The sequence below is a fragment of the Pedobacter sp. CFBP9032 genome (assembly GCF_034045265.1).
Taxonomy (GTDB): Bacteria; Bacteroidota; Bacteroidia; order Sphingobacteriales; family Sphingobacteriaceae; genus Pedobacter.
The window spans coordinates 1-115,343 of the sequence record NZ_JAXCWE010000006.1 but is presented as its reverse complement, the minus strand read 5'-3'; the positions used below and the strand labels follow the sequence as shown (position 1 = coordinate 115,343).

Annotated in this window: 87 protein-coding genes and 2 tRNA genes (1 of these 89 running past the window's edge); 50 read left to right on the top strand and 39 right to left on the bottom strand. The window is 39.6% G+C overall.

Annotation, left to right across the window (positions count from 1 at the left end; translation table 11 throughout):
• Positions 1-133: the final stretch of a serine--tRNA ligase gene (serS, locus tag SOM16_RS13005; protein ID WP_320464433.1), read on the top strand. Its footprint begins 1,139 nt before the window's first position; the window shows 133 of its 1,272 coding nt (coding positions 1,140-1,272); its start codon lies beyond the left edge, outside the window; its stop codon occupies positions 131-133.
• Between the two features lie 340 nt (positions 134-473).
• On the opposite strand, the gene SOM16_RS13000 is transcribed toward serS, so the two are convergent.
• The 5 genes from SOM16_RS13000 to fabV all read right to left on the bottom strand — a co-directional run bounded on the left by SOM16_RS13000 (position 474) and on the right by fabV (position 4,518).
• Positions 474-788: a hypothetical protein gene (locus SOM16_RS13000; RefSeq protein WP_320464432.1), complete on the bottom strand. Its 315-nt coding sequence runs from the start codon at positions 786-788 to the stop codon at positions 474-476.
• A gap of 98 nt (positions 789-886) precedes the next feature.
• Positions 887-1,579 carry an SIMPL domain-containing protein gene (locus tag SOM16_RS12995; RefSeq protein WP_320464431.1) on the bottom strand — a complete coding sequence of 231 codons (693 nt, stop codon included), beginning with the start codon at positions 1,577-1,579 and terminating at the stop codon, positions 887-889.
• A gap of 453 nt (positions 1,580-2,032) precedes the next feature.
• Complete coding sequence (locus tag SOM16_RS12990) at positions 2,033-2,485, bottom strand: cold shock domain-containing protein (RefSeq protein ID WP_320464430.1); 453 nt, start codon at positions 2,483-2,485, stop codon at positions 2,033-2,035.
• A gap of 167 nt (positions 2,486-2,652) precedes the next feature.
• Complete coding sequence (locus SOM16_RS12985; RefSeq protein WP_320464429.1) at positions 2,653-3,186, bottom strand: GNAT family N-acetyltransferase; 534 nt, start codon at positions 3,184-3,186, stop codon at positions 2,653-2,655.
• Between the two features lie 138 nt (positions 3,187-3,324).
• Complete coding sequence (fabV, locus tag SOM16_RS12980) at positions 3,325-4,518, bottom strand: enoyl-ACP reductase FabV (RefSeq protein ID WP_320464428.1); 1,194 nt, start codon at positions 4,516-4,518, stop codon at positions 3,325-3,327.
• Between the two features lie 253 nt (positions 4,519-4,771).
• Here fabV and SOM16_RS12975 point away from each other — a divergent pair, with 253 nt between their 5' ends.
• Entirely contained in the window at positions 4,772-5,476 is a 705-nt protein-coding gene (locus tag SOM16_RS12975; protein WP_320464427.1) for a DUF2490 domain-containing protein, read from the top strand.
• 96 nt (positions 5,477-5,572) lie between these two features.
• Positions 5,573-6,463, top strand: a complete 891-nt coding sequence (locus SOM16_RS12970; protein ID WP_320464426.1) for a hypothetical protein — start codon at positions 5,573-5,575, stop codon at positions 6,461-6,463.
• 77 nt (positions 6,464-6,540) lie between these two features.
• Here the strand turns inward: SOM16_RS12970 and SOM16_RS12965 are convergent, their stop codons facing one another.
• The 4 genes from SOM16_RS12965 to SOM16_RS12950 all read right to left on the bottom strand — a co-directional run bounded on the left by SOM16_RS12965 (position 6,541) and on the right by SOM16_RS12950 (position 11,650).
• Complete coding sequence (locus tag SOM16_RS12965) at positions 6,541-6,987, bottom strand: DUF1572 family protein (protein ID WP_320464425.1); 447 nt, start codon at positions 6,985-6,987, stop codon at positions 6,541-6,543.
• A gap of 129 nt (positions 6,988-7,116) precedes the next feature.
• Entirely contained in the window at positions 7,117-7,851 is a 735-nt protein-coding gene (locus tag SOM16_RS12960; RefSeq protein WP_320464424.1) for a head GIN domain-containing protein, read from the bottom strand.
• A 166-nt stretch (positions 7,852-8,017) separates the two neighbouring features.
• On the bottom strand, positions 8,018-9,670 hold the full coding sequence (locus tag SOM16_RS12955; protein ID WP_320464423.1) for a M1 family metallopeptidase: 1,653 nt from the start codon (positions 9,668-9,670) through the stop codon (positions 8,018-8,020).
• A 111-nt stretch (positions 9,671-9,781) separates the two neighbouring features.
• Positions 9,782-11,650 (bottom strand): CocE/NonD family hydrolase, encoded by a 1,869-nt coding sequence (locus SOM16_RS12950; protein WP_320464422.1) that lies wholly within the window; start codon positions 11,648-11,650, stop codon positions 9,782-9,784.
• A 189-nt stretch (positions 11,651-11,839) separates the two neighbouring features.
• On the opposite strand from SOM16_RS12950, the gene SOM16_RS12945 reads away from it, so the two are divergent.
• From SOM16_RS12945 to SOM16_RS12920, 6 genes are all read left to right on the top strand, one after another.
• Positions 11,840-12,706: a DUF6515 family protein gene (locus tag SOM16_RS12945; protein WP_320464421.1), complete on the top strand. Its 867-nt coding sequence runs from the start codon at positions 11,840-11,842 to the stop codon at positions 12,704-12,706.
• Between the two features lie 153 nt (positions 12,707-12,859).
• Entirely contained in the window at positions 12,860-14,023 is a 1,164-nt protein-coding gene (locus tag SOM16_RS12940) for an esterase-like activity of phytase family protein (protein WP_320464420.1), read from the top strand.
• A gap of 95 nt (positions 14,024-14,118) precedes the next feature.
• Positions 14,119-14,784, top strand: a complete 666-nt coding sequence (locus SOM16_RS12935) for an HAD family phosphatase (RefSeq protein WP_320464419.1) — start codon at positions 14,119-14,121, stop codon at positions 14,782-14,784.
• A 367-nt stretch (positions 14,785-15,151) separates the two neighbouring features.
• Positions 15,152-15,550 carry a hypothetical protein gene (locus SOM16_RS12930; protein WP_320464418.1) on the top strand — a complete coding sequence of 133 codons (399 nt, stop codon included), beginning with the start codon at positions 15,152-15,154 and terminating at the stop codon, positions 15,548-15,550.
• A gap of 248 nt (positions 15,551-15,798) precedes the next feature.
• Entirely contained in the window at positions 15,799-17,205 is a 1,407-nt protein-coding gene (gene lpdA / locus SOM16_RS12925) for a dihydrolipoyl dehydrogenase (protein ID WP_320464417.1), read from the top strand.
• 398 nt (positions 17,206-17,603) lie between these two features.
• Positions 17,604-18,806 (top strand): MFS transporter, encoded by a 1,203-nt coding sequence (locus SOM16_RS12920; protein WP_320464416.1) that lies wholly within the window; start codon positions 17,604-17,606, stop codon positions 18,804-18,806.
• A gap of 4 nt (positions 18,807-18,810) precedes the next feature.
• Here the strand turns inward: SOM16_RS12920 and SOM16_RS12915 are convergent, their stop codons facing one another.
• The 5 genes from SOM16_RS12915 to SOM16_RS12895 all read right to left on the bottom strand — a co-directional run bounded on the left by SOM16_RS12915 (position 18,811) and on the right by SOM16_RS12895 (position 26,165).
• Complete coding sequence (locus SOM16_RS12915; RefSeq protein WP_320464415.1) at positions 18,811-19,614, bottom strand: hypothetical protein; 804 nt, start codon at positions 19,612-19,614, stop codon at positions 18,811-18,813.
• Positions 19,615-19,786: 172 nt separating this feature from the next.
• The gene (locus SOM16_RS12910) at positions 19,787-22,981 is read right to left on the bottom strand and encodes an efflux RND transporter permease subunit (RefSeq protein WP_320464414.1); all 3,195 of its coding nucleotides are present in this window, start codon (positions 22,979-22,981) and stop codon (positions 19,787-19,789) included.
• Positions 22,982-23,064: 83 nt separating this feature from the next.
• Complete coding sequence (locus tag SOM16_RS12905) at positions 23,065-24,132, bottom strand: efflux RND transporter periplasmic adaptor subunit (protein WP_320464413.1); 1,068 nt, start codon at positions 24,130-24,132, stop codon at positions 23,065-23,067.
• Positions 24,133-24,134: 2 nt separating this feature from the next.
• Positions 24,135-25,475: a TolC family protein gene (locus SOM16_RS12900; protein WP_320464412.1), complete on the bottom strand. Its 1,341-nt coding sequence runs from the start codon at positions 25,473-25,475 to the stop codon at positions 24,135-24,137.
• A gap of 75 nt (positions 25,476-25,550) precedes the next feature.
• The gene (locus SOM16_RS12895) at positions 25,551-26,165 is read right to left on the bottom strand and encodes a TetR/AcrR family transcriptional regulator (RefSeq protein WP_320464411.1); all 615 of its coding nucleotides are present in this window, start codon (positions 26,163-26,165) and stop codon (positions 25,551-25,553) included.
• Positions 26,166-26,331: 166 nt separating this feature from the next.
• On the opposite strand from SOM16_RS12895, the gene SOM16_RS12890 reads away from it, so the two are divergent.
• The 4 genes from SOM16_RS12890 (at position 26,332) to SOM16_RS12875 (ending at position 28,943) form a co-directional block, all read left to right on the top strand.
• Entirely contained in the window at positions 26,332-26,772 is a 441-nt protein-coding gene (locus SOM16_RS12890; protein WP_320464410.1) for a sterol desaturase family protein, read from the top strand.
• Between the two features lie 5 nt (positions 26,773-26,777).
• Positions 26,778-27,227, top strand: coding sequence for a hypothetical protein (locus SOM16_RS12885; RefSeq protein ID WP_320464409.1), 450 nt, complete (start codon positions 26,778-26,780; stop codon positions 27,225-27,227).
• A 42-nt stretch (positions 27,228-27,269) separates the two neighbouring features.
• Positions 27,270-28,286 (top strand): UDP-N-acetylmuramate dehydrogenase, encoded by a 1,017-nt coding sequence (gene murB / locus SOM16_RS12880; protein ID WP_320464408.1) that lies wholly within the window; start codon positions 27,270-27,272, stop codon positions 28,284-28,286.
• A 126-nt stretch (positions 28,287-28,412) separates the two neighbouring features.
• Positions 28,413-28,943 carry an RNA polymerase sigma factor gene (locus tag SOM16_RS12875; RefSeq protein WP_320464407.1) on the top strand — a complete coding sequence of 177 codons (531 nt, stop codon included), beginning with the start codon at positions 28,413-28,415 and terminating at the stop codon, positions 28,941-28,943.
• Between the two features lie 414 nt (positions 28,944-29,357).
• Here the strand turns inward: SOM16_RS12875 and SOM16_RS12870 are convergent, their stop codons facing one another.
• Positions 29,358-30,839 (bottom strand): phytoene desaturase family protein, encoded by a 1,482-nt coding sequence (locus SOM16_RS12870; RefSeq protein ID WP_320464406.1) that lies wholly within the window; start codon positions 30,837-30,839, stop codon positions 29,358-29,360.
• A 323-nt stretch (positions 30,840-31,162) separates the two neighbouring features.
• Here SOM16_RS12870 and SOM16_RS12865 point away from each other — a divergent pair, with 323 nt between their 5' ends.
• The 3 genes from SOM16_RS12865 to SOM16_RS12855 are packed head-to-tail and all read left to right on the top strand — an operon-like array spanning position 31,163 to position 32,543.
• A complete protein-coding gene (locus SOM16_RS12865) occupies positions 31,163-31,630 on the top strand; it encodes a hypothetical protein (protein WP_320464405.1) in 468 nt (155 codons plus the stop codon).
• On the top strand, positions 31,630-32,310 hold the full coding sequence (locus SOM16_RS12860) for a lycopene cyclase domain-containing protein (RefSeq protein ID WP_320464404.1): 681 nt from the start codon (positions 31,630-31,632) through the stop codon (positions 32,308-32,310). The genes SOM16_RS12865 and SOM16_RS12860 overlap by 1 nt, the downstream gene beginning before the upstream one ends.
• The gene (locus SOM16_RS12855; RefSeq protein WP_320464403.1) at positions 32,310-32,543 is read left to right on the top strand and encodes a cytochrome b5 domain-containing protein; all 234 of its coding nucleotides are present in this window, start codon (positions 32,310-32,312) and stop codon (positions 32,541-32,543) included. Before SOM16_RS12860 ends, SOM16_RS12855 begins: the two co-directional genes overlap by 1 nt.
• An 84-nt stretch (positions 32,544-32,627) precedes the next feature.
• Here the strand turns inward: SOM16_RS12855 and SOM16_RS12850 are convergent, their stop codons facing one another.
• Positions 32,628-33,551 (bottom strand): PfkB family carbohydrate kinase, encoded by a 924-nt coding sequence (locus tag SOM16_RS12850; protein WP_320464402.1) that lies wholly within the window; start codon positions 33,549-33,551, stop codon positions 32,628-32,630.
• A 145-nt stretch (positions 33,552-33,696) separates the two neighbouring features.
• On the opposite strand from SOM16_RS12850, the gene SOM16_RS12845 reads away from it, so the two are divergent.
• Both SOM16_RS12845 and SOM16_RS12840 read left to right on the top strand, forming a co-directional pair.
• Positions 33,697-33,770 (top strand) — tRNA-Asn (locus SOM16_RS12845).
• 86 nt (positions 33,771-33,856) lie between these two features.
• A tRNA-Asn gene (locus SOM16_RS12840) sits at positions 33,857-33,930 on the top strand.
• A 298-nt stretch (positions 33,931-34,228) separates the two neighbouring features.
• On the opposite strand, the gene SOM16_RS12835 is transcribed toward SOM16_RS12840, so the two are convergent.
• The 6 genes from SOM16_RS12835 to SOM16_RS12810 form a co-directional block, all read right to left on the bottom strand.
• The gene (locus tag SOM16_RS12835; protein ID WP_320464401.1) at positions 34,229-34,492 is read right to left on the bottom strand and encodes a helix-turn-helix domain-containing protein; all 264 of its coding nucleotides are present in this window, start codon (positions 34,490-34,492) and stop codon (positions 34,229-34,231) included.
• A gap of 250 nt (positions 34,493-34,742) precedes the next feature.
• A complete protein-coding gene (locus tag SOM16_RS12830; RefSeq protein WP_320464400.1) occupies positions 34,743-35,663 on the bottom strand; it encodes a helix-turn-helix transcriptional regulator in 921 nt (306 codons plus the stop codon).
• Positions 35,664-35,665: 2 nt separating this feature from the next.
• Positions 35,666-36,592, bottom strand: a complete 927-nt coding sequence (locus tag SOM16_RS12825) for an oxidoreductase (RefSeq protein ID WP_320464399.1) — start codon at positions 36,590-36,592, stop codon at positions 35,666-35,668.
• Positions 36,593-36,683: 91 nt separating this feature from the next.
• A complete protein-coding gene (locus tag SOM16_RS12820; protein ID WP_320464398.1) occupies positions 36,684-37,775 on the bottom strand; it encodes a hypothetical protein in 1,092 nt (363 codons plus the stop codon).
• Between the two features lie 390 nt (positions 37,776-38,165).
• Entirely contained in the window at positions 38,166-38,771 is a 606-nt protein-coding gene (locus SOM16_RS12815) for a helix-turn-helix transcriptional regulator (RefSeq protein ID WP_320464644.1), read from the bottom strand.
• A 359-nt stretch (positions 38,772-39,130) separates the two neighbouring features.
• Positions 39,131-39,991, bottom strand: coding sequence for an SDR family oxidoreductase (locus tag SOM16_RS12810; protein ID WP_320464397.1), 861 nt, complete (start codon positions 39,989-39,991; stop codon positions 39,131-39,133).
• A gap of 294 nt (positions 39,992-40,285) precedes the next feature.
• Here SOM16_RS12810 and SOM16_RS12805 point away from each other — a divergent pair, with 294 nt between their 5' ends.
• The 6 genes from SOM16_RS12805 to SOM16_RS12780 all read left to right on the top strand — a co-directional run bounded on the left by SOM16_RS12805 (position 40,286) and on the right by SOM16_RS12780 (position 48,763).
• Positions 40,286-41,332 (top strand): sensor histidine kinase, encoded by a 1,047-nt coding sequence (locus tag SOM16_RS12805; RefSeq protein WP_320464396.1) that lies wholly within the window; start codon positions 40,286-40,288, stop codon positions 41,330-41,332.
• Positions 41,307-42,074 carry a LytTR family DNA-binding domain-containing protein gene (locus tag SOM16_RS12800; RefSeq protein ID WP_320464395.1) on the top strand — a complete coding sequence of 256 codons (768 nt, stop codon included), beginning with the start codon at positions 41,307-41,309 and terminating at the stop codon, positions 42,072-42,074. The genes SOM16_RS12805 and SOM16_RS12800 overlap by 26 nt, the downstream gene beginning before the upstream one ends.
• Before the next feature lie 129 nt (positions 42,075-42,203).
• Positions 42,204-43,529, top strand: a complete 1,326-nt coding sequence (locus tag SOM16_RS12795; protein WP_320464394.1) for a TolC family protein — start codon at positions 42,204-42,206, stop codon at positions 43,527-43,529.
• Between the two features lie 7 nt (positions 43,530-43,536).
• Positions 43,537-44,595, top strand: a complete 1,059-nt coding sequence (locus SOM16_RS12790; RefSeq protein WP_320464393.1) for an efflux RND transporter periplasmic adaptor subunit — start codon at positions 43,537-43,539, stop codon at positions 44,593-44,595.
• Positions 44,596-44,607: 12 nt separating this feature from the next.
• Positions 44,608-47,745, top strand: a complete 3,138-nt coding sequence (locus tag SOM16_RS12785; protein WP_320464392.1) for an efflux RND transporter permease subunit — start codon at positions 44,608-44,610, stop codon at positions 47,743-47,745.
• A 7-nt stretch (positions 47,746-47,752) separates the two neighbouring features.
• The gene (locus SOM16_RS12780) at positions 47,753-48,763 is read left to right on the top strand and encodes a DUF6268 family outer membrane beta-barrel protein (protein WP_320464391.1); all 1,011 of its coding nucleotides are present in this window, start codon (positions 47,753-47,755) and stop codon (positions 48,761-48,763) included.
• A gap of 143 nt (positions 48,764-48,906) precedes the next feature.
• On the opposite strand, the gene SOM16_RS12775 is transcribed toward SOM16_RS12780, so the two are convergent.
• From SOM16_RS12775 to SOM16_RS12760, 4 genes are all read right to left on the bottom strand, one after another.
• Complete coding sequence (locus SOM16_RS12775) at positions 48,907-49,650, bottom strand: GDSL-type esterase/lipase family protein (RefSeq protein ID WP_320464390.1); 744 nt, start codon at positions 49,648-49,650, stop codon at positions 48,907-48,909.
• 42 nt (positions 49,651-49,692) lie between these two features.
• On the bottom strand, positions 49,693-50,523 hold the full coding sequence (locus SOM16_RS12770; protein ID WP_320464389.1) for an AraC family transcriptional regulator: 831 nt from the start codon (positions 50,521-50,523) through the stop codon (positions 49,693-49,695).
• 59 nt (positions 50,524-50,582) lie between these two features.
• A complete protein-coding gene (locus SOM16_RS12765) occupies positions 50,583-51,617 on the bottom strand; it encodes an SDR family NAD(P)-dependent oxidoreductase (protein WP_320464388.1) in 1,035 nt (344 codons plus the stop codon).
• Positions 51,618-52,234: 617 nt separating this feature from the next.
• The gene (locus SOM16_RS12760; protein ID WP_320464387.1) at positions 52,235-52,597 is read right to left on the bottom strand and encodes a helix-turn-helix domain-containing protein; all 363 of its coding nucleotides are present in this window, start codon (positions 52,595-52,597) and stop codon (positions 52,235-52,237) included.
• A 104-nt stretch (positions 52,598-52,701) separates the two neighbouring features.
• Between SOM16_RS12760 and SOM16_RS12755 the strand changes: the two genes are divergently transcribed.
• The 6 genes from SOM16_RS12755 to SOM16_RS12730 all read left to right on the top strand — a co-directional run bounded on the left by SOM16_RS12755 (position 52,702) and on the right by SOM16_RS12730 (position 60,666).
• Complete coding sequence (locus tag SOM16_RS12755) at positions 52,702-53,331, top strand: nitroreductase family protein (RefSeq protein ID WP_320464386.1); 630 nt, start codon at positions 52,702-52,704, stop codon at positions 53,329-53,331.
• A gap of 377 nt (positions 53,332-53,708) precedes the next feature.
• Positions 53,709-54,470 carry an SDR family NAD(P)-dependent oxidoreductase gene (locus SOM16_RS12750; RefSeq protein WP_320464385.1) on the top strand — a complete coding sequence of 254 codons (762 nt, stop codon included), beginning with the start codon at positions 53,709-53,711 and terminating at the stop codon, positions 54,468-54,470.
• Between the two features lie 59 nt (positions 54,471-54,529).
• On the top strand, positions 54,530-55,138 hold the full coding sequence (locus tag SOM16_RS12745) for a TetR/AcrR family transcriptional regulator (RefSeq protein WP_320464384.1): 609 nt from the start codon (positions 54,530-54,532) through the stop codon (positions 55,136-55,138).
• 43 nt (positions 55,139-55,181) lie between these two features.
• Positions 55,182-56,555: a TolC family protein gene (locus tag SOM16_RS12740; RefSeq protein WP_320464383.1), complete on the top strand. Its 1,374-nt coding sequence runs from the start codon at positions 55,182-55,184 to the stop codon at positions 56,553-56,555.
• 5 nt (positions 56,556-56,560) lie between these two features.
• Complete coding sequence (locus SOM16_RS12735) at positions 56,561-57,607, top strand: efflux RND transporter periplasmic adaptor subunit (protein ID WP_320464382.1); 1,047 nt, start codon at positions 56,561-56,563, stop codon at positions 57,605-57,607.
• 8 nt (positions 57,608-57,615) lie between these two features.
• Positions 57,616-60,666, top strand: a complete 3,051-nt coding sequence (locus tag SOM16_RS12730; protein WP_320464381.1) for an efflux RND transporter permease subunit — start codon at positions 57,616-57,618, stop codon at positions 60,664-60,666.
• A gap of 394 nt (positions 60,667-61,060) precedes the next feature.
• Here SOM16_RS12730 and SOM16_RS12725 read toward each other — a convergent pair whose 3' ends face one another.
• The 6 genes from SOM16_RS12725 to SOM16_RS12700 are packed head-to-tail and all read right to left on the bottom strand — an operon-like array spanning position 61,061 to position 75,331.
• On the bottom strand, positions 61,061-64,345 hold the full coding sequence (locus SOM16_RS12725; protein WP_320464380.1) for a GH92 family glycosyl hydrolase: 3,285 nt from the start codon (positions 64,343-64,345) through the stop codon (positions 61,061-61,063).
• A 6-nt stretch (positions 64,346-64,351) separates the two neighbouring features.
• Entirely contained in the window at positions 64,352-65,479 is a 1,128-nt protein-coding gene (locus tag SOM16_RS12720; RefSeq protein ID WP_320464379.1) for a DUF5009 domain-containing protein, read from the bottom strand.
• A gap of 36 nt (positions 65,480-65,515) precedes the next feature.
• The gene (locus SOM16_RS12715; protein ID WP_320464378.1) at positions 65,516-68,473 is read right to left on the bottom strand and encodes a beta-galactosidase; all 2,958 of its coding nucleotides are present in this window, start codon (positions 68,471-68,473) and stop codon (positions 65,516-65,518) included.
• Between the two features lie 33 nt (positions 68,474-68,506).
• Positions 68,507-70,714 (bottom strand): alpha-N-acetylglucosaminidase, encoded by a 2,208-nt coding sequence (locus tag SOM16_RS12710; protein WP_320464377.1) that lies wholly within the window; start codon positions 70,712-70,714, stop codon positions 68,507-68,509.
• A gap of 8 nt (positions 70,715-70,722) precedes the next feature.
• Complete coding sequence (locus SOM16_RS12705) at positions 70,723-72,204, bottom strand: RagB/SusD family nutrient uptake outer membrane protein (protein WP_320464376.1); 1,482 nt, start codon at positions 72,202-72,204, stop codon at positions 70,723-70,725.
• 4 nt (positions 72,205-72,208) lie between these two features.
• Positions 72,209-75,331 carry a TonB-dependent receptor gene (locus SOM16_RS12700; protein ID WP_320464375.1) on the bottom strand — a complete coding sequence of 1,041 codons (3,123 nt, stop codon included), beginning with the start codon at positions 75,329-75,331 and terminating at the stop codon, positions 72,209-72,211.
• A gap of 459 nt (positions 75,332-75,790) precedes the next feature.
• On the opposite strand from SOM16_RS12700, the gene SOM16_RS12695 reads away from it, so the two are divergent.
• Positions 75,791-77,062, top strand: coding sequence for an ROK family transcriptional regulator (locus SOM16_RS12695; protein ID WP_320464374.1), 1,272 nt, complete (start codon positions 75,791-75,793; stop codon positions 77,060-77,062).
• Between the two features lie 114 nt (positions 77,063-77,176).
• On the opposite strand, the gene SOM16_RS12690 is transcribed toward SOM16_RS12695, so the two are convergent.
• Positions 77,177-77,944 (bottom strand): response regulator transcription factor, encoded by a 768-nt coding sequence (locus SOM16_RS12690; protein ID WP_320464373.1) that lies wholly within the window; start codon positions 77,942-77,944, stop codon positions 77,177-77,179.
• A 158-nt stretch (positions 77,945-78,102) separates the two neighbouring features.
• Here SOM16_RS12690 and SOM16_RS12685 point away from each other — a divergent pair, with 158 nt between their 5' ends.
• Together SOM16_RS12685 and SOM16_RS12680 are read left to right on the top strand one after the other, a co-directional pair.
• Complete coding sequence (locus tag SOM16_RS12685) at positions 78,103-78,750, top strand: DUF1349 domain-containing protein (protein ID WP_320464372.1); 648 nt, start codon at positions 78,103-78,105, stop codon at positions 78,748-78,750.
• Positions 78,751-78,922: 172 nt separating this feature from the next.
• Complete coding sequence (locus tag SOM16_RS12680) at positions 78,923-80,461, top strand: SulP family inorganic anion transporter (protein ID WP_320464371.1); 1,539 nt, start codon at positions 78,923-78,925, stop codon at positions 80,459-80,461.
• Here the strand turns inward: SOM16_RS12680 and dinB are convergent.
• Positions 80,458-81,558 (bottom strand): DNA polymerase IV, encoded by a 1,101-nt coding sequence (gene dinB, locus SOM16_RS12675; RefSeq protein ID WP_320464370.1) that lies wholly within the window; start codon positions 81,556-81,558, stop codon positions 80,458-80,460. The genes SOM16_RS12680 and dinB overlap by 4 nt on opposite strands.
• Positions 81,559-82,052: 494 nt before the next feature.
• On the opposite strand from dinB, the gene SOM16_RS12670 reads away from it, so the two are divergent.
• Positions 82,053-82,193 carry a hypothetical protein gene (locus tag SOM16_RS12670; RefSeq protein WP_320464369.1) on the top strand — a complete coding sequence of 47 codons (141 nt, stop codon included), beginning with the start codon at positions 82,053-82,055 and terminating at the stop codon, positions 82,191-82,193.
• Here SOM16_RS12670 and SOM16_RS12665 read toward each other — a convergent pair.
• On the bottom strand, positions 82,190-82,672 hold the full coding sequence (locus SOM16_RS12665; protein WP_320464368.1) for a DUF6934 family protein: 483 nt from the start codon (positions 82,670-82,672) through the stop codon (positions 82,190-82,192). The two genes, SOM16_RS12670 and SOM16_RS12665, sit on opposite strands and share 4 nt — an antisense overlap.
• 187 nt (positions 82,673-82,859) lie before the next feature.
• Positions 82,860-83,219: a response regulator transcription factor gene (locus SOM16_RS12660; RefSeq protein WP_320464367.1), complete on the bottom strand. Its 360-nt coding sequence runs from the start codon at positions 83,217-83,219 to the stop codon at positions 82,860-82,862.
• A gap of 316 nt (positions 83,220-83,535) precedes the next feature.
• Between SOM16_RS12660 and SOM16_RS12655 the strand changes: the two genes are divergently transcribed.
• From SOM16_RS12655 to SOM16_RS12595, 13 genes are all read left to right on the top strand, one after another.
• Positions 83,536-84,567 (top strand): LacI family DNA-binding transcriptional regulator, encoded by a 1,032-nt coding sequence (locus tag SOM16_RS12655; RefSeq protein WP_320464366.1) that lies wholly within the window; start codon positions 83,536-83,538, stop codon positions 84,565-84,567.
• Between the two features lie 415 nt (positions 84,568-84,982).
• Complete coding sequence (locus tag SOM16_RS12650) at positions 84,983-87,964, top strand: SusC/RagA family TonB-linked outer membrane protein (protein WP_320464365.1); 2,982 nt, start codon at positions 84,983-84,985, stop codon at positions 87,962-87,964.
• A gap of 18 nt (positions 87,965-87,982) precedes the next feature.
• Entirely contained in the window at positions 87,983-89,572 is a 1,590-nt protein-coding gene (locus SOM16_RS12645; RefSeq protein ID WP_320464364.1) for a RagB/SusD family nutrient uptake outer membrane protein, read from the top strand.
• A 19-nt stretch (positions 89,573-89,591) separates the two neighbouring features.
• Positions 89,592-90,623, top strand: coding sequence for a SusE domain-containing protein (locus tag SOM16_RS12640; RefSeq protein WP_320464363.1), 1,032 nt, complete (start codon positions 89,592-89,594; stop codon positions 90,621-90,623).
• A 63-nt stretch (positions 90,624-90,686) separates the two neighbouring features.
• Positions 90,687-92,606 (top strand): glycoside hydrolase family 13 protein, encoded by a 1,920-nt coding sequence (locus SOM16_RS12635; protein WP_320464362.1) that lies wholly within the window; start codon positions 90,687-90,689, stop codon positions 92,604-92,606.
• A 323-nt stretch (positions 92,607-92,929) separates the two neighbouring features.
• Positions 92,930-93,616: a beta-phosphoglucomutase gene (gene pgmB / locus SOM16_RS12630; protein WP_320464361.1), complete on the top strand. Its 687-nt coding sequence runs from the start codon at positions 92,930-92,932 to the stop codon at positions 93,614-93,616.
• An 80-nt stretch (positions 93,617-93,696) separates the two neighbouring features.
• Complete coding sequence (locus tag SOM16_RS12625) at positions 93,697-96,015, top strand: glycoside hydrolase family 65 protein (protein WP_320464360.1); 2,319 nt, start codon at positions 93,697-93,699, stop codon at positions 96,013-96,015.
• Positions 96,016-96,197: 182 nt separating this feature from the next.
• Positions 96,198-97,877 carry an alpha-amylase family glycosyl hydrolase gene (locus SOM16_RS12620; RefSeq protein WP_320464359.1) on the top strand — a complete coding sequence of 560 codons (1,680 nt, stop codon included), beginning with the start codon at positions 96,198-96,200 and terminating at the stop codon, positions 97,875-97,877.
• A 119-nt stretch (positions 97,878-97,996) separates the two neighbouring features.
• On the top strand, positions 97,997-99,364 hold the full coding sequence (locus SOM16_RS12615; RefSeq protein WP_320464358.1) for an MFS transporter: 1,368 nt from the start codon (positions 97,997-97,999) through the stop codon (positions 99,362-99,364).
• A 572-nt stretch (positions 99,365-99,936) separates the two neighbouring features.
• The gene (locus tag SOM16_RS12610) at positions 99,937-101,496 is read left to right on the top strand and encodes a S10 family peptidase (RefSeq protein ID WP_320464357.1); all 1,560 of its coding nucleotides are present in this window, start codon (positions 99,937-99,939) and stop codon (positions 101,494-101,496) included.
• Positions 101,497-101,868: 372 nt separating this feature from the next.
• Positions 101,869-102,042 (top strand): hypothetical protein, encoded by a 174-nt coding sequence (locus SOM16_RS12605; protein WP_320464356.1) that lies wholly within the window; start codon positions 101,869-101,871, stop codon positions 102,040-102,042.
• A gap of 5 nt (positions 102,043-102,047) precedes the next feature.
• Entirely contained in the window at positions 102,048-102,908 is an 861-nt protein-coding gene (locus SOM16_RS12600; RefSeq protein WP_320464355.1) for an SPFH domain-containing protein, read from the top strand.
• Positions 102,909-102,961: 53 nt separating this feature from the next.
• Positions 102,962-103,924, top strand: a complete 963-nt coding sequence (locus tag SOM16_RS12595) for an acetyl-CoA carboxylase carboxyltransferase subunit alpha (protein ID WP_320464354.1) — start codon at positions 102,962-102,964, stop codon at positions 103,922-103,924.
• Between the two features lie 881 nt (positions 103,925-104,805).
• Here SOM16_RS12595 and SOM16_RS12590 read toward each other — a convergent pair.
• The 3 genes from SOM16_RS12590 to SOM16_RS12580 form a co-directional block, all read right to left on the bottom strand.
• Positions 104,806-105,360, bottom strand: coding sequence for an REP-associated tyrosine transposase (locus SOM16_RS12590; RefSeq protein WP_320464353.1), 555 nt, complete (start codon positions 105,358-105,360; stop codon positions 104,806-104,808).
• Between the two features lie 631 nt (positions 105,361-105,991).
• Positions 105,992-109,039, bottom strand: coding sequence for a DUF2723 domain-containing protein (locus SOM16_RS12585; protein WP_320464352.1), 3,048 nt, complete (start codon positions 109,037-109,039; stop codon positions 105,992-105,994).
• A gap of 223 nt (positions 109,040-109,262) precedes the next feature.
• A complete protein-coding gene (locus SOM16_RS12580; RefSeq protein ID WP_320464351.1) occupies positions 109,263-112,286 on the bottom strand; it encodes a DUF2723 domain-containing protein in 3,024 nt (1,007 codons plus the stop codon).
• Between the two features lie 364 nt (positions 112,287-112,650).
• Between SOM16_RS12580 and SOM16_RS12575 the strand changes: the two genes are divergently transcribed.
• The 3 genes from SOM16_RS12575 (at position 112,651) to pth (ending at position 115,180) form a co-directional block, all read left to right on the top strand.
• Positions 112,651-113,592, top strand: coding sequence for a ribose-phosphate pyrophosphokinase (locus SOM16_RS12575; RefSeq protein WP_320464350.1), 942 nt, complete (start codon positions 112,651-112,653; stop codon positions 113,590-113,592).
• 138 nt (positions 113,593-113,730) lie between these two features.
• Positions 113,731-114,315: a 50S ribosomal protein L25/general stress protein Ctc gene (locus tag SOM16_RS12570; RefSeq protein WP_320464349.1), complete on the top strand. Its 585-nt coding sequence runs from the start codon at positions 113,731-113,733 to the stop codon at positions 114,313-114,315.
• Positions 114,316-114,619: 304 nt separating this feature from the next.
• On the top strand, positions 114,620-115,180 hold the full coding sequence (gene pth, locus SOM16_RS12565; RefSeq protein ID WP_320464348.1) for an aminoacyl-tRNA hydrolase: 561 nt from the start codon (positions 114,620-114,622) through the stop codon (positions 115,178-115,180).
• Positions 115,181-115,343 lie beyond the last annotated feature (163 nt).

Below are 115,343 nucleotides of genomic sequence, written 5' to 3'. Positions count from 1 at the left end.
ACATACGTTAAATGGAAGTGCGCTAGCTTTACCACGGATTGTGGCATCTATTTTAGAAAACTACCAAACAGAAAAAGGAATTAAAATTCCGGAAGTTTTGGTTAAATATACAGGCTTCGATATTATTGATTAAATCTTGGGGCGGTCTTCTTTGCTGAGGTATAATGTGATCTAATCCTATTGCTATGGGAATCAGGTAGTAGCAAGAAGCTCCAACCTAATTGGTTATATTATCGGTTTGGTGTTTTTACCAAGGTCTAATTTCGAAAACAGTTAGGCATTAAGAAAATCATCATTTCGCTCAGTGAGATACACGACCGATAGATCATGTGGATAAATCTAAAATGGGTCGTAGCTAGACGCTACAAACAGATATTTATTAATATGATTACCAATCGTATTACAAACAAAAAAAGCTTTGCAGTGATGCAAAGCTTTTTGTTTTTATAGATAGATGTGTTTTTTGTATTTGATTATAGAATCAAAATCAATAATAAGATGATGATGATAATTGCACCAACTGAAAGATAAACACCACCAGATACGGCACGTGCCTGACCTTTTAGTTCTCTCAATTCACTACGTAAAGCTTTGCGCTCAGTTCTGGTCAAATTAGATTTATCCATGTCTCTGATTTCTTCAACACGGGTTTTAATTTTCTCTAATTGTAATGTCTGCTCTGCAGTTAATTCAGTAGGATTTTTAGCAGGTTTATCAGCAGCTTGTACTGAATTGAAACTAATACCTAAAGAGAAAATAAGGGCTAAGGTGTAAATGAATTTTTTCATAATTTAAAATTTTTTAGTGTTCGATGTCTACCTAACAAAAAACCTACCAAAAAGTTCTGGTAGGTTTAAAAATTACTATTACAAAATATCTGAAAAGCTTATTTGATTTCGAAAATCACATTGACAGTGAAGTTTAGCTTAATTTTTTTGAAGTCGATTTCTGGTGCAGTATCTGCAGACATTTCAGCCATTGCAGATTTCATCATATAGTTTCTGTAAACAGGTTGTATAATATTGTCGCCACCATCTTGAATTTCCAATACGCTTCCTAATTTACCATCAAGCGCAGCTACCATGTAGTTTGCTTTCTCTTTCGCAGATAATAATGCTTTAATCTTTAAGTCCTTTTTTAAGCTTTCTATTTTTGAATAATCGTAGCTTTCAATATTGGTGTTGGCAATACCTTTAGCATCCAAATCTTCCAGAATGGCATTAAATTTATTAAGGTCGCTAACTTTTAACCGATATTGCTTGCTTGCTAAAAAATCAGGGTTTTTCTTTTTTGATGTCTGATCATTCCAGCTGCTTAAATTACTGATGGTTAAGTTTTCCTTTGGAATCCCTGCTTTCTGGATTGCTGCATAAAGCTGTTTCTCCAATTCGGTGATCTCCACTTTCTTTTTCCCGTTTAAATATTCTTTTAGTGAAATACCAATGTAGATAATGTCTGGCGTAACCTCAGTTTCTGAGGTACCACTAACACTAATTTTTCTACGTAAATCTGTTTGTTGAGCCATGGCTGTAGATAAGCCTAAAAATGCAACAAGTGCAACTGCGATTAACTTTTTCATATTCTGTTTTTCTTTGTGTGTGCTGTAATGATGTAAGTTCAAAGCAAATTCCACACCGCGATTTATTTATTTTTAAAGAGCGGGTTGCACTTATTTCCCCATTTGCAATAATCATCAACAAATTGGATAGGTGATATCACCTTGTAAAACGCACATGAAGCTTATCTACAAGTCATTGAAATTATTAACCCCGACAGGTCAATAATAGATACGTTGTTATAAAGATTTTTTAATATCGCGCTGAAAAATTCTAATCAGAAATATAAATTTCGTTTGGAAAGATGAATTGAGCAGAGCAAGAATGCTTCAGGAAAAGAAAAAAATGCGCTAGGTTTTATGCTTAAATAGACGGAAATATAAATGTTTATAAAACCTGGCGCAGCAGAACTTTTTCTGCAGATTTTTTATGTTATTGCCATTTTAGAAAACAGCAATTTGAGAGCTGAACAGCGATTAAACTTTTGATACTTTAACAGCCGTTGGACCTTTTTGACCCATTTCTACTTCGAAAGTAACTTTATCACCCTCTTTAATTTGAGTAACTAAGCCATTTGCATGTACGAAAATACTATCCTGAGTTTCGGTGTTTTTGATGAAACCATAACCTTTACTCTCGTTAAAGAAAGTTACTGTTCCTTTTTTAACCGGGTTTTCATCAATAATATCTTCTTGTCTTGTTATACCAATCTGTACATCCTCAATGTTGAATACTTTCTTCTTTTTAGGATCTGGTGGAGTAGACGAAATGTTACCATTCTCATCAACGTATGCAAACATTTCTTCGAGCGCTAAACCTTTTTTTGCATTAGATTGACGCTCTTCTTTTTTCTCTTGTTTGTCTTTTTGTTTTTTTAATCGTTTTTTTTCGTTCTCTTTTTTACTGTATGTTGCCTGAGATTTAGCCATATATATATAATTGTTTTTTGTTTTTAGAAAGGTGAGTGGAATCGAGATTTATACAAATATAAGAATACTAAATCAGAAATACGATTTTATTCCGATAAGCTGCAAACAGATAACTATTTGCTATTCAATATTTGGTATTTGAAATTCATCAGTCAGTTAAAAGATATTTACCAGCTTTTCCAGGCATTTTTTTTAATCTCATAAACGAAATTCCATTTTTCTGGTTCGCCATAATAAGCAACTTCTATCTCTGCAATTTTTGTTGCACCAAGTTTTTCTATTGCTTTTTGAGAGCGGAAATTAGTCGCACCAATGTGTAGAATCACTTTATCTACAAACTGAAACGCATAATCAACCATCATTTTCTTCATTGCTCCGTTAAATCCTCTACCCCAGAATTGCCTCGCGATAAAAGTATAGCCAATTGCTATTGAATTTTCTTCTTCATTCCATTCATAGTACCTGGAGCTTCCAACTACATTACCTGTAGATTGATCATATATAATAAAAGCACCTCCAGATTCAATCGCACCTTGAAAAAAGATCTGGAATACCTCACGCTTATAGCGATCTGGATTTGGATGTTGTTCCCAAATTAAAGGATCAGAAGCTACAGCATAGAGGCTTTCAAAATCGCTTTCCTGAAGTGGAACTACTTTAATTAAATCACTTGCAAACGAAGGTTGAAGGTTGAAACTCATTTAACTTTTTATTAAAAAACGGCTGGTGATAAAACCAGCCGTTAATTTATTTGTGCTAATATCTATTTAGTTGTTATTTTAATCTGGGTCTAACAGCAATTCTACTGTATAGAGTTGAAATAACAATAAAATAGCTGTTTAGTTTGCCAATCCTTCGATTTCAACTACTTCATTGGTGTCTTTCTGATAGTCTACCTGATCAACTTCAAACCCAAAAAGGCTTAAGAAGTCAGCACGGTAGCCCGGTAAATCGCCAATAGCAGGTAAAGTTTCTGTTGTAGCTTCTTCCCAAAGTTTAGCCACTTTTGCCTGAACATCTTCACGCATTTCCCAATCATCGATTCTGATTCTTCCTTTTTCATCAACAGGAACTTCATTACCTGTATACAATCTTTCTGCATACAATCTCTGGATTTGCTCAATTGTACCTTCGTGAATACCTTCTTCTTTCATTATTTTATATAATAACGAAATATAGAGTGGAATAACAGGAATGGCTGAGCTAGCCTGTGTTACCAAAGCTTTATTTACAGAAACAAAAGCTTTTCCATTGATGTCTTTTAATTGATCGCCGATTTTAAAAGCTGTAGCTTCTAAATCATCTTTAGCCCTTCCAATCGTACCTTTGCGATAAACTGGTTCTGTTAATGCAGGGCCTATATAAGAATAAGCCACAGTTGTAGCGCCTTCAGCCAATAGGTTTTCTGCTTTTAAAGCATCAATCCACATGGTCCAGTCTTCGCCTCCCATTACCGCAACAGTATTTGTAATATCTTCATCGGTTGCTGGTTCAATAGAAATATCTGTTACGTTACCCGTGTGAAAATCTACTGTTTTATTGGTGTAAGTGCCACCAATTGGTTTTAAAGTAGAACGATGTACAACTTCAGTATCCGGGTGCTTTCTTACCGGAGATGCTAAACTATAAATCACTAAATCAACCTGACCTAAATCAGCTTTGATTAAATCAAGCGTAATTTTTTTAATCTCTTTGGAGAATGCATCGCCGTTAATACTTTTTGCATATAATCCAGCTGCATGTGCTTCTTGCTCAAAAGCAGCAGTATTATACCAGCCTGGAGAAGCTGTTTTGCCTGCGGAAGGTACTTTTTCGAAGAACACACCAATGGTTGATGCATCAGATCCAAAAGCTGCGGTAATGCGTGATGCCAATCCAAAACCTGTAGATGCACCAATTACCAATACTTTTTTAGGCCCATTAATTGCGCCTTTAGATTTTACATATTTAATTTGATTCTTTACGTTTTGTGCGCATCCATCTGGGTGTGCAGTTAAACAAATAAAGCCCCTCATTCTCGGTTCAATAATCATTTTGCTCTTATTTTACGGTTTTGTAATTCTTAGTATCAGGACAAATTAGCGAAGTTATACACTTCTTAAGTCCAAATCTTCAACGAAGATAAATTTTTAATTGCGTAACGTTAAATGAAATTAAAATAAAGCACCTTCATTATTCTTAATCGCAATGATGAATTGCTGAGGTTAATTTAATGTAAACTACTTAGCTTTACACAATTCTGCTCCTTTATACGTTATTAGGTAGAAACACACATTTGATTACCTCATGAGAAACATTTTTTTAACATTTCTTTTGCTTTCTATTTTCCTGGGGAAGCTTTCAGCACAAACGCAACACCAGAATTCGGGCTGGTTTATGTTTGTAAATAATACAAAGTTTAATAAAAAGTGGGGGTTGCAATTCGATTTGCAGGTGCGTTCTGCTGATGAGTTTGGACACGTAAGGAATACTTTAGTGCGCCCGGCGCTTCAGTATTTCATCAATGGAAAAAGTAATGTTGCTCTTGGTTATTTATGGCAAACCACGCAAAACAGGGTAGAAGATGCGCCGGACATGTTCCTGCATGAACACCGCATTTTTGAGCAGTATATTTACAACCACAAATTAAAATCTATTTTTGCCAGTCACCGGGTTAGGGTAGAACAGCGTTTTATTGGTAGAGCAAATGAAGATGTATTTGCTCAGCGATTTCGCTATTTCTTCAGGTTAATCCAACCGCTAAAAAAGGTAGATTCCACTTTTACAAAAGGCGCTTTTGTGGCTTTACAAAATGAAGTATTTTTAAATTTTCAAAATAAAAATCAGTTAAACAACAGTGTATTTGATCAAAACAGACTTTACCTTGCTGCAGGTTATCGTTTTTCTAACAAGGTGGATATTGAGGTAGGTTACATGAATCAGGCCGTTAAAAATTTAAATAACCATACTAATAATAACATCGTGCAAGTTGCCTTATACACGAGATTTTAATTGTGTTTTAATGTCTTAAAGTCATTTTTCCTACAACACCCTGGTTGACGTAACAAAATGGTTGTAATTCACAATCGTTTTTGCTCAATTTGTGCCGTGAAGAAATATCTAATATTGGTTTTTACCCTCTTGTTTGCGAAGCGGATGCAAGCGCAAGAAAATCAGAACGTTGCAAATACAAATACACCAAACTCAAAAAGCATCTTTAACCCTGAAAACAAAAGAAATTTTTCCCGTAAAGGAGACTTTTATTTCCATTGGGGATACAATAATTCCTGGTACGGAAAGAGTGACATCAGGTTTACCGGGCCAAATTACGATTTCAAGTTACATGATGTAGTTGCCCATGACAGACAATCCAAATTAAGCTGGGAATACCTGAATCCAGGTCTAATTACTGTTCCACAATACAATATCCGGGTTGGTTATTTTATTAAAGATAATTACAGCATTTCTATTGGCTGGGATCATATGAAATATGTGATGGATATTCCGCAAACGGTTGCCATAACAGGTCACATTGGTGCTAATATTACTCCTGAAAATGTACCAACAGGTGCCTTGGCAGGAGATTATAACGGCCAAAGTATTAATGTTAAAGAGAGTATGTTAACCTTTGAGCATACTGACGGATTTAATTATGCCAACGTTGAAGTAGAGCGATATGATGATATCTGGGTGGCACCCGGTGGAAATACGTCTTTAACCTTAGAAACAGGTTTGGGAGGTGGACTAATTGTTCCACGATCTGACGTACGTTTATTTGGATTAGGACGAAATAACCACTGGAATGTTTCTGGTTATGGCGTTTCTGCCAAGGTTGGATTAAAGTTTTACATTTGGAAGCATGTATATCTTCAAAATACAACAAAGTTCGGCGCCACCAATTTAAAGCAGATTCATACTACAGGCTGGGATGAATATGATAAGGCCAGTCAGAAGATTAACTATGTTGAAAACATGACGGTTGTTGGTGTTCAGTTTTAAACCGCTTTTTACTTTTATAAAATCACTTGCAAAGTAACTGATTAGATTTCCTGATTAATTTATAAACCTAAAACTAATCAGAAATCTAATAACCTTCTGTGGTAGTTTATCTGTCCAAGGTGGTAGCTTAAATGTGTAGTTAAGTGAACCAGAAAGAACATTGTTGAGGTCTTCTTTTCCAACACCAGTAATGGGTATTCAGCATTAAGTTGGGCTTCTGTTATCATATTTAATGACTGATCGATCACTTGTTTAGTTTCTTTTATCGAAGCCAATAATTCTTGCCTGGGTATCTTTTTAAGACTAAATTCTAATTCGCGATCTCTAACATAGTTCGTACCGCCTATGGTTGCGCCTATGTAAGTGTTGAGATTACCGATGAGGTGCAAACATAAATTTCCTGCAGAATTGGAAATCTCTTTATCGGTGATCCAGATGTTGTCTTCTTTTTGATATAATTCTATTTCGTGTATAAGTTTATCAAGGTCTCTTTCGAATAGTACTTTTAATGTTTCTATTAGCATAATGATAAATGGCTATCTGTAATTTTTTCCTGTAAAATAGAAATAAAGGTTTTTAATTGAGATTTAAAACGAAATAAAATAAAAAAACGCCCCGAATTTCTCCGGGGCGTTCAAATAAATTATTTTTACTTAGATTTTTCTTACTCTTCCAGAGCCGATAATTGTACTTTTATCAACAGTAGCATTTCCTGAATAGTTTACATTTCCAGAACCACTGATTAATGCTTTAATAGAACGATCTGCTTTAATATTTACCGTTCCAGAGCCACTGATGGTTGTGGATAAGGTATTTGAAGTAAAGCCTTTTCCTTCGAAAGAACCAGAACTACTGATTACAATTTTTGCTTTGTCTGTACTGCCAGTGATGTTTAATGATCCGGAACCACTAATTACGCCATGATAATTATCCACATCAGCATTTGCCTTAATACTGCCCGAACCGCTTAAAGTTGTGGTTAAATCACCCGTGCTGATTTTGCCGTTTACGGTCATGTTTCCAGATCCGCTCATGGTTAAACTGGCAAGTTCCTGAGCAGAAACATAGGCTGTAATTTGTTTTCCATCGTATTTTCTAGACCAGCTTGTGATGCTGTTTTTCGGGCGTATAATGAGTACATTCCCTTTCACTTCAGTTATGATTGATGCGATAGCCTCAGCATCACCTTCTAATCTGCAACTTTCTTTACTCCCTAATGTTACCACTACGTTAATGGGTCCGGCGGCAGCAATACCGTTAAAATCTTTTACTTCTCTATCATCGTTGCTGTGTTTCGATGATACAATATTTATCTGATCTTTTGCAACCGCACTAATAACTGTTGTTAAGGAAAATGCTGCAAATAAAATGGTGAATAATTTTTTCATAAATCTGAATCTTTAGTTTTGTTAAATTCCCTCAATAATATCCTGTGTACTTTATTATTAGACGATGAAAATTATAAAAAGTTGCATAAGCAATCATATTTTGTTTAGAAAATAAAAAACCCATCGAGATATGCTTTCGATGGGTTTAATGCGCTTGCTGAGCTGATTATTCCTTTTGCAATTTGATGTAAAACTGAGGGTCATTTGCAAAATTATCTGCATTTATACTGGCATCAATTTTAACCGTTTTCCAGCTATTTGTTGGTTTCAGTAGGGTATACTCATTAGCTTTTAATGTTACCCGAACTGGCATGTCAAAGTTTTGTACATCTGTGATCCAGCGGTAAGATAAAGTGGTGCCATTAATTTTATATGCCAAAACCGGAATGTTTGCATGTCGAAGATATTGATCAAAGACCTTATCCAGTTTAAGTCCGCTTTGTTTGGAAATATAGTTTTCAATTTCAGCCGTCGTTACGGTTTTGTGGTAAAAAGTTTTATTTAGTCCGCGAAGAATCTGTCTGAACTTTTCATCATTATTAATTAACTGGCGGATCGTATGAATCATGTTCGCTCCTTTTGGGTACATATCGCCGCTGCCTTCTTTATTTACGCCGTAAGGACCAATGATCGGGATATCATTATCTATTCCCTGGCGGATTCCGATTACATATTCGCTTCCCGATTGCTTACTATCAGTACATTCGGTAAATAAGGTTTCAGAATAATTGGTAAATCCTTCGTGTATCCACATGTCTGCAATATCCTTCGAAGTAATGTTGTTGCCAAACCATTCATGCCCGCTTTCATGGATGGTAATGAAATCCCATTTCAGTCCATGACCAGTTCCACTTAAATCCCTGCCCAGGTAACCTTTCATAAACTTATTGCCATAAGCTACGGCACTTTGATGCTCCATGCCTAAATGTGGGGCCTGAACTAATTTATATCCATCCTTATACCATGGATAAGGCCCAAACCAGTATTCAAAACATTTTAGCATCGGTTTCACATCTGCATCCCAATGCGGGCGGGCTTTGGCGCTATCTACTTGCAAGGCCCAATAATCGATACTTAAATTTCCGTTCTCTCCTGGATAACTATCCTGCCAATGCGAATATTTTCCAATGTAAAAGGTAACATCGTAATTGTTGATGGGGTTACTTACAAACCAGTTGTACTGTTTGTACCCACCTGGTTTAGAAACAGTGTTTCGGAGTCTTCCATTTGAAATTTCCTGCAAAGTTTCCGGTACGCTGATGCTGATCAGCATACTGTCTACCTCATCGCTTTGATGATCTTTGTTTGGCCACCAAACACTTGCGCCAAGCCCCTGGCAGGCTACAGAAACGAAAGGGTTTCCGGCAGCATCTTTTTTGAATATAAATCCTCCATCCCATGGTGCATTCTTAGCCACTACTGGATTTCCAGAATAATAAACAGTAAATTTATCCTTACTACCTTTTTTTATAGTCTCGGGAAATGTTACGAAAACAGCATTGTATTCTTTTGTAAACGGTAAGTTTTTATCTTTATAAACTACCTTCTCGATTTTCAGGTTATCAAAGAGATCGAACTGTAGTTTGGTAAAATCTTGCGTAGCGGTGAAGGCGAATTCGTTGCTTCCGGAAACGGATTTTTGTTCCAGGTCTATCTTAACATCTAAATGATAATAGTTAATGTCGTAGCAGGTGCGTAAAGGAGTAAGGGTGCCCCTCAGGCTATCGGCACGGGAATTTGGCTGGTTTTTCCCCAGCATTTGTGCGTTTGCCTGGATTACGCATAGGGCAAAGGCACAAAATATAAGTAGTTTTTTCATTGTTGTATAAATTTCGTCATTGCTTCAGGCAATCTTACCTTATATCAGATGATCAAATTTGTGTTGTTTAAAGCCACCTAATATTATAGCTTCATGAATATGTTATTCTATTTACTTCAAAACTGAAACGGTAATAAATGAACTATTCTTCACATCATGATAAATCTTGTGGGTTGCTTTTTGAAAATCAGCGGGTTCTGCCTGATAGATATCCATAAATTTTTGCGGATTACGATCTGCGAGTGGGAACCATGAATTTTGGATTTGAATCATCATTTTATGGCCTTTCTTGAAAGTATGTGCTATATCAGGCAGCGGATAATTCACTTTTGTAATGGCTCCAGGTGTAAACGGCTCGGGTTTTTCGAAGCTGTTGCGGTATTTTCCACGCATAATTTCACCGCGTACTAGCATTTCATATCCACCCATTACCAGGTTTTTAGGATTTGGTGTTGGGTTTGGCGCATCCTCCGGATAAACATCTATTAGTTTAACTACATAATCTGCATCAGTACCTGTAGTGGACACCACAAGATTAGCGAGTATTGGTCCGGTTAGGGTAATGTCTTCTGTCAAAACATCAGTTTGATATACTTTCACATCTGGTCGGCGAGCAGCAAAACGTTGATCATCAATCATATATTCCCTTGTCCGCCTTGCCTGAATTCCATCCTGGTATGGAACAGGATTATTTGGATCGCTCACATATTCGTCCCAGCTATCTGTTCTCCCAACCTTTTCAAAACTAAGTTTTCCGTTAGGTTGCAAATAGAGATTTTTAGTCTCCACATCCTTAGGTGGCCAACTCTGGAATTTTTTCCATTCGTTTGACCCTGTTACAAAAATATTGGCCTCAGCAGCATTAAAATCGCCTTCGCCTTTTAAATAGTGTTTGAAAAATGGCAACTCATATTGCTGCTGGTAATCTATGCTGGTTTTTTTCTCAAATTGAATATCTCCAAATGAAGAACCATCACTGCGTACCCAACCGCCGTGGAACCATGGGCCGGCAACTAAAATATTGTTAGCGCCAGGATTTTGTTTTTCAATCGCTTTATAAGTATCAAACGTTCCATAGGCATCTTCCGCATCGAAAAAGCCACCAACCACCATTACTGCTGGTTTAACGTTTTTTAAGTGTGGTGTAATTAATCTGGCCTTCCAGAAGGTATCTAAGTTTGGATGGTTTACAAGGTCATTCCAAAATTTAATGCTATCTGCAAAATATTTATCCTTCAGGTTTTTTACGGAGCCTGCTTCGAGGTAAAAACGGTAGTTATCTTCAATAGGAAATTTAAATCCTTTTGGCCCCAGATCTGGGGTAATGGGTTTTGGACGCGGAACACCAAAGCTGCCCATAAAAGAGAAAGCATCCATTAAAAACAATACCCCGCGGTGGTGGAAATCATCACCCATAAACCAATCGGTAACCGGGGCCTGTGGCGAAACAGCCTTCAGCGCAGGATGTGCATTGGGGAGGGAGGCTGTAGAATAAAAGCCCGGATATGAAATACCAGACATGCCTACATTTCCATTATTGCCTTTTATATTTTTAACCAGCCAATCAATAGTGTCATAGGTATCGGTACTTTCATCTGTATCCTTTTTGCCCTTTTTTGTTGTTTGTGGTCGGATATCTTCGAAAGTCCCTTCACTCATCCATTTTCCACGAACATCCTGATAAACGAAAATAAAGCCTTCACGCATCATGGCAGGAAAGCTTCCTAAGCTTAATTTATATTTATCTTCTCCGTAAGGTGCTACGGTATAGGGCGTTCGATTTAGTAAAATGGGGTATTTGCTGGTTTGTTTTTTCGGAATATAAATGGAAGTAAAAAGTTTAACTCCATCCCGCATGGGAATCTGTCGCTCTATTTTCGTATAGTTCTGCCTTACATAAGCAGAATCATTCTCTTGGGCCAGTACCTGATTTGCGATAAACAGGCAGAATAACAGGCTGAAAAATCTGGAAAAATTCATTTGATTTGGTTTTTTTGAATAAAGTTTAAAGATAAGCGATAGAACAATCATTCTGTCAAACTTATAGTAAAACGTTTGTTAGTGATTTAAGGTGCCTTCGTCATTATTTTATCAAAATTTAGTTAAATCTTGTTAAGAGACAATCTTTTAGCTTTTTTTCTCGTCATATGCGTAAATAAAACACACAAAATGAAAAGGTTATTAATTAAGGGAATGGTAATTCTTGCTGCAACAGCAATAATGGCCACTTTAAATGTAGAAATTGTTTCTGCTCAAAGACCTGGAAGAGGAGGTGGCTTTTCTGGCAGCGGTGGCAGATCGGGTTCTGTTTCTTCAAGAGGTAGTTCAGCTTATCGTTCATCGCCTATGCGAGGGCCATCAAATAACAGGGTTTTTCAAACCCCAAACCGTGGTGGATATTCACAAGGTGTAGGTAGATCTGTAGCCAGGTCGGGGCGTTTTGGGTATAATTACAATAGAGTTGGCTATCGCGGTGGAAGTTATTACAGATCTGGTTTCGGCTATCGTCCGGGCTTCGGCCGACCATATTATCGTCCTTATTATAGTTATTATAATTTTTACAGGCCATTTCTGGGGATTAGAATAGGTGTTTTGCCTTATGGGTATTATCCTTTTTACTATGGAGCCAATCAGTTTTATTACTCTGGAGGACTGTTTTATCAACAAAACAATAATCAGTATGAGGTAGTTGTGCCGCCAGTTGGCGCAGAGGTGCCGAATATTCCAGAGGAGGCAAACCTGGTGACCATTAATGGAGTAGATTATTATGAATATAAAGGTGTTTATTATACGCAGGGGCAAAATAAAAATGGTGAAACTGTTTATTTGGTAGCCGGGAAAGATGGTGTTTTAAATACTGCAGACGGATCTGTTGCTACACAAAATATTGGCGAAATTGTAACTGAATTACCCGAAGGTTGTAGAGAAGTAACTATTAAAAATGAAAAGTATTTCGTTTCACCTGATGACGTTTACTATGAAGAAATAGTAGATGGAACCACTATTTCTTACCGCGTAATTGGTAAATTATTTTAGCTTTTATTTAACTGATCAAGACGAGGAAAGATTTGCATATTTCATGTCCTGATCAGTTAGCATTTTTTTTGCTTTAGGATTTTAATCAATATCTCAAATCGTGTTACTATACTCTTGGTAATTTGCATACTTTTATAGCGTAAAATAGCTGGCTTGAAAAACGTAACTTCCAAAATAATTTCTTTTTATTTCTTGCTCGTTGTGCTGTTTTCTTCTTGTGCAACAACTAAAAATGTTGCTGTAAAGCAGAAAAAAGCTACAATATCGTCGATTAAATATTTAAGCGAATACATTCTGCCGTTAAATACTACCTTTAAAAATACATTTGTTGGTGGCTTATCAGGGATAGATTATGATGTGGAAAATGATCAATATTACCTGATTAGTGATGATCCTTCGCAGTTTAGTCCGGCGAGAATTTACACCGCGAAAATAGCCATCAAAGAAAACAAGATTGATTCAATTAACTTTAAAGATGTAATCTTTATTTCGCAGGCAGATGGAAGCCAGTATCCGAAATATCAATACGGTAAAAATTCCAAAGCCGATGGCGAATCCGTTCGTTATGACCCATCCCGAAAGACATTGGTTTGGAGCAATGAGGGCGAGCGTTTGTATCGGCCCACAGATACCACTATTGTTCAGCCTGCATTGACTTTGATTTCTCTGGCAGGAAAATACTTAGATACTATTCCACTTCCAACAGGTTTTCTTATTACAAAGCAGGAATATGGTGTGCGGAAAAATGCTTTTTTTGAAGGGCTGACTTATGCAAATCAATATAAAACATTATACGCTAGTTTAGAAGAACCGCTTTATCAGGATGGAGCGCCCTCCTCATTTCAGTTTGACAAAGCACTCATCCGGATTTTGAAATTTAATGTTGATCAGAAAAAAAATACCGCACAATATGCTTATAATCTTGATGCGCTACCAGTTAAACCGGCTACAGAAAGTGATTGGAATTTAAACGGTGTTTCCGAAATATTAGCCGTTAATAACCATACACTTTTAGTCATGGAAAGGGCATGGGCGAAAGGTCGGGATGATCACTCGTTTGTAAAGCTTTATCTGGTTGATTTAGATGATGCTGAAAACGTGATCAATAATCCATCATTTATCAAAAACCCACCAAAGCCACTAAAAAAGAAATTGCTTTTTAATTTTGATAGTCTGGATATGCATATAGATAATATTGAAGGTATTACCTTTGGGCCTAAATTATCAAATGGGCATAATAGCCTGGTTTTTTGTGTTGACAATAACTTTGGTAAAACACAGATTCAACAATTTTTTCTGTTCGAAGTGATCCCATAATCCCAAATCGGGAGTATTATTGCATAAAGCGGAAGATAGAGAGGAAATTTAATCATCGGTGTATCACTTGGATGAAAACTGTTAATAAAAATAAAATGACTAAAATAAAGGCTTTATTGTTTGATTTGGATGGTACATTAATCGATTCTGAAAGATTTCATTTCGACTGCTGGAATGAGTTTCTGCAAGATTATGGTGTGCAACTGGAGTTCAAGGATTGGATAGCCAACTATGCCGGAATCCCCTTACCAAAAAATGCCAAAACCATTATTGATAAATATAAAATTGATACTGATTTAAGCCTTTTCATTAATCAACGGGAGCAATTAACACTTTACGGATTTGAGCATAAAGACATTGAATTAATGCCGCATGCCTTAGATTTTGTTCGTTTTTTTTATGAAAAAGGGCTTACCCTTGCGGTGGTAACTGCCAGCCCCAGGGCAGATGTTGAAGCCGTATTTAAAAGAAATGGTTTAGCAAAGTATTTTACTTTATTTGTAACAAGAACAGATGTAAGCAAAAGCAAGCCTGATCCGGAAAGTTACAACGTTTGTGTAGATAAGCTGGGTTTTGCAAAAGAAGAATGCCTAGTTTTTGAAGATACAATCAACGGTGTGAAATCTGCAATGGCTGCCGGAATTACTTGTTATGCCATCCAAAGTAACGTAAGGGCGCATCTTAAACTTAAAATAGCAGATGAGTTATTTCTCAGTTTTGCTAATGCAAAAGATTTTATTCTTGAAAAGGGGATTATTTAATTATCCCTGGCTTGTTTTTCCATTCTGTTACATTGTCTCATTCCTATGCCTGATCAGCAACTGATTGATGCGGTCATTTCTAAAAGTTGCATACTGAGATCCTTAATTATCAGGCTATAGGGATTTTTTTTAAACTTGTGTTACGCGTCTTTCAAAAGAAGTGATGCATCATCCTGTCTTCCAAAAATGATTTTCTACCTAATTTAAGGTAGAAAAAAATCGCTTTTATTGGTTATTGTATCCTGAAAAGTTCATCCGTTAATTTGTGAATCTTTTACTGAAACCCATGAGGGAACGCTGGAGCCTGTTTTTGTTCATCTTGAAAAAAATCGCACCAGTTCCTTCAGCTAAAAACAATTTTATACCAATGAAAAACAACAGGATTAAAACAACATTATTATCTTTTTTTGCTGTGCTATTATTTGCAGGCTTAATGTCTTGTAAAAAAGATGAAAATCAGGAACCATCTAAAACCTCGCACAAGGTGGTTTACAAATTAGAAGCATCTGCCGGAAGCGAATTGAGTGTAGTAGTTTATGGTCATGACTCACAACTCACCTCAAATTCGAGCTTAAGCGGCACAACCTGGTCTAGCCCGGAAATCACCGTTCCTGCAGGTACAGTTGTTCTTAGTGTTACGGGCAATGCAACAGGTGCAAATGCAAATTCAACGTTAAAGGCTCAGATTTATGTAGATGGCGAATTAAAAAGGGAGGGACTATCCTCCGGAACGGCATTAAGTGCAATAGCATCTTTTAGTTTATAATTTTAAAAATTATCGCCTCTATATTTTTTATATAATACAATTCTAGAACAGGTTTCTGATAATATCAGGGCCTGTTCTTTTTTTTGTTTGCAAATAATCATGATTAAATTAAAAAGGAATTAGAATAAAAGCCTTACTATACATTTTCATTGTAAAATTGTACTTCTTGAGTTAACCATTCAGTTATTGAGGCTTCACCTTTCAGCCTTTTTTCGTTACATTTGAACAATCAAAATTTTAAAGAAATTATGCAATACGATGTCGTTGTTATCGGTTCAGGGCCGGGCGGTTATGTAGGCGCAATCCGTTGTGCACAGTTAGGACTAAAAACTGCAGTTATTGAAAAATATAAAACTTTTGGAGGTACATGTTTAAACGTGGGTTGTATCCCATCAAAAGCATTATTAGATTCATCAGAGCATTTTCACAATGCTGCTCACACATTTTCTACTCATGGAATCAACTTGAAAGACTTACAGGTTGATATGAAACAAATGATCGCCCGTAAAGACGACGTTGTTGCTCAGAATACCGCTGGTATCACTTATTTATTCAAGAAAAATAAAATTGATTCTTACGAAGGAGTTGGTTCATTTGTAGATAAAAACACGGTTTTAATTACCAAAGCTGATGGTTCTACTGAAACTTTATCTGCTAAAAATGTAATTATTGCTACGGGTTCAAAACCAACAACTTTGCCATTTTTGCCAATCGACAAAAAACGCATTATCACTTCAACTGAAGCTTTAAATATCAAAGAAGTTCCAAAATCAATGGTAGTAATTGGTGGCGGCGTAATTGGTTTAGAGTTAGGTTCTGTTTATGCACGCTTAGGTACAAAAGTATCTGTTGTAGAATTTTTACCATCAATCATTGCTACAATGGATGCTGGTTTAGGAAAAGAACTTCAGCGGGTTTTAAAGAAAAACCTGGGTATGGAGTTTTACATGGGGCATAAAGTTACGGGTGCAACCAATAACGGTGAAACGGTAACGGTTACTGCTGAAACACCTAAAGGCGAAACTATTTCTCTGGATGCTGATTATTGTATCGTTGCAGTTGGTCGTACGGCTTATAGCGAAGGTTTAGGCTTAGATAAAATCGGAATCACAATAGAAGAAAGAGGTAAAAAGATTCCTGTAAATGAGCATTTAGAAACTTCGGTTAAGGGTGTTTATGCCATTGGTGATGTAATTACTGGTGCAATGTTGGCGCATAAGGCAGAAGATGAAGGAACTTATGTTGCGGAAACAATCGCCGGACAAAAACCACACATTAATTATAACCTGATTCCGGGTGTAGTTTACACCTGGCCGGAAGTTGCTTCTGTTGGTTTAACAGAAGAGCAGCTTAAGGAAAAAGGAACAAAATATAAAGCAGGTTCATTCCCGTTTAAAGCGAGTGGCCGTGCAAAAGCCAGTATGGATACTGATGGCTTTATTAAAGTATTAGCTGATGCAGCAACTGATGAAGTTTTAGGTGTACATATGATTGGTCCACGCGTAGCTGATGTTATCGCAGAAGCAGTGATTGCTATGGAATTCCGTGCATCTGCAGAAGATATAGCACGTACTTGCCATGCTCACCCAACGTATACTGAGGCATTAAAAGAAGCTGCTTTAGCATCAACGGAGAACAGGGCAATTCATATTTAATAGGCTCTTTGTGCTGAATATTTCAGCATCTTTTAACACTTTGAAATAAATAGCAAAGGGACAATAGCATATTAAGAAAGCTGATAAGAAATTATCAGCTTTTTTAGTTTAATATTATAATTCTACTGGTCGGTGTCTCCCCAATAAGCTTATGTTTTTATTGTATAATTTCTTTATGATTATTGATTTATGGGTATTGTTTAAGTTAGTGAGACACCAACCGATAGGGTTATTTTTTCAACTAAATAGAATATTACTCCCATTCCTGTATCGATAAAAAGGCTACCAACGGTGGGTTTTTTCGTTTAATTGATTTCCAAATGATAATAGTTCTTTAATTTTTCAATTGATTTAAGGAACTTTGCAACTATTACCCGTTCATAATAAAATTAAATAATTTGGAAGAGATAAAAGCAGATCAGGAAATTTCACTTCAAACAGATAATAAACCTGTATTAGCACAAAGTTCTCCAAATAGAATCCGATTGGCTGTCTCGCTTTTCTACTTCGGTCAGGGTATTGCCTTTGCTTCCTGGGCCAGCCGCATTCCCGATATAAAGCACACTTTAAATCTCTCAGATGGTGAATTAGGGAGTATTTTGCTGGCATTACCACTGGGGCAATTGATCACCATGCCCATTTCCGGAAGATTGGTAACCAAATATGGAAGTAAGAAAATATTAACCATTACCGCACCGCTTTATGTTTTAGCACTGGGCAATTTAGGCTTGGCTACTGCACCCTGGCATTTGGCTGCGTTTCTCTTCCTGTTTGGTGTGGTGGGTAATATGTGTAATATAGCGGTGAATACGCAAGGTTCTGAAGCAGAAAAACTTTTCGGCAGGCCAATTATGACGTCTTTCCATGGCGCCTGGAGCATTGCCGGATTTACCGGAGCACTGGTGGGTTTACTGATGGTCAATCTCCACATTATTCCCTATTACCATTTCTGGATTATAAGCGGTTTGATTTTTATTAACGTATTCTTCAATTATAAACACCTGGTGCCGGGCAAAGGCGCTTCTACCGAACGTAAACCAAAGTTGTTCACCATGCCCGAAGGGGCGCTGATGCAACTTGGAATTATTGGCTTTTGTAGTATGGCTACAGAAGGGGCAATGTTCGATTGGAGTGGCGTGTACTTCAAAGATATTGTGAAGGCACCAACTTCTTTGGTTATCCTGGGCTATGCCTCATTTATGGTCATGATGGCAACCGGCCGTTTTGTTGGAGATAGAATTATTACCCGCTTAGGGCGCAAAAAGACCATTCAAATTAGCGGTTTAATTATGTCGACGGGCATGTTTTTATCAGTGTTTTTTCCTTATATCATCCCTGCAACAATCGGATTTATGCTTGTTGGGGTAGGGGTTTCCAGTATTGTACCAACGCTGTATAGTGTTGCGGGTAAAAATGGAAAGGTTTCACCCGGAATTGCAATCGCGGTGGTTTCCAGTGTAAGTTACCTGGGCTTTTTAATGGGGCCTCCATTAATCGGCTATATTTCTGCGCTATCCAGTTTACAATATTCTTATGGCGTAATCGGGTTTTTTGGTTTGCTGGTGAGTTTTCTGGTTGGAAAGATCAGGGCTATCGATTAGTTTTTCACTCTTTCTTAATCAGTCCGTGCTCTTTAAGAGCAGCTATCGCGATTTCAATTAATTCAAGGTTTTGTTGCTGATGACCGTGTTGCACTTCAACATTAATATAAGGAATATTATTAATCATTGCGTAAACCGATAAAGAACCATCATTTTCAGCAAATTTGGATTGCAGAATCACATTAACGTTTGCTTTTTTTAGGCTGGTAAATAAACGCGGCTCTGTAACGAGTAGTAAATCATCACCATCCATTTCGAAATTAATGTGAACTGAATCTGCTGTGCTTGATAAATCATAGCCGGGTAAATAGGATGAAATTCCGAAGCCGCCATCTCCATTATTATGTAAAGTGAGAAAATATCCGGTTGATTTCGGATCGTAAAAATTAACGATTTGTTTTCCGGCATCTAAAATGTATTTCTCTACTTCACCAGAACTATAGGCATTTTTTTTTAAGCGGGTTTTAACGCCAGTTTCGGTATAAATAGCATTAGGATCAATCCGATAAGGATCATCCATGTGGGTAAAGGTATAATCTCTTACACCGCCATATTGGCTATCAATTAACTCACCACCGCTCCAGCGAATGTAATCAAATCCGGCTTTTACACCAGTATCTTCATTATCGTGAACCACCAAGAAGCGTACGCCATTAGGCTTATAGCTGTATTTTACCAGTGTGATATCCAGATCCGCCACCTTAATAAAGGATGAGTCGCTGGTCATTGCTGCGAAAACTGGTGGGTGTTGTGCCTGAACTAATAGTGAAGCGCTGATTAAAATGAGGGATAATACAACTTTAAACATATCACTAATATACAATGTTGAATATTATTTTGTTTGATAGCGGATGATTATCTATCCAATATGACGGAAAGCTGGAAATTTGGTAGTTTTTATCCCCATAGATAATTGGCCACAAAAAAGGCTGCCTTTTGGGAAGGCAGCCTTATTGATTGTTAATCGGGATGAATTTATCTTAATGTTTAGTATCTAAATCGTATTCTAAAACTTCTTTATGGTCATAAGGTTCAACCATTAATTCATCAATAGTTTTTCCTTTTTTATTGAAACCCAGTTTATCTAAGAAAATATCAAAAATAAGGTATACTACGGGTACTACAATTAAGGTTAAGAATAACGAACTGGTTAATCCACCTACAATAACCCAGGCTAAACCATTTTTCCATTCGGCACCCGCTCCGCTTGCCAGGGCAATAGGAAGCATACCAAAAATCATGGCAATGGTGGTCATTAAGATTGGACGCAAACGTGCATGGTTGGCTAATACTAAAGCTTCAATGGTAGATTTTCCTTCTGCCTTCATCTGGTTCGTAAAATCGACCAGGATAATCGCATTCTTGGCTACCAGACCCATCAACATAATGAAACCTAAAATGGTAAAGATACCAATGGAATTATTCGTTAATGCCAATGCTAAGAAGGCTCCGATTAAAGCCAGTGGAAGCGAGAACATCACTACAAAAGGATACACAAAACTATCATACAAAGCAACCATAATTAAATAAACCAAAATGATAGAGGCTAGTAAGGCAATACCTAAAGTACCAAAACCTTCTGCCTGGTTTTCTTCATCTCCACCCCAGGTATAACTTACACCAACCGGCGCTTTTAATTTTCCGTTCTCTTGCATTTCCAGTAATTTGGCTTTAAAATCTGCCACAATAGTTCCGGTTGGCCTACCAATTGATTGTGCCTGAACAGATACTGAAGTAGATTTATTAAAACGCTCTAACTGACTAGGGCCTGAACCTTCGGTGATGTTTGCAAACTGAGATAATTTAATCTGTGCACCCTGATCATTAATGAAGATGAGGTTACGTACATCATCAATATCTTTTCTGTTGAAATCCTGATATTGAATGTTAATGTCGTATTCGTACTCGCCTCTTCTATATTTTCCGTCAGTATTACCCGCAAATGCAGTCTGCATGGTAGAACCAACAGTTGAAAGGGTTAAACCAACAGAAGACATTTTATCACGGTCTACCTGAACATTAATCTCAGGTGTTCCTTTTTCTACTGATAACTTAATCTCTGTAGCACCAGAAATGGTTTTTAGTAAAGCTTGTGCGCCTTCTGCATATTTTAAAGCGCTATCCAGGTTCGATCCCATTACTACTAAGCTAATCGGCGCATTTTCTGCGATACCTAAAATACTAATCGGCACCGTTTTTACTTTTGCTCCAACCAGTTCTTTCGCTAATGCGCGACTCATTTTCGTTGCAAAAACATCAGATGAGATTCCTTCACGTTCTTTACGGTCAACCAATTTTACGTTGATCTCCGATTTGTATGCAGTTGCCTGCGTACCTCCGAAATCCCCACTGGCCTGACCAACAGTGGTAATCAGCTGTGTAATTTGTGGTTGTTTACTTAAAAATGCTTCCGCTCTTTGGGTATAGAAATTGGTTTGCTCTAATGGTGCATCTTTTGGTAACTCGATCTGCACTAAGAATTCGCCTTTATCCGATTTCGGGAAAAACTCTGATCCGATGAAACCAGCACCTGCCAGCCACATCGCAGCCACAAATAATACCACAACCGCAGCAATGGTACGTCTTTTATGATTTAGCGACCAGTTTAATACCCCGGTAATCCAGATGGTGAATTTTTTAAGTTGTTTCTCAAACCATAAAATGAAACGGCCAAAAATGTTTTTACCTTCAATGTGCTCTAATTTACCGTAACGAGAGAAAAGTAAAGGTACAATGGTAAATGAAGCCACTAAGGATAGTAAGGTTGCAATAATTACCACTACGCAGAATTGGCGAAGAATATTAGAAACTAAGCCGGAACTTACCGCGATTGGGAAGAATACCACCACAATTACCATGGTAATGGAAACTACGGTAAAACCAATTTCTCTTGTAGCATCAGATGCTGCGCGAACTTTGTTTTTACCCATCTCCATGTGTCGCTGAATATTTTCCAATACCACAATTGCATCATCCACCAGGATACCTACCACAAGTGACAGACCCAGTAACGACATTAAGTTTAAGGTAAAGCCAAATAAGCTGATCCCGATAAATGTTGCGATTAATGATGCCGGAATAGATACCATTACAATTAACGCATTTCGTAAACTGTGGAGGAAGAAAAGCATTACGAAGGCTACCAAAATAACGGCAAGAATTAAATCGTGAATTACGGCATCTGCAGATTCTAAGGTAAAGATTGAACTATCATTTACAATTTTAATATCCAGCTTATTAGCTGCATATTCTGTTTTAAGTTTAGCAATGATGGCATGTGTACCTTCACTCACTTCTACCGCATTCGCATCACTTTGTTTAATAATTTGAATTGCAATTGATGCCTGGCGATTAATCCGGGCCAGTTTTTCAGTTTCTTTTTTCGAATCCTGCACATCTGCCACATCCCCTAAACGAACTTGCGCACCATCTTTAGAGGTGGTCAATACCAGGTTCCGGAGTTCTTCTATGCTTCTGTACTTACCAGATAAACGAATTAAAACGTCTTGATTTTCAGTTTTAACACTTCCGGTAGGGAAGTCTAGGTTAGAGGTTAAAATCATTTGCTGTACCTGCGGCACAGAAAGGTTGTATCCCTGCAATTTATCCGCATCAAGCATTACCCTGATTTCTCTTTCCGAACCACCAACTAAGTTTACTTGTGCAACACCAGTTACCCTTGAAATTACCGGTGCAATACGCTGATCAATTAAGTCGTAGAAAGATACATCATCCATATTGGCCGATGCAGTCATGGTAATTACTGGTAAATCATCTAAAGAGAATTTACTTAGTGAAGGGGTTTTAACATCCTCTGGTAAATCTGAAAGGATGGCATTTACTTTACGCTGTGCATCATTCAGGGAGATATCAATGTTGGCCGCATCCGTTAAAGTAATGGTTACTGTTGATAAACTTTCGAACGATACTGCATTGATTTTTTTAATGTTCTCCATAGAGGATACCGCATCCTCAATTTTTTTCGTCACTGTGTTTTCTACCTCTGCAGGTGATGCTCCAGGATAGATAGTGGAAATAGATACTACGTTGTTTGAGAATTTCGGTAATAACTCATAACCCAACGAAAAGTAACTTAATAGCCCCAGAAGGGTAAGTGCGGTAAAAACCACAATTACCAGCGAAGGCCTTCTTATAGAAATGTCTGTTATCTTCATTTTAATTAGATATAGTATTCAGATATTAGCATCAGGCGGGCAGCCTTTTTTCTACATCTGCTAACTGAAAATTGTAAATTGGATTATTTAACAATACTAACGGCAGTACCTTCAGCTAAGTTGATCTGGCCACTGGTAATTACAGTTTCACCTTCATTCAAGCCTTCAAGAACTTCCACATTATCACCTAAAATACGGCCTGTAACCACTTTACGTAATTTCGATGTGTTGTTAGATTTATCGTAAATAAATACCTGGTTACTGCTTACACTCCCTACAAATGATGTGCGAGGAATTAAGATACTAGGTGCCTGTTTAGGGAAGCTAAATACTGCCGTTCCATACATTCCAGCTCTTAAGCTATTTTTAGTGTTATTTGATACTTCAATTTCAATAGGGAAGTTTAGTGATGCATCAGCTTTTGGTGCAATAAATGTGATTCTTCCGCTGAATTTCTCTGTCGGGAAGATAGTTGATTTAATGCTGATCTCATCGCCAACTTTCAGGCTCGCAACCTGAGATTCGTTCACGTTTACTTTAAGTTTTAGTTTGGAAACATCAACCAATTCAAATAGCTGAGTACCCTGAGCAGTTACAAAAGCACCAACTTCGATGTATCTTTTATTTACAATTCCGTTAATTGGAGATTTGATGTTTGCATCACTCAATTTTCTTTGTGAGGCCTGTAAACGAAGCTTGGCATTTCTGGTAGACAGTTTAGCCTGATCCAATTGTTGTTGTGTTACGCCGCCAGTTTGAAAAGAGCTTTGGTATCTTGCTTCATCTCTCACTGCATTTTGGTAAGTAGCTTCAGCAGTTTCTCTGTCTGTATTAATGATTTCAGCATCAAGGCGTGCCAATGGTTGCCCTTTTGATACTTTGTCACCTTCATCAACGTAAATCTTAGTGATCCGGCCAGCATTTTCAGATAAGAAATTTAACTCTTGTTTAGGTGCAAAATTTCCATTTGCTACAAAATCTAAATCAACTACCTTTTTTTCTACAGAAGCAGTACGAACGGCAACAGCGCCACCACCCTCAGCAATGAAGGCAGTTTTAGCTTCATTTTTCTTCTTGTTGTTTGTTAAAACATAAGCTATTGCGCCAAGGGCAACAACAATAACGACAATTACGATAATTATTCTTTTCATTTCTATTGTACTAGCGATTTAATATTTCCGTTTGATTTTATTAATTGTATTTCGGCTACTTTATAATTTAGTAAGGCCTGGGTATAGCTGTTTTGTGCTTCAGTTAGTGCATTTTCTGTATCGATTAAATCAGTTAAACTGGCTAGCCCGTTATTGTAGTTATTTTGTGTGCTTTTATAGATTTCCTGAGCAAGATCAGCATTCTTTCTCTGTGAGTTAATGGTATTCAAATTGTTCCTCAACTGGATTTTAGCATTCTCATAAGCCAGGTTTAAGGAGTTTGTAGATTCCCTTCTGTCTACCTGTGCTTTTTTGATGTTTACATCTGCCTGGCGGATTTTTGAACGGGTTAAAAAGCCATTAAATATTGGCACTTTTAATGTAAGGCCAATGGCTGATGATCCAAAGCCGATAGCGGATGAATTGGAATTCAAAAAATCGAAACCGCCACTTTGACTCGAATAAGTATAATTGCCAGATAAAGATAAACTTGGATAATATTCAGCCACGTAAGCTTTGCGCTGAAGCGATAATAATTTATCCTGGTTATCCAATAACTTAACTTCTGTTCTGTTTGCTAAATTAATAGAATCGGTAAATACCGGCAATTGACTCACTGCTGTTAATTCTGTAATAGGTAGGTTAATATCAGTTGATACTGGCATGCCCATTGAAAACTTCAATTGATTTTCCAATTGGGTAATACCATTTACGGCTTGCTCTCTTTGAGTTACCAGGTTTGTTAGGTTAACATTGATCCTGTCAACATCAATTTTTCTGGCTAAACCATTTTGATATTGGTTGGCCACAATTTTCTCTACTACTTTAACATTTTTAATGTTTGTGTCGATTACATTTAATTGCTGTCTGTTTACTAAAACCTGATAATAATTGTTGGCCACCAGTTCAATAATCTGCTCTTCAGTTAACTGAGAAGTTAAGTTGTAGTACTCTTCGCTTGATCTTGCAGCTTGCAAGCCTGTAAAAACCTGCTGATTAAAGATTTGTTGAGAAAGTGCTACACCCGCGGAAGAGTTCCATTTTTGGCCAAATTTTAGGGTTTGTAACTGACCGCCGAAATCAACAACCTGTTGCCCAATGATTGGATTATAAGTTAAACCGGCGGTGCCATTGATGGTAGGTAAAGCCTGAGCCCTTACCTCTTGCACTTTATATCTCCCACCCTCAATATCCAATCTCGCTTTGCGAATATTCGCATTGTTTTGAAGCGCAAAAGTAAGCGCATCTTTTAAGGTCAGCTGTTGTTGTGCAGCAGCCAGTTGAGGTAAAGCCATGCCGATTATCAGGACGAGCATTAATTTTACCATTTTTACTCTAAGCATAATATATTGTTTTTTGTTTCCTATTAATAATTACCTTCCTACAGGTATTAAATGCATTCGCATCATCTTCTAATTTCAATGCTTGTTTACGGATAAGCCTCTAGTGAAGATGGATGACAAGTCTTTTTGCTTCTGAGTCATTCTATTTACCGTTTTCTTATCCGGTAAAAGGTCTTTTCCAAGCTCCATGATACACATATTGGTTAAACCCATTAAACTTTCGAGATAGAGCTCGGCAATGTGCGCCATGTTTTCATGTTTGATTTCTCCTTTTTCCTGTGCCCTTTCGAAGATTTCTGCATAGAAGACCTTCTCTGAATCTTTCAATGCTGTAAGTTTTTTCTTCATAGCATCATCATTAAAGATATCGGGAAGCCCTTCCGAAATGCGCAACATAAAATACTTCATGAAAAAGCTATTGCGGATTTCGATCGTTTGGAAAAGTATATTTTCTACAGTATCATCCGGATTATATTTTTTCTTTAACAGGTCGAAATAATCTGTAAATACTTTTTCAATTACACCAACAATTAAACTTTTCTTATCTGGAAAATAATAATAAAGAGATGGCTTTGATACGGAAAGATCTTCAGCAATGTCGTTCATAGTTGTTTTACCAATCCCGAAATGGCTGAAACGCTTTATGGCACCTTCTATAATTTGTTCACGCTTTTTATCGGCTACAATCATTTTACTTTTTTACTTTCTGACTTTTTTAATATTTTAGTCAAAGTTAGATTTAAATTTTCATTTCTTAATTAGTTGATTCACAATCGATCAACAACTGACATGAAGATGACAATTTATTTGTCTTTCATTTGGTTTATTTATATTTACCGCTAATAAAACAAAAACAATGAATGTGATTTTCAGTATCCTGATCGTATTAAGCACAATAATTGCTATGGAATGCCTTTCCTGGTTTATTCATAAGTTCCTCTTTCACGGTCCATTGTGGTTTATGCACCAAAGCCACCATAAAAAATCTCATTCCTTTTTAGAGTGGAACGATTTATTCGCCTTGCTTTTCGCCGCATTATCACTCTATTTGATGTATGTTGATCGGAAATACTTCGGCTATCGCTTCTTTATTGGCTTAGGCATTACCCTATATGGCTTAATTTACTTTATTATCCACGATTGGTTTGTGCATCGCCGATTCAAAACATTTAAGAGCAATAATTCTTATCTGAAAGCGGTGAGGAAAGCACATAAAATTCACCATAAAAATCAGGGAAAGGAACAGGGGAAGGCTTTCGGTTTGTTGTTTGTTAATAGGAAGTTACTTAAAAACTAAATTCGATGAAGAAAAACGATCACTTTGTTTTAATTGCAATTTCACTAATTGGATTATCCTCTTGTATGAAAAAAACAGATCAGGATCGGGCTATAGCGTTAGTGGAGTCGAAATTCGAAAAATCAGGTCAACAGCTAAATTTTGATGATTCCAAACTGGATAGTTTATATACTATTGAGCCTAAAGCATACGCTGATAGCCTGAGAAAAGGCAATGAATTAGATTCCGTTCTGGCTGTATTGGAATCTGAGATAGAGCATTTCAGTCAGCAAGAATCAGATAGTGTTGGTCTAATTAGCGCAAGGATTACAAAAGATCGGTATCGTTTGTTGGAAATTGCTAAAGTAAAGCCACAGTTTATAGGATGGAAATTGACTGGTGTTAAAACTGATGAGTTGAAAACAGGAGTGTTAACCTTTAAATTTAATAAGGGCATTACTGAAATCGTTCCTTAACTAATTTTTATTTTACTTTTGCAGCATAATCTCAGATCTGCCATGCTTCAAATTTTAGAAAACATTTCTTTAAAGCCATATAATTCTTTTGCTATCAATGTGAATGCACGTTATTTTGCAGAGATTAAAACAGCACAGGATCTGACTGAATTATCTAAAACCGGACTTTTAACTACGCAAAAGCTATTAGTTGTAGGTGGAGGAAGCAATATTTTGTTTACACATGATTTTGATGGACTAATTGTTAAGATTAGCATTAAAGGTCTTAATTCGGTAGTAGACAGCGATGAGGTGTTGGTTACATCAGGTGCCGGCGAAGTTTGGACTGATTTTGTTAACTATTGCGTAAAGAATAGTTTTGCAGGTGTAGAAAACTTAAGTTTAATTCCCGGTACGGTTGGTGCATCACCCATTCAAAACATAGGCGCTTATGGTGTAGAACTTAAAGATGTATTTGAAAGCTGCTCAGCCTTTGAAATTAAAACGGGTCAGATTAAAACTTTCACTTTCGAAGATTGTCATTTTGGTTATCGCGAAAGCATTTTCAAAGGCGAATTGAAAGGACAGTTTATCATCACTGAAGTTACCTTCCGATTATCATCGCAGCCGAAAATAAATACATCTTATGGCGCAATTGAAGCCGAGCTTCAAAAGAGAGCTATTGATCATCCGAATATTGCAGATGTATCTGCAGCGGTATCACATATTCGTGTAAGCAAGTTGCCTGATCCATCAACAATAGGTAATGCCGGAAGCTTCTTTAAGAACCCGGTAATAGAAAAATATGAATTTGCTGATATTATCGCCCAGCATCCTGATGTGGTACATTACCCAACTCCAGACGGGAGAATTAAACTTGCTGCGGGTTGGTTGATTGAACAATGTGGCTGGAAAGGCAAAAAAGTTGGTGAAACAGGTACGTGGAAAAACCAGGCTTTAGTTTTAGTTAACCATGGAAGCGCAACTGGCACGGAAGTTTTTCAGTTTTCTGAACAAATTATAGACAGTGTTAAGTCCACTTTTGGAGTCACTCTTGAGCGGGAAGTAAATATTTTGTGACGAAAACACGTTTTGGCGCACTTAAATGAGTGATAGACTGTGCCAACATTTTTTGGTATTAAGTTTGATTAAACAAAACAAATGAACATCAATTCATTTGTTTTAATCTATCTAAAGCTAAATATCATGACAAAATTTGAATTCAACCATCTGGTTAACCATCACTCAGTTTCACTTAGGTCTTATGCTTTAAACTTTACTAAAGATGCAGAAGATGCTAATGATCTTGTGCAGGATACGATGCTTAAAGCCATTACTTATTACAATAAGTTTAAAGAAGGTACGAATTTAAAAGGTTGGTTGTTTACCATCATGAAAAATACCTTCATTAATAACTACCGCCGTTTGGTTAAAACGAATACCTTAATTACACAGAGTGAAGATATTTCTTCTGCAAATCTTTCTTATAGCGCGACTAAGAATCAAGCTGAAAGTAAATTTGTATTGGGCGACATTGATAAAGCTCTTGCTCAATTACCACAAGAATATTATGTTCCTTTTATTCGCTATTTTGAAGGCTATAAATACCATGAAATTGCAGATATGTTACAAATTCCAATCGGAACAGTAAAAACCCGTATTCACGTTGCTCGTGGAATCTTGAAAAAATACTTGAAAACATATTCCAAAGATATTGCCATTGCAGAAATGGCTTAAGATACATCTATTGAAAAACTAAGGTCTCGAGTTAAATCGGGACTTTTTTTTGCACTTTTTTTGCAAAACAGATGGTAAGGGAGTGGAAGAGGGGAAATAGGAAAAAGGAAGTAGAATAGCGGAAATGGAAAAATGCGTGCTTGCCTAAATTGGGAATGATGTAGAATAGGTGCCTTAGTTAAGCTGTTCGATGTATTACCGAAGTGGGGAAAGCGTAAAAAGCAAAAGGCCCGGTAAAACCAGGCCTTATTTGCTTATCATATATTTGGTTAGTTGATTCTTATGTTTACTTTCAACAATTCGCCTTCTCTTTCGTTTCGAAACAAATGCAAACCTTGAACAATATTGTGTTTAAAAGGTTATTTGCAGTGTTTTTGTTTTGTGGATATAAAGATAAGGGAAATTTTAAATTTGTCAAGCTTTTTTTAACTTTTTTATTATTTCTTTTGCGACCACTTGTCCGGATATGATTGCAGGAGGCACTCCAGGGCCTGGAATGGTTAATTGTCCTGTGTATAACATATTCGTTACGTTGCTTTTCATCTTCGGTTTTAAAAAAGCAGTCTGTTTCAAAGTGTTTGCCAGGCCATAAGCGTTTCCTTTGAAAGCGTTATAGTCATTTACGAAGTCATTCATGGCGTAACTTCTCTTAAATAAGATCGAGTCACTAATATCGTTACCCGTTAATTTTTTAAATCTATCTACCAGCAGATCAAAGTATTCCGTGCGTTTACGCTCGCTATCTTCCAAGCCTGGTGCAATTGGAATCAAAAAGAAAAGGTTTTCACCACCTTCTGGTGCAACACTGATGTCAGTTACAGAAGGGCAGCAAGCATAGAATAATGGCTTGGATGGCCACTTCGGATCAGTGTAAATTTCTTCAGCATGATCATCGAAATTCTGATCAAAAAATAAATTATGGTGAAGAATATTTTTGAGTTTTTTATTTAAAGCAATGTAGAAAAGCAAGCTTGAAGGCGCCATAGTTCGGTTTTCCCAGTATTTTTCATCATATTTTCGGTTTGGTTTTTCTAATAAATGTTGTTCAACATGATGATAATCAGCATTTGCCACAATGTAGTCTGCAGTGAAATCTCCCTTGTTGGTTTTGATTGTTTTCGCTATCTTCTCTTTTGCTTCTATTTTAGTAACAGTGGTATTAAATAAAAACTTTACGCCTTGCTGTTCCGCAATCTGCTGCATGGCCGAAACAATTTCGTGCATGCCGCCAATCGGGTACCAGGTGCCCATAATCAAATCGGCATAATTCATCAGACTATAAAGTGCAGGAGTATTTTGAGGGGTGGCGCCTAAAAATAAAACCGGAAATTCTAAAAGCTTTCTTAGTTTCTCGTTTTTAAACAGTTTATAAACATGTTTTCGCATGTTACCTAGAAGCTGTAATTTGATCCCACTAACGGCTAATCTGGGGTCGAAGTATTCCATTACGCTGTGAGAAGGCTTAAACACATATTCGTTCATGCCAACATCATATTTGTATTTGGCTTGTTGAAGAAAAATATCAAGGTTTTTGCTGCTGCCTGGTTCTAGTTCTTCGAAAAGCTGATAAAGTTTTTCCTCGGTTGCGGGTACATCAATGGTATCGTCTTTGCCAAAATAGATTCTGTAGGAGGGATCTAATCTTTTTAATTTGTAAAAATCAGCAGTCGTTTTATTAAATAATTTATAGAAGTTTTCGAACACATCGGGCATCCAGTACCAGCTTGGTCCCATATCGAAGGTAAAGCCATCCTTTTTCCAGATTCTTGCTCTGCCACCCGCCATTTCATTCTTTTCGATTACGGTTACATCGCAGCCCTCTTTTGCCAGTAAAGCTGCGGCAGAAAGCCCTGCGAAACCAGCGCCGATAACGATAATCTGTGGTTTTTTATCCATAGTGTAAATAAAAGGATTTTCTTGGATTTTGTTTGGATAATAATGGGGAAGAAGGATATTCTTTTGAGTTGGATTGTTTTATTACTTTCACTTGTTGTGCCTGTTCATTCAGGGCGCAGCAAATATCCTTTGGTAAAGGCGCTGTTTTGTTTTACATCTAGCCAGGGTTATTAAGGGTTATGATCCATCTGTTACGCGTTAATAAAGCATGTTGATCAACCAATGGATTTGTTTTCCTTTTATTACATTTGCAATTAACCATGTTTAAAATACGATTTCTATCATTTCTACTCCTTCTTAGTGTTAATTTTTGTTATGCACAATTGTCATCCAAAGAAATCATAGGGCTTAAGAGCGACCTTGTAAAGGCAGTGGATGATGTGAAATTAACTGAATCCTTATTGGTCAAGCTTAATAAGCTATCAAATAAAACGGCATTGGTAACTGCTTACATTGGCACGTTAGAAGCCCTTAAAGCGAAACATGCCTGGAATCCTTACAATAAAATAAAGTATGTAAAAGTTTCTATGCAAACTATGCAGCAAGCCATTAACATGGATAAGGATAATATGGAAATTCGGTTTATGCGGTTTTCTATTCAACATTATACGCCATCCTTTTTAGGTTTTAGTAAAGAATTAACTTTAGACAGGAGGGAAATTGTTAAACATTATCAAAATGGAAGCTTTGGTGTTGCAGACCAGACCCTGGTGAAAAATGTAGCTAAATTTATGGTAGAAAGTAATCGCTGTACGCCTGACGAAGTTAAAATCTTAAAAAAATTCATTTAATGAACTACATCTATTTATTAATTAATATTGCAGTAATTTTCTTTCCCCTGGTCTTATCATTTGATAAGAAAGTGCATTTTTTTAGTAAATGGAAATTTGTTGTGCCAGCGATCTTAATCACCGGAGTAATTTTCCTGATTTGGGATCTGCTTTTTGTAAAACTAGATGTTTGGTCATTCAATCCGGATTATATTGTTGGCATTAAACTCTGGGGGCTTCCACTGGAGGAGATGTTATTTTTCTTAACCGTTCCTTATGCCTGTATCTTTATTTACGAATGCTTAAACGCTTATTTTCCGAAAGATTACCTTCAAAAATACAGCCTCGCATTGAGCAATCTGTTTTTAGGCTTGTGTATCGCTATTCTTTTCTTCGGCTTTCGCCGTTGGTATACTGTAATTAATTTTGGTTTCCTTTTCGTTGTACTGGCTTATGTAGAATACATTAATGCCAAACTCCGTTTTATGTACAAATTTTACAGGGCGTATCTGGTGGCTTTAATCCCATTTTATATTGTAAATGGCTTTTTAACGGCAATTCCGGTGGTAATTTATAATAACAATGAAAATTTAAACTTCAGGGTGGGTACGATTCCCTTTGAAGATCATTTCTATTTAATGAGTTTGTTATTAATGAATATCTATCTCTATGAGTTATTTAGAAGTAAGGCAAAAAGCTAATGGATTTGCCTGTTTACACTAAGCAACAACTGGCGCTTCGAAATGGTCAGGATAAGCCGCAAATATGGGTAGCTTACAAAGGTTTTATTTACGACATGACAGATAGCCGGCTGTGGCGCAATGGTAAACATTATGAGCATTGGGCCGGGCAGGATTTAACCGATGAATTGGTTGACGCGCCCCATACAGAAGCTGTTTTTGAGAAGTTTATGCCAGTAGCTAAATTGATATAAATAATAATGCCGCAGATTGCATAATGATCATCATCTGCAAATCTGCGGCAAAATTTTATAGCTGTTACAGCCGAAACTTTAACATTAATTAAGCTCGATGTTAAAAGCACTTAAGTTCACAAATTCCTGAATTCTATCGGCAACCTCTTTTTCAGTTAAATTTAATAATTTTTCTGTCCCGAATTTTTCTACACAGAAAGAGGCCAGGGCAGAACCATAGATAATTGCGTTTTTCATGTTATTAAAGTTGATGGTGCCAACTTTAGCTAAGTAACCGATGAAACCGCCAGCGAAAGTATCACCCGCACCTGTCGGATCAAAAACTTCTGCTAATGGCAATGCCGGAGCAGAGAAAATCTGATTTTCGTGGAATAATAATGCGCCATGCTCACCTTTCTTAATGATTAAATATTTTGGTCCCATGGTAAGGATTTTCTTGGCTGCCTTTACCAAAGAATATTCTCCTGATAACTGGCGCGCTTCTGCATCATTGATGGTTAACACATCTACCATTTTGATGGTTTCTAATAAGTCATCCATCATAATGTCCATCCAGAAGTTCATGGTATCCATTACGATTAATTTCGGGCGGTTTTTAAGGCGTTTAATCACTGTTTGCTGTACTTGTGGAGTTAAGTTTCCTAACATCAAGAATTCGCAGTCCTGGTAGCTTTCAGGAATAATCGGATCAAAAGTTTCCAATACATTCAATTCTGTGATTAAGGTATCACGGCTATTCATGTCATTGTGGTATTTGCCCGACCAGAAAAATGATTTTTCACCAGCCTTAATCTGCAATCCTTCAGTTTCAATTCCATGTTCGGTAAAGATATCTATATCGGATTTTGGGAAATCATCTCCTACAACGGCAACGATTTTTGCCTTATTATAGAAGTAAGAAGCAGCTAAACTTGCGTAAGTTGCAGCGCCACCAACTATTTTATCTGTTTTTCCGAAGGGAGTTTCAATAGCATCAAACGCTACAGTACCTATGATTATCAGGCTCATATATTTTTATTTGAATTTTTTTTAAAATTTTTCACTGCAAAGATTGCATAAATAATTTAAAAGCCCTAATATTGCATTCCCAAAACGAACAAGGGTTTGCAAGCTGAAAAGCTTTAAAAACCTCGATTTGGGAAACAACCAGCACTCCTTCTTAGCTCAGCTGGTTAGAGCATCTGACTGTTAATCAGAGGGTCGCTGGTTCGAGCCCAGCAGAGGGAGCAAAAATCCTCACAGTGATGTGGGGATTTTTTATGACAAACTTGCTAAATGATTTTAGCAAAAATTAAATGTTGACCAGATTAAATTCCTTCTTAGCTCAGCTGGTTAGAGCATCTGACTGTTAATCAGAGGGTCGCTGGTTCGAGCCCAGCAGAGGGAGCTCAGATTTTCAAGCCTGAAAATCACCTAAAAACCCCATTCTATTTAATAGGATGGGGTTTTTTATTTCAACAGTAACTTTATTGGTTAAGATTAAAAAACTAAGCAAAATAAAATCACTTAATCTATGAGTTCTGTTAATTATAGCGCCAGATAAACGAAATTTAAGCGTTGCTATCGAAGCACTTTGATTGCCAACTCAATCACTCAAAAATTCTAATCTTTTTTTTCCTACGCTGTTTTCATTCCAGAAATGATGCGATGGCGATGGTTAAGTCCCCAATCTGAAATTGTATCAGTTAATTGTTCAAGCGTTTTCCATATTCAGTTATCTTGTACTCTACAGCGACGGGCGCAGTGTTAAGCATTCGCTCAATCAGTTGATTCATTTCTAAATCTTTTAATTCCCGGCTAAGCATCTTGCCTGAAATACCTTTAACCTCCTTTAATAGTTCTGAGTACCTCATAGGCTGATAGCACAGGCATGCAATAATGGATACTTTCCATTTCCCGTTCAGAATTTCCATGGTATCGCTGGATTCAAACAGGCTAATGAGTAACATAAGGAAATGCCCAAGGCAGCTTAACCCATGGGAAGCGCAATTCCAAAAAAACTTGGATACATCTGTAGTGGCGGAGATAGCGGTGGTGGTCTTTTGAGGATGTTTGATGGCTGGGGGAATTGATCGGGATCTGTGCAAGCTCAGAGGCTGGAATGGACATGTTAGTGAAGAATGGCTATTATGGACTGCTGGTGCAACAACCATAGCTGCCGGCCATCTATTCTGTGTTTCCCGATTGAACCTCCGTTCATCAATTAAAAGATGCCCTGTATTCAAGAGGTGAGATATTCACTTTACTTTTGAATAGTTTGTTGAATGATTGTGGATGCTCAAAACCCAAACCATACGCAATTTCACTTACACTGAGGTTAGTAGTCGTTAATGCCTCTTTCGCCTTTTCGATCAGCTTGTTGTGGATATGCTGTTGGGTACTTTGGCCAGTGGCAATTCTCAGCATATCGCTCAAATAATTCGGAGATAGATTTAATTTCTCTGCAAAAAAATGAACCGTTGGAAGTCCCGATTCAAGTGTTTTGTCGTTTCCAAAATATTCATCAAGCAGGATTTCCATTTTTGTCAGCAAATCACTGCTGGCTGTTTTGCGGGTGATGAACTGCCTATTGTAAAAACGGTTGGAATAATTGAGTAACAGCTCAATCTGCGAGACCATCACATCCTGGCTGAACTGGTCTATCGAATGATTGTATTCTTTTTCGATATTCCTGAAAATCTCTCCCAGCATCGCCTCTTCAGATTCGGATAGGTGCAATGCTTCATTTACCGCATACGAAAAGAACCCATAATTTTTGATGTTCTTTCCGATGGGGTAATTTCTGATCAGGTCGGGATGAAATACCAATAACCACCCGTCGGCCCTTAGATTTCCGTTCTGGGTACCTGATGCAATTTGCCCCGGTTCCATGAATGCCAGAACCCCTTCATCAAAGTCATAATAATTCTGGCCATAATTGAACTTGCAGTCTGCGTTGTGTTTTATGGAAACCGTGTAGAAATTGAGTATTGCCTTTACCGAGTTCTCAATGGCAGCGTATTGGATATCGTTATAGTTGACCAAACTGACCAACGGATGCTTGGGCTTTGGGAGGCCCATTAGCTTATGCAGTTCCGAAACGGAATCTATCTTGATGATCTTGTTTTCTCTTGAACTCATGGTCATTTAAAATTATAAATAATTTGGGTCAATTTTTCAGAAACTTTCCAGAGTTTTCCGGCCAACTCCCTGTCATGGGATTTGTCGCTTGACCTTACCAGTTCTGGATATCCACGCATTTCACCCATCTTGGTCGGTCCAAAGTATTCACCACCGATTACACTTTTATCGGTTGCAGCTCTTAATATTGGCAATGTGCCCATTTCAACGCTCTGTGCAAGTATGTTGGTGATTACGGACTGGACAAGAAATCCAGAGTGCCTAACAAGGTTTGTTTTTGTATATCCGGGGTGTGCAGCAACAACTGTTATATCCATATGGCCCGCCTTCAGTTGCCTGTTCAGTTCATACGCAAATAACAGGTTTGCCAGTTTGCTTTGGGTATAGGCCACATATTTGTTATATCCCTTATTAAAGTTGAGGTCATCAAAATAAATGTCTGGCCTGCCCATCTTTGCCTTGTGCTGTCCGCTTGACTGTATGGCTATACGAGAATTTGAGGTGTTTTTTAAAATGTCCAAAAGCATACCGGTCAGTAGGAAATGCCCCAGATGGTTGGTTCCAAACTGGACTTCAAAGTTTTGCTTGGTCAGTTCCCGTTTTGCCGGGAACATCACGCCCGCGTTGTTGATTAGTACATCAAGTTGGCTATACCTCTGATGGAACTCCTGTGAAAACTGATGTATGGAAGCAAAGTCGGAGAGGTCCAGTTGCATCAGGTCCAGCTTGGCATCAGCGTTTTCCTTTTTGATCAGGGAAATTGCCTCATTACCACTTTTCAGGTTACGAACGGCCATAATCACCTGGGCACCTTTGCTGCTCAATACCCGAGAGGCCTCCAAGCCAAGTCCGCTGTTTGCACCTGTAATGAGGATTGTTTTTCCCTGTTGTGAGGGAATGTCTTCTGCTGTCCAATTTTTTGTTGTCATTTCGATATTTTTAATCTGTAACTAGTAGGGAACTTTAAACTGTAAGGGTAGCCAATTCCATGGATGGTGTACCTTGGTCAAGTTTTTAAGCTTATTTGCCACTGGAGTTCCGGGCGGCTCGGGTACTGATGAGGATGCTGCGCAGCTTTGCGGTCTGCTTATCGATGGCCTGTGGGCCGTTGCCAGTGAGCAGCCTCAGGGTTGGTTCGTAAGCCAGTTTCGGGGCGGCAATGTTGAGAGAGGTCGCGAGTTTGAAGCCAGCTTCCTTTATCGCTTTATCTACGAAGTAGGCGGTTCGGGTCTTCTTGCCACGGACATGGGGGTAGAGAAACCGCAGGGCGAACAGCTCGCCAATTTTAGGGACGGTAGAGATAGATGCGGCCAGAAACGGATTGCCAGTAACGAGATAGGGTTGGCCCTTCATGTTGATGCGTTGCCTGGTTGAGGTCACCGCTATGGGCGCATGGCAGATCAGCGAGATGGCAACGCCATTCTCCCGGGCGAGATGAAGTGTTTCCCCGAGCCATGGGTTATCCCGGAAATCCACCATAGGGGCATGACCGCCTGGGGCGTGGATAAAGTCAAAGTCGGCGAAGGTGAACGGGTCCTTCGGGTCGCGGTGGCGCTGGATGAGTTCCTGGAGCGAGTGGAAATTGATTTCGGGCAGCTTGTCAAGCCGGCGGACCAGTTCGGCGCGGTATTCGGTGAGTTCCCGCTCGCTATTGGGCAATAGTTCAGAGACGGGAATTCGGCCCAGGTAGCGTTCTAGCAACTGGACTTCCTGCTCGCGGCGGGCGACCAATTCGGGGTGGCGCTTGCGGAAGCTGTTGACCTCGTACGAGCGGCGGCACTGTTGCACGCGCAGGGCGATGGTTTTGGTGCCCGTCTTCTCGATGGATTGAATGGCCAAGGCCATGCCGTTGATATCGAGCTGGGGAACCTTGCCGTCAGGAGTGGCGAAGGTGAACTCGTAGTCATTCTCGAATTCCTTGAGTACCTGAGCCAACTCGACCAGAAAAAATCCGATAGAGATCGATTTGACATCGGCCGGCTCTACCAGTGGCAGCTGGTGGCCGGAAGAGATGATAATCAGTGCGCGGCGCTTTGCAGCGGGCATAACCTGGTCCTTCCCGACCTGTTCAGCAGGGATATTTTGTCCGTAAACTGCAGTTTGTGCTGTCATAAGAGCTAATATGAATAATTTTCTCCCTGTGTACTTCAATTTAAGCAGGCCGCCCCTGTCACTTGAGGTACCTGTTATGAGAAATGTTTTTTCTTGCTGTGAGCGGATGTCTCCAGCCGTCGAATTTTTTGTTTTCGCCACCTTTTGATGTATATAAGTATGGTACAAAGATTAATATTACATGGTCTGTCGTAGTAGCCAATTCTCTGCATATTGTATCCCAATCAAGGTTTGTATTTCCTACAACCGTTTAGCTATTGGCAAACGCGGGATATTTTTAGCGGATAAGTGGAATTACAGCGTGGAAACTGGACTTTTGCGCCAATGTTCAATCGAAGCCGTTCAGCCTCGCTTTTGGCGATACCTTGTTAGTTGCTGGGTTTTTTCGGTTCAGTTAAATGATTGCCTAAATTCGAAAGGCGAAAGTTTTGTCTTTGTCTCGAAAAGTTTGCTGAACAATTGCAAATGTTCAAAGCCCAATTCGTAAGCAATTTCTGAAACGGAAAGATTTGTTGTTGTTAGTTTTTCTTTGGCTTTATCCATGAGTTTGTCGTGAATGTATTGCTGTGTAGTTCTTCCTGTCAACGTTTTGAGCAAACTAAGTAGGTAGGTTGGCGAAATGTTTAGATTTTTGGAAATATATTGAACTGTTGGCCAGCCTTGGGTCGCTAAGTCATCGCTGTTAAAATAGTCTGAAAGTAGTTTTTCTAACCGTTCAAGGATGTGATGATTACTGATTTTGCGTGTGATAAACTGTCGTTGATAAAAACGTTCTGCGTAATTCAACAGTGTTTCAATCTGCGAAATAATGATATCTTGGCTGAATTTGTCAATGTTTGAATGGTATTCCCGGTTGATATTTTCAATGATACCATTAATTGTCGTTTCTTCTTTATCTGAAAGAAACAACGCCTCATTTACCGAATAATCAAAGTATTTATATTTCTTTATATTTTTTGCTAATGAGGTATTCCAGATAAAATCGGGGTGTATCATCAAGATCCAACCGGATTGATTTTTGATTTCTTCCTCGAAAACTTCAATGCCAAACGCCGGTGAAATTCCGTAATTGATTTTATTCTGATTGAAATCACGATCACAAATTTAATTTCTTTTTTTTGCTTTGGCCTTTTCGAGGGTTTTCTTTTATCTTAGTTATAATTTTGGTGCAGGGCCAGATATTGGATATCTATAAATTACTTAATCACAATAAGTATAAAAGTATTTATCTGGAAAGGTTATTCCAGTTTCGGTAAGTAAAGGATACAATGGCTGGAGTTGCGCATAAAGCGAAAACACCAAACCTATTAAAATAATGAGTTTGGTGTTTTTTAGCATTGAAATATGTGTTGCTGCTATTTAAGGCCGAACTGTGATTTTATACCACCTATAAATGTAGCGTCATCGTACTGGTGGCGGTTTGCCATAAGCATTTTGGCATCTTCTCCCGCCGTATACCTCAATTGGTCCGTTCCATCTGTTGCGGCCTTAAAGATCACTTCGGCCACTACACTTGCAGGCGAAGAGTTTTCAGCCATTGTGGGCATTGCGGCCATCAGCGAACCAACAAGGTTTTGATATTCGGCCATATTTTCGTCGTTATTAAAAACCAAAGACCTTCCTGAAAAATCAGTTGCAATCATACCAGGCTCCACAATTTTTACCTGCCCTCCAAATTGTGCTACTTCAAAACCAAGCGATTCGGATATGCCTTCGACTGCAAATTTTGTTCCGTGGTATAATGAACCCATGGGAAAAGTCATTTTGCCCCCAACAGAAGAAACATTAATGATCATACCTTTTTTGTTTTCTCTGAAGTGGGGCAAAACGGTTCTGGTAACATCTAAGAGTCCGATGACATTGGTGTTGAACTGTCTTAGGACCTGGTCCCTGCTAAAAGCCTCCAACGGCCCGTATGCACCATAACCGGCGTTATTGAGCAGTAAGTCAATACTGCCAAATTTTTTAACACCATCTGCAAATGCGTTTTGGATAGAATCCACATCCAAGACGTCAAGTTTGGCAACAAGGACGTTTTTCAATTGTTTCAGTTCTGTTTCGTTTTCCGGATCTCTCATCGTAGCGATTACATTCCATCCTTTGGATTGAAATAACCTCGCAGTTTCCTTCCCGATGCCACTGCTTGCCCCTGTGATCAGAATCGTTTTGCCCTGCTCTGAAGGGATGTTGTCTGCTATAAAGTTTAGTGTTGCCATTTTTTTTATGTTTTAATATGGCACAAAGGTCGATAGACTTTGAGCTGTCATCGTAGCCATTTCTCTGAATGATGTATCCCAATCAAGGTTTGCTCATTTGGTTTGCGATTGCTCTACTAAAGAACAATCTTTTTTCGCTGACTTTAATGTTATTATCATCTTCAGCCAAAAAGCACCTTTAATTTAAAATCCAAACCAGCCAAGTTTCAAACCCACTTCTGTCCGCTCCATCTCCATTTTTGTCCCCTTCCCACTCGCATTGTGATTCAACATCCTTAAATTGCTTACTTTTGGATGATGGCGACAAAACTTCCCGTAAAAAGATTGTTGAGACTGAACCTGTTACTAGCAGTCATTGTCAGCAGCATTGTTTATCTGGCACTGTTGCAGGGCGACAAACAGGATAATGCGTTTTTGTTCGCGATAATGGGCGTAATAACCATAGCGCTTATTGGCTGTGCAAATATCCTGATCTTATTTTGGCTGACCAGAACAAATCCAGATTCCAAGAAATTTAAATTCTTTAGATACCTGATCAGTTATCCGGTGAGTGTAGCGGTCTACCTGATGATCTTCCCGGTCTTTGCCAGCCTGTCCGGTGAAAGTACGTGGTCCTACCTGCAGATACAGACCTTACTTACATTTACCATTTCGGGATGTATGATCAATACGCTGGTCATTATCCTTCATGACCTGGTTCTTTTGCAGAATGAAAAATCCAAGGCGGAGCTGGAACTTTCCCGCGCCAAAACGGCCCATGCCGAAGCCGCGATTCTGCTGCTTAGGCAGCAGATCCAGCCACATTTTTTGTTCAATGCGCTGAACATCCTCAAGTCATTATATAAAGTGGATAACAAGCTTGGTGACACCTATATGGTGCACCTGGCCAACTTCCTTAGGGCTTCCATTTCAGATAACGATGCAGAAATTTCTACACTGGAAGACGAACTGAAGCTGCTTGATGATTACCTGGAAATGCAGAAAATCCGTTTCGGATCGGCACTTCACTTTACGGTCAATGTTACCCCAGAAAATGATAAGGCCTTTTTTCTTCCCTCGTTTTCCCTTCAGCCGCTTTTGGAAAATGCAATCAAGCACAACGAGTTCACCGAGGAACTTCCATTACGGGTTGAAATCTACCTTGAACACAACCATGTCTGGATCACAAATAATCTTCAGCCTAAAAAAAACAGTGAACCGTCGACCAACAGTGGTCTGGCAAACCTTGCGGAGCGCTATAAATTGCTCTCTGGCGATGAGATCGTGATCAGTGCCTGGGAGGGGAAGTTTTCGGTCGGTATAAAATTATTAACGAATGAATATAGTAATCATCGAAGATGAGCGTCTGGTAGCAGAAGACCTCAAAAGCAGTATCCAGCAGTTGATCGACAGACCCGTCAATATTACCCAATTGCGCTCGGTAAGGGAGTCCATCGCCTATTTTAAAGGCAATCCGAAGGTGGATATGATCTTTAGCGATATCCAACTTGGTGACGGGCTGAGCTTTGAGATCTTTTCGGACATATCCCCAGCCGCACCCATTATTTTTTGTACGGCCTATAACCAATATGCCCTTGAAGCCTTTAATGCCAATGGAATCGACTATATTCTCAAACCCTTTACCCTGGAAACACTCGAACGGGCACTGAACAAATATGAGCAGCTGAAGCAGCAGCTTTGGGCAGGTGGCAACCAGAACTACGACAAACTGATGGAACTGTTGAGTGGGCGCGACAAACAGGGAGTTGCTTCCATCCTGGTCTATTATCAGGATAAGATCATGCCCGTTAAGCTAAGCGAGATCGCCATTTTCTATCTGGAAAACAATCTTACCTGCCTGGTCACCTTTGGCGGAAAGATCCATTACCCGAACAAGAGCCTGGATGAGCTGGAAAGAATGGTAGGAAGGACATTTTTCAGGGCCAACCGCCAATACCTGGTCTCCCGTAGCGTGGTCAAAGATGTGTCCAGTTTTTTTTCCAGAAAACTTTCGCTAAACCTCACCATACCATTTGAGCACAAAATAATGGTAAGTAAGGTAAAAACCCCGGTTTTTCTGGAGTGGCTATCCAAGGCCGACTAGGCACGCTTAGCAATGTTGATCCTTTTATTTCCGTATAAAATCTTTCGCGGTCCATTTTGTCCGCTTCGTGCAGCTTTTCCATGATACATCTAGCCCTGCTGGCCATCTTTGCTGAACAAATCATCAGTAATGAAGAAAAAGAATATCCTTTTTTGGCTTTGGATGCTTCCGCTACCCCTTTTTGCCCAGCAGCGCTGGACCTTGGAGGAATGTATCGCCTATGGCCTGAAAAACAACAGGACGACCCAGGTATACCTCAATGAAAAGAAAATCGCAGATGCAAAGGCAAGGGAGGCAGTGGCTGCCCACTTGCCCACCGTTAGCTTAACGGGTGCACTGGACGATAACCTCAAAGTGCAGGAGACCATCATCCCTGCAGGTGTTTTCGGACCCACAGATACAAGGGTGGCCTTTACAAAGAAGTTCAGCACCAACTTGACCACACAGCTTGACCAGACCCTGTTCGACCTCTCGCTGATCAAGGGACTAAAAGCCAATGTCTACAGCAGGCAACAGGCCGATCTGAACATCATCAAGAACCAAGAGACCATTATCTTCAACATCAGCACGGCCTACCATCAGATCTTTGTCTATCAGCAGCAGCTTGATTTTCTAAAGTCCAACAGGGAAACCTACAGCCAGCAGATGGAGATCAGCAGGCTGCAGGTCAGCAAAGGTATTTTACTGCAAAAGGAGCTCGACAAGATTACCGTGGACTATAATAACGCCGTTTCGCAAACCGTGCTTGCAGAAAGCAACCTTTCTCTTTCCCAGAACCAACTCAAATTTGAAATGGGCTTTCCCTTTGAACAGCAGCTTGAAGTGGATCCTGCAGGGCCGGTCGCATCGCCGGGCCTTCCGCCGTTGACCAGCATTTCGGTGGAAGCAATAACGGATTACCGGATTTCTCAGACCGATGCCAAGCTACTGGAAATAGACGAAAAAAGAATAAAGGCTGGGATCTATCCCAAGCTAACCGCCTACGTAAGATATGGCGGTGTGGGCTTTGGCGATCAGCTTGGCCAGTCCGTTTCTTCCATCTCCGATTTTTCGGTCATCGGCCTCAAACTTAATTTTCCGCTCCTTGATTTCTTTAAACGGAATGCGCAATACAACCAGGCGAAATATAAGCGCATCAATGCACAGGAAAACCTGAAGATCGATGAAAACAGGTACCAGCTCGACTACCAGAATGCACGAACCAAGGTAACCAAGGAATTTACCAATATGGACAATAACCAGCGGAACATCAGTCTTGCGCAATCGGTACTCGATGTGACCGGTATGCAGTACAAAAAGGGCACGGTCGACCTAAACGAATGGCTCAAGGCCCAGCAATCGTTAAAAGAGGCCCAGAACAACTATCTGGATTCGCTATACAATTACCTACTGGCCAAAATTGAACTGGATAAGGCCTCCGGTACATTAAGGACATCATACGCTACCCAAAAATAAACCAGCAATGAAAACAAAATACATACTTATGGCAGCTGCCGTAATCCTGATCGGAATCGTGGCCTATCAGCTCGCTACCAATAAAAAAGAGATCAACAGTAAAAAAGACAAGGTGACTGCTGTAGCCCTCAGTATTCCGGTAAAAGTGGCCACTGCGACAGAACAGCAGTTGGAGGTAAACATCAACAAGACTGGTACGCTTGCGCCGTTCAAGGAGGTAAAGGTCATGTCGGTTACCGGGGGCAATATCCAGTCGCTGCGCTTCGGTCTTGGGGACAAGGTGGGCAAGGGCCAGGTACTCGCCGTTACCGACGATCGCCTGCTGAGGCTTGAACTGCAAAAAAATGAATCGGCAGCAGCCAAGCTGAAAAACGACTTAGCTACCTATACCGAGCTTTTAAACGGAAAAGCGGCCACACAGGAAAAGGTGAACCAGGTGAGACAGGATTACCTTGATGCCAAAAACCTGTCCGACCAGGCGCGCAAAAACCTGGCCGATGCGGTGATCAGGGCACCAACCTCGGGCACCATCTCGATCAAATCTGTCGAGGAAGGGCTTTATGTGCCAGCTGGAACAGAAATCGCGACCATTATTGATCTTTCCCAGACCAAGGTGCTGGTAAATCTTACCGAAAGTGAGGTATACAAGGTCAGCAAGGGGCAAAAGGTAAAAATTACCACAGATGTGTATCCGGATAAGGCTTTCCAGGGCACGGTGAGCTTTATCAGTCCGCAGGCAGACAAAACCAATAACTACGCTGTAGAGCTCATGGTGGCGAATGCTTCCAACGCGGTGCTCCGTTCGGGTACCTTTGTTTACGCCGATTTTTCCAAAAGAACAACGCAGAAGATTCTGGTGATACCCAGGGAAGCGCTTACAGAGGGCGTAAAAAATGCATCTGTATATGTGGTTTCTGGTAATACGGCAAAGCTGATACAGATCCAGACAGGAAGTGAGATGGGAAATCTGATCCAGGTGATCTCGGGCATCAGTGCGGGAGAGGTTGTGGTTACCTCGGGCCAGATCAACCTCAAAGAGGGAAGTAAAGTAAGCATTTCAAAATAAAAAAAGCGGTAAATGTCAATCTCAGAAATTGCCGTTAAACGGCCACTATTAATCATCGTTATTTTTACTGTGCTCATCCTGTTCGGGATCATGAGCTATTTTAAACTCAACTATAACCTGTTGCCCAAAATTGAAGTGGCAACGGTTTCTGTGAGTACGGTCTATCCCGGCGCATCTGCGGCTGAGGTGGAAACTGCGGTGACCAGGAAGCTCGAAGATGCGTTTTCTTCGGTAGAGGGGCTGGATAAGATCGGTTCCACTTCACAGGAAGGGATCTCACAGATCTCTGTATCACTTAAAAGTGGTACAGACCTGGATGAGGCGGAACGTGCCATCCAGCGTAAGGCAGACCAGATACAGAACGAGCTGCCTAATGATGCAGAACGTCCGCTGGTAAACAAGGTTAACCTGGAAGAGGCACCCGTAGTCCGGGCCGGGGTAACCTCCAACATGGCGCCGCGGACCCTTTATGACATGGTGGACAAGCAGCTGCTTCCCATATTGCAGAACATTGCAGGTGTCGGACAGGTAAATATTGTTGGAGGTGATGAGCGCCAGATCCAGGTCAACATTGATCAGGATAAGCTCAAGGCCTACGGTCTGGGCATTGATCAGGTAACCGATGCGGTAACTAATGCCAATCAATCGTTCCCCGCAGGAAAGATCGAAACCCGCGAACAGCAGCTTTCCATCCAGTACGACGCCAATGTTACCTCGATCGAACAGCTGCGTGAACTGGTGATCAGGCAGCGCCCAAATGAAGGCAACGTATATCTTAAGGATGTGGCCGAGGTGGTTGATGCCACGGCAAAGACGACAGCCATCAACCACATCAACGGCATTCCCGCCATCGGGATCCAGATCATCAAACAATCTGATGCCAATGCGGTAAAGGTAAGCGAGGGCGTACGGAAAAGTTTTGCGGCCATCGAAAAGCAGTATGCCTCTAGCAACCTAAAATTTACCATTTCTACCGATCAATCTACTTACACGCTCGAATCGGCAGATGCGGTAATCTTTGATATGGGACTTGCCATCGTGATCGTGGCGATTGTAATGCTGGCCTTTCTGCATAGTTTCCGCAGTTCGATGTTCGTAATGGTGGCCTTGCCGTCTTCCATTATCCCCACTTTCATTGCCATGTACTTTCTCGGGTTTTCACTCAACCTGATGTCGCTCATGGCCCTATCGCTGGTGGTCGGCATTTTGGTTGACGATTCGATCGTGGTACTTGAAAATATCTATAGGCACCTTGAAATGGGATCCGACAAGCGCAAGGCGGCATTGGATGGGCGTAGCGAAATCGGGTTCACCGCCCTTGCCATCACCCTGGTCGATGTGGTGGTTTTCCTTCCGCTTGCTTTTGCCGGCGGAATCATCGGATCGATATTGAGTGAATTTTCGCTCGTTGTGGTAATCTCCACGCTGATGAGCCTTTTTGTCTCCTTTACGGTTACGCCGATGCTGGCCAGCCGTTTTGGAAAGATCGAAGAACTCAACCCAAATACCTTATGGGGAAGGCTGAACATAGGATTCGAAAAGCTGATCGACAAGTTGAAGGATGCCTACGCCGGGATGCTGGAAACGGTGCTGCGAAAGAAAAGGTGGCTTTTATCGGGCGTTATCCTGCTTATCGTAAGTTCGCTGATGCTGGTAGCAAAAGGTTTTATAGGAGCTGCCTTTATCCCTTCAGGGGATCAGGGAGAACTGATCCTAAAGATGGAACTTGCACCGTCCTCCAGCATTTACCAGACCAACATGACCGTGCAGGAGGCAGAAAAGATCATTATGGCAAAGCCCGAGGTGGAGCGGGTCTTTTCAAGCATCGGTTTTGTTAGCGGAGGGGTGACAGGCACGGGCAACAATGCCAACATGGCCGAGCTAACGGTTACCTTAAAAGGGCTTAAAGAGCGATCTATCAGTTCTGAAGACTTTGCGGTAAAAATAGAGGCCGAACTTAGCTCGTCTATCCCCGGCATCAAGGTTACCGCATCACCCACTTCTATTTCAGGTAGCGGCGCACAGATACCTATACAGATCGCCATCAAGGGAACCGACCTTGCTGCGGTTAGAAAGGTTGCCGACCAGTATAGGGCAATGGTAGCCACAGTTCCCGGCACCCAGTTCGTTCAGCTATCCGTTAAGGACCAAAAACAGCAGATAGAGGTCAAATTGAACCGGGAGAAAATGACCTTGCTGGGCCTGAATGCCAGTCAGGTAGGCGGAGCGTTGCAAAATGCCTTTAGCGGAAACGACCGGGGCAAGTTCAAGCAATCGGGAAACGAATACGATATCTTGATAGGCCTCGATGAGTACAGCCGTTCCGACATCAACAATGTGAGAAACCTTTCCTTTACCAACTCTGATGGGCAGAGTTTTGTGCTGAGCCAGTTTGCCCAGGTAAGCGGCGGAATGGGAGAAAGTATGCTGCAGCGCAGCGATAGGCTGAGCTCGATCACGGTAAATGCGAACGTGGCCGGCCGTCCGGTTGGTACTGTTGCCTCCGATATTATGGAAAAGGCAAAAGAGATGAAAATTCCACAGGGAATTGCCATAGAATACCTTGGTGATGTTAAAAACCAGGGAGATGCATTTGGCAGCCTCGGACTTGCACTCATTGTGGCCATCTTACTGGTCTATCTGGTGATGGTAGCCCTTTATGAAAGTCTGATCTACCCATTTGTGGTGCTCTTTTCTATACCAGTTGCACTCATCGGCGCACTGTTGGCCTTGGCGCTGTCACTGGAAACACTGAATATCTTTTCGATCATCGGGATGGTGATGTTACTGGGACTGGTTTCTAAAAATGCCATTTTGATCGTAGATTTTACCAATCACCTCAAGAGCGATGGACGCAGCATAAAAGATGCTTTGATCGAGGCAGGGAAAGAGAGGCTTCGTCCCATACTGATGACCACACTTGCCATGATACTGGGTATGTTGCCCATTGCACTGGTCAGTGGTCCTGGGGCTGAAATAAAAAATGGAATGGCCTGGGTTATCATTGGCGGGCTGACAAGTTCCATGGTACTGACCCTATTTGTGGTACCTGCGATGTACCTGATCATCGAAAACCTTAAATCAAGGTTCAGTAAAAAAACAGCAGAAAACGACATCAAATTAAAATTAGATACTGCACCCCTTCAATAGAAATCATATGAAAAAATCAATAGTTGCCTTTACGTATATATTGTTTGCCGTTAACTTTTGTTATGCGCAGAACAGACAAGAGCTGAGCAAAAATGCAAAGGATTCTCTTTCCAGGATCCAGCTTGAAAAGGCTGCCATTACCAATCCTATCTTGAGGCAGGTTACGGTGTCTACAGATGTGATCGGCAAGGGCGATATCAGCAGTGAGCTAACGGGCAACCCGCTTTTTAAGGGGAAGACCAGTACCTTGCGCACCACCATTGTGCTGAACCTACCTGTGGCCTCCTGGGGCAAAAATTCCTTTTCGGTTTCCGGGGCTTTTTTTCAGCAGCAGCTTAAGGTAACAGATATGCAAAGTTTCAGTCCGCTCCTGGGCAATGAAGACATTACCTTCAACAAGGGAACCGTTGGTCTGACGGCATCATTCTCCAGAAGGGATTCGATCTTTGGTCGCCCAGTGTACTATATGGCCAGCGCAACCGGGGTAACCAATGACTTTGACAGGATCAAAAGGATCAGCTTCTTGGGAACTGCAGTGATACCGTTAAAGCAAACGGCAAAAACTCGGCTCACGGCAGGGCTTGTCGTTAATATCGACCCATCATTGAAAGTTCCGGCTTTTCTAATCTTTAGCTACTGGCATAAATTTGACAACCAGTTGGAGCTTAACCTGAATCTTCCAAGTGGCGCTGGATTAAGAAGGGCATTTTCTGACCGGTTCTGGACTACCTTTGGTACAACGCTGGGCGGATCGCTGGCATTTTTCGACCTCAAAAGCGCTAGCCTTCCCAACGATGCCAACTATACAACCATCGATCTGAAAACAGGGATAGGTGCCGAATACCGGGTTGGCAAAAAGATGATCTTTGGCATAAACGGTGGAATATTGACCCCGCTTAGCGCAAGGGCCTTTGACAGGAAGGAATCTTCCAGCGAATATTTCCTGAGCAATAAACTGGGCAACGCTCCCTATGTCAATTTCAGCTTTTCGCTACTGCCTTTTCTGCGCAGGAAATAATTCCAGAGCCGGCAGAGATGTAGCTTAACCCAATTCTTAGCTGTGGCTGTTTTGGCAATCTTGGCTTTAGACTATGGCATTCGCTAGAGATGAAAGGAAGAATCATCTGGGCATAAAAGGTAACATCAGGGGATGCAACTTTTCTATAGCCCTTCAATTATTGGTTTTTCAAAACCCACCCATTTCTCGTATCCCAGATCGTTCAAGTGAACGCCATCCTTGGTGAATTTCCCTGGCAATTCACCTTTTTCATCCACAAACTGGTTATACAGGTCAATTGTCTTATAGTAGCCCCCAAGTTCATTTTTCCGGATTAGTGCATTTACTAAAAGAATGTCCTGTTTCAGGTATTCCCTTTGAGTAGGTAAAAGTGTACGTACGTAAATTTTCGTGCCTGGTGATCCGCGATGGATTATCTTCGAAATTCTCAGGATGTTTTTTGCTATGTACTGGGGTGAAGGGACAACCTTGTCATATTTTAGGGCAGGATTATCTTCAAGGTGATGGAGGCTGAAAAGGTCATTGATGCCAATCAGGATAAATACGGCTTTTGGTTTAAAATAGGTGATTTCTTTTAGCCTTTTGATTACCCCGTCGGTAACATCTCCTGCAATTCCCCTGTTGCGGATGTGCGCAATACCGAATTTCCTTCTCCAGTCCAGTCCTCCCTCGGTAATGCTGTTGCCGATAAATACGATATCGCCAAAGTTTAGCGGATCAAGCCTGAACTCTTGAATACGTTTGGGGTAATACTTTTGTGTCCAGTTGTTGTGATAGCGGGATAGGTTTGTCTTGGACGGATATAATTTATCTGAGTGCCCGGATGATTGTCCAAAGGTGTTTATGCCAAGTAAAATCAAAAATAAAACGGAAAATAATTCTTTCATGATTCTTAATTATAGGATATAAACCTATGGGATTGCCCCTTGTTATCCGATGGTCTTTGTTTTTCGTGCGGCAAGCGCTATTGGCGAATGCCCGTATTGTTTTTTAAAGGCATATGAGAAATGCGATAGGTTTTCAAATCCAACTTCGTAGAAGACATCGATGGGCTTCCTTTGTTTTTCGCTCAGCTGATAATGGGCAAGTTGCAGCCGCTTTTTTGTCAGCCACCTTTGTGGGGTGGTGTTGAATGCCTTTTTAAAGTCACGTTTAAAAGTGGTCAAACTACGTCCCGTAAGGTAACCAAATCTCTCCATTGGCAAGTTGAACATATAATTCCTTTCCATAAACTCAGAAATATTGATTTTGTGAGGTTCTGAAAAGTCGGATAAAATATTATCAATATCCCTGTTCAGGGAACGCAGAATGGTGATGGCCTCTTGGACCTTCAAGTTCGATAGCTCCTGGGGCAATTTAAAGTCCAGGTCGAAATAGGGAAGCATGGACGCAAAATAGCTGTCCAGCAATGGACTTTTGGCCAAGGAAATAATGTTGTCGGATTTGGAAACCAGGAAAACCTCCATATTTTTATGCTTGTAGAAACTTCTCAGAACATCGTGGGTCAGCTTTACGATAATGGCTTTGTAGGGCAAACCGTCCTTCTCGGACTTAATTAGCGTAGCCAGCCTATGCCTTGGAAATAGATGGGTTTCACCTCTTCCAAAGACATACGTATCGTTAGATTGAACGACTTTCAGTTCGCCCGATAAAACCCTTACAATGGAATGTTCCTGGGCAATCATTTCGGTATTGTGATGGACTGATTCGCTACAGGTAAAAACGATCTCGGCGTGGTCATTGATCTCTCTTGTTGCCATGGTGCAAAGGTAAAAAATAAATGAGGCCCAGCCAGTAGCACCCCATTTATTCGATGATATTAAAAGTCAAACTTTGTACCTGTCAGTTCTTCACTTATGTCCCAAAGCTTTTGGGCAGCTGCTGCATCCAATGCAAAGGGAGCAACACCAGTTGTTCCAGCCGGATTTTTTTTACCGGCTTCGCTATCATAGAAATGGGGGTTGCAGTCTGCGATTTCAACATCTTCGAGATAAATGCCCCCAATGTTCTGAAGCTGTGGGCTGGTTGCGGCCCAAACGGTGGTTGCCGCTCCCTGTTCTGGGGTCTTCTGTATCTTTTCCAATGCGGCTTGGGCTTCAGTGTTCGGTGTGCCGTCCGGATGTAATGTGCCCATCGCAATAAAATCCTCAAAAGTTAAATATCTGCCCAGATTGGTTGTGAGGATCAGGCCGGGATGTAAGGTATAGGCCCGAACGCCAAACCGTTGCGCCCTTTTGTCCAGCTCTACCGCAAAAAGCACGTTTGCTGTTTTGGCTTGTCCATAGGCTTCAAACTTGTTGTATGCTCTTGCATGGTAATTTACATCGTCAAAGAGCACGGGGGAAAAATGGTGTGCTGAGGATGAAACGGTCACTACCCGAGCTCCATTGGCTTTTTTCAATGCCTGCCAAAGTTTTGCAGTAAGTTGAAAATGCCCCAGATGATTGGTCGAAAACTGTCCTTCATAACCCCGTTGGTCACGTTGTAAGGATGTCCACATCACGCCCGCATTGTTTATGAGCATATGCAGTGGCCTGACTGAAGCCAAAAAGTTTTCGGCGAAATTATCGATAGAAATGGGGTCTGTTAAGTCCAGTGCTTCTACTTCCACATTTTCGATGCCTTCAAGGTTTCCCTTTGCCTTTTCGATATTTCGGGCGGGAACGATAACCATTGCCCCTGCTGAAGTCAATGTTCTGGTGATTTCCAGGCCAAGTCCCCCGTCTCCTCCAGTTACGATTGCTGTTTTCCCGGTAAGGTCAAGTCCCTTGATTACATCTTTAGTTGTTGATGTTGCGTTAAAGCCAGAACCTATCGGTTTTTGTAACGCCCCGTTGTAATTATTTTGTTCCATCTTTTAAAGTTTTAATAGCGCAAAGTTAAATAGGTCTTTGTTATAAAACTTTGTTTAAAAGATCTGTTTACTTTGTTTATAGGGTCGGTCGTTTGTTTATTGCCGAAATTCGTCCCGCTAAAACTTAGCCAATATAAATATAATATGTATCCTCGAATTATTGTTTTGCTTCTCTATTTCTTATGGTATTCTGGGTGGTTTTGAAAAAAATTAAGCCAAAGCCATACGTTCAATAAAAAAATAAATTTGAGTTAATAAAAAAACCGTTACAAATACATTACGGGATTTCTTTGAAGGCTTGTAATTGATTGATAAACATATTTTTAGAAATGGGTAGCTTCCGTCTGTTAATCAGAGGGTCGCTGGTTCGAGCCCAGCAGAGGGAGCTCAGATTTTCAAGCCTGAAAATCACCTAAAAACCCCATTCTATTTAATAGGATGGGGTTTTTTATTTCAACAGTAGCTTTGTTGGTTGAGATTACAAAAAGTAAGGGAAATAAGATCAATTAATCTATGAGTTCTGTTAATTATAGCGCAAGATAAACGAAATTTAGGCGTTGCTATCGAAGCACTCTGATTGCCAACTCAATCACTCAAAAATTTCAACCTATTTTTTCCTAAGCTGTTTTCATTCCAGAAATGATGCGATGGCGATGGTTAAGTCCCCAATCTGAAATTGTATCAGTCAATTGTTCAAGCGATTTTCCATACTCAGTTATCTTATACTCTACAGCGACGGGCGCAGTGTTAAGCACATTCCGCTCAATCAATTGATTCATTTCTAAATCTTTTAATTCCCGGCTAAGCATCTTGCCTGAAATACCTTTAACTTCCTTCAATAGTTCTGAGTACCTCATAGGCTGATAGCACAGGCATGCAATAATGGATACTTTCCATTTCCCGTTCAGAATTTCCATGGTATCGCTGATCGCTAATATTTTGTGGCTGCAGGCCTTTACTATATCGAAGTCTTGTTTCATATCATTCACTTGGTTACCCTTTTGTCACCGTAACTTTTTGTCACCTGGTTACAAATATACACATTGTAGGCTTACCTTTGACAATCAAAATAATTAATAAAAAAATGGAATTAATCAATGATTTAAACTGGCGGTATGCCGTTAAGCAATATTCAGATGAATTGGTAAGTGAAGATAAAATTGATGAAATTGTCGCAGCGATAAACCTAAGCGCATCTTCATGCGGAATACAGCCTTACCGTCTATTCGTCATCACGAACCGAGAACTGAGACAAAAATTAGGTGAGGGTTCATTCAATGCACAAATTCATGCATCTTCTCACTTATTGGTGTTTGCAGCTTTAAATGAAGTAACAAGTGAATATATAACCGATTATGTTGCAATGATGGAACAGAAAAGAAACCTGGAAAGTGGGTCGCTAGGTGGGTTGAAGGACATGATCATCTCCCATTTTTCTGCCCAGACTCCAGAACAACACGCATTGTGGTCGGATAAGCAAGCTTATATCGGTCTTGGAACTGCATTAATAGCGGCTGCAGCAGTAAAAGTAGATTCGACTCCTATGGAAGGGTTTGATGCGAAAAGGTTTAATGAAATGCTAGGATTATCGGAAAAGGGTCTCCATGCTTCAGTAATTTTGTCACTGGGATACCGAGATGCTGCTAATGATTATCTTGCTTCGATGCCGAAGGTTCGTTTATCAATCGATGAATTCTCTACAAAAATAGGTTAGAACACGCTCAAAATACCTATCCTCTAAATAAATCCATTTACTGCGGCAGTGATTGATGGTTCAGACTTTTAGGAATCTGAACCATTATTTAATACTGGCAATAAATTCGCAATTTATTTTTCAACCCTTCTGTGTAGTATTCCTATTGGTTTTTATGCAATAAATTACAAGCACGAAAGATGTATTAGAAAAAAATAAAGATGTTAAACCAGCTATAATTACCATTAAAATCTATAAAACCAGCAAAGTCATTGCTCTTTTAGTATTATTCAACGAACATCATAATTAAGTCAAATATATCAGGAGGAGAAAATTAATTCATTTTTATTGAACACTGTTCAGTACATTTGATCCTGAAATTATTATATCTCTAATAAATGAAAAAAGCAATAATCACAGGAGCAAGCGGAGGTATCGGCCTTGCAGTAGCCAGGCGGCTCGCTGAACAAAATTACGCACTCACCTTAGTGGCGAGAAATGAAGAAAAACTAAAAGAAGTTTTACTGGATTTGGGGGGCAAACATCAGATGTTGGTTGCAGACCTGAGTGAGCATGACGGGTTGGCTATTTTGATTGATCATCTGGCTTCCAATAATTATGATGTGTTGATCAACAACGCTGGAAATGGAACTTATGGCGAATTTCTTAACATTAATTTAGAGAACCAAATCAGTACCATGCGGCTGAATATGGATGCGGTAGTCGCACTATCTTTCGCTTTCCTTAAAAAGGCTACTCCCGGTAGTGCGCTGGTAAATATAGGTTCTCTTCTTGCGCACACTTCGATGCCTGGAGGAGCCGTATATGCCGCAACCAAGAGTTTTGTGGCTAGCTTTTCAGAATCACTTTGGTATGAATTTAAGAAAAAGGGGATTTTTGTAATGGGATTTAATCCCGGAGCTGCAGATTCTGAATTTCATGCTAATGCTGGTCGTCATACCAATGATTTTCCTGCATTTGTGGTTTCAAGCGTAGCCGATGTTGCTGATGAACTTGTTGCCGCGCTTAAAAAAAGAAGTAAACCCCGGGTAGTGCAAGGTTTTAAAAACAGACTCATGCTGTTTGGATTTAGATTCCTAAACAGGGCAATGGCAATAAGAATCATGGGACAAATTAGTCCGGGTCTTGCAGGAGCCTAATATTCACATTCCTCAGGAAATCTAAGATCCAATTTATACCTTTACAAATTAGTTTATCCATGGGCATTATAGAACGAAAGCAGAAAGAGAAGCAGGAAATGCGTAAGCGTATCTTGAATGGTGCAAGAAAAGTATTTCTTCAAAATGGCTATGAACAGACGAGCATGCGTAATATCGCAAGCGAAATCAGCTATAGTGCAGGCGTAATTTATTTCCATTTTAAGGATAAAAGTGAAATCTTTCAGGAACTTCACAGAGAGGGTTTTAGCTTGCTTCTTAAACAGCTCCATGTATTGGATTCGGTAACGGAACCTTTTGAGCGACTGAAGGCTACCGGCCGGGTATTTATCAAGTTTGCACAAGACAATAAAGATTATTATAACCTTATGTTCCTGGTGGATGAGCCTATGAAGGCTCCTGCAAGCGGGGGATTCCAGATTGCGAAGGAAGCGATAAACCTCCTGCATGATCTGGTAAAAGAATGCCAGGAAGCTGGCCGGTTCAAGAATATGGATTCTGAATATCTATCCTTTATGATCCTATCTGCCATGCATGGCATCTGCGCCCTGTTCTGCAAAGACCGTACAACTGTTTTTGTAGACAAAACAAACCACGAACTTATGGAGAACGGCTATGCTAGCTTTGTTGCTTTATTGGAAAAAGGATAACCTTTTTTTAACTTATAACTGAACACTGTTTAATTTTATTACAATGATTAATAATATTATGAAAATATTCACATTTTACCAACTGAATGCACTGCTTCTGCTGGTTATTCTTATACCATCAGGTCTGCAGGCTCAAACCCGTCTGGATGAGTATATCGCGCAGGGGCTTGGATCAAACCAGGGCATTAAAGAACAGGGTTTCTTACTGAAAAGAAATATTTATGCACTCCAGGAGGCAAAAAGTATGTTTTTACCCAGTGTAACCTTTTCTACCACTTATACTAAAGCGGATGGTGGCCGAACGATTGATTTTCCTACCGGCGACCTATTTAATGCAGCCTACCGCACACTTAACCAGCTTACCGGAAGCAATTCCTTTCCTCAATTGGAAAATCAAAGCATATTGCTTAATCCGGATAATTTTTATGATGCAAAATTCCGCACAAGCTTGCCCTTGCTCAATGCAGAATTGGTTTATAATAAAAGAATTAAATCACAGCAGGTAGCGCTTCAAAAAGCAGAAGTACTCTTGTACAAACGCGAGCTGGTGAAGGAAATTAAAACGGCCTATTACAATTATCTTAAGGCTACAAATGCCATCAGCATTTATCAATCCTTTTTAAAACTGCTTCAGGAAGGCGAAAGGGTAAACAGAAAACTATTCGAAAACAATAAGATCAACCGTACAGCTGTGATCAGAAGCGAGAATGAGGTCTCAAAGATCAATGCATCGCTGGTCTCGGCCAGAAAAACAGAAGAATCGGCGCAGTATTATTTCAACTTCCTATTGAACAGGCCACTCACTGATGCTATTATAACAGATAGTGTTCCCTTATTGCCAGCCCAGGATAACCTGCAGCTAAATGATATAAATGGCCGCGAGGAATTGGCAAAACTTGAGATTGCCAGTGGAATCAACAAAAACCTTACTGGTTTAGCCAAATCTTATCTCATACCTAAAATTGGTACTTCACTTGATTTAGGTTCACAGGCCTTCGATTGGAAGTTTAATCAGAAAAGCCGCTATTATCTGCTAGGCGTTTCATTGGAGTGGAACTTGTTCTCTTCAGGGAGAAACAGTTACAAAATAAAACAAGCCATTGCCAGCGAGCAGGCCATAGGTGCGCAAACGAGTCAGGTGTCTCAGCAACTGCTCACCGAGTTGAATGTGCGCAAAGCAAACCTGCAAAGTGCTGCTGCACAATATCAGGCTGCACAATCGCAACTAAAGACCAGCCAAACCTACTATAATGACATGACTAAACTTTATAAGGAAGGTATGGCCATTTATATTGAATTGCTTGATGCACAGAACCAATGGGTAGATGCGCAACTCCAATCTAACATTGCCTTATTCGATACCTGGATATCATTCACCGCGATTGAGCGTGCAAACGCCAGTTTCAATTTACAATAAAAAACATGAAGAAGATACAACTTACTATTATTGCGATAACAACCCTGTTGTTTGCCTGCAAAGAAAAACCTAAATACTCAAAGCCACTTGGCGAATCTGATGTGATTGCCGTGAAAACTTCACAGGTTTCTACATTTGGTGTACCTACTACTATTGTAGTCTCTGGCTTAGTCAGCACTGAAAATGAAGTTAATTATTCATTTAAAATAGGGGGCGTAATCAGTAAGATTATGGTTGATGAAGGTCAGTTTTTTAAAAAAGGGCAAATCCTGGCGACATTAAATACTACTGAAATCGCAGCAGGGTTGGCACAGGCCGAACTTGGTGTAGATAAGGTCAAACGAGACTATACCAGGGCGGTAAATCTTTACCGCGATAGCGTTTTTACGCTGGAACAATTACAAAATACCAAAACAGCTTTAGACGTTGCAGTAAAGATAAAGGAAGCCACCGCATTTAACCAGCGCTATTCTGCAATCTATGCAGCTTCAGATGGTTTTGTAACTAAAAAAGTAGCCGGAGAAGGCGAAGTAATTGGTGGCGGTAGTCCGGTATTGATGACTAACTCCACGCAGAAAAATGGCAGTTACCTACTTAAAGTTGGAGTAACTGATCAGGAATGGGCAGTAATTAAGCCTGGTCAAAACGCCAATGTTACCCTCGATGGCTATCCTGAGCAGCATTTTACGGCTACGGTATTCCGTAAACTTCAATCAGCAGATCAAGAAATTGGTTCTTTCCAGGTAGAGCTGAAACTCAATCTCGGCAACTTCAAACCCGCAACAGGGATGTTTGGAAAGGCAGACATCAAAACCAACGGCGCACAAAACGCCACCATTATTCCCTTCGCCGCATTGGTAGAGGCAGATGGCGAGAAGGGATTCATCTTCACCCTTAAAGGTACAAATCGTGTACGTAAGGTACCGGTGAATATTCTGAAGTTTGATAATAAAAACGTATACCTGAAAGACAAGCTGGAAGGTATGGATAAGATTGTTGTTTCTAACAGTGCTTACCTGAATGAAGAGTCCATTGTAAAGATTATCCAATAAAATCAGCTATGAAGATTACAAATTTCGCTGTTAAGAACTACCAGTTTACCCTGATCATATTTTTATTGGTAGCGGTAGTAGGTGTGCTTACGCTATTTACCATGCCGCGGTCAGAAGATCCAACTACCCATCCGCCGCAATACCTGGTAACCGTAATTTACCCTGGTACAAGCCCTAAAGATATGGAAGAGCAGGTGGTTAAACCTATTGAAAACAAAATCTACGGGCTGGAAAATATTGATAAAATTTTAACTACTGTAGAAGATGGTGTTGCCGCGATACAAATTAAATTTAAATATGGGGTTGATGTAGACAATAAGTATCAGGAGATCTCTACAGAAATTAATGCCCTTAAGAACAGTGAACTACCAAAGGAAATCTATCAGATCAAGACGGAGAAAATTGCATCATCTGATGTGAAGATCTTTCAGGTTGCCCTGATCTCCAATTCTGCACCTTCCAAAGTTTTGAGAGATCAGGCAGATATCCTCAAAAGCAAACTTGAAAAGATTACTAACCTTCGGGAAGTAAAATATACCGGAATGCCCGAACAGGAGATACGGATTGATATGCAATTGGATAAACTTGCACAGCTGAAAATCCCCCTGAATTTGGTAATAGGAAGCTTGCAAAGCGAAGCAGCAGACATACCTGGTGGAAGCATTAACCTGGATAGTAAAGTTTTCAATGTTAAAACCAGTGGAAAATTTAAAGGCGTAGCAGATGTAGCCAATACTGTTATTTATAATGCCAATGGTAAAATTATCTACCTGAAAGATGTGGCTCAGGTAAGCTATAAAGATGGTATTGTTAGCCACATTACCCGCATTAACGGGCACAGGTGCATACTGGTTACCGCGGCCATGAAAGATAATGTAGATATCAGCCAGGTAAAGAAAGAATACACGCCTATTTTGGAGGAGTTTACAAGCAATTTACCAGAAAATATAAAGATGATCAAAAATTTTGACCAGGCAGATATGGTTTCAAAGCGATTGGGACATCTGGGCTTCGATTTTGGGCTGGCAATTCTTTTGGTAATAATTACCTTATTGCCACTGGGTTTCAGGGCTTCATTGATTGTAATGATTTCCATTCCGCTTTCACTGGCCCTTGGCCTGATTGCGATGAACTTATTAGGCTTTTCCTTAAATCAACTCAGCATTGTGGGCCTTGTTGTTGCATTGGGGTTATTGGTTGATGATAGTATTGTTGTAGTTGAAAATATTGAAAGATGGCTCAGGGAGGGGCATTCCAAAAAAGATGCGATATTAATGGGTACTAAACAGATTGGAGCTGCGGTAGTAGGCTGCACCGCCACATTAGTGATCGCCTTTTTGCCTTTGGCTTTTTTACCTGATATGGCCGGAGAGTTTATCCGTAGTTTGCCAATGGCCATTATTACAAGTGTTTTGGCATCTATGATTGTTGCGTTAACATTAGTGCCATTTATTGGGAGTAAAATTCTAAAAACACATAGCCATGGAGAAGGCAACTACTTTCTTAAAAAATTGCAGCAGTTTCTAACCTTTTCTTATCGCGGCATAATGCCATTGGCATTAAAATGGCCGAAGGTAACTATCGGTATATCAATCGCATTAAGTGTACTGGCGTTTCTGTTATTTTCACTTGCCGGTTTCAAACTCTTCCCTACTTCAGAAAAACCAATGTTCCTGATCAACATAAAGATGCCGCTTCAGGCCGATATTCCGGAGAGTGACAGGGTAACAAAATTGGTAGAAAAAGAACTGAAAAAACATCATGAGATCGTTTATTATACTTCAAATGTAGGGAAAGGCAATCCGCAAATTTACTACAATGTTCATCAGCAAGACATTAAGCCAGATTTTGCACAGGTTTTTGTACAGATGGATGAGGAAACTGATCCTAATAAAAAAACGGAGTTAATTAAAAAGCTGCGGAATAAATTTCAACACTTTCCTTATGCTAAAATTGAGGTAAAAGATTTCGAGCAGGGAACACCTATTGAAGCAAATATTGTGGTAAGGGTATTTGGTGATAATCAGGATACGCTAAAGAAGCTATCTTTTAAGGTAGAAGCACTCTTGCGTAAACATCCCGGTACTTTTTTCATCAACAATGAACTGAATACAGATAAATCGGATGTAAAAATCAAAATTGATAAGGAGAAAGCCCGAACCTTAGGCGTGATGACCAGTGACATTGATAAGGTGATTAGAATGGCTGTAGCAGGTTTGAACGTTGGTGATTACATTGATGACAGGGGAGATTCGCGGAATGTAGTGCTAACCCTGCCCAGGGAAAAGTTTTCTAATCTGGATGCTTTAAAAAACCTTTATGTAAACAATATTCAGGGTGCGCCAATTCAGGTTGATCAGATTGCATCAATTGGTTTTGAAACCTCTCCAACAGCGATTAATCATTTTAATAAATCGAGGTTTGCAAAGGTAACATCGTTAACTAAAGACCATGTTTTTGCTAATGATATTTTAAAGGATCTTGTACCTCAGCTTAACCAGATGAAGATGCCGAAGGGTTACTATTATAAATTATCAGGCGAGGCAGAATCAGAGGGTGATGCCCTGGGAGGCAACTTTCTTGCGGTAATCATTTTAAGTACATTTCTTTTTATTGGGGTATTGCTGCTGCAATTCAAAACATTTAAGGGAATCATCATTGTGTTATCCATTATACCGCTTGGAGTGTTAGGGGGTGTGGTATTGCTGCTCATCACCAGAAACCCGATGTCGCTGGTATCTATTATTGGTTTTATAGGTCTCTCCGGTATACAAGTTAAAAATTCGCTCCTGCTTGTTGATTTTACCAATCAGTTGCGAGAGGAAGGGAAAAGTATAGATGAGGCGATCCACATTGCCGGGGAAACAAGATTTTTACCTGTTGTACTTACCTCTATTACGGCAATTTGTGGTCTGATTCCTATTGCTTTAAACCCGAACCCTCAAATTGCACCGCTTGCTATTGTTCTTATTGGTGGCTTGATCAGTTCGACCATATTATCTAGAATTGTTACGCCAGTAATGTACAAGTTGATACCGCCACAATTGGACGAAAAATAGGAGATGGCAAAACTGATCCAGAGAGACTTTTCTAGAATTGCAATTGTTCTTGATTAACCTCCTACCTAAAAATTAACAGTGTGAAAATTAAAAATGTTACTGTATTTGCATCTGGCGCACTGAGTGCGCCAGATCGCTTTTCAAACGGCCTATCATGGCTATGATGTTGTATTATTTAAGGTTACTTATAGAACATTCTGAACTGGAACCTCAAATTTTTGATCATATCGTTGCAGTTTGCCAAAAGGCCGAAAGATTCATACCAGTAAATCCCAATAGTTTTTATCTATTGAGGGGATAAAATGGTATGAGGATTTGTCTATTTATAAAGCGCTTAAAAGGAAATAAATAGTAAGCTATAAAGCAGAAGTAACCATAAAAAGATTGATTTCTTTTAATACCTGTCTTTTTCCACTGCAAACAAAGCTTCAATATCTTTTGCTGATAATGGCTGTTCGTAAACTTTAACCAGATCCATCTGCCCATGAAATATTCTTTCTGAAGGAAATTCTTCATTACGGCCAATTTGCCATCGGCTGGTGTTAGAAAGATTGGCGATGCCATCAACTTTTGTACTTCCGGCTGGTTTTCCATCCAGGTAAATGGTGAGTAAATCGCCCTCACAAACACCAGCAATATGATGCCATTTCTTTTTCCAATCTGCTGGTAGTTTTATGGTGCAATCGCCTCGTCCCCAGCCACCCGCAAAGAACGTTAATGTCTTATTATCTGTAGTCTGGATCACGTGGCTATCACCTTTTGTGAGTAAATCGGTCAGGCCTTTTTCGTCTCCGGTAGGATAAACCCATGCCATCATGGTGAGGTGATTTTCCATTTGATCGAGGCTTGGCGCATTTGGAATTTCCAGATAGGTACTGTCACCCAATTCAATAAGCTGCTTTTTAGCATCATTTGATCCCATCAGCAAGGCATTGTTGTTAAATCCGGAAGCATCTGCAACTTTATTTTTATTTAATTTATGAAGGTCTAAGTCTAAAAGTAAAGCGGTTATAGGTGTTTCATAAACTTTAAATATTGATTGCCGTTTTCCTGTTGTGATTGTTTGCAAGCCGATTTGATTTACATTAAACCGATGATTGATGGTTTTTTGCTGCCCTGGCAAGAGGTATACCTGATCAGTATAAAGCAGGATTTCTTTTTGAAGGGAATTATTAAGAATAACTTCAGGTTTGAAGGTTTGCGCTCTTCCCGTAATGTTTTTAATGCGATAGCTGATTTCCTGTTCAGTGTTTAATTTTACCATTGGTTTTGCCGTCAGTTCAACAATCTGAAAAGGTTGGGCGATCGGTTTATTAGGGGCAATAACTTTAATTGTAGTTTTTGCTAATGGATTTGCACCGATTTTTATACTACCTAATGCATATAGCCGACCGCTGATGGAATCTGTGAGGGTAGCTCCAGGCGCTACTAATGATGATTTAGATAGCCATGGTTTTCCATTGGCGTAAATAACAACCTTTTTGGTGCCGAGGCTCCCTTCATTTTTTAAAGTGAAATATACCTGGAAAAGTTCGTTAGGGTTAACTTGTTTTTTGCTGATGCTATATTTTAAAAGTTTAATGTTAGCATCTTCTTTAGTTGCTGAAAGTGATACTGGGTTTCTGTCTTTTGGCCACATTTGTGTTGCAATCGGACTCATTACAAAATCCAGCCGACCGCCTTTAGCCAATAGCCCATGTGGAATATCTAACTGATTGTAAATTTGTTTATTAACCGCTAACGATTGGATGTATTTATTAGCTGGAGCTTGTTGCTGTGCATGAATTACTAAATCTTTTTTATTGGCCAGGTGCAGGGTTACAGATTTAAATAAGGGGGCGCCAATGGCATAATTTGGGTTTCCGGGACTAATTGGAAAGAACCCCAGCGCATTAAAAATATAGGCGCTCGACATAGAACCAAGGTCGTCATTACCTGGCAAGCCACCTGGAGTTGCAGAGAAGCGATTGAGCATAATGTTTCTTAGCCATTGCTGTGTGCGTGCCGGGCGACCAGCTGCATTAAATAAGTAAGGCAAATGCAGCACGGTTTCATTGTCGTAAAGGATCACATTGTCGGTCATTGCAGCATTTAAACGGTCTGAAAATGCTTCAGCACCACCAAGCAAATTGATCAGGTCTTTGGCATTGTGAGGAACAAAATAAGTGTATGTCCATTTGTTGCCTTCCTTATAACCCGTCATGCCGGGGCTTAATTTAAATGAATTGCCTTGTCTTGGCAGCATAAACAACTCTGAAGGATGTAAAAGGTTTCTGTAATTTAAACCTCGTTTCTCCAGCAATTGCTCATCTGCTTTGTTCTTCACAACGAGTTTTGCAAATTGTGATAACGCCCAATCGTCGTACGCATATTCTACTGTCCTCGTTACCGATTCGGATCTGGAAAAGGGTACATATCCTAGCTGGTGATACACTTCCATGTCGTTTTTTACGAATGGACCACTCAGAATACTCTTTCGCATTGCGGTATAAGCAAGATTGCGGTCATAACCGGTAATCCCTTTCAAATAGGCATCCACAATGATTGGCACGGCATGGTTTCCAGTCATGGTTTCTGTTGGCAAATATCCCGTTTGCTCATATACATCCAGCATGGATAGAATGACATCATTTTGCTTTTCAGGATATAGTAAAGTGAGTAGGGGATGTAAAGAACGAAAAGTATCCCATGGGGAAAAACCACCATATTGATTTTTCCCTTTTTTTTGGTAAATCTTACTGTCAGCTCCTTTGTATTTTCCATCAGCGTCAGAAACTATCCAAGGGATGAGTAGCGAATGGTAAAGTGCCGTGTAAAAGATTTTTTTATTTTCAAGTGAAGGATCTTCGATATCAACAGTAGCGAGTTGCATATCCCATTCTTTAGCTGTTCTTTCCCGAAAAGTTTCGAAGTCTAGTTGGCCAATTTCCTGATCAATGTTCTGTTGTGCACCTTCAAAACTTACTGAAGATGAACTAATTTTAAGTGTGATGATTTGCGCTGCCGTATCTGATTTTTCAAAGCTTAATAAATACCCGCCCTTAACAATATCGGATTCAATAATGTTGGATGACAGGTTAATTGTCGTATTTCCTAAAGTTCCATAAACCAAACGTTTGTTCTTTAGGGTAATATCTCCTGCTTCCCCAATGTAGATCTGCGGGGTTACCTTTGGAGGAAAGGTGAATTTTAAAATTCCGGTTCGGGTACTTGCCGTGGCTTCGGCAATGGTGTAATTATCGTTAAATATTACCTTATAATAACCTGGTGTAGCCTGTTCTTGTGTATGACTAAATGAGCGATTATATTTTCCTGGCTCAAAGTTTTTTCCATTCTCTACCGGGAGGATGAATACTTGTCCTGATGATCCTTCCGGGAAACCGCTGAAGTGTTTAAAACAGCTGAAAAAGAAGATACTTTGATCGCTGTAGTCATATCCTTTTGCCCCCGTTACCCGCGTTTCTGGTGTAAGCTGAATATTGCCCGATGGTGCTACGGCACCCGGATAAGTACCGCCATTGCCTCCCCAGCTGGTTAATACATTGCTTTTTGTGGTGCCAATAAATGGATCCACATCAAGCGTATGGCCAATTGATTGCTGTTGCTGGCTATGAACTGATAGTGATAAAGAAAGCAGCAATAGCAGAACAGAGTGTAAACGGGAGATTTTAGCAGGCATTCGGAATTAGATTTTAATATAAATTTTTCTTTTATCCATCAGGTAACCCACAAACCAGCAGAGCAGCATAAAGCTTACTGCGAATACAAGCGTACCAAATGCACCAGGGAAAATTACCTGGTAAAAAACGTTGTTGATCCAATTGTAGAAACTTACGCCTGGCTGTACATGTGCGAGTTGAAGGACCACTAGTAACAATTCTGATAAAAGATAAATAGCCAAAGAGTTCCTTCCAAAAACCAGGAAGAAATTTGTTCCCCATTTGATGTTCTTCAGTTCGATGGCATAAATCAGCATTCCTAGTATGGCTAAATCCAAGCCAATGGTGAGCAATACAAAAGAACTGGTCCATAGTTTTTTGGCAATCGGGAAAAATTGTCCCCAAAACAAAGCTACTCCGATCAGCAATGCGCCCATCATCAATAGCTTAGCCACGCATTCAAAGTTTTTTCCTTTACGTTGGATGTAAGCACCAGCCAGGTAGCCACCAATCACATTAACGATCCCCGTAATGGTGCTCAATAATCCTTCCGGATCAAAAGCGATTGGCCCGCCATGATCGTGGTATAAATGGGCATCACCTAAAATTAAGATATCCAATTTAGTGCCTGCGTTACCTAACATGCTATATTCTTCTCCTGTGGCACCGAATAGGAGTAAAAATGCCCAATAGACAAGCAGGAGTGCAACCGAAAGGATGATGGCTGTTTTTTTGGAACAATAGTGCACGATAAGTGAACCAAAGAAATAACATAAGGCTATTCGTTGCAAAACCCCCATAATACGGGTGTGGCCTAAAGAATTAAATACCCAGCTATCATGATCCCGATGCATAAAAGGAAACCAGTACATCAGGTAGCCCAGCAAAAAGATGATCACGGTACGTTTAAAGATTTTCGCTAAGAAAGCAGAATTGGTTTCGAGCTTTTTCTTTGAAAAGCTTAGTGCATTTCCAACTGCAAATAGAAAGGATGGAAAAACAAGATCAGTGGGGGTAAAGCCAAACCAGGCCGCGTGATCCAGCGGTGACCACACCGCTGCACCAGAACCGGGAGAGTTCACAATAATCATGAAACAAACGGTCATTCCTCTGAAGATATCGAGCGTGGTAAATCTATTATTTGCTAATTCCATAAGGTTCTATCAATGTATATGCTGGTATTTTACTATTTATTTAAACGATTGCGCCTTCAGTTGATAACTGATTTTGCTCGCTGCTTTTTCCATGGTTATTTTTACTTTACCTGGATTTTTACCATCTTCATCGTAAATCATCATCTCATTTTGCCCTTCTTTTAGCCAGGGTTCTGGAATGTACAGACCGATATCGCCGATTTTCTCCGGATAACGCCCCAGGTTATGTCCATTAATCCAAACTGAACCGTGCCCCATGCCATCAGGATGAACACGCCATATTAGATGCCTGTTGGCTATTTTTTGCTGATTAAATGTAGAACGATAAAATTGTGGGCCATTAAGAGCATCGAGGCCGGCTAGAATCTTCCAATTTACAGAAGCATCTTCAGGATCTACACCATTTTTCATGTTCCATCCGCTTAAAATGGTTCCTGTTCCCATTAAGTTTATCCTAACCGGTTGATCGATGCCGCCCTCGTTACTTACGTTTTCTATAAAAACAGCGAGTTCAATCGGCTTGGCTAAAATAACTGCATCTGTAATTTTATATTCAAAAGGAATATTCCAGCCTTCGTGTCTTAACACTTTTTTGCCATTAATAAACAGGGTTGCATTTTCATCTGTACTTTTAAAACTAATCGTTAGGCTGGAAAGGTCTGGTTGGGCTTTAATTAGGGTTTGAAACCAGCCATAGCCCTCTTTAAGGTTGAAGGCATCTGCACCAATTTTATATTTTGTGATTTGGAGTGTATCAAGTAGCGGTGGGCCATTTTTAATAGCCAGGGAATCTTGCGCTGATGTGAAATACCAGTGATCAAGGGTAAAGATAAATGGTCCGCCTTTTTTAATTCTGGTAATGCCAGAAAGTCCTTTTTTATCAATGTCTGTTATGGGGCCAAGGTAGGCAGCCAGTTTATCCCGGCCATTATGGGCAGTAAAAAAGGCAAGGTCATGCATTCCTTTTTTTAGGTCTAGGGTCAACTCACCACTTCTGATCTTCCAGTGGGTTACCAACTTTCCATCAACAAATACCGTTGCACGGTCGCCCCCGTCAGACTGTAAAGTGTATTTTCCGGTAGAAAGTGCGTTAAATTTTGTGCGGTACCATGCAGAATTGGTCAGGTTTCCGTCTGCACCCATTTGTAAAGGGCTTTCACTGGCTAACCATTTTCCATTATTTGTAACAGAAGCGGCAAAAATCGAAGCATCTTTATTTTCCCATGGAGTTAAATGAAGTAGCGTATCTATTTTAACATCCTGAATAGGGTTAACAATAAGTTTTTTTAGCCCATCTTGGAGATAAAGTATTGCCTGGCTATCTTTTACGGAAGCTAGAGGAAAGGTTGCTGTTGCTTCAAAGCCTGTATTACTTAGTTTCGTTTCACCAAGATAAGAAATACCCGTAATAATCACTCCACCTTCTGTTTCGGCGGTGATCCATGTTTTATTGGTCGCCGCTTTGTCCATTACCAGAATCCGAACCAGTTGATCACCTGTTTTAAAAAGATAAAGGAATGGTTGATCTGTGGATTTAAACACGGTGTTTAAGGTAACATGATTGCCGGTTACTTTTACATCACTAGCCTGAACAGCAGATTTAACCATAGCTTTTGCAGCTGTAGAAAAATTAAGATACAATGGGTCTTCGGCATTGGCTTCAATAATCAAAGTAGTCGTGTTTTGCTGTTTAACCACGCCGTATATCCTGCTTAAGCTCCAATTCAATTCTATTTGATTATTCAGTTTAAAGTGATGTACAATCGGGTAGATCTCGCCTGGTAATAAGTTAACCGTAAAGGGTGGCAAACCTTTAAGCCTAATAGTTTTTGTAAGCTGTTTTTCAGCGGGATTATCGAGGAAGATTAAGGTTCCGGCCTCACTCATTCTTGCACTGATTTTGAGTGTAGTATCTGGTGTTAAATATTGGTAAGCTGCGGATGCATCGGTACTATTTTCCAATATATCCTGGAAACTGCGTGCAAAGTATCCGGCACGTTTAAAAGTATAATAAATTGGGCGTAAATCTCCGGCTTGTCCAACTGCAGCGCCATAATCGTAGGCGGCCGCATCTTCATCATTGTTGGTATAACCAAAATTAGATCCACCATGTGCCATGTAAAAGTTATAGCCGTTGCCGCCATGGGCAATGATTTTCCAGGTACGGCGATCGTAAACAGGTGCATCTTTCGGTTTAGCACCATATTGCGAATACCAAACGCTCCAGAATTCTGTAGAAAACCAGGGATTTGGTCTTTTCGGATCATCCAGTGTGCCTTCTCGGGCAGGATCAGTGGCATGATGTACGCCGCTAAAAAAGTAAGGTACCTCCATACCCATGGCTAAGGATTTACTTTGTAAATGTTTAAAGTAATGGTTAGGTATATCTGTTCCCCAGCCTTTAGGGTGTTCATTTTCGAGTTGTATTAAAATCACGGATCCACCTTTATTAATCTGGTGTTTCATTACAATTGGTAGTAAACGGTCAAAGAAACGGTCTACATATTTTTCAAATTCCGCATTCGGTTCTCTCACCCGTAAGCCAGGTTTAAAGCGCAGCCAGATTGGATAACCACCCTGATCCCATTCTGCACAATAGTATGGGCCAACGCGTACAATTGAATATAATCCCAATTCTTTTACTAAAGCAAGAAACTGATCCAGGTTCTGGTCTCCATCAAACTCAAATTTTCCTTCTGTGGGTTCGTGGAAATTCCAGATAGTGTAAACCTCAATGCAATTAAAGCCTCCGCGTTTAAGTTGCAGCAGGCGTTCCCGCCACAATTCATGTGGCACCCGGGCATACTCCATCCCAGCAGACACCACAAAAGTTCTTTTTTGATTGATCAGAAAGCCTTTGCTGTCGAAATCGCTGAAGTTTTTTGCCGCAGGCAATGCATGGAACATGTGGTCGTTTACAACCTCCTGTGCATCGGCAACAGTAAGAACAGCAAGGGCCAGCAGCAAAGAATATAAAAGTCTCCCGTATTTCATCAGCTGAGAATATGATGTGGCTTTATGCTGGTTTTATTTTGCATGAGCGGCCATTATCTGATCTTTATATTTAGCATAAAGTTTTGTTACTACTTCAAAAGCGTTCCCCTTTATTTTATCAGAGTAGGCATTATTATGAAGATTAACCCATTGCCATTCCCAGTTTTTTACGTTTTTATCAAAGGCTTTTAAATCTACTGCTGTACCTGTTTGCAATGACTGATCAAGTGCTTTAAAGAACATTTCCCATCTTGGTTTATAATATCCTTTAATTAAGCCTGCCCATTGGCGGTTAGAATATTCCCTTAAACCGCTTTCTTTATCGCCCCATAACGTAACGAGGTCTCTCGCATTAAATTCGTATAAATTTTTTTCTTTTTCTGTAATGCCGTTTGCTCTTGCTTCATTGATCCATTTGCCCAGCAAGAAATCTTTTCGGGTAGCTAACAACATATCCATATCGTCTAATAATTCCAGGAATTCTTTGCTGTATTTTTCAAAGGCAGCCTGATCTTTGACCTGGTAAGCAGCTACCATTTTCTGTTGAAGCGGGCTCGCATAGTTGGCTAATACTTGCCTGGTTACATCTATCAGGTCATATTCAAAACCATCACTGGTTTTGAATTCATTTGCACTGGCGGTAAACAAACCCCATGCTTTAACCAATTGGAGGGGATCATAAGATAATCCTGTCAATACCCTGTCTATTTTTTTCTCAAAAGTGGGGCGGGCCACGATGATAGACTCATTTCCACCTTCAGTCAAACCACCGCTATAAACGGTATTTAATAAAATATTCCAGGCTTCATCTAGCTGCGGTAATTGTTTGCCATACCTGCGCTTCGCATAGTCTTTCAGCCATGCTTCAGCATCGATTGGCGTATCTCTCCATACGTTTTCGAGCATTAAGCCGAATAGTGCAGGGTTTTGTTCAATTCCTTCGGGAGCCAGGCCAATACCCACCATCTTTTTTGATTCCGGATCGTGCAATGCAATCGAAGGATCTGCTGCCACATGGCGCATTCTGCCAAATAAACTGATGTTGCCACCAAAGTTCTGCAGCATATTCCAGATCCATGGTTTGCCGTAATAGGCATCCGTGCGGTTCCATACCGGGTGCGCATCACTGTATAAATCAAGCACAATCATCTGGTCGTCTGGTACCGCATTCAGTAAAGCTTTCACCTGTTGCGGCTGCCAGAATTTATTGTTGTAATGGAACATCCATCCTTGCATCACCCAAATTGCTTTAGGATCAGCGGCTGTCATGGAATGGAACACCTTCTTACTCATGTCGCTCAAATAAGTAGAGTCGTTGGTAGGTGGGATATTCTCGTTAAAGGTATCGGAAGAATACAGGTGATCTGTTCCAAATTCTTTGGTTTGCGTTTCAATGTATTGTTTTCCGATTTTTTCAAATAAGGTATCTTCAGGATCGAGAATAAATACATCAGGAAAGCCAGCATCCCAGTTGGTTCTTTTTACTTTGGCCGTTGGGAACTTATCTTTGAAGGTTGGCGGCACATGGCCGGTAAAAGCAGATAAAACAGGTTTCATCCCAAATGATCTTTCCCGTTCGAGGATTTTTTTCTGGAGTTCTTTATGGGTATCCATCCAGTGCTGTGGCAGCGGGCCACCCCAGGCATCAATGTTGCCCATCCATAACCAGGAAAAGTAAGCGGGACCACTAAAAAAACCTTCGAGTTCTTTGTCGGTAAAACCCATTGAGCGGTATACATCTCTCCAGATGGCTTCTTCGCCCGTAATGGCTAATGGCATATTAATTCCATTTAAAGCCATCCAGTCGATTTCTTTCTGCCAGCGTTCCCAATCCCACCAGGCCATGCTATAATTAAAGGTGCAGTAGTTTAAGTAGTAACGGTAATTGTAATGCGTATTTTTGTGAATTTTTGCTGATATTAATGGCAAAACAACAGGAATGTTCAGGTTGGTGCCGTTCCAGCCGATATCGCTCTGGCAGTAATTTTTCAGGTAATAGTTTAAGGCAGAGGCAACAGATAAGCCGTTGTTGCCACGCAGTACAATTTTATTGTTTCTGGATTCGACTTCAAACACATCTTTTTCATTTTCCCTGGGTATTTCTTCTACAATGAATTCTCCCGCCCGGTTAGCTACGATACGCTTTAAAAAGGCAGCGGTATTTTGCTGGTCTACTTGCGCCTGGGTAGTTAAACCTGCGGTTACGACTGCCAGAAACAATAAAATGATGTACTTATGCATAGTCTTATTTAGAAATTAGGGTTTTGTACCAACACACCACCAGCTTTGTCTATTTCTACTTGTGGAATTGGATAATAATAATGTTTAGGACGAATAAAAGTAACCGTTTTTCCCTGATCCACCGGTGCCTTTGATACTGCACGGTTATAGATCGTTGCAATGTTAACTATTCCGGTTTTATCCCAGCGCATTAAATCCTGGTGTCTTTCTCCCTCGCCAGCCAGTTCTACGCGTCGCTCATGAATTAACTGAGTCATGCCTGCACCTGCTACAGGAGGTAATAAGGTAGAAGCTCTGCGGCGAACCTGGTTAATGAGTGCATCGCCAGCTCCCGCACCTTGTGTACGAATTCTGGCTTCGGCTACTAACAAATAGATGTCTGCAGAACGCATTAATGGAACGGCATAATTATGGTCAACACCATTTCCTTCTGCCGAACCAAAAGGGTAGAAGACGGCATATTTACGGAAAGCAAAACCGGTAGATGATAGACTGCTGGTAAAGGTCTGATCATTTACACCGTCGCCAATATTGATGTTATCACCAATACTCAAAAGCGTGGCTGCTTTACGGGAATCGTTTGCTTCAAATTCGTCTGCTAAACCTTGTAAAGGCTGACTAAATCCATATCCTCCCCAAGCTCTTGGGATGTAGTAAATGGTATAATCGTTTTGCACAATGTTTTGTAAACCTTGAACAGAGAAGAGGATTTCTGTACTGGTTTCGTTGGCGCGGGTAAAGTTTTGCTGGAAAGTAGTCGCTAAATTATATTTTGGGTTATCAATCAAACGCTGTCCGATAGTGATGGCTTGCGGTAATTTCTCCCAATACATATATAATTTGGTAAGCAATCCTAAAGCTGTGCCTTTGCTTACTCTACCTCTATCGGTAGCACCGTAAGATTCTGGCAGTAAATCAACAGCCTTTAATAAATCGGCCTCAATTTGTTTCCTAACTTCCTCTATGCTCGATTTTGGCTTATTAAAGGTTTTATTCGTGAAATCTGATTCTGAAATAATGGGAACATCTCCATAAATCAACATCAATCGCCAGTAACCAAAAGCACGCATAAAGTATGCTTCACCCATGCTTCTGCTTCGTACGGCTTCATTCATTACCGGTATTTTAGGGATATTGATAATTGCATTTGTAGAACGGTTAACCGTTTCATATTTATATGTCCAGCTATACCTTACTTGTGCGTTGGAGGCATCGTAAGTTAGGTTTTCTATCGCTTCATCTTCAGAATGATCTCCCGAACGCCAGTAATCATCCGAGGCTACATCAAACGTGGTTTCTGCGTGGCTGATATAGTCTTCCTGTTCGAGCAAGTTATAGATTCCGGTAACTGCGTTTACCCCATCTGTTTCATTTCTAAAATAATTGTCTGTATTATAAACACCTTTCTGGTCTAGATCCAGATTCTTTTTACAGGACGCACTTAAAAGTACAATCGCTGTTAGTACAAGAAAATTTATTTTCGTTTTCATAGGATTATAATTTAAGGGTTAAACCAAATGTAAATGAACGTACAGAGGGGTATTGTGCTACATCAACACCTCGTTGCCTGTTGCCATCTGTATACCCTAATTCTGGTGTATAACCGGTGTATTTGGTAAGCATAAATACATTCTGACCAGTTACGTATAATCTAAGGCTGCTAAATGTTGCTTTTTTAACCAGTGATGATGGAAAGGTATAGCCGAGCGTAATATTTTTTAAACTAAAATAACTGCCATTTTCAATAAACAGATCTGATGTTCTGTAATTATCATTAGAACGATCCAGCGACATTCGAGGGATTGTATTACTCGTTCCAGGGCCAGTCCACCTGCCTAAAGTTTCTTCATACAAATTGAAAGAATACGTAGGATCAATCCCCTGCATCCTGTCTGCATTGTACAAATCAATACCAAATACGCCCGTGAAATTGGCCGACAGATCAAAGTTTTTATAAGATACACTTCCTTGCAGGCCCAGTGTTGCATCAGGATTCGGGTTGCCGATATAAGTACGGTCTTTTCCATCAATTAAACCATCACCATTGATGTCTAAGAAACGTACATCACCTGGTTTAATAGAACCCCTACGGGAATCATTTGCCAATGCGGCATCATTATTAATATCGGCCTGCGTTTGGTATAACCCATTCGTTTTCCAGCCATAGAAAGATGAAATAGACTGTCCTTCATATGTTCGGGAGATTTCCTGACTAGAACGGCCGTAAACTTTTGAAGAAATATAAGCACTTTCTCCATAAAGTTTAGTGATTTTATTTTTGATAAATGAACCATTTATCCCAACAGAATACTTCACCTCATTGCCCGAATTATAATTGATTTCTGCCTCAACACCCCGGTTGTTCATCTCCCCTGCATTTACATCTGATGCAATGGTGGTACCTGCAGTTCCTACCTGCACGGCAGGAATTAGCATATCTTTCGTATTCTTATCGAAATAAGTTACTGTAGTGTTTAATTTATTTTTCAAAAATCCAGCTTCCACACTAATATTGGTCATTGCCGAACGTTCCCAGGTGATATTGGAATTGGCTATTCTGGTGATTGCTGCGCCATTATATCCTGCTCCGCCGAAAGTATAACCATTTGTTCCATAAGTATTTCCAACCAGTATAGAGCTTACATACTGAAAAGGCGGGATGTTTTGGTTACCCAGTTCGCCCCATCCACCCGTTACTTTCAAATTGCTGATCCAGTTCACATCCTTCATAAAACTTTCATTGGAGATTCTCCATCCTACAGAAAATGCAGGGAAGTATCCCCATTGTTTACCTGGCGCAAATCTGGAAGAACCATCGGCTCTGAAGGTTACAGTAGCCAGAAACCTGCCATCATAATCATAAAACCCTCTGGCAAATACAGATTCTAGAGCAGTGGGATCATCGTTCGTTCCAGCAGCCGTAAGTAAAGTATTGCCCTGACTTAGCACCCGTTGATCAAAGGCCGTGTTATCATAGCCGATTCTTGCTGCACTGAAATTGCTACCTTGAAAATCCTGTTTAGAATAACCGGCAGTAAAGGTGATGTGGCTCTTGTTAATCGTTTTATCATAAGTAAGAAATAAATCCAATAGATTAGAATGCGATTCCAATTCTGATTGGGTAAGGCTCGAATTGGTGGTTTGCCTTGCCTGGTTTACATCCAGCACACTGAAATTGTAACCCCTGGTAATGGTGCCATCAAAACCATAATTCGCACGGAATTTCAGGTCTTTCATTAAATTCACTTCTGCAAACACATTGGCAATCACTCTGTATTTCCGGGTATAAGCGTCAGTTTGCTGGATGGTTGAGTATGGGTTATTAATATCGCCCAGCTGGTTGGCAAATGCTTTTGAAGTGCCAAAAGTACCATCCTCATTTACTGTAGGTATTGCAGGGTTAAAGCGTAAGGCAGAAAATAGTAAGCCAGTTTGAGAATCATTATTATTGAATGAATTGCTTTCTGTATAAGTTCCCTGTATATTTTCTCCAACTTTAAGCCATGGTTTAATTTTATGCTCCGAATTTATACGTGTACCGAAACGTTTAAATCTTGCTTTATCAATAATTCCTTTTTCATCATACATGGAAGTGGCGAAATAATAGGTGGAGGTTTCATTACCACCCTGGATATTTACATCACCACTGGTTACTTTACCTTTACCCAGAATGGCCTTTTGCCAGTCTGTACGCTGTGTGGCGTAATACGGATCATCCCAAGGTGCCTCTATTGTAGCGCCGTCATTTGTATATCGCTCTCTTTTAAGCGTGTATAGATTTGGAGCCGTTAACAGATCAAGGTAACGCGTAGTGTTAGAAAAACCTGTGTATGCATTTATCGAAGTGGATAATTTCTGACTAAAGTTTCCTTTTTTAGTAGTTACCAAAACCACGCCATTTGCCGCACGTGTACCGTAGATTGCACTGGAGGAAGCATCTTTTAAAATTTCAACTGAGGCTATATCGTTGGGATTTACATCACTCAATGCATCGGGGTTGCTGGAAGGAACGCCATCGATAACCACCAAAGGATTGGCATCATTTATAGTTCCAGTACCACGGACTCTGATACTTGGCGCAGCACCTGGCGAGCCATCGTTACGTACAATATTAACGCCAGCAGCACGGCCATCTAAGGCCTGCGTAACTGAAGCTACCGGTAAATTCTGCAAATCTGCCCCTTTAATACTGGAGATAGATCCGGTTACATCTACTTTTTTAGTGGTACCATAACCAACTACCACTACCTCATTCAGGTTTTGATTATTTTCTGAGAGGGTTGCGGTAACTACCGACTTACCGCCAATGGGTAATGTCGTTTTCACGTAGCCGATATAAGTAAATTCGAGGATGCCATCTAATGGCGCATTAAGTGAAAATTCTCCGTCATTGTTGGTTGTGGTTCCGGTTGTAGAACCTTGAAGCTTAACACTAACACCAGGAAGTACACCACCCTTTGCATCTGTAACTTTTCCTTTAACAACCGACTGCGCGAAGGCGGTTTGCAATTGCGAAGAAAGCAAGGTAAGTAGTATGATGGCTACTTTAAATGCCCTGTTAAACTTAAACGAGTGGCGTGCATATAGAAATGCGAAAATCGTTTGTAAATTTTTCATCAAATAATTTGGTTTTAATGTTGCACAGCATTACAGGACCCCTCAAAATGGTCCGGGCATAACATGGTCAGCACAAATGAAAATAGGTTTGTTTTGCTTTTAGAAAGCTTAAAATCTTTCTACCGTTTCTAAAAACAGTTAAGAATCTGAAGTGTAAGTTTTCATCTTGGTTTGGTTTAAGTTTTGTTATTGCTATCTGGTGTATTCTTAGCTCAAATGACTAGTGGTAAGTTAGTCGTACGCCATGCTTTTAGTAAATACGCTTATGGTTCTTATAGATAAATAGTTGTTATTTTAAAGTTATGCAAAAAAGTTACAATTAATCAAGTTATTTACAATTTATTTTATAAAACGCATTATAATTAATAGTATTTTTATAAAAACGAATTAACTTATCTAAAATTTTTATATAAGTTAATTCGTTTTTTATCTTTACATCTATATTTAAATACGCGATCAATGGAAATGACACTTCGGCCCGATTACTTTTCTGCAAATGAGAAAAAACTCAAGAAGTTAAGTAACGTGGAGAGAAAAAAATACTTGCAGAAAATAAAGATTCTTAAATATATATACGAGAATGAAGCCGCTACGGTTAGTGAAATTTTCACAGCGGTAGGAATTAGTTCTCCAACCTGCCTTATCCTGCTCAACGAATTAATTGCAGATGATGTTTTAGAAAGAAAAGGCAAAGGTGAGTCTATGGGTGGTAGAAAACCCGATTTCTATGTATTGAAAGATGCCACATTTTATATCGTGAGTATTGAGGTAGAAAAATTCAGAACAAGGGCCGCTATTCTTGATAACAACAATAACTACATTACCACCATCGGTACTTTAGTTAAAGGAATCAGCAAAGATCAATCAGCTGTGCCAGAATTGCTCACCTTTATCGATGCATTAATTACCGCTGCTAAAATTGATAAAACCAAGCTGGTCGGGATAGGTATATCCATGCCTGGCCTGGTTAATGCAGAAGCAGGTGTAAATTATACGTATCTAAAATCTGATGATAAAGAAAAAACATTGCAAGAGGTACTGGAGGATAAGTTCGGCTACCCTGTGTTCTTGCAAAACGATGTTAAATGTGCCGCTATTGCCGAAAGTAAACATGGATTAGCAAGAGGGATTAGTGATGCATTGGTCGTGTTGATGGATTGGGGCGTTGGCTTAGGGATTATTATGGATGGCAAAATGCGCAAAGGCAGCAGAGGCTTTTCTGGAGAAATCGGGCATATTCCGCTAATAGACGAAGGTGCATTGTGTTATTGTGGTAAAAAAGGATGCCTGGAAACGGTTGCTTCTGGTATTGCACTTGCAAGAATGGCTAAAGAAGGTATAAAATCTGGTCAGCATTCTCTTCTCAATGAATTATCAGATCATGAAATTGATAAAATAGAACCCCATCTCGTAATTGATGCAGCTAACAGGGGCGATCAATATGCGATTAGTATTCTTTCCATTGTGGGCAGTAATTTAGGCAAAGGGATTGCAACATTAGTGCAACTCTTTAACCCTGAGGTGATTATTCTCGGCGGTAAAATGGCGGAAGCAAAGCAATATATTACCATTCCCATTATCCAGTCAATTAATACTTACAGCATGACAGAAATTAGGGAGAACACGCAGATTGTAACCTCTGAACTTGGTCAGGATTCTTGCATTTTAGGCGTAGCAAGTATGGTAATTAATAATATTTTTGAAAGACAAATAAGGTTTGCTGAGCTTTAGATTATAGATTGACCGCTGATTGGTTTTGCGCCCCGTAAAGCAAATTTCTCACTGTATTTAACGGTGAATTTTAAATATCATGCTGAACCAGGAGGTGCTTCTAAATAAATATAGCTATTGATCTGCCAATGCCAACAGACCCATCGTTTCGGCAATTTTACAAGCCTCCAGCGCATTGCTTACATTAAGTTTTTGAAAGATATTTTGCCGGTGTCGGTTTACGGTATTGATGCTCAAAGCCAGTCGATCTGCAATTTCTTTACTTCTTTTGCCGTATTTGATCAGTTGGAGAATTTCCTTCTCTCTTATAGAAAGAAGACCGTTAAACCGTTCTTCATTGTGCTCAATAATCTTTCCGGTCCGCTTATTCATAATGGCACCCTGCGGAATCGAAAACTCCGGATGATCGTAAATCAGGTTATACAGGCAAAGCGCCAGCCAGATGCTGCCATCGTCTGAGCTGGCAATGTATAATAAACGGTGTTGCACTAAAACGTATTTCCCGGCCTTATTTTTCACTCTGAGTTTGGTAATCATCTCGTAATCCATTCTTTCTTCGGCAGCAAGCGTATTCAATAGCTGAAAGAACTGAAACTCCAGCCGATACTTCTTCTGCAGATCTTCTGTATGGATCTTCTGCAATAGCTGATCTTCCCAAATCGAGTTAATTTCCTGCTCTTGCACTAAAACACCTAAGTTTTCGGCAATAGCACCATAATAAAGATAACTTTTCCTGGCTTTTAAATCACTCAACACACTAATGCCGTTTTCAATTTTGCTGTACATCTCGGCAATAAGCCTGGCCTGAAGCAATTGTTGATCAGCATCTAAAATAGTCTCAAAAGATTGAGAGAAGAGTTTAATGTCAAGCAGGTCTCGCATGGGTTCAAAATTTAATGGTTATTTATTACCATTGAATCTGGTTGGAAGCTTAAATAACTTTGCGAACTTACACATTCGGGTGGTTATTTTAGAGAAAGAAAAGTGGTGATGAATTTAACATTTAATCGGTGTCCAATAAAAATTAATTAATGAGTAAAATGAAAAAAATATTTTTAGCATTAAGCATAATATGTAGTATGAATGAATTAAAGGCGCAGAGCCTGGATAAAATGCAGTGGTTTAATGAACCTGAGAAATGGGAAATTAAGAACAACAGTTTGAGCATGCAGGTAACGCCAGCAAGCGACTACTGGAGAATTTCTCACTATGGTTTCACGGTGGATGATGCGCCATTCTATTATGCAACTTATGGTGGAGAGTTTGAAGCTAAAGTTAAACTTACGGGTGCCTATAAAGCCCGTTTCGATCAGATGGGGTTAATGATTCGCATTGATCATAAAAACTACATTAAAACCGGGGTCGAATTTGTAGATGGAAAATTTAATGTAAGTACAGTTGTTACGCATGATAAAAGCGACTGGAGCGTGCTGCCATTAACTGAATTGCCACCTTTTATCTGGATTAAAGTGGTGCGCAGGCTCGATGCAGTAGAAATCTTTTATTCTTTAGATGATAAAAACTACATCATGACCCGTAATGCTCCGTTGCAGGATAATACTCCTGTGATGGTTGGCTTAATGGCCGCCAGTCCGGATGGTCAAGGTTTTGAAGCGAAGTTTGAACATTTTAAAGTGAAGCACTTGCCAGATCAAAGGCGGTTGGAATGGTTGAAAACACATCAATAGAGCGATCTATATTCCTATTCAAGTTAAGCAGAATAAGAAGCATAAAAGAACTGTGCTGCTAATTTCAGGCAGCGCAGTACACTTTTAAGCTCTTATTTAACAGTAGATTTAAGAAATTCATTAGAGATAAGCAGTAGAAAAAAGCTGATATTTGCAGCTTTAATTGCGAATAATGAAATCTACCCTACAGCTTTTCGATTTTTCGAAAAGAATCGACTATAAAACAGAAATCTTAGCGGGCTTAACGGTAGCCATGACGATGATTCCTGAATCACTATCTTTTGCTATTCTTGCTGGTTTCCCTCCCTTAACAGGTTTATACGCCGCCTTTATTATGGGTTTAGTTACTGCTATTTTGGGGGGCAGGCCCGGGCTGGTATCTGGTGGGGCGGGAGCAACCGTAATTGTACTGATTGCTTTAATGAAAAGCAACGGCATTGAATATGTATTTGCTGCGGTGGCGCTCGCAGGTGTTATTCAAATTATAGTCGGGCTTTTTAAACTGGGCAAATTCGTTCGCCTGGTGCCGCAACCCGTTATGTTTGGATTTGTAAATGGACTTGCTGTAATCATTTTTATGTCGCAGTTAGAACAATTTAAAACCCTTGTTAATGGTCAGGTAACTTGGTTAAGTGGCACAGCGCTTTATGTAATGCTGGCCCTGGTGGCCCTAACAATTGCAATAGTTGTTTTACTGCCTAAGTTTACCAAAGCCATTCCGGCTTCATTAGTGGCTATTATTGTGGTATTCCTGGTGGTGTTCTTTTTTGGAATTGATACCAAGTTGGTGCGAAATATTGCTTCGGTGAGCGGTGGTTTTCCACCATTTCATATTCCAAAGATTCCATTCAACCTGGAAACCCTTAAAATTATCTTTCCTTACGGATTAATTATGGCTGGTGTAGGTTTAACTGAAGGCTTGCTTACCTTAAACCTGGTAGATGAAATTACAGATTCTAAAGGGAACGGAAACCGAGAAAGTATTGCACAAGGCATTGCCAATATGCTGAATGGTTTTTTTACAGGTATGGGTGGCTGTCCGATGATTGCGCAAACTTTAGTGAATCTATCTGCTGGAGCCCGGGCCAGGCTTTCAGGTATTATTGCGGCATTAACCATTTTATTAATTATTCTGGTGGGTGCGCCAATTATAGAAAGGGTGCCTATGGCCGCTTTGGTTGGTGTAATGATGATGGTTGCCATTGGCACATTTGAGTGGATGAGTTTTAAGGTAATCAATAAAATGCCTAAACAAGATATTTTCATCGGCATTTCTGTTGCGGTAATTACGGTTTGGTTGCATAATCTTGCATTGGCCGTGCTGATCGGCGTAATTATTTCTGCTTTGGTATTTGCCTGGGAAAGTGCAAAACGCATCAGGGCAAACCAATATTTAGGAGCGGATGGCGCTAAATACTATGAAATTTATGGACCATTATTCTTCGCGTCGGTGGCTAATTTTAATGAAAAATTTGACGTTTCCGGCGACCCCGAAAACGTAATTATCGACTTTAAAGATAGCCGGGTGTATGATATGTCGGGAATTGATGCCTTAAATAAACTCACTGAAAGATATAAAGCTGTTGATAAAAAACTTCACTTGCGCCATCTGAGCGATGATTGTAAAAGGTTATTGCGCAATGCAGATGGTGTAATTGAAGTGAATGTAATGGAAGATCCGGACTATCGGGTAGCGGAAGGCATTAGTTAAAAATCAAACTCCAGTTGATTACTAGTTAGGTTTTCCAACGGAATGTCATCATAAAAACGAGATAGCGTAATGCCGAGCAAACGAACTTTTGCGGTACCTAAGTTGGCTTCTTCAAGCAGTTTTATGGCTTCCTGAAACATGTTCTCTGCCTGGTTTATGGCTGCGGGAAAAGATCGGCTTCTGGTAATGAGCTTAAAATCTTCGAATTTGATTTTAAGCGTAACCGTTTTTCCTTTTAACTGGTGCTTCTCTAACCGGGCAGCCACCGTTTCGCTAATTTGTTTTAATAAATCGTGCATCACCGCCAGGTCGTTCGTGTCTTCTGAGAGTGTATCTTCGGCGCCAACCGACTTGGTTTCGCGATGAGATTGCACAGCTCGGTTATCAATTCCACGGACGATTTTATAGTAGAATTTTCCTGATTTTCCGAATTGTGCAATTAACTGAGACTCGCTTAGGTTTTTTAAATCGGCACCAGTATTAATTTGCATGGCCTTCATTTTCGCCGCGGTAACTTTGCCAACACCAAAGAACTTTTCTACGGGCAGCTTTTCCATAAAAGCCTTTATTTTTGAAGGGCCGATAAATGTTAAGCCATCAGGTTTATTCATATCTGAGGCTACCTTCGCTACAAATTTGTTGATCGAAACTCCGGCAGATGCGGTGAGGTTTAATTCGTTTTTAATGGCATCTTTAATTGATTTTGCGATATCAATGGCAGAACCGATGCCCAGCTTATCTACTGTAACATCGAGATAAGCTTCATCAAGAGAAAGGGGTTCGATTATATCCGTATAGCGGCTAAATATTTCCCTGATTGCTTTTGATACCGCAGAATAAGCATCAAACCTGGGGTACACAAATATGGCGGTAGGGCAAAGCTGGTAAGCTTTGCTGCAAGACATCGCCGAGCGAATGCCATACTGCCTCGCTTCGTAACTTGCTGTTGCCACCACACCGCGACTATCCGGCTTGCCCCCAACCACAAGCGGTTTCCCTTTGTATTCTGGAAAATCACGTTGCTCTACAGACGCATAAAAAGCATCCATATCAATATGGATTATCTTTCTTATGGCATTTTCGGGCTGATCAGACATTGTAATTAAAGTGCATTAACTTCGGATAGGAAGAATTAAAATGCTTCCAAAGGTAAGAGGTTAAATTTCGGAAATTTATAATGATATAGAAGAGGTAATTCTCTTTATTTACAAAAGACGGAAGATTAAGTGTAGCTTTTAATCACAAATACTTGCAGTACCTATCCACTGAAGCAAGATAAAGTGATTTGAATTGATAATAACTGATGATTTTGATCAAATTTCAAATAATAGAATCGTTATAAATATAGGGATTAGTAAGGCGCAATAGTGTAAATTCAGGAAAGGATTACAAAGAACATCAATGTAAACCTTTAATCGGATTAAGAAGCTATTGTAAATAACATATAGTATTAACAGCTCCCAACTGTAAAGACTTTTCAGGACAAGACAAACACTTTAATGGTGATGATGTTATACATACTAAAGGTGATAATGATAATAATAACATATATTACTTATATTTGTGTTGCATTAGAAAGGAAACTTTTAATATGAAAATCGCAGAAAGTAAAATAAAAGCAATCGGAGTAACTATTAAAGTAGATAAGTCTCTTGATAAGTTTTCTAATGTAGTACCTGATAAGATGAAGGAAAATGCGAAAATTTTAGCTAATACCAAGTTAAGCCATTAAATCAACTTTATTTTTTTGGTGAATAAAAAGGCATCATAATTTGTTCCTTTTCTGAGTTCCTCCAATTTATACTTGACTACTACTCCATTTTCTTTTATAGCTTTATAAGCTTGTATCTTGAAATTTTGACATAATTCAAGATAAGAATCATTAATAGCCATCTGGTATAATCTGGTTTTTGCAGGGATATCCCCACTAAGGAATATTTTTTTATCAGGATAAAATTCACTGAAAATATATGCAGTAGAAGCAATAGTTGCTAGTATTTTATTTCTATCTCCATTTTTTGATGAGGTTTTGTAATCAATGGTACCATCATCAAGAATTGTCCCTAATGCAAGATTATAGATATCTTCATTATTATCAAATGGCGTATATTGAACAAGCTTCTCTAAATTACCTTTTACACCTGTGATTACAAATTTAAACTCATGGCGATCTGTAGAAGTAGAGATGTTTTCATACTTGTCATAATTCATTTTATAAAACTATGAAATTTAAATAATTAATCTTAAGACGGCTTATTCAATAATATTGACAACTAAACTATATGCTAAACAAGTCAGTTTTTTGAAAGTTTATAAAGAAGAAAAACACATACTAATTATATGATTTTAAGAATATGTAATTAGGCAAATCTTTTCACCAGCGATTAAATTACCTGAATTAATTTAACAGAAGACCAACCTTATTTAAAAGAGAATCCATTTCGAAAGGCTTTTCCATAAAGTCATTTGCACCCGCATCCATGGCAGACTGCCTGATATCACGACTGGCAGAAATCATTAAAATGGGAATTTCTTTAAATTCAGGATCGCTTTTCAATAATTTACAAATGTCGCGTCCATCGTGGCCACTCATCCAGATGTCGAGCATGATTAAGTCAGGTTTACTTTTTACGGCATCAATTACTGCACCACCATCATAAGTAAATTCAACATCATAACCCATCACTTCCAATATCATCGTTACCGCATCCACAATTCCTTCGTCATCATCGGCGATGAGTATTTTCTTAGTTCTCATTAAAGTAAATTTTTATCAATATAATTGGTTTTTGATGAAAAGCAGATTTTATAGTCCGTTAAATATAAATACTTAAAGACTAATTTTTGTTTTAAAAAATAAAAATTAAATTATGACGTATCCTTTGTGTGATAGGTACATATTTTTTTTCCAAAAATAAGCTTATCATCTAATAAATTAATCATGTGGTTGATGCAGATGTATAAATACGTGGTTAAATACGATACTTTTTTTCTAGCAATACCATTAAGCCCATTAAAAAGTGTTTTTATAATCTATATTTACAGCGAAATTAAACAATCTAGCGTTTAACCAAATGGACAGTATTAATATTAAGAAATTAGCGGAAGCCTTAAATCTATCCACTTCTACAATTTCGCGTGCTTTTAGAGATAACAGCGATATTAATGGCGCCACTAAAGAGCGGATCCTTACTAAGGCGAAGGAGTTAAACTATCAGCCTAACCATTACGCCAGCAACTTAAGAGAACAAAAAAGCAAAACGATTGCGGTAATTGTACCCGAATTAGCCAATAATTATTTTTCACAGGCTATTCACGGTATTGAACGTGTGGCCCGGGAAAACGGCTATCACATCCTAATCTATGTTACAGATGATGATTACAATAAGGAGGTTACTTTCATTAGTCACCTGCATAACGGGCGAGCTGATGGCATTATCATGTCGGTATCAGGTGAGGCAAATGATCATAATTACCTGAATCAGTTTGAGACAAAACGCCTGCCTTTGGTTTTTTTCGATAGGATTTATGAAGATATAGAAACGCCCAGGGTTATTACCAATGATTACAAAAGCAGCTTCCAGGCAACTGAACATTTAATAGCGCAGGGCTGTAAACGCATTGCTTATTTAGTGGTAAACAAAAGTCTTTCTATTGGTAAAACGCGGATGAAAGGTTATCTGGATGCACTTTCAAAGTATAATATAGATTTTGATGAACAGTTGATTGTAGACTGTAGCAACAGTTATGAAGAAAATAGCATCATCATTAAAAATGCATTGGTAGATTTAAAACCAGATGGCATATTTACCTCTGTGGAGCGTTTGGCTTTTGCCACTTACTATGCCTGTTATGATTTGGAAATCGTCATTCCTGATGATTTGAAAGTTATCAGTTTTTCGAGTTTGGAAATTGCCCCGTTACTCAATCCATCTTTAACAACGATCACTCAGCCAGCGGTAGAAATTGGAGAAGAGGCAGCAAGATTGTTATTCAAAATTTTAGATCACCATCAAGATAAAAATTGCTTTAGTGAGGTCGTTTTAGACTCGAAAATGATCATTAGAAATTCCACCGCTAAACACCTGGAAAAGGGCAAAAAATAGCCTGCTTTTTTAGGTCTAAAAATCTCAAAAAATATCTTCACTTAGTGTAAAATACGCAGAATTCCGACCAAATTTCGGGAACGTTCCCGAAAACACACCGACTTCTGGCTTGAATTCTTCGGGAACGTTCCCGAAAAACGAGTAAAAAATCACTTAGTGTAAAAAATACACCTTAAATTCAAATTTTGCATTTTTAATTCGCTGTTTATTAGGTATTTAATTTTGAATTGCTGACCTTTTTAAATCTTGAGTTTAAATTAAAGTTAAGTTTTCCTGGTATTTTCTTTACATAATTTCTCATCCGGAATATATTTTTTAAATAAATTTTGAAATGTAATTATGTGCTGTAAATTAGCCCTGTGTGTAATTCACTATAATATTTAACCAAATTTTTATACTTAAAAGAGCTTCGAATATGAGAGTATTTTACCTGTTAAAACAGGGGCTTTTGATGCTGTTAGTTTTTTCAGCATTAATCGTAAAAGCACAAACCGGATCAATTTCCGGAAGAGTGCTTGATGAAACCGGCCTGCCATTACCTGGTGCTTCAGTAGTTGTAAAAGGTACAACCAGAAGTACATCAACAGATGCAGACGGAAATTTCAAAATGTCAGGTTTATCGAATGGTTCGGTAACCTTATCTGCCAGCTTTATCGGCTATCAAACATTAGATAAAGCCGCAAGCGTTAGTGGCAACACGACACTAAACTTTCAGTTGGTGCCAGATGCGCAAAAATTAAATGAAGTAGTGGTAATTGGCTACGGTACGGCAGAAAAGAAAAACTTAACTGGTTCAATTACGACGGTAAGTTCAAAAGACTTTCAAAAAGGTACTATTACCACTCCTGAACAATTAATTCAGGGTAAAGTTGCCGGTGTAAACATCATCTCGGGTGGTGGTGCGCCGGGTGCCGGAGGACAAATCCGTATTCGTGGCGGAGCATCGCTAAATGCCAGCAATGATCCGTTAATTGTTGTAGATGGAGTTCCTTTCAGTGGAAACAGCATTGGGAATGCACCAAGTCCGCTTTCTTTAATTAACCCGAATGATATTGAAACTTTTACCGTATTGAAAGATGCAAATGCAACTGCCATTTACGGTTCAAGAGCGTCTAACGGGGTAATTTTAATTACCACTAAAAAAGGTGCTTCAGGTGCACCAGTAATCAATTTTAGTACCAACAACTCTATTGCTACCGTAGCTAAAAAGGTTGATGTATTTTCAGCTGATCAGGTTCGTGCATATGTAAATGCAAATGGAACAGCTGCACAAAGAGCACTTTTAGGTACTGCAAATACCGATTGGCAGGATGAAATTTATCAAAATGCATTTTCAACAGATAATACGTTAAGCATCGCCGGGTCATTCAAAGGTGTGCCTTACCGCGTATCTGCAGGTTATTTAGATCAGGATGGTGTGTTGGTTACGGCTAAGCTTAAAAGAGCAACCGGTGGTTTAACCTTGTCTCCACGTTTATTTAACGACCACTTAAAAATCGATTTAAGTTTAAAGGGAACATTGAGTAATTCTCAATATCCTGATGATGCTGCGATTCAAAATGCCATTCAGTTTGATCCAACTCAACCTGTTTATGCAGATAATAAATTCGGAGGTTACTTTGAATGGATTTCTGGAACGGGCGCCGCTGGCGTGCCAAATCCAAATGCGCCGCGTAACCCGCTTGCTTTAATCAGACAACAAAATAACGTAGGTAATGCAGAAAGAAGTTTTGGTAACGCAAGGTTTGATTATTCCTTCCACTTTCTTCCGGAATTACACGCAAACTTAAACTTAGGTTACGATATTTCTAAAGGTTATGGTTCTAAATCAGTGCCTGTTTATGCGGCACAACGTGCTTCAACCAATGGTTATTTTGAAAGAAGACTGAACAATGGTTCGGATAAATTTTCAGAGTTCTATTTAAATTATGCGAAAACAGTAGAAAGTATTAAAAGTAGATTTGATGTAACGGCGGGTTATGGTTATTACGACAATTCTACCACTGATTTTTACTTCAACAACTATAAAGGAACGGGAGAAATTTTAACAAGTCCGGTATTCCCTAATGCCGTAGAGAGACAAAAGTTGCTTTCTTATTATGGAAGATTTGTTTACACGTTGGCTGATAAATACATTCTTTCCGGAACGATGCGGGCAGATGCTTCTTCAAGATTCTCGGAGCAGAATCGCTGGGGATATTTCCCTTCAGCTGGTTTTACCTGGAGAATTATTGGCGAAGATTTCTTAAAGGATAGCAAGGTGGTATCTGATTTGAAATTGAGATTAAGTTATGGCGAAACGGGTAATAAAGACGGCGCAACCATTGGTAACTACAATTACATCTCCCGGTATTATGCCAACACCAACCAGGGACAATACCAGGTAGGAAACTCTTTTTACAACTATTACAGCCCGGCTGGTTATGATCCTGATATGAAATGGGAAACGACAACCACCTATAACGCTGGTTTAGATTATGGTTTCTTAAAAGGAAGATTGTACGGTAGTGTGGATGTTTATTACAAAAAAACAAAAGATTTGTTAAGCACCATCAATATCCCGGTAGGAACTAACTTCAGTAACTTATTAACTACCAATGTGGGGAATATGGAAGTAAAGGGAGCAGAGGCCAGCTTAAATTTCGTAGCGATTCAAAAAGATGATGTAACCTGGGAATTTGGTGTGAATGCTGCCTATAACAAAAGAAAAATCACCAACCTAACCTTAAACCCTGATGCAGGATCGAAAGTAGGTGCCGGCGACATTACCGGTGGTACAGGGAATACTTTGAAATGGAACGCGGTAAATCAGATTCCAAGTGCATTCTTTGTTTACAAACAAGTTTACAATGCTAATGGATTACCTTTAGAGGGTGTTTATGAAGATTTAAATGGCGATGGCGTAATCAACACCAATGATCAGTATTTCTACAAATCACCAGATCCAAACTTTACTTTTGGTTTCAATACTTCATTCACCTACAAAAAGTGGACGGCTACAACCGTGCTTCGGGCAAGCATTGGAAACTATGTGTATGATAATATCTCATCCAACTTCGGGATCAGAAATAACATCCTGAGTACACAAGGAATTCTAAACAATGCGGGTGTTGATTTATATAACACCAACTTCTCTGGTAGTTCTGGTACACAGTATTTGAGTGATTATTTTATCAAGAATGCATCGTTCTTAAAAATGGATAACGTGGGTTTATCATACAATGTAGGTAAGCTCTCTAAAAACAGCAATGCCAGCATGCGTATTTCTGCCAATGTTCAGAATGTATTCATTGTGTCTAATTACAAAGGTTTAGATCCGGAATTATCTTCAGGGATTGATTTTAACTTATACCCAAGACCAAGAACTTACACGTTGGGTTTAAATGTTGGTTTCTAATATCAAAGAAAATATAAAATGAAAAATTCATTTAAAATCATATTAGCATCAGGGTTATTGCTTTTTAGCTTAAATTCTTGTAAAAAAGAGGATTTGAACTTAACGCCAACCAATGATGTAACTGCCGAGAATGTTTATGCAACTCCGGCCGGATATAAAAATAGCCTGGTTAAACTATATGCTACTTACGCATTAACCAGCCCATCGGGTTCTGATAACAGCGATGTCGGCGGACTAAATGCAGGTTTTGCAGATTTCTTCAGGTTATTCTGGACTTCTCAGGAGCTGACAACAGATGAAGCCATTTGTGCCTGGGGCGATGTTGGGATTCCGGAATTAAACTTCGGTACACCAAGTAACGATAACCAGTTTTTAAGAGGTTTATACTCGAGAAGTTTATTACAGATTACTTTTTGTAACGAGTTTTTAAGAGAAAGTACGCCAGAGAAATTAGCAAGTCGCAACATTACCGGAGCAGATGCTTCGGCCATTACCAAGTACCGCGCAGAAGCTCGTTTTCTCCGCGCTTTCCAATATTGGGTATTGTTAGATGCTTTTGGTAATCCACCTTTCGTAACGGAAGAGGATAACATTGGTAAAGTTGCACCAAAGCAAATCCAGCGGGCTGCATTGTTCAGCTATGTTGAATCTGAGTTGAAAGCCATTGAAGACGATTTAGCTGAGCCGCGTGCAAACGATTATGGTCGCGCAGATAAAGGTGCAGACTGGGCTTTATTGGCAAGGTTATATTTAAATGCACAGGTTTATACTGGTACAGCCAAATACACCGAAGCGATCACCTATTCAAGCAGGGTAATCGCAGCTAATTATCAGTTGAAAAACAATTACCTGGATCTTTTCAAATCGGATAACGATAGAAACAATACAGAAAACATCTTAACCATTAACTATGATGGCGTAAACGGCACCAATTTCGGGGGTACAACCTTCTTAATTAATGCAGCGATTAATGCAGATATGAATCCGGCAAGTTTCGGTGTTCCAAATGGCGGATGGGGTGGAAACAGGACCCGCCAGAATTTACCGGCATTGTTTCCTGATGCAAACGGAACACTAGATAAACGTGGTGTTTTCTTCGGTACCAAAAATACAATTGATGATGTAGGTACTTTTACTGATGGTTTACGCGTAACCAAGTTTACAAACAGAACATCTGGCAATACTACTCCGGCCTCCTTAAACGGTACATTCAGCTCTTTAGATTTTGCTTTGTTCCGCTTAGCTGAGCAGTATTTAATTTATGGTGAGGCTGTTGCACGTGGTGGCGCAGGCGGTAATCCAGCGTTGGCTTTAACTTATGTAAATTCTTTACGCACAAGAGCTTATGGAAATACATCAGGTAATGTAACTGCGGCGGCTTTAACTACCGATTTTTATTTAGATGAGCGCGGTCGCGAATTATACTGGGAAGGTCACCGCCGTACAGATTTAGTCCGTTTCGGTAGGTTTGCAGGTGCTACTTATTTGTGGCCTTACAAAGGTGGCGTAAAAGCTGGTGCATCAATCCCGGCTTACCGCAACATTTTTGCCATTCCAACAGCAGATTTAATTGCCAATCCAAATTTGGTTCAAAACCCAGGTTATTAATCTTAATTTTTAATAAGAGATGAAATCAACAATATTCAAATCCTTAGCGTTGGGCTTAATCGTCCTATCGCTTTGGTCTTGCAAAAAAGACGAAACGCAAACCGTTTCCAATATTGCACCTGCAGGAACATTGGCGGCTTCGGCCACTAATTTAAATTTAGTGCAGACCAATGGTACACAAACCGCACTAACCTTAAACTTTCCTATATCTAGTGCAACAGGTTATGTTGTGCCTGTCACTTCTACTTTACAGTTCGATTTAAAAGGGAAAAACTTTAGTACGCCAACTGAAATAGTAGTTACAAGCGGTACTTATGCACCAACGGTTACCCAGGTAAACAATATGATTTTAGCTTTAGGTGGCAAAGTAGGCACGCCTGCACAGGTTGAAGTACGGTTAAGATCCGGCGCAGCCGTAAATGACATCAGCTTTTCGAATGTAGTTACCTTAAGTGCAACACCTTATTTATCTTCCTCGTGGGTTTATGTTCCTGGCGCTTATCAAGGTTGGGCGCCTGCTACTGCAGATAGTTTAGTTTCGTTATCAAGCAATGGTATTTATACCGGAATGATTGCCTTTACACCAGCTAAACTTGCCTTTAAAGTTACGCCGAAGAAAAACTTCGATCTTGCGTATGGAGATGCAGGTGCGGGTACGATTAGTACTTCTGGTGGCGATATTAATTCTCCGGATGCGGTAGTGAAACAAGTTACAGTCGACTTAAATAAATCAACTTACACCATCACTACGCCAAAAGAATGGTCTATTCTTGGTGATGCGACTCCGGGAGGTTGGGTTACTGATACCGATTTGAAAGTAATTAACGATGGCAAGGCTACAGTTTACACATTGGAAACAACACTGGTTGCAGGAGAATTTAAATTTCGTTTCGGTCACGACTGGGCGATTAATTTAGGTGGCGGTACCACGCTTGCTTTGGGTGGTGGAAACATTAAAGTGGAAACCCCTGGCATTTATACCATCACTTTAACGCTTACGAAAGCGGGCGATGTGGTAACAGGTGGTAGCTATACCCTGGTTAAAAAGTAATTAATTCTTATTTCGCCCTGCCGAACGTATGTTCCGCAGGGCTTTATCCTTTAATGTTTCAGCATGTTCAGATCCAAAAACTTTTCGCTCTTTCCTTTATCATCCAATGCTCAAACAAACTTTCTGCAATCTGCAGGAAAAAAAATAATACTTCTGGCTTTGCTGATTTCACTTTCAGCAAGTTCTTTATTTGCTCAGAAATTAGAGCGGATAGAACCGATGTTCTGGTTTACCGGAATGCACAATCCTGAATTGCAGCTCATCGTACATGGCGAAAACATTGCAGCAAGTACCGTTTCATTAACTTACCCGGGTGTGAAACTGGTAAAGGTTAATAAAGTGGAAAACCCGAACTACCTGTTTTTAGATTTAACCATTGCAACAACTGCTAAGGCAGGAAAATTTCCAATTAACTTCACTGTAAATGGAAAAAAGATATTGAATTACACTTACGAATTAAGGAACCGCGATAAAAGCGCAACCAGAATTCAGGGCGTAACACAAAAAGATTTTATTTACTTATTGATGCCGGATCGTTTTTCGAATGGCAATAAAAGTAATGATGTGGTGAAAGGCTTAGTTGAAACTGCATTAAACCGTGATAGTATGTATTACCGTCACGGAGGCGATATTGAGGGGGTAATGAATCACCTGGATTACCTGAAAGATTTAGGCATCACCACTGTTTGGATGACACCAGAGATTGAAAATGATATGCAGAAAGCTTCTTACCATGGCTACGCAGTTACAGATCATTATAAGATTGATCCACGTTATGGCACCAACGAACTTTTCAAAAAATACGTAGAAACTGCTCATGCAAAAGGCATGAAGGTAATTAAAGACATTGTTCACAACCATATTGGTACCGGACATTGGTTTTTTAAAGATTTGCCAATGAAAAGCTGGGTACATCAGTGGCCAAAATATACACAAACCAGTTACCGCGATCAGGCGGTTATGGATACACATGCCGCTCAAGCCGATCGAAAGAAAATGTTGGATGGCTGGTTCGTACCATCTATGCCCGATCTGGATCAGCAAAATCCTTACGTGCAAAACTACCTGACTCAAAACCACATCTGGTGGATTGAATATGCAGGCATTGATGGCTTACGTTTAGATACTTACCCTTACAATGATCCGGCTTATATGGCAGATTGGGCATTGAAATTGAAAGCTGAGTTTCCAAACCTTTCTATCTTCGGAGAAACCTTTGTAAGCGGTGTGCCGAATCAGGCTTATTTTACCGAAGGAAATACTGTTAATCGTGGTTTCAATACGCACCTGCCAGGGATTACCGATATGGCCGTGAAAGAAGGAATTTATGAAGCGCTAAACGGAAAAAATGGCTGGACTGATGGTGTAAATCGTTTATACGACATTATTGCACATGATTTTCTATATAAAGATCCTACTCAAAATTGTATTGCTTTGGATAATCATGACATGAGTCGCTTTTACTCTGTGGTGAATGAAGATTTCGAAAAATATAAAATGGGTATGGCTTTATTGCTTACCATGCGGGGCATCCCTCAAATGTATTATGGCACAGAAATTTTGATGAAAAACTTTTCTAATCCTGATGGTTTGGTGCGTGCTGACTTCCCAGGTGGATGGTATGGAGATAAAAAAGATAAGTTCATCGCTAAAGGCAGAACAAACAAAGAAAACGAGGCATTTAATTTTGTGCGAACATTAGCAAATTATCGAAAAAACAGTGTTCCTTTACAAAGCGGAAAATTGATGCAGTTTGTACCGGAGGATGATATTTATGTTTACTTCCGCTATAATGAAAATGTGAAAGGCACAGTGATGGTGATCGTAAATAATGCTGAAAAAGAAAAGACATTAAAAACGGATCGTTTCGCAGAAAGAACCCTCGGAACAACCTCGGCAAAGAATATCATCACCAACGAAAACATTTCATTCAACGAAATTAAAGTGCCAGCCAAAACAACACTGGTTTTAGAATTAAACTAAAATCAAAGCTAAATAAGGTTAAAGCGGAAAGCTTAAAGACTAAAGCAGAAAGCCGTGCATGCGCCCTATCTTGATACTTAATACTAATTACTTGATACTAACTAGAAAGCTAAAGGCCAAAGCGAAAAGCCATGTATGCGCCCTGTCTCGATACTTGATACTAACAGAAGCTAAAAGACTAAAGCAAAAAGCCATGTATGCACCGAGTCTCGATACTTGGTACTAACTACTTAATACTACCTAGAAAGCTAAAAGGCCAACGCGAAAAGCCATGTATGCGCCCTGTCTCGATACTTGATACTAACTACTATATACTTACTACAATGCAAAAAGAACTCCAAACTCCAAATTCCAAACCAAAAAGTCAGATCAAAGCTTGCCTGTTTGACCTCGATGGTGTACTGGTTGATACCGCTGTTTACCATTACCAGGCCTGGAAAAGATTGGCGAATACCATGGGTTTTGATTTTACAGAAGAACAAAACGAACAGTTGAAAGGAGTAAGCAGAGTGGAAAGTTTAAACAAAATTTTGGCCTGGGGTAACGTAGAAAAAAACGACGCTGAAAAAGAAGAACTGGCTACCTTGAAAAATAGCTGGTATGTAGACATGATCAATAAAATGACACCTGCAGAAGTTTTACCTGGAACGGTAGATTTTCTGACTGAAATCCACCAGGCAGGTTATAAATTGGCACTAGGTTCGGCAAGTAAAAATTCAGGAATTATTTTAGAGAAAACCAATCTTGCACATTTTTTTGACGAAATCGTAGATGGAAACATGGTAACCAAATCAAAACCAGATCCTGAAGTATTTTTGAAGGGAGCAGAACTTTTAGGTTTCAAATCAGACGAATGTGTAGTTTTTGAAGATGCTGTTGCAGGCGTAGAAGCTGCAAAAAGAGGAAAGATGAAAGCCATTGGTATCGGTGAAAAAAGCGTGCTTACCGAAGCAGATCTTGTCGTGAGCGGATTAGATAAATTAACAATTAAAGATTTAGAGGAGTTGTAAAGGAGTAGCAAGTATCAAGTAGAGAATTTGTCTTGATACCTAATACTAATTACTTGATACCAACTACTTGATACTAGAATATGAAAAACTACATTAAAGCAGATGAGTGGAGCATTATCGAAGAAGGCTTTGATCCACATTTAAATAAAATTTCAGAAAGTATTTTCAGCTTAGGCAACGGCCGGATGGGTCAGCGGGCTAATTTTGAAGAAACTTACACTGGAGAAACTTTACCAGGTAACTATGTTGCAGGCGTTTATTATCCAGATAAAACTCGTGTGGGCTGGTGGAAAAACGGCTATCCGGAGTATTTTGCCAAAGTTTTGAATGCAGCAAACTGGGTAGGCATTGAAGTAAAACTGGATAATGAGGTTTTAGATTTGGCTACTACAGAAGTAAGCGAATTTAAACGGGTGTTGAATATGCATGCGGGTGTTTTAGAACGTACGTTCACCGCAAAGCTGAAAAGTGGTAAAACTGTAAAAGTAAAAGCAACCCGTTTCTGCAGCATAGCTGATGATGAAGTAGGTGCCATTCGTTATTCCATTACCTCAGTAGATTTTGATGGGAAATTAACTTTAATGCCATTTATTGATGGTGATGTTAAAAACCAGGATAGCAATTACGATGAAAAATTCTGGGATCTGGTTGCGGATGAATTTTCTGGAACAGAAGCTTACCTTAAACTGAGAACGAAAAAAACAGCGTTTGAAGTTTGCACAGGCAGTAACATCGAATTATATAAAAACAATGAAAAGCTCGATGTTCAGTTAGAAGAACTTCGCAAAGAAAAATTTGTTGGGCAAACCGTAACGATTGACTTTAATGCTAATGAAGAAATTACGCTAATCAAAATCGCGGCAAATCTATCTTCGGAAAACTATCCAAAAGAATCGCTTTTAAAGGAAACAAAGTCAGTAGTTGCGAAAGCAACCGCTAAAGGTTTTGAGACGCTATTATCAGAACAAAAAGCTGCCTGGGCAACCAAGTGGGAAGAAAGTGACATCATTATTGAAGGAGATGTATCCGCACAGCAGGCCATCAGGTTCAATATTTTTCAGTTGTTTCAAACCTATACCGGTAAAGATGATCGCCTGAATATTGGTCCGAAAGGCTTTACAGGTGAAAAATACGGAGGCTCTACTTACTGGGATACCGAAGCTTATTGTGTACCATTTTATCTGGCCACAGCGCCTCAGGAAGTAAGCAGAAACCTGTTGATTTATCGCCATAAACAATTAGGGAAAGCGATAGAAAATGCTGCTAAATTAGGTTTTAAAGATGGAGCGGCTTTATACCCGATGGTAACCATGAATGGCGAAGAATGCCATAATGAATGGGAAATAACCTTTGAGGAAATTCACCGTAACGGAGCGATTGCCTTCGCTATATATAACTACATCCGCTATACGGGTGACGAAAGTTATCTTGCTGAATTCGGGTTAGAAGTATTAATCGGCATTGCCCGTTTCTGGAAACAGCGTGTAAACTGGAGCAATGAAAAACAGCAATATGTAATGCTTGGCGTTACCGGTCCAAACGAATACGAAAACAATGTTAACAATAACTGGTACACGAATTTACTCGCTACCTGGTGCATGAAGTATGCAACGGAAGCTGCGGAAATTGTAAAAACGCAACAGCCTGAAAAATATGCCAGGTTATTGGAAAGCCTGAATTTTAAAAATCAGGAATTTACAGATTGGGCAGCCATTATCGACAAGATGTATTATCCGGAAGATCTGGAGAAAGGTATTTTCTTACAGCAGGATGGATATCTGGATAAGGAGCAAACGTTAGTAAAAGATTTGCCAGCAAGCGATAGACCAATTAACCAAAAATGGAGTTGGGATAGAATTTTGCGTTCACCATTTATCAAACAAGCTGATGTTTTACAGGGAATATATTTCTTTGAAGAGGATTACGATCTCGAGACCATCAGAAGAAACTTCGATTTTTATGAGCCGCGTACCGTTCATGAAAGTTCTCTTTCGCCCTGTGTACACAGTATTTTAGCTGCGAAACTAAATGATGAAGCGCGTGCTTACGAATTTTATCTGCGTACCGCCCGTTTAGATTTAGACGATTATAATAACGATACAGAAGATGGTTTGCACATCACTTCAATGGCCGGAACCTGGATGAGTGTGGTAGAAGGTTTCGCCGGAATGCGTGTTCGAAACGGGAAATTACAATTCAATCCGTTCTTGCCAGCACAATGGAAATCGTTCTCGTTTACAATTGGTTTTAGAGGGGCAACACTAAAAATAAACATTACGGAAAATAGCATCAGCATTAAAAATAATAATGACGTAGCTCTGGAAATTGACATCAAAAACCAGTTATACAAATTAGCAGGTAACGCTGAAATTGACGTTAAAAATGCAGCGTTAGTATGAGTAAGGATGAGTGTTTAATGGTTGAAGGTGGAGGATTTAAAAATCTAACTTCTGCAAATCAGAAAGGGCTTTCGGCACCATGTTTGTCGCCTTTTCGATGGAGCAAAGTAAATCTTCATATGCTTATTTTGATCTTAACGATGCTCTCTTTATCATCTTTCGCACAAAAAAGGAGAAAAAAAATGAACGATCAACAAATCGTGATCTATCAGTTATTGCCTCGGTTATTTGGAAATAAAAACACAGCAAATATCCCTTATGGAACCATCGAACAAAACGGTTCGGGTAAGTTTAACGACATTACCGATAAGGCTTTGGATGGAATAAAAGAGCTTCATGTAAATTACGTTTGGTACACCGGAGCCATTGCTCACGCCAGTTTAACAGATTATTCTGCCTATGGAATTAAGGTTGATGACGCTGATGTGGTGAAAGGCCGCGCGGGTTCGCCCTATGCCATCCGCGATTATTATGATGTAAACCCTGATTTAGCAGTTGATGTTAAAAAAAGGATGCAGGAATTCGAAGCGCTTGTAAAAAGAACACATGCCAAAAAGCTGAGGGTTATTATCGATTTTGTACCTAATCATGTGGCAAGAAGTTATCATTCTTATGCGAAGCCGAAGGATGTAATTGATTTCGGTGAGCAAGATGATATGAGCAAAAGTTTCAGTCCGAAAAATGATTTTTATTATGTTCCAGGTCAGCAGTTTGTAGTGCCTGCCAATGGACAGAAAACACCGCTTTCAGTTTTGCAGGATGGGAAATTTGACGAAAATCCGGCAAAGGCTACAGGAAATAACGTTTTTTCTGAAGCACCAAAATACGACGACTGGTACGAAACCATTAAATTGAATTATGGTGTAGACTATCAGAATGGGGAGAAACAGTATTTTGATCCTATTCCACCAGTTTGGTTAAAAATGAAGGATATTCTAATCTTCTGGACTAACAAAGGAGTGGATGGTTTCCGTTGTGACATGGCCGAAATGGTGCCGATTGCATTCTGGAACTGGGTAATTCCACAGGTAAAGAAAATAAATCCGAATTTAATTTTCCTTGGTGAAGCTTACAATCCACAGGTTTACAGGCAATATCTGGAGGAGGGTAAATTTGATTATTTATACGATAAAGTTGGATTGTACGATGGCTTAAAGAGACTGATTAGAAACGAACCAAATGCAGATGTTAAGGATATCCGTCACGTATGGCAGGCAGAAAGTGCTGGTTTTGGCAAACACATGTTGCGCTTTTTAGAGAACCATGATGAGGAAAGAATTGCTTCTGCAGGCTTTGCAGGGAAGGCCGAACTGGCTTTACCTGCAATGGTGGTTTCAGCAACTTTAGGTGCCGGGCCGGTCATGTTATATTTCGGACAAGAAGTGGGCGAACCAGGTAAAGGCGCAGAAGGGTTTGGGGGCGATGATAACCGCACCACGATTTTTGATTATTGGGGCATACCTTATCACCAGCAATGGATGAATGGTGGCTTATTTGATGGATATGGTTTAAATGGAGATCAGCAGTCATTAAGGACTTATTATCAGCAATTGCTAAAAGTGACCACTAGCAGTGATGCCGTTTTACACGGTGAAATTTATGATGTTCCACAAACAGGAAACATGAATAACCGCATGTATGCTTTTATTCGCTACTCGGGCAAGCAACGTTTATTAATAGTTGCTAACTTCGATAGGAACCAAACTTTAGAAGCAAACATTGAGATACCGGATCATATTCTGAAAGTAAAAAGTTCTTCGCCAGTTACTAATTTGCTAACCGGAACAAAATTGAATATACCTGCAGGAACAAGCATCCCTGTTACGCTTGGGCCTGTGTCGGCGCAGGTGATAGAATTTTAAATTAAGGAACCGCAAAGAATGCAAAGATTTTCGCAAAGAACACAAAGCATAAATAACCGGCTTTGCGCCCTTTGCGTTTTTAACTATGCGTGCTTTGCGGTTACACAAAACCAAATACAATGAGCTTAAAAACAGTTTTCGAGAACCCGAAATTAACACTGGTTCAGATCATCAATATGAGTGTTGGGTTTTTCGGAATCCAGTTCGGCTGGGATTTACAACGCGCCAACATGGGGCGTATTTACGAAAATCTTGGTGCTAATCCAGATCAGGTTCCCTTATTGTTTTTAGCCGCACCGTTAACCGGACTATTGGTTCAACCGATTATTGGCTACTTGAGCGACAGAACCTGGCACCCTAAATGGGGGAGAAGGAGACCTTATTTCATGATCGGGGCAATTGTAAGCAGCTTGGCACTTATTGTTATGCCACATAGCAGTGTGCTGTGGATGGCTGCAGGTTTGCTTTGGGTTTTAGATGTTTTCGGAAACATTGCCATGGAACCTTTCCGCGCTTTTGTTACGGATAAATTACCTGATAGCCAGGTAAACAGAGGTTTCATTATGCAAAGCATGATGATTGGCTTGGGTGGAAGTGTAGCTTCGGCTTTGCCGTGGCTGATGAACAATGTTTTTCATTTGCAAAATACAGCAGCAAAGGGAAGTATTCCGGAAAATGTGAAGTTTTCATTTTACATCGGTGCTTTTTTCTTTTTTGCAGCCGTATTGTGGACGGTCTTCACTACGAAAGAGTATCCGCCGAAAGAGAATGAACTTCCGGAAAAGGGTAGTGGCGGTGTCAAAAATGGCATAAATGAAATTTTCAGTGCGTTGAGGAATATGCCAAAACGCATGCAAATTGTTTCATTAGTTCAGTTCTTTACCTGGCCAGGATTATTCCTGATGTGGTTTTACTATACCACAGCGGTTGCGGTAAATGTATTCGGTGGTAAAGATGCTGCAGATCCCATTTATGCTCAAGGTGCTGATTTTGGAAGTTTAACCTTAGCCTATTATAGCGTTATTACATTCCTTTTTGCATTGGTGTTACCCAAAATTGCCGATGCTTTGGGCAGAAAGACCACCCATGCCATTTGTCTAATTTGTGGTGCGATAGGCCTCATCAGTGTGGCTTGGGTGCACGATAAAAACATGCTTTACCTCTGCATGACGGGTGTTGGTGTAGCATGGGCTAGTATTCTTTCGATGCCTTATGCCATGCTGAGCGGTTCTCTACCAAAAGATAAAATCGGAATTTACATGGGGATTTTTAACTTCTTCATTGTTTTGCCTGAGATCATTGCTTCACTGGGGTTCGGCTGGTTAATGCGGAATGTGTTAAACAACGATCGCCTTCTGGCAGTTCAACTTGGTGGTGGTTTGATGATCTTAGCCGCGATAATCTGCTATGTTTTCATCAAAGAACCTAAGAAAACAAATGAAGTTCTGGCAGCTAAGCTTGGCGTTGAAGAGAATAGATCAGTGTAACTTTTTTACTTTGATCGTTGTTCGTGTTTTAGGCTTCCGAAAAAAAGATCCTTAACCAAATTCAGCAAGACGTCGTATTAAGCCATTTTTCATACTAATGTGAAAGCCGCCTAACCTAGAAAGAAGGTTTATAAATTTAATTTTGCACCTCTTGTGCTGCCGAAACAAAGCTTTAACGAATTTATCCGACAGCAGCTGCCGGCCTTTATTTTGGTTAAACTCTTCATAACAAAAAGTTTAGAGACCTTTGGAAGCAAGCCGAGTCAAGCCGAGGCAACGGTATAGCCTCTATCCGCTTGTCGGTACGTTTAGTGATAGGGAAAGTGTTTGTAATAAGGATTTTTCGACACTGGCGATTAAAACAATAGGTTCGGTTAAATGAAGGCTGTGGTAGATAGCTAGGGTCATTGCAGGGTTAAGACAAAACAGTTAGCGAAGAAAGAATAGTGATTATTGCACAATTAGTTATTGAATCAAGTCTGGGTACAGGTAAGGTTCAGTAACATTTCTACAACGATTTTTTGATTAACGGTTCCTAAGTTTGATATTTAAGCAATCAAACCAAACCTTCAATGAAATTCAAACTTATACTCAGTACATTATTATGTGCAGGCTTTTTCGTTCATGCACAGCAAGCGCCAAAGAAAAACCAATCTAAAGAAACAAAAACCACTACAGAAATCACTGTTAAAGACGAACCGAAGTCTGTGGCAAACGAAAGAACTATTAAAGTGGAAAGCACTGTAGTGACTAATCATGCAGTTAACATTAATGGAAAATCCGTTCCCTATAAAGCTACAACAGGAACACTACCTGTATGGGATGAGGAAGGCAAGCCAATTGCAGGCCTGTTTTATACTTACTATGAACGCAGTGATGTTTCTAATAGCGACAAAAGACCACTTGTAATTTCATTCAACGGCGGTCCTGGCTCAGCATCTGTTTGGATGCATATTGCTTATACCGGTCCGGTGGTTTTGAACATCGATGATGAAGGCTACCCGGTACAGCCTTATGGTTATAAAGAAAATCCATACTCAATTCTTGATGTGGCAGATATTGTTTATGTAGATCCGGTTAATACAGGTTACTCTCGTGCCACCAGTAAGGAGGTACCGAAGGAAAAGTTTTTCGGTGTAAAAGCTGACATCAAATATTTAGCCGAGTGGATTAATACTTTCGTTACTAGAAATAACCGCTGGGGATCTCCAAAGTTTCTTATAGGAGAAAGTTATGGTACTACCCGGGTTTCCGGTTTAGCATTAGAACTTCAGAACAACCAATGGATGTATTTGAACGGTGTGGTTTTAGTTTCTCCAACCGAGTTAGGAATTGAGCGCGGTGGCCCTGTTGATGCAGCCTTGCGTTTACCTTACTTTGCGGCTACAGCCTGGTACCATAAATTGTTGCCAACCGATCTACAATCTAAAGATTTAACTGCCATGTTGCCTGAAGTGGAGACTTTTACCATCAATGAATTGATTCCGGCGATTGCACAGGGGGGCATGTTAAGTGCAGAGAAAAAGAAGGGAATTGCAAGCAAAATGGCGCGCTACTCTGGGTTATCAGAAAAAGTGATCATGGATTACAACCTTAATGTGCCCACAGATTTTTTCTGGAAAGAACTGATGAGGGATAAAGGTTTTACCGTTGGAAGATTGGATTCACGCTATCGTGGCATTGATAAAATGAGTGCTGGCGAAGGTCCGGATTATAATGCCGAGTTAACTTCGTGGTTACACTCATTCACACCTGCTATTAATATGTACATCCGCAATGAGCTCAACTATAAAACAGATTTAAAATATAACATGTTCGGTTCTGTCTACCCATGGGATAAAACAGGCGATCAAACCGGGGATAATCTTCGCCAGGCGATGGCGCAAAATCCATACCTCCATTTACTGGTGCAATCTGGTTATTACGATGGTGCCTGTGATTATTTCAATGCTAAATATAGCATGTGGCAGCTAGATGGTGCGGGTAAATTACAAGATCGAATGACTTGGGAAGGCTACCGTAGCGGACACATGATGTATCTTCGTAAAGATGATTTGAAAACGGCAAATAACCACATCAGGGATTTTATTAAAAAAGCATTACCAAAAGAAGGAGCGGCAGCGAAGTTTTAGCTATGATGGCTGGGATTATCGGATTTTAAGATCAGAATGCAGGTTAAGTTAGAGTTTGTCTTTTTTAGGTAGCGGCAAAGCAGTGCGAATCGTTACGTTCGTCCTGCTTTACGCTATATTCCCGATGAAAAATCGGGAGATGCCGCTTCAATCAGGGCTAAATTGGTTAGACTGTGGCTTGGAAACCCATCATAGAAGCAACAAACCGTTGTAATCTAAACCCGACCGGAGTGAATGCTCCCCAATTTTTCTTTGGGAGCAGAAACGGGGGCGGGACTGCCGTAACCGAAATGCCACCACTATTGCTTTCCAAATTCTTAAGATTCAATTTGAATTTAATTTTCTTTTTTTATCTTGCGTAAAACCGTAACCATGCAAGTTGCTCTCCAGCTTATTAGCGTAATTGCTGCAATTATACTCATCACTTTTGGCGTAAATAATATCAGTGAGCCATCTAATCTTAAAGTCTGGATTGGGGTAGCCGAAATTATGCTGGCAATACTTGTACTTTATCTCTCCATTAAAAATCTATTTAAAAAACTTTAATGCTCATGGAACAGGATTCCCCAAAAAAGTCACTGATTAAAAAACTAATTAAGGCTGCTGTTGGCTTAGTGCTGCTTATTATTATTTATGCGGTACAACCGTTTACTTATGAAAATATTGATGCCGGAAATGTGGGGATCAAAATTAATTTGTACGGAACGGATAGGGGAGTAGATAACATTACCATTGTTACAGGCAGGGTTTGGTACAATACCTGGACTACCAAAATTGTTGAGTTTCCAACTTACACGCAATCGGTAGATTACGAGCCTTTTGTAGTAACCACCAGAGATGCAGCGGAGTTTAAAGTAGATCCAAAATTGAATTACCATGTAAATTCGACAATGGTGCCACAGATTTACAGGCAATACAGAAAACCGCTGGCAGAAATTGAACAGCAATTTATGCGCAATACCATTTATGATGCTTATCGTATTGTGGCCAACTCTTTCAGTTCAGATTCGGTGATGAGTAATCGTGAACGCTTTGAAGACAGGATTCAAACTATCCTGACTAAAAACTTAAGTAAAGATGGCTTTGTGTATGATCAATTGACATCAGCGATTACACCGCCAGAAAGCTTAAGACAAATGATTGATGAAAAAAATGCATCCATCCAGGCACGTTTAAAAGCAGAAAACCAGGCTAAGCAAGCTGATGCCGAGGCGAAAGTTAAAGTGGCTACTGCTACAGGTGAAGCGCAGGCTTTATTGGTAAGGGCAAAGGCAGAATCGGAAGCCAACCGATTAAGACAACAATCACTCACACCACTATTGGTGCAACAACAATGGATACAAAAATGGGATGGTAAGCTGCCCACTACCCAGGCTGGCGGTAACTCAAGCTTTATGCTCCCTTTAAAGTAAATAAAACTGTTGTCTGCAAACTAAAAATAATTACTTATTTTTGTGGTTCAATTATGCAGCAAATAAAAACATCATTCGATTTTGAGAAACCTATTGCAGATTTAGTTCAGCAAATAGAAAAGGTTAAGCAAGTTGCCGATAAAACTAAGGTAGATATGTCTGCCACTTTAGAAGAGCTTGATGGTAAATTAAATGAAACCACCCATAACTTATATAAAAATTTAACAGGCTGGAATAAGGTTCAAATGAGCCGCCACCCGGATCGTCCGCAAACGCTTGATTATATCAGTATGATTTGTGATGATTTTATTGAGCTTCACGGCGATAGAACGGTTAAAGATGATAAGGCGATTATTGGTGGTTTTGCTACGATAAATGGCCAGACTGTAATGGTTATTGGGCACCAGAAAGGTAAAAATACTAAAGAGCGCCAGTTCCGCAATTTTGGTATGGCAAACCCCGAAGGTTACCGCAAGGCTTTACGTTTAATGCGACTGGCAGAAAAGTTTAATAAGCCAGTGGTTTCGTTTATTGATACCATGGGTGCTTATCCCGGTTTGGAGGCTGAAGAACGCGGACAAGGAGAGGCAATTGCCAGAAACTTATTAGAAATGTCCGTACTTCGTGTGCCAATTATTTGTATTGTGGTAGGGGAAGGTGCATCCGGTGGTGCATTAGGGATTGGTATTGGCGATAAAGTTTATATGCTTGAACATACCTGGTATTCGGTAATCTCTCCAGAATCTTGTTCTTCCATTCTTTGGAGAAGCTGGGATTTTAAAGAGAAAGCGGCAGAATGCCTGAAATTAACATCAGATGATATGTTTGGCAACAAACTAATCGATGGAATTATTCCTGAGCCACTTGGTGGAGCACACCAGGATCCGGAATTAATGGGAAGTACTTTAAAAGATTATATTATCAAAGATTTGGCCTCGTTGGGTAAGCTGAAGACCGATAAACTTATCGAGCAAAGAATTGAGAAATTCTGCGCAATGGGTGTAGTAAACGAATAATCATTAACTAACTATATTTTTTTTGTCCCGTTTGGCCTGGCTGAGCGGGATTTTTTATTGGCCGCGCCACCGCGTCCGCGCTCACGCTCGTTTCTAACGAGCGTGTAAATAGTATGTCGTATTTACGACTTGTATGGTAAACTAATTTTTCGGTACCTTTTACGATAAAATCGTAAGGCTATTATTGCACTCGTTAAAACCTCGCTCACGCTCGTTTCTAACGAGCGTGTAAGTAGTATGTCGTATTTACGACTTATATGCCAAGCTAATATTTAGGTACCTTTTTACGATAAAATCGTAAAGCTATTATTGCACTCGTTAGAAACGAGCGCAAGCATTCTATACTGCTCACGCTCGTTTCTAACGAGCGTGTAAGTAGTATGTCGTATTTACGACTTATATGCCAAGCTAATATTTAGGTACCTTTTTACGATAAAATCGTAATGCTATTATTGCACTCGTTAAAAACGAGCGCAAGCATTTTGAACTATTGCTCACGCTCGTTTCTAACGAGCGTGTAAATAGTTTGTCATATTTACGACCTATATGCCAAGCTAATTTTTAGACACCTCTTTACGATAAAATCGTAAGGCTATTATTGCGCTCATTAAAAACGAGCGCAAGCATTTTTGGCTATTGCTCACGCTCGTTTTTAACGAGCGTGTAAATAGTTTGTCGTATTTACGACTTATATATGCCAAACTAAGCTTTAGGTACCTATTTACGATAAAATCGTAAGGCTATTATTGCGCTCGTTTTTAACGAGCGCAAGCATTATACTATTTATATGGCAAACTAATCTTTAGGTATCCTTTTACGATAAAATTGTGGGGCTATTTTGCGCTCGTTAAAAACGAAAACAAACAAATATTAAGCACCGCTCAATCAATGTCTAACAATTCAATGTCTATTGGGCCTCCTAAATTACAATAATTGGATGCTGAACTATAAGTATAATGTTCTGGCTCAGAAACTATTCCAGCTCTAACCGGATTTTGATGAATGTAATTCAACTTTTGAAATGTAAAATTCGGACTGATTAATTCAACCGCATGGTAACCATCTTGCCAAACCTTGTAATTCTCAATTCTTGTAAGATATTTCCCAGCAAATTCAAATTTATTAAGCATCCATTTCCTGCGACTTTCATTTTCAGAAGCAACCTCTTTAATAAGAGCCCTGTTCGTGAATTTTTTAAAATCTCTTATGATTTCAAAAAGCCTAACATCTGTATTGGTAGATGCAATAAGATGTATATGATTAGTCATTAAACAGTATGCGTAAAGTACAAGGCCTTTGTTTAATTGGCAATACTTTAATGAATCTACGATAATTTCTTTATAAGACTGACGGGTGAATATATCCACCCAATCTACAATGGTAAAAGTTAAAAAGTAGATACCTTCTGGATCCCTGGCTTGATACTGATCTGACATACAATAAAAATATTTATTTATACTGAAAAATCATAATTGCTCACGCTCGTTTCTAACGAGCGTGTAACTAATAGTTTGTCTTATTTACGACTTATATGCCAAATTAATCTTTGGGCACCTTTTACGATAAAATCGTAAGGCAATTATTGCACTCGTTAGAAACGAGCGCAAGCATTTTGAATATTTATCTGCGCTCACGCTCGTTTCTAACGAGCGTGTAAGTAGTATGTCGTATTTACGACTTATATAACAAATTAATCTTCAGGTGCCTATTTACGATAAAATCGTAAAGCTATTATTGCACTCGTTAAAAACGAGCGCAAGCATTCTATACTGCACTTCTCACGCTCGTTTCTAACGAGCGTGTAAATAGTTTGTCGTATTTACGACTTATATGCCAACTTAATCTTTAAGCACCTTTTACGATAAAATCGTAAAACTATTATTGCACTCGTTAAAAACGAGCGTGTAAGTAGTTTGTCGTATTTACGACTTATATAACAAATTAATTTTTATATACCTTTTATAATAAAATCTTAAAGCTATTATTGCGCTCGATAAAAACGAACGCAAATGCAAAAAAAAAGCAGCTACAAATAAATGCAGCTGCTTTCATATCGTTTTAAATGGATTATTGTGCAGGTCCTTGCTGACCATAGTAACCAGAGAATTTAGCTTCTAGAGACGCAAAGATCTTCTCCAGTTGTGTACTCACCTTCTCTTGTCCGGCAGCTTTACTTGCTTTGATCATTCTATCAAGATAGTACAAACCAGTTTGAATATTTTGCGAACCCGTTAATGAACCTTTTGATTGTGATATATCGCTTAAGAAGATAAGCTCTTTATTGATATAATCTCCAGATTGAGTTAAAATCTCATTTGCCCTTGCTGTTTCGCCAAGTTTATAAAGATTTTCTGCCATGTAGTATTTTACCACTACGGTACGAATTCCGAAGAAACGTTGAGGCATTACCTCGTAATATTTGTCTACTACTTGTTTAGCTTCCGCATTTTTACCTTCTTTAATCAGGCTCCCTGCTAAGTTGCTGAAAATATTAGTAAAGATAAAGGTATCATCAGAAGACTGGGGATCTAAATAAGTAGCCGTTTTCATGTTACCCCATTTAAACTTCGTCATTACATTTTTGTAAAGCACTGGCGTATTCAACTGTTCTGCCCGCTCTTCAGTTGATGCTGTATCGGCTTTAAACGGTACTAAGCGCAAGGCCAATCCTTCACTGTACAAATACTTATCTAGACCATTATATTGTTCAGAAGGTACAGTTGAGGCAAAATAAATCGGACGTTTCCAGTTATTGTGGGCCAGAATATCCAGCATGGCTAAAGTGCCTTTGGTTACATAGCCTTTGTTAAATGTCCAATCCATTTCTGGTGTAATCTTCGCAGCATCTGCTGCTGAAACTGTCCCTGTGCTGATTACCTGTTGTGGATCGATGGTGATTTTGAAGTTTTTAGTAGGAAGGAAGTTTGATTTCGTACCATCCTGCATCGCAACTTTATCATTATCATCATTCGATAAGAGTAATTCTACAATGTTTTTAAGTTCCACACTGCCGGCAATTTTATAATCATCAAACGGCATTACATCACGTTCTCCCTGTACGTATTGTTCAGGTTTCATGGTGATTGGCAATGGTTCAGATTGATTTTGTTTTTGTCTTAAGCCATTAATGTACCAATCTGTATCAAATAAACTTAAATTCACAATCCGTACATCAGGACGAACATTTTCCACCTCCTGAATATACCAAAGCGGGTAGGTGTCATTATCACCATAGGTAAACAAAATTGCATTTGGTGCACAAGATTCTAAATAATCAAGCGCAATATCATGGGCAACCATTTTCGTAGAACGATCATGATCATCCCAACCTTGCTCGGCCATAATAACTGGCGCCACCAATAAACCAAGAACAGTTGCCGCAACAGCACCGGTAGTTGGCGTTAGCTTCTTGAGGAGCCACTCTCGAATGGCAAGTACGCCAAGTCCGATCCATATCGCAAAGGCATAAAATGATCCTACATAAGCATAATCACGCTCGCGTGGCTCTAAAGGCTTTTGATTTAAATATAATACAATCGCAATACCAGTAAAGAAGAACAATAGGGCAACTACACCTGCATCTTTTTGATTGCGTTGAAAATGCCAGATGGCACCCAATAAACCAATAATTAAGGGAAGGAAGAAGAAACGATTGTAAGCTTTGTTATCTACTGTAGATGGTGGCAAATGACTTTGATCGCCAATTTTCCATGAATCAAAGGCTTTGATTCCGCTTAACCATTCGCCTTCATAACCGCTTCCCTGGCCTTGTTCGTCGTTTTGGCGACCAATAAAGTTCCATCCAAAATAACGCATGTACATGTAGCCAATCTGGTAACTGAATAAGAAACCAACATTATCTACTACATTCGGTTTTTTTGCGTCATCCAGGTGCATCCATTCTTTATAAAAAGAAGCATGGCGTGCATCGTCGCTGTACATACGAGGTAATAAGGTATTGTTATTATATTCATAATCAGTCTTTGTGCCAGCTTTTTCGTATTTGTCAGCACCTTTTCTCCAGATCGTTTTTCCACCTTCTTTGATGCCCACACGTTCCGAATTATAGTTAGGTCCATAACCTAAAGGCCTATCGCCATACTGCTCACGGTTTAAGTAACTTAAGAAAGAGAAAGCATCTTTTGGCGCACTGTTATTTAAGTTAGGATCTGCTTTAGCCCTGATGATGATCATAGAGAAAGAAGCATAACCGAAGATAATTAATACGGTAGAAATCAAACCAAGATTCAATAATTTTTTCTGGTGTTTGATGGAATATCTGATCCCCCAAACTAATAGGCCAATTACAATAATGGCGAAAAAGAGCACACCAGTTCCGAAACCGAGGCCTAAAGTATTTACGAAAAATAAATCGAAGTAAGCACCAAAAGATACCAGGTACTGAATAATACCATATTGGATCACCGCCAAAATTAAGATCCCAGCACCAAGGGTTTTCATAATGCCTGCTGTAGTAGCTTTGCCAGTTCTTTTGAAATAATAAATGAAGGCAATGGCAGGAATCGTTAATAAGTTTAATAAATGGATTCCGATTGATAAACCCATAATATAGGCAATAAACAATAACCAACGGTCTGCTCTCGGTTCATCTGCATGAGATTCCCATTTCAAAATTGCCCAGAATACAATCGCAGTAAATAAGGAAGATTGTGCATAAACTTCAGATTCTACTGCAGAAAACCAGAAACTATCAGAAAACGTATAAGCCAAGGCACCTACGGCACCTGCACCAATAATACTGATTAAGTCGCTTTTAGAAACTTCCTCGCCAGCTTTTACCAATGTTTTCTTCGCCAAAGCAGTGATGGTCCAGAACAGGAATAGGATGGTGGCACCACTTGATACTGCCGAGCCAACGTTCATCCAGTAAGCAATTTTCGTCACGTCGCCAAAGGCGAAAATGGAGAAAAAGCGTTGAAGCATTAAAAATAATGGCGCACCTGGTTGGTGAACAACCTGCATTCTGAATGCTGAAGCTATAAATTCGCCACAATCCCAGAAGCTTGCAGAAGGCTCAAGAGTTAAAACGTAAGTTATTGTTGCAATTAGAAAGCAGATCCAGCCGACTATATTATTGACTTTAGAATAATTCATTGGTTCTTTTAATGATATTAAAAATTGTTTTACATAAAAATGCAGCCGAAATTAACTATTCTAGACGATAAAACTGGTAAATTTTTGGATTGATTTAACAAATCTTAACCATATTAAGTTATTACTCACGCTTAATTATAGTGTTCAAAACCGTATTCAAACAGCAAAACCTATAAACAGAAATTAGTCGCTGCTTATAGGTTGAAATTTAAATGTTCATTCACTATCCAGCCACAAAAGGTGAAAAGCGATTTAAAAGAATCATATATTGAGTTTCGATTTTCTTGCTCAGTTCTCTTTGCTTAAAGGTTTCAGTCAGTTTAATCATCTGGCTCATCACGCTCATGTACATCCTTACATTTTGTTCAGATGTCAGATAACCCTTACTTTCGGAAACATCCGCTAAATGAATCAGTTCTTTATCAAAATAATCTGCTGATTTAATAATTAATTCATTCGCACGCCTGAAGTCGTTTATGCGATATAAACCCTCGGTGAAATAAAAAGTACTCATTGCTTGTCTGGACGTGTAAAACTGATCAGGAATTACCTCAAAAAACTTGTCGGCCACTTTTTTGCTTTTAATGATATCTTTTTCATTTACCAATCCACTTAATAAACTGGCAAACATATTCGAAAACATGGCGACATCATCTGCAGATTGACGAGCCAGATGTTTTGCCTGCTTAATATTCCCAAAACCGTAGGTGCTGATCAGGTTATTGTACATCGGTTTTAGGTTTACAGGCTCTGATTCATCCAGTATAGGGTTCGGTTTAAGTGGTAGCAATCTTCTGTTTAGCCCTTCTGTGTAAAGGTATTTGTCCAGCCCCAGATATTGTTCCGTTGGCATAGCTCCGGTAAAGTAGATAGGCCGCTTCCAATTATTATGCGTCAAAATATCGAATAAGGCCAATGTTCCTTTGGTTACATATTCCTGGTTGAAGGTCCACTGGATGCTATCCGCAATTTTTCCCGCGTCTTCCTTAGGTACCGTTCCGGTATCGAGCACTTGCTGAGGATTTACCGTTAATTTAAGATTCTTCGTAGGTAAAATATTATACTTTGATCCGTCACTCATGGTCACTTTATCTTCGTCATTATCTGAAAGAAGGACATCCAAAATCTGCTGCAGTTCCACATGCTGTGCGATTTTGTAATCCTGAAAGTACATGATATCCCTTGTGCCTTCTACGTATTGTTCGGGTTTCATGGTAATAGGAAGAGGAGACGATTGATTTTGCTTTCTTCGCATGCCATCAATGTACCAATCGGCAGTAAATAAGCTTAAGTTGACTACCCGCACATCCGGACGTATATTTTCTACTTCCTGGGCATACCAAACCGGGTAAGTATCATTATCACCATAGGTAAACAAGATAGCGTTTGGCGCGCAGGCCTTCAGGTAATTGATAGACATATCTCTGGCAACATGGCTATCCGAACGTTTATGATCATCCCAGCCTTGCTGAGCCATAATTATTGGCGCGGCAAATAAGGCCAGGACTGATGCAAAAATACCAGCATGTTTGGGTGTGAACTTGGTGAAAATATATTCCTTTAAGCCAAAAACACCTAAACCGATCCAAATAGCGAAAGCATAAAAGGAGCCAACGTAAGCATAATCCCTTTCTCGCGGCTCTACCGGAACGGAATTTAGGTAAACTACAATTGCGATACCTGTAAAAACAAAGAGCAAACCAATAATGCCCGCATCTTTTTGATTTCTTTTGAAATGCCAAACCGCTCCGATTAATCCAATAATGAGGGGCAAAAAGAAAAAGCGATTATAAGCTTTGTTTTGGATAATAGAAGGAGGAAGATTGTTTTGATCCCCTAAGCGAAGGGCATCAATGGGTTTTATTCCACTTAGCCAGGTGCCGTCAGTTCCGCCGTGTTGTCCATCTTCATTGTCTTGCCTGCCCACAAAATTCCACATAAAATAGCGTACATACATTTGCCCGGCCTGAAAGGAAAATAGATATTTTAAGTTATCAGTGAGCGATGGCTGATGTTGATCACCAAAGCCCATGTAATTTTTGTAGAACCTGATGTGTTCAGGTTTATCACTATACATTCTTGGTAAAGGCGTTTTATCTGCAAAAACATAAGCGGACTTTTTGCCTGCCAACTCGTACTTCCTTTTACCTTTGCGGAGAATTTCTCCCGTTTCTTTAATATCAATTTTTTGCGAATTGTAGTTCTCTCCAAATAACAAAGGGCGGTCGCCATATTGATCTCTGCCAACATACCTGGAAAAAGAATATACATTATCTACATTATAATTGTTGAGATTCGGTTTTGCTTGTGCCCTGATGATGAGTAAAGCAAATGAACTATAGCCAAAAACAAGCAAAACTGTAAATAGCATGATCAGATGAAGTAGTCTTTTGTTTTGGAGGATTGAATACCGGATGCCGTAGACTATCCCCGAAATAAATAAGATGGCGAAGCAGATGATGCCTGTTCCAAATCCAAAGCCTAACGTGTTTACGAAGAAATAATCGAAGTTTGCGGCAATGGAAACGAGGTATTGGATGATACCAAACTGCACAACAGCTAACGCCATAATCGAAATGATGAAGGCTTTCAGAATGCCCTTCCAAGTTGGTGAGGTTACTTTCTTAAAATAATAAACAAAAATGATTGCTGGAATAGCCAAAAGGTTTAAAATGTGGATGCCGATGGAAATCCCCATGATGTAAGCCACAAACAGGAGCCAGCGATCTGATCGTGGTTCATCAGCCAGTGCTTCCCACTTTAAGATTCCCCAGAACACTACAGCGGTGCAAAGAGAAGAAAGCGCATAAACTTCAGCTTCTACGGCAGAAAACCAAAAGCTATCAGAAAAAGCATAAGCCAATGCGCCAACTACGCCCGCACCAATAATGCTAATGATGTGCTGATTCGTGAGGGTTTCATTGTTTTTAGAGATTGTCTTTTTAGCTAAAGCGGTAATTGTCCAGAATAAGAACATGATGGTTCCGGCGCTTGCCAGTGCGGAAGAGATATTAATGAAATAAGCAACCTTGGTTTTATCGCCAAGAGCAAGTGTAGAAAATAACCGCTGAATCATCGAAACCATTGGGGCACCAGGTTGGTGAACAACCTCTAGTCTATATGCCGAAGCAATAAATTCGCCACAATCCCAGAAGCTTACGGATTGATCTAAAGTGAGGATATAGGTAGATGCAGCGATGATAAAACATAGCCAACCGCCAATAGTGTTGATCTTCGGATAATTCATAGTGAAAATTTAGTCTTTGATAATAAATGATTTAAGTGGTTCTTGACTAAAAATGTCGTAGAAAAAAATAAAATGTTGCATACCATATGATGATTTTTTTATCTTTGCAATGCAAAAAGGAAGAGCGGGAAAGAAATTAAAAATATTTTAAAATCACTCTTGCATATTTCAAATAAGCTTCCTACATTTGCATTCCCTTTCGAGGGGTTACCTCGAGAAAGTTTGTCCGATAGTATAAGGGTAGTACGACAGTTTTTGGTACTGTTTGTCTTGGTTCGAATCCAGGTCGGACAACAAATTTATCATCGGATCGTGTTTTTAAATAACATGATCCGATTTTTTTTAACCGTAAACTACACGGATTATGCCATTGCAGTTTAACCCGGTAAAATTATTTTCCGGAACAGGTTCTAGAGGATTATCGCTAAAAATTGCTGAAAGTTACGGCAAGGCACTTGGTGATGTTACAATCCACAAATTTAGCGATGGAGAATTCCAGCCTTCTTTTGACGAATCAATCCGCGGCTGCGATGTTTTCTTAATCCAATCTACTTGCCAGCCAAGCGATAACTTAATGGAGCTTTTGTTAATGGTTGATGCGGCTAAAAGAGCATCGGCACATTATATTACAGCAGTTGTTCCTTATTATGGTTTGGCCCGTCAGGATAGAAAAGATAAACCTCGTGTAGCAATCGGAGCTAAATTGGTAGCAAACCTGTTAAAATCTGCAGGTATTCACCGCATTATGACCATGGATTTGCATGCGGCTCAGATTCAGGGTTTCTTTGATATTCCGGTAGATCACTTAGATGGGTCGGTTATTTTTGTACCCTATATTAAAAGCTTAAATCTACCAAACCTTACCATTGCATCACCAGATATGGGTGGCTCATATAGAGCGCGTACTTTTGCAAAGTTTTTCAATGCCGAAGTAATTATCTGTGATAAACGCCGTAAACGTGCCAATGAAATCGAATCAATGTCGATTATTGGTGATGTAACCGGACAAGATGTAGTATTAATAGATGATATCTGTGATACCGCAGGAACCTTATCTAAAGCGGCAGCTTTAATTATGGAGAATGGTGCTGCAAGTGTAAGAGCTGTTTGTACGCATGCTGTATTATCTGGCAAAGCCATAGAAACAGTAGAAAACTCAGTATTAACAGAGTTGATCGTTACAGATACCATTCCATTGAGAATGGAAAGTGAAAAAATTAGAGTGCTAAGTACAGCTAGTTTATTTGCAAGGGCAATTGCCAATGTAAACGAACACGGCTCAATTAGCGACTTGTTTAGAGTATAATTGTGATGGAAGGTATAGGCTTTAAGGTCTAAACACCAAATACTTGATACTTAATACTAAGTTCTAGATACTTAATACTAGATGCTTAATACTAAGTACTTGATACTAAATACTAATAAATAAATAAATATAAATAAAATGAAAACAATCGCAATTAGCGGTTCTCCAAGAGAGAACGTAGGGAAACGCGATGCCAAGGAACTTCGTTACGAAGGTAAGGTTCCGGCGGTATTGTATGGTGGAAAAGAGCAACAACACTTAGCTGTAGTTATTGCTGATTTAAGAGATGTTATTTATACCCCGGAAGTAAATTTTGTGGAAATTGATGTTAATGGTGCTAAAACTAAAGCAATTGTTAAAGACACTCAATTTCACCCACTTACTGACGTGTTAATGCACATCGATTTTCTTCAGTTATTTGATGAAAAAGAAATCGTTATGGAGATTCCGGTTAAATTAGTTGGAACTTCTCCAGGTGTTAAAATGGGGGGTAAATTAATCCAGAAATTACGTAAGTTACGTATCAAGGCGTTACCAGCTAACATGCCTCAAAACGTAGAAGTAAGCTTAGAGAAATTAGAAGTAGGTAGTTTATTCCGTGTTCGCGACCTTAAAGTTGAAGGTTATGCCATCACAAACACTCCTGAAGATACAATCGTCTCTGTTGCAATGTCTAGAGCATTAAAACAAGCAGAAACTGAAGCTGCTAAAGGTAAAAAATAGTACAAGAATCACAGATTAATGTGATTTCACAAATTAAGCGGTGCAAAAGCAATTTTGTACCGCTTTTTTGTTTTTAAGCTAACCGCCATGCTGAATTATTTTTTACGCGCGTAATTCGTTTATCGCCTGACCTTTTTCGTTTTAGCATCACACCTTATAAACTTCTCGCTTTGGTCTTTAGCCTGTCCGCTTTTTGCTTTGGTCTTTAAGCTTTTACCTTTCCGCTTTAATCTTTCTGCTTTAACCTTTCCGCTTTCTAACCTCTCCCTTTCCGCCCTCAACCTTTTTTTCTACCTTTGCGGCTATGAAATATCTTATAGTTGGCTTGGGGAATATTGGTCCGGATTATGCGCATACCAGACATAATATCGGGTTCGACATTGCTGATGAACTGGTGAAAGGCTTAGGTGGGAGTTTTGACAATATTCGTTTGGCTTATTATGCTGAAGTAAGTTTTAAAGGAAAAAAACTTCATGTAATTAAACCAACCACATTTATGAACCTGAGTGGTAAAGCCGTAAACTATTGGATGAAGGAGTTAAAGATTGCCCCTGAAAATGTTTTAGTAGTAGTTGATGACCTGGCGCTGCCATTGGGTAAACTGCGTTTGAAACTTCAGGGATCAAGTGCAGGCCACAATGGTTTAAAGAGTATAGAAGAAGTTTGTGGTGGACAAAACTATGCCCGGTTGCGTTTCGGAATCGGAAGTGATTATCCAAAAGGAAGACAAATAGATTTTGTATTAGGGTTGTTTGATAAAGATGAACAACCGGAACTTCCTGCACTAATAGATAAAAGCGTTGAGCTGATTAAAAGTTATGTCACAATTGGCCCGGCGCATACCATGACGGCCTTTAATAAATAGATATATAAAGTAACTTTTGTGCTGGGTACCCCACGGGTCTGTGGCTCAAGGAGCATTCAAAATATGACTAGTCCTGAAAATTTGATACAGGATTAATAATTAAATAAAATTACGATTTAAATAGCAGTTGGTTCATTCCGGCTGCTATTTTTTCGTTTATAAG

Coding starts and splice junctions, on each gene's coding strand:
- SOM16_RS12735 (WP_320464382.1), top strand. CDS start 56,561: ATGAAGAAGATACAACTTACTATTATTGCGATAACAACCCTGTTGTTT.
- SOM16_RS12700 (WP_320464375.1), bottom strand. CDS start 75,331: ATGAAAAATTTACAAACGATTTTCGCATTTCTATATGCACGCCACTCG.
- SOM16_RS12590 (WP_320464353.1), bottom strand. CDS start 105,360: ATGTCAGATCAGTATCAAGCCAGGGATCCAGAAGGTATCTACTTTTTA.
- murB (WP_320464408.1), top strand. CDS start 27,270: ATGCTTCAAATTTTAGAAAACATTTCTTTAAAGCCATATAATTCTTTT.
- SOM16_RS12640 (WP_320464363.1), top strand. CDS start 89,592: ATGAAATCAACAATATTCAAATCCTTAGCGTTGGGCTTAATCGTCCTA.
- SOM16_RS12905 (WP_320464413.1), bottom strand. CDS start 24,132: ATGAAAAGAATAATTATCGTAATTGTCGTTATTGTTGTTGCCCTTGGC.
- SOM16_RS12985 (WP_320464429.1), bottom strand. CDS start 3,186: ATGAGTTTCAACCTTCAACCTTCGTTTGCAAGTGATTTAATTAAAGTA.
- SOM16_RS12915 (WP_320464415.1), bottom strand. CDS start 19,614: ATGTTTAAAGTTGTATTATCCCTCATTTTAATCAGCGCTTCACTATTA.
- SOM16_RS12855 (WP_320464403.1), top strand. CDS start 32,310: ATGGATTTGCCTGTTTACACTAAGCAACAACTGGCGCTTCGAAATGGT.
- SOM16_RS12605 (WP_320464356.1), top strand. CDS start 101,869: ATGCAAGTTGCTCTCCAGCTTATTAGCGTAATTGCTGCAATTATACTC.
- SOM16_RS12800 (WP_320464395.1), top strand. CDS start 41,307: ATGAATATAGTAATCATCGAAGATGAGCGTCTGGTAGCAGAAGACCTC.
- SOM16_RS12900 (WP_320464412.1), bottom strand. CDS start 25,475: ATGCTTAGAGTAAAAATGGTAAAATTAATGCTCGTCCTGATAATCGGC.
- pgmB (WP_320464361.1), top strand. CDS start 92,930: ATGCAAAAAGAACTCCAAACTCCAAATTCCAAACCAAAAAGTCAGATC.
- SOM16_RS12960 (WP_320464424.1), bottom strand. CDS start 7,851: ATGAAAAAATTATTCACCATTTTATTTGCAGCATTTTCCTTAACAACA.
- SOM16_RS13000 (WP_320464432.1), bottom strand. CDS start 788: ATGAAAAAATTCATTTACACCTTAGCCCTTATTTTCTCTTTAGGTATT.
- lpdA (WP_320464417.1), top strand. CDS start 15,799: ATGCAATACGATGTCGTTGTTATCGGTTCAGGGCCGGGCGGTTATGTA.
- SOM16_RS12765 (WP_320464388.1), bottom strand. CDS start 51,617: ATGGAACAAAATAATTACAACGGGGCGTTACAAAAACCGATAGGTTCT.
- SOM16_RS12715 (WP_320464378.1), bottom strand. CDS start 68,473: ATGAAATACGGGAGACTTTTATATTCTTTGCTGCTGGCCCTTGCTGTT.
- SOM16_RS12910 (WP_320464414.1), bottom strand. CDS start 22,981: ATGAAGATAACAGACATTTCTATAAGAAGGCCTTCGCTGGTAATTGTG.
- SOM16_RS12620 (WP_320464359.1), top strand. CDS start 96,198: ATGAACGATCAACAAATCGTGATCTATCAGTTATTGCCTCGGTTATTT.
- SOM16_RS12825 (WP_320464399.1), bottom strand. CDS start 36,592: ATGACAACAAAAAATTGGACAGCAGAAGACATTCCCTCACAACAGGGA.
- SOM16_RS12625 (WP_320464360.1), top strand. CDS start 93,697: ATGAAAAACTACATTAAAGCAGATGAGTGGAGCATTATCGAAGAAGGC.
- SOM16_RS12895 (WP_320464411.1), bottom strand. CDS start 26,165: ATGATTGTAGCCGATAAAAAGCGTGAACAAATTATAGAAGGTGCCATA.
- SOM16_RS12730 (WP_320464381.1), top strand. CDS start 57,616: ATGAAGATTACAAATTTCGCTGTTAAGAACTACCAGTTTACCCTGATC.
- SOM16_RS12945 (WP_320464421.1), top strand. CDS start 11,840: ATGAAAAGGTTATTAATTAAGGGAATGGTAATTCTTGCTGCAACAGCA.
- SOM16_RS12660 (WP_320464367.1), bottom strand. CDS start 83,219: ATGAGAACTAAGAAAATACTCATCGCCGATGATGACGAAGGAATTGTG.
- SOM16_RS12955 (WP_320464423.1), bottom strand. CDS start 9,670: ATGAAAAAACTACTTATATTTTGTGCCTTTGCCCTATGCGTAATCCAG.
- SOM16_RS12930 (WP_320464418.1), top strand. CDS start 15,152: ATGAAAAACAACAGGATTAAAACAACATTATTATCTTTTTTTGCTGTG.
- SOM16_RS12810 (WP_320464397.1), bottom strand. CDS start 39,991: ATGGCAACACTAAACTTTATAGCAGACAACATCCCTTCAGAGCAGGGC.
- SOM16_RS12850 (WP_320464402.1), bottom strand. CDS start 33,551: ATGAGCCTGATAATCATAGGTACTGTAGCGTTTGATGCTATTGAAACT.
- SOM16_RS12705 (WP_320464376.1), bottom strand. CDS start 72,204: ATGAAAACGAAAATAAATTTTCTTGTACTAACAGCGATTGTACTTTTA.
- SOM16_RS12820 (WP_320464398.1), bottom strand. CDS start 37,775: ATGACAGCACAAACTGCAGTTTACGGACAAAATATCCCTGCTGAACAG.
- SOM16_RS12580 (WP_320464351.1), bottom strand. CDS start 112,286: ATGAATTATCCGAAGATCAACACTATTGGCGGTTGGCTATGTTTTATC.
- SOM16_RS12695 (WP_320464374.1), top strand. CDS start 75,791: ATGGAAATGACACTTCGGCCCGATTACTTTTCTGCAAATGAGAAAAAA.
- SOM16_RS12665 (WP_320464368.1), bottom strand. CDS start 82,672: ATGAATTATGACAAGTATGAAAACATCTCTACTTCTACAGATCGCCAT.
- SOM16_RS12805 (WP_320464396.1), top strand. CDS start 40,286: ATGATGGCGACAAAACTTCCCGTAAAAAGATTGTTGAGACTGAACCTG.
- SOM16_RS12935 (WP_320464419.1), top strand. CDS start 14,119: ATGACTAAAATAAAGGCTTTATTGTTTGATTTGGATGGTACATTAATC.
- SOM16_RS12745 (WP_320464384.1), top strand. CDS start 54,530: ATGGGCATTATAGAACGAAAGCAGAAAGAGAAGCAGGAAATGCGTAAG.
- SOM16_RS12635 (WP_320464362.1), top strand. CDS start 90,687: ATGTTCAGATCCAAAAACTTTTCGCTCTTTCCTTTATCATCCAATGCT.
- SOM16_RS12685 (WP_320464372.1), top strand. CDS start 78,103: ATGAAAAAAATATTTTTAGCATTAAGCATAATATGTAGTATGAATGAA.
- SOM16_RS12860 (WP_320464404.1), top strand. CDS start 31,630: ATGAACTACATCTATTTATTAATTAATATTGCAGTAATTTTCTTTCCC.
- SOM16_RS12570 (WP_320464349.1), top strand. CDS start 113,731: ATGAAAACAATCGCAATTAGCGGTTCTCCAAGAGAGAACGTAGGGAAA.
- SOM16_RS12990 (WP_320464430.1), bottom strand. CDS start 2,485: ATGGCTAAATCTCAGGCAACATACAGTAAAAAAGAGAACGAAAAAAAA.
- SOM16_RS12710 (WP_320464377.1), bottom strand. CDS start 70,714: ATGCATAAGTACATCATTTTATTGTTTCTGGCAGTCGTAACCGCAGGT.
- SOM16_RS12775 (WP_320464390.1), bottom strand. CDS start 49,650: ATGAAAGAATTATTTTCCGTTTTATTTTTGATTTTACTTGGCATAAAC.
- SOM16_RS12725 (WP_320464380.1), bottom strand. CDS start 64,345: ATGCCTGCTAAAATCTCCCGTTTACACTCTGTTCTGCTATTGCTGCTT.
- SOM16_RS12830 (WP_320464400.1), bottom strand. CDS start 35,663: ATGAGTTCAAGAGAAAACAAGATCATCAAGATAGATTCCGTTTCGGAA.
- SOM16_RS12680 (WP_320464371.1), top strand. CDS start 78,923: ATGAAATCTACCCTACAGCTTTTCGATTTTTCGAAAAGAATCGACTAT.
- SOM16_RS12995 (WP_320464431.1), bottom strand. CDS start 1,579: ATGAAAAAGTTAATCGCAGTTGCACTTGTTGCATTTTTAGGCTTATCT.
- SOM16_RS12755 (WP_320464386.1), top strand. CDS start 52,702: ATGGAATTAATCAATGATTTAAACTGGCGGTATGCCGTTAAGCAATAT.
- SOM16_RS12650 (WP_320464365.1), top strand. CDS start 84,983: ATGAGAGTATTTTACCTGTTAAAACAGGGGCTTTTGATGCTGTTAGTT.
- pth (WP_320464348.1), top strand. CDS start 114,620: ATGAAATATCTTATAGTTGGCTTGGGGAATATTGGTCCGGATTATGCG.
- SOM16_RS12965 (WP_320464425.1), bottom strand. CDS start 6,987: ATGCTAATAGAAACATTAAAAGTACTATTCGAAAGAGACCTTGATAAA.
- SOM16_RS12770 (WP_320464389.1), bottom strand. CDS start 50,523: ATGGCAACAAGAGAGATCAATGACCACGCCGAGATCGTTTTTACCTGT.
- SOM16_RS12740 (WP_320464383.1), top strand. CDS start 55,182: ATGATTAATAATATTATGAAAATATTCACATTTTACCAACTGAATGCA.
- SOM16_RS12890 (WP_320464410.1), top strand. CDS start 26,332: ATGAATGTGATTTTCAGTATCCTGATCGTATTAAGCACAATAATTGCT.
- SOM16_RS12785 (WP_320464392.1), top strand. CDS start 44,608: ATGTCAATCTCAGAAATTGCCGTTAAACGGCCACTATTAATCATCGTT.
- SOM16_RS12655 (WP_320464366.1), top strand. CDS start 83,536: ATGGACAGTATTAATATTAAGAAATTAGCGGAAGCCTTAAATCTATCC.
- SOM16_RS12885 (WP_320464409.1), top strand. CDS start 26,778: ATGAAGAAAAACGATCACTTTGTTTTAATTGCAATTTCACTAATTGGA.
- SOM16_RS12670 (WP_320464369.1), top strand. CDS start 82,053: ATGAAAATCGCAGAAAGTAAAATAAAAGCAATCGGAGTAACTATTAAA.
- SOM16_RS12780 (WP_320464391.1), top strand. CDS start 47,753: ATGAAAAAATCAATAGTTGCCTTTACGTATATATTGTTTGCCGTTAAC.
- fabV (WP_320464428.1), bottom strand. CDS start 4,518: ATGATTATTGAACCGAGAATGAGGGGCTTTATTTGTTTAACTGCACAC.
- SOM16_RS12585 (WP_320464352.1), bottom strand. CDS start 109,039: ATGAATTATTCTAAAGTCAATAATATAGTCGGCTGGATCTGCTTTCTA.
- SOM16_RS12690 (WP_320464373.1), bottom strand. CDS start 77,944: ATGCGAGACCTGCTTGACATTAAACTCTTCTCTCAATCTTTTGAGACT.
- SOM16_RS12950 (WP_320464422.1), bottom strand. CDS start 11,650: ATGAATTTTTCCAGATTTTTCAGCCTGTTATTCTGCCTGTTTATCGCA.
- SOM16_RS12815 (WP_320464644.1), bottom strand. CDS start 38,771: ATGATACACCCCGATTTTATCTGGAATACCTCATTAGCAAAAAATATA.
- SOM16_RS12760 (WP_320464387.1), bottom strand. CDS start 52,597: ATGAAACAAGACTTCGATATAGTAAAGGCCTGCAGCCACAAAATATTA.
- SOM16_RS12790 (WP_320464393.1), top strand. CDS start 43,537: ATGAAAACAAAATACATACTTATGGCAGCTGCCGTAATCCTGATCGGA.
- SOM16_RS12600 (WP_320464355.1), top strand. CDS start 102,048: ATGGAACAGGATTCCCCAAAAAAGTCACTGATTAAAAAACTAATTAAG.
- dinB (WP_320464370.1), bottom strand. CDS start 81,558: ATGTCTGATCAGCCCGAAAATGCCATAAGAAAGATAATCCATATTGAT.
- SOM16_RS12615 (WP_320464358.1), top strand. CDS start 97,997: ATGAGCTTAAAAACAGTTTTCGAGAACCCGAAATTAACACTGGTTCAG.
- SOM16_RS12795 (WP_320464394.1), top strand. CDS start 42,204: ATGAAGAAAAAGAATATCCTTTTTTGGCTTTGGATGCTTCCGCTACCC.
- SOM16_RS12610 (WP_320464357.1), top strand. CDS start 99,937: ATGAAATTCAAACTTATACTCAGTACATTATTATGTGCAGGCTTTTTC.
- SOM16_RS12835 (WP_320464401.1), bottom strand. CDS start 34,492: ATGTTACTCATTAGCCTGTTTGAATCCAGCGATACCATGGAAATTCTG.
- SOM16_RS12750 (WP_320464385.1), top strand. CDS start 53,709: ATGAAAAAAGCAATAATCACAGGAGCAAGCGGAGGTATCGGCCTTGCA.
- SOM16_RS12720 (WP_320464379.1), bottom strand. CDS start 65,479: ATGGAATTAGCAAATAATAGATTTACCACGCTCGATATCTTCAGAGGA.
- SOM16_RS12875 (WP_320464407.1), top strand. CDS start 28,413: ATGACAAAATTTGAATTCAACCATCTGGTTAACCATCACTCAGTTTCA.
- SOM16_RS12595 (WP_320464354.1), top strand. CDS start 102,962: ATGCAGCAAATAAAAACATCATTCGATTTTGAGAAACCTATTGCAGAT.
- SOM16_RS12870 (WP_320464406.1), bottom strand. CDS start 30,839: ATGGATAAAAAACCACAGATTATCGTTATCGGCGCTGGTTTCGCAGGG.
- SOM16_RS12645 (WP_320464364.1), top strand. CDS start 87,983: ATGAAAAATTCATTTAAAATCATATTAGCATCAGGGTTATTGCTTTTT.
- SOM16_RS12575 (WP_320464350.1), top strand. CDS start 112,651: ATGCCATTGCAGTTTAACCCGGTAAAATTATTTTCCGGAACAGGTTCT.
- SOM16_RS12975 (WP_320464427.1), top strand. CDS start 4,772: ATGAGAAACATTTTTTTAACATTTCTTTTGCTTTCTATTTTCCTGGGG.